General features: G+C 67.6%; 105 protein-coding genes and 2 tRNA genes (2 of these 107 only partly in view). 43 read left to right on the plus strand and 64 right to left on the minus strand.

The window, feature by feature from the left end; genetic code table 11:
• Positions 1–649, plus strand: the end of a protein-coding gene (guaA, locus tag GOY17_RS08240) for a glutamine-hydrolyzing GMP synthase (protein ID WP_157030003.1). Its footprint begins 932 nt before the window's first position; the window shows 649 of its 1,581 coding nt (coding positions 933–1,581); its start codon lies beyond the left edge, outside the window; it ends in the stop codon at positions 647–649.
• A gap of 70 nt (positions 650–719) precedes the next feature.
• On the opposite strand, the gene prpF is transcribed toward guaA, so the two are convergent.
• The 4 genes from prpF to acnD are packed head-to-tail and all read right to left on the minus strand — an operon-like array spanning position 720 to position 5,598.
• Positions 720–1,907, minus strand: coding sequence for a 2-methylaconitate cis-trans isomerase PrpF (gene prpF / locus GOY17_RS08245; RefSeq protein ID WP_157030004.1), 1,188 nt, complete (start codon positions 1,905–1,907; stop codon positions 720–722).
• Positions 1,908–1,942: 35 nt separating this feature from the next.
• Positions 1,943–2,479: a 2'-5' RNA ligase family protein gene (locus tag GOY17_RS08250; RefSeq protein WP_198173859.1), complete on the minus strand. Its 537-nt coding sequence runs from the start codon at positions 2,477–2,479 to the stop codon at positions 1,943–1,945.
• A complete protein-coding gene (locus GOY17_RS08255; protein WP_157030006.1) occupies positions 2,476–2,925 on the minus strand; it encodes an SRPBCC family protein in 450 nt (149 codons plus the stop codon). Before GOY17_RS08255 ends, GOY17_RS08250 begins: the two co-directional genes overlap by 4 nt.
• 60 nt (positions 2,926–2,985) lie before the next feature.
• Positions 2,986–5,598 carry a Fe/S-dependent 2-methylisocitrate dehydratase AcnD gene (gene acnD, locus GOY17_RS08260; RefSeq protein ID WP_157030007.1) on the minus strand — a complete coding sequence of 871 codons (2,613 nt, stop codon included), beginning with the start codon at positions 5,596–5,598 and terminating at the stop codon, positions 2,986–2,988.
• 205 nt (positions 5,599–5,803) lie between these two features.
• Between acnD and tadA the strand changes: the two genes are divergently transcribed.
• On the plus strand, positions 5,804–6,322 hold the full coding sequence (gene tadA, locus GOY17_RS08265; protein WP_157031649.1) for a tRNA adenosine(34) deaminase TadA: 519 nt from the start codon (positions 5,804–5,806) through the stop codon (positions 6,320–6,322).
• 15 nt (positions 6,323–6,337) lie between these two features.
• On the opposite strand, the gene GOY17_RS08270 is transcribed toward tadA, so the two are convergent.
• Positions 6,338–6,820 carry a DUF2721 domain-containing protein gene (locus tag GOY17_RS08270; protein ID WP_157030008.1) on the minus strand — a complete coding sequence of 161 codons (483 nt, stop codon included), beginning with the start codon at positions 6,818–6,820 and terminating at the stop codon, positions 6,338–6,340.
• 86 nt (positions 6,821–6,906) lie between these two features.
• On the opposite strand from GOY17_RS08270, the gene orn reads away from it, so the two are divergent.
• Positions 6,907–7,482: an oligoribonuclease gene (orn, locus tag GOY17_RS08275; RefSeq protein ID WP_115840480.1), complete on the plus strand. Its 576-nt coding sequence runs from the start codon at positions 6,907–6,909 to the stop codon at positions 7,480–7,482.
• Between the two features lie 3 nt (positions 7,483–7,485).
• On the opposite strand, the gene GOY17_RS08280 is transcribed toward orn, so the two are convergent.
• Both GOY17_RS08280 and ppsA read right to left on the minus strand, forming a co-directional pair.
• Positions 7,486–8,532 carry a mechanosensitive ion channel family protein gene (locus GOY17_RS08280; protein WP_115840479.1) on the minus strand — a complete coding sequence of 349 codons (1,047 nt, stop codon included), beginning with the start codon at positions 8,530–8,532 and terminating at the stop codon, positions 7,486–7,488.
• 89 nt (positions 8,533–8,621) lie between these two features.
• Positions 8,622–11,006 carry a phosphoenolpyruvate synthase gene (gene ppsA, locus GOY17_RS08285; protein ID WP_157030010.1) on the minus strand — a complete coding sequence of 795 codons (2,385 nt, stop codon included), beginning with the start codon at positions 11,004–11,006 and terminating at the stop codon, positions 8,622–8,624.
• Between the two features lie 190 nt (positions 11,007–11,196).
• Between ppsA and ppsR the strand changes: the two genes are divergently transcribed.
• From ppsR to GOY17_RS08305, 4 genes are all read left to right on the plus strand, one after another.
• Positions 11,197–12,018: a posphoenolpyruvate synthetase regulatory kinase/phosphorylase PpsR gene (gene ppsR / locus GOY17_RS08290; protein ID WP_115840477.1), complete on the plus strand. Its 822-nt coding sequence runs from the start codon at positions 11,197–11,199 to the stop codon at positions 12,016–12,018.
• Positions 12,019–12,154: 136 nt separating this feature from the next.
• Positions 12,155–12,667, plus strand: a complete 513-nt coding sequence (locus tag GOY17_RS08295) for a DUF1249 domain-containing protein (protein WP_115840990.1) — start codon at positions 12,155–12,157, stop codon at positions 12,665–12,667.
• A gap of 48 nt (positions 12,668–12,715) precedes the next feature.
• A tRNA-Ala gene (locus tag GOY17_RS08300) sits at positions 12,716–12,791 on the plus strand.
• A 33-nt stretch (positions 12,792–12,824) separates the two neighbouring features.
• Positions 12,825–12,900: transfer RNA gene (locus GOY17_RS08305), tRNA-Glu, on the plus strand.
• 216 nt (positions 12,901–13,116) lie between these two features.
• Here the strand turns inward: GOY17_RS08305 and cueR are convergent.
• The 5 genes from cueR to GOY17_RS08330 all read right to left on the minus strand — a co-directional run bounded on the left by cueR (position 13,117) and on the right by GOY17_RS08330 (position 19,470).
• A complete protein-coding gene (cueR, locus tag GOY17_RS08310) occupies positions 13,117–13,656 on the minus strand; it encodes a Cu(I)-responsive transcriptional regulator (RefSeq protein ID WP_157030011.1) in 540 nt (179 codons plus the stop codon).
• A gap of 17 nt (positions 13,657–13,673) precedes the next feature.
• Entirely contained in the window at positions 13,674–16,097 is a 2,424-nt protein-coding gene (locus tag GOY17_RS08315; protein ID WP_157030012.1) for a heavy metal translocating P-type ATPase, read from the minus strand.
• A gap of 127 nt (positions 16,098–16,224) precedes the next feature.
• Positions 16,225–17,142, minus strand: a complete 918-nt coding sequence (locus tag GOY17_RS08320; RefSeq protein ID WP_157030013.1) for a copper resistance protein B — start codon at positions 17,140–17,142, stop codon at positions 16,225–16,227.
• Positions 17,139–18,968 carry a copper resistance system multicopper oxidase gene (locus GOY17_RS08325; RefSeq protein ID WP_157030014.1) on the minus strand — a complete coding sequence of 610 codons (1,830 nt, stop codon included), beginning with the start codon at positions 18,966–18,968 and terminating at the stop codon, positions 17,139–17,141. The genes GOY17_RS08320 and GOY17_RS08325 overlap by 4 nt, the downstream gene beginning before the upstream one ends.
• A gap of 97 nt (positions 18,969–19,065) precedes the next feature.
• Complete coding sequence (locus tag GOY17_RS08330) at positions 19,066–19,470, minus strand: CopL family metal-binding regulatory protein (protein WP_157030015.1); 405 nt, start codon at positions 19,468–19,470, stop codon at positions 19,066–19,068.
• Between the two features lie 161 nt (positions 19,471–19,631).
• Between GOY17_RS08330 and GOY17_RS08335 the strand changes: the two genes are divergently transcribed.
• Positions 19,632–20,273 carry a response regulator gene (locus GOY17_RS08335; protein WP_115840473.1) on the plus strand — a complete coding sequence of 214 codons (642 nt, stop codon included), beginning with the start codon at positions 19,632–19,634 and terminating at the stop codon, positions 20,271–20,273.
• A 68-nt stretch (positions 20,274–20,341) separates the two neighbouring features.
• On the opposite strand, the gene GOY17_RS08340 is transcribed toward GOY17_RS08335, so the two are convergent.
• Positions 20,342–20,962, minus strand: a complete 621-nt coding sequence (locus GOY17_RS08340; RefSeq protein ID WP_157030016.1) for a DUF892 family protein — start codon at positions 20,960–20,962, stop codon at positions 20,342–20,344.
• 336 nt (positions 20,963–21,298) lie between these two features.
• Between GOY17_RS08340 and GOY17_RS18765 the strand changes: the two genes are divergently transcribed.
• Positions 21,299–21,532, plus strand: coding sequence for a hypothetical protein (locus GOY17_RS18765; protein WP_192630533.1), 234 nt, complete (start codon positions 21,299–21,301; stop codon positions 21,530–21,532).
• Between the two features lie 44 nt (positions 21,533–21,576).
• Positions 21,577–22,257, plus strand: coding sequence for a DUF4142 domain-containing protein (locus tag GOY17_RS18770; RefSeq protein WP_198173860.1), 681 nt, complete (start codon positions 21,577–21,579; stop codon positions 22,255–22,257).
• 68 nt (positions 22,258–22,325) lie between these two features.
• Here GOY17_RS18770 and GOY17_RS08350 read toward each other — a convergent pair whose 3' ends face one another.
• Both GOY17_RS08350 and GOY17_RS08355 read right to left on the minus strand, forming a co-directional pair.
• On the minus strand, positions 22,326–23,309 hold the full coding sequence (locus tag GOY17_RS08350) for a magnesium transporter CorA family protein (RefSeq protein WP_157030018.1): 984 nt from the start codon (positions 23,307–23,309) through the stop codon (positions 22,326–22,328).
• Positions 23,310–23,394: 85 nt separating this feature from the next.
• Positions 23,395–23,649, minus strand: a complete 255-nt coding sequence (locus tag GOY17_RS08355) for a hypothetical protein (protein ID WP_157030019.1) — start codon at positions 23,647–23,649, stop codon at positions 23,395–23,397.
• 346 nt (positions 23,650–23,995) lie between these two features.
• Between GOY17_RS08355 and GOY17_RS08360 the strand changes: the two genes are divergently transcribed.
• Entirely contained in the window at positions 23,996–26,428 is a 2,433-nt protein-coding gene (locus GOY17_RS08360) for a catalase (protein WP_157030020.1), read from the plus strand.
• Between the two features lie 195 nt (positions 26,429–26,623).
• Here the strand turns inward: GOY17_RS08360 and GOY17_RS08365 are convergent, their stop codons facing one another.
• From GOY17_RS08365 to GOY17_RS08445, 18 genes are all read right to left on the minus strand, one after another.
• A complete protein-coding gene (locus GOY17_RS08365; RefSeq protein WP_157030021.1) occupies positions 26,624–27,682 on the minus strand; it encodes an alpha/beta fold hydrolase in 1,059 nt (352 codons plus the stop codon).
• Positions 27,683–27,798: 116 nt separating this feature from the next.
• Complete coding sequence (locus tag GOY17_RS08370) at positions 27,799–28,770, minus strand: cation diffusion facilitator family transporter (RefSeq protein ID WP_232338564.1); 972 nt, start codon at positions 28,768–28,770, stop codon at positions 27,799–27,801.
• Positions 28,771–29,329: 559 nt separating this feature from the next.
• Complete coding sequence (locus GOY17_RS08375) at positions 29,330–30,073, minus strand: DUF2092 domain-containing protein (RefSeq protein WP_157030022.1); 744 nt, start codon at positions 30,071–30,073, stop codon at positions 29,330–29,332.
• A gap of 17 nt (positions 30,074–30,090) precedes the next feature.
• A complete protein-coding gene (locus tag GOY17_RS08380; RefSeq protein WP_157030023.1) occupies positions 30,091–30,990 on the minus strand; it encodes a DUF2950 domain-containing protein in 900 nt (299 codons plus the stop codon).
• A 13-nt stretch (positions 30,991–31,003) separates the two neighbouring features.
• Positions 31,004–32,410 carry a DUF3300 domain-containing protein gene (locus GOY17_RS08385; protein ID WP_157030024.1) on the minus strand — a complete coding sequence of 469 codons (1,407 nt, stop codon included), beginning with the start codon at positions 32,408–32,410 and terminating at the stop codon, positions 31,004–31,006.
• 58 nt (positions 32,411–32,468) lie between these two features.
• Positions 32,469–33,239: an OmpA family protein gene (locus GOY17_RS08390; RefSeq protein WP_198173861.1), complete on the minus strand. Its 771-nt coding sequence runs from the start codon at positions 33,237–33,239 to the stop codon at positions 32,469–32,471.
• A 157-nt stretch (positions 33,240–33,396) separates the two neighbouring features.
• Complete coding sequence (locus GOY17_RS08395) at positions 33,397–35,085, minus strand: aspartate-alanine antiporter-like transporter (protein WP_157030026.1); 1,689 nt, start codon at positions 35,083–35,085, stop codon at positions 33,397–33,399.
• A gap of 22 nt (positions 35,086–35,107) precedes the next feature.
• A complete protein-coding gene (locus GOY17_RS08400) occupies positions 35,108–36,514 on the minus strand; it encodes an OprD family outer membrane porin (RefSeq protein WP_157030027.1) in 1,407 nt (468 codons plus the stop codon).
• An 18-nt stretch (positions 36,515–36,532) separates the two neighbouring features.
• The gene (locus GOY17_RS08405; protein WP_157030028.1) at positions 36,533–38,233 is read right to left on the minus strand and encodes an aspartate:alanine exchanger family transporter; all 1,701 of its coding nucleotides are present in this window, start codon (positions 38,231–38,233) and stop codon (positions 36,533–36,535) included.
• A gap of 58 nt (positions 38,234–38,291) precedes the next feature.
• The gene (locus GOY17_RS08410; RefSeq protein WP_157030029.1) at positions 38,292–41,048 is read right to left on the minus strand and encodes an aminotransferase class I/II-fold pyridoxal phosphate-dependent enzyme; all 2,757 of its coding nucleotides are present in this window, start codon (positions 41,046–41,048) and stop codon (positions 38,292–38,294) included.
• Positions 41,049–41,218: 170 nt separating this feature from the next.
• Positions 41,219–42,862, minus strand: coding sequence for a mechanosensitive ion channel family protein (locus GOY17_RS08415; protein WP_198173862.1), 1,644 nt, complete (start codon positions 42,860–42,862; stop codon positions 41,219–41,221).
• 68 nt (positions 42,863–42,930) lie between these two features.
• Positions 42,931–43,758: a hypothetical protein gene (locus GOY17_RS18775; protein WP_198173863.1), complete on the minus strand. Its 828-nt coding sequence runs from the start codon at positions 43,756–43,758 to the stop codon at positions 42,931–42,933.
• Positions 43,759–43,787: 29 nt separating this feature from the next.
• Positions 43,788–44,477: a potassium channel family protein gene (locus tag GOY17_RS08420; protein ID WP_157030031.1), complete on the minus strand. Its 690-nt coding sequence runs from the start codon at positions 44,475–44,477 to the stop codon at positions 43,788–43,790.
• Positions 44,474–45,565, minus strand: coding sequence for a calcium/proton exchanger (gene cax / locus GOY17_RS08425; RefSeq protein WP_115840455.1), 1,092 nt, complete (start codon positions 45,563–45,565; stop codon positions 44,474–44,476). The genes GOY17_RS08420 and cax overlap by 4 nt, the downstream gene beginning before the upstream one ends.
• A gap of 10 nt (positions 45,566–45,575) precedes the next feature.
• Complete coding sequence (locus tag GOY17_RS08430) at positions 45,576–47,024, minus strand: efflux transporter outer membrane subunit (protein ID WP_157030032.1); 1,449 nt, start codon at positions 47,022–47,024, stop codon at positions 45,576–45,578.
• Positions 47,025–47,031: 7 nt separating this feature from the next.
• A complete protein-coding gene (locus GOY17_RS08435; RefSeq protein WP_157030033.1) occupies positions 47,032–48,213 on the minus strand; it encodes an HlyD family secretion protein in 1,182 nt (393 codons plus the stop codon).
• 3 nt (positions 48,214–48,216) lie between these two features.
• Positions 48,217–48,813 carry a DUF3302 domain-containing protein gene (locus GOY17_RS08440; RefSeq protein WP_157030034.1) on the minus strand — a complete coding sequence of 199 codons (597 nt, stop codon included), beginning with the start codon at positions 48,811–48,813 and terminating at the stop codon, positions 48,217–48,219.
• Between the two features lie 26 nt (positions 48,814–48,839).
• The gene (locus GOY17_RS08445) at positions 48,840–49,196 is read right to left on the minus strand and encodes a response regulator transcription factor (RefSeq protein ID WP_192630555.1); all 357 of its coding nucleotides are present in this window, start codon (positions 49,194–49,196) and stop codon (positions 48,840–48,842) included.
• A 231-nt stretch (positions 49,197–49,427) separates the two neighbouring features.
• Here GOY17_RS08445 and GOY17_RS08450 point away from each other — a divergent pair, with 231 nt between their 5' ends.
• Entirely contained in the window at positions 49,428–50,033 is a 606-nt protein-coding gene (locus tag GOY17_RS08450) for a response regulator transcription factor (protein WP_157030035.1), read from the plus strand.
• A 180-nt stretch (positions 50,034–50,213) separates the two neighbouring features.
• On the opposite strand, the gene GOY17_RS08455 is transcribed toward GOY17_RS08450, so the two are convergent.
• The 3 genes from GOY17_RS08455 to GOY17_RS08465 all read right to left on the minus strand — a co-directional run bounded on the left by GOY17_RS08455 (position 50,214) and on the right by GOY17_RS08465 (position 54,619).
• On the minus strand, positions 50,214–50,447 hold the full coding sequence (locus tag GOY17_RS08455) for a hypothetical protein (RefSeq protein WP_198173864.1): 234 nt from the start codon (positions 50,445–50,447) through the stop codon (positions 50,214–50,216).
• Between the two features lie 627 nt (positions 50,448–51,074).
• Positions 51,075–53,273 (minus strand): sensor histidine kinase, encoded by a 2,199-nt coding sequence (locus tag GOY17_RS08460; RefSeq protein ID WP_157030037.1) that lies wholly within the window; start codon positions 53,271–53,273, stop codon positions 51,075–51,077.
• A 62-nt stretch (positions 53,274–53,335) separates the two neighbouring features.
• Entirely contained in the window at positions 53,336–54,619 is a 1,284-nt protein-coding gene (locus tag GOY17_RS08465) for a hypothetical protein (protein ID WP_157030038.1), read from the minus strand.
• Between the two features lie 214 nt (positions 54,620–54,833).
• On the opposite strand from GOY17_RS08465, the gene GOY17_RS08470 reads away from it, so the two are divergent.
• The gene (locus tag GOY17_RS08470) at positions 54,834–56,237 is read left to right on the plus strand and encodes a metal-dependent hydrolase family protein (protein WP_157030039.1); all 1,404 of its coding nucleotides are present in this window, start codon (positions 54,834–54,836) and stop codon (positions 56,235–56,237) included.
• A 154-nt stretch (positions 56,238–56,391) separates the two neighbouring features.
• Here GOY17_RS08470 and GOY17_RS08475 read toward each other — a convergent pair whose 3' ends face one another.
• Entirely contained in the window at positions 56,392–57,153 is a 762-nt protein-coding gene (locus GOY17_RS08475) for a DUF4410 domain-containing protein (RefSeq protein WP_157030040.1), read from the minus strand.
• A gap of 90 nt (positions 57,154–57,243) precedes the next feature.
• The gene (locus tag GOY17_RS08480) at positions 57,244–57,798 is read right to left on the minus strand and encodes a DUF2058 domain-containing protein (RefSeq protein WP_157030041.1); all 555 of its coding nucleotides are present in this window, start codon (positions 57,796–57,798) and stop codon (positions 57,244–57,246) included.
• Between the two features lie 42 nt (positions 57,799–57,840).
• Between GOY17_RS08480 and GOY17_RS08485 the strand changes: the two genes are divergently transcribed.
• Positions 57,841–58,338, plus strand: a complete 498-nt coding sequence (locus tag GOY17_RS08485) for a M48 metallopeptidase family protein (protein ID WP_157030042.1) — start codon at positions 57,841–57,843, stop codon at positions 58,336–58,338.
• A 90-nt stretch (positions 58,339–58,428) separates the two neighbouring features.
• On the opposite strand, the gene GOY17_RS08490 is transcribed toward GOY17_RS08485, so the two are convergent.
• A complete protein-coding gene (locus GOY17_RS08490; RefSeq protein ID WP_157030043.1) occupies positions 58,429–59,739 on the minus strand; it encodes an MFS transporter in 1,311 nt (436 codons plus the stop codon).
• 173 nt (positions 59,740–59,912) lie between these two features.
• Here GOY17_RS08490 and cyoA point away from each other — a divergent pair, with 173 nt between their 5' ends.
• The 9 genes from cyoA to GOY17_RS08535 all read left to right on the plus strand — a co-directional run bounded on the left by cyoA (position 59,913) and on the right by GOY17_RS08535 (position 69,639).
• Entirely contained in the window at positions 59,913–60,971 is a 1,059-nt protein-coding gene (cyoA, locus tag GOY17_RS08495; RefSeq protein ID WP_157030044.1) for a ubiquinol oxidase subunit II, read from the plus strand.
• A gap of 88 nt (positions 60,972–61,059) precedes the next feature.
• Positions 61,060–63,039, plus strand: coding sequence for a cytochrome o ubiquinol oxidase subunit I (gene cyoB / locus GOY17_RS08500; RefSeq protein WP_198173925.1), 1,980 nt, complete (start codon positions 61,060–61,062; stop codon positions 63,037–63,039).
• 10 nt (positions 63,040–63,049) lie between these two features.
• Positions 63,050–63,661, plus strand: coding sequence for a cytochrome o ubiquinol oxidase subunit III (gene cyoC, locus GOY17_RS08505; protein WP_198173926.1), 612 nt, complete (start codon positions 63,050–63,052; stop codon positions 63,659–63,661).
• Complete coding sequence (gene cyoD, locus GOY17_RS08510) at positions 63,658–64,050, plus strand: cytochrome o ubiquinol oxidase subunit IV (protein WP_115842113.1); 393 nt, start codon at positions 63,658–63,660, stop codon at positions 64,048–64,050. Before cyoC ends, cyoD begins: the two co-directional genes overlap by 4 nt.
• A gap of 22 nt (positions 64,051–64,072) precedes the next feature.
• On the plus strand, positions 64,073–64,861 hold the full coding sequence (locus tag GOY17_RS08515; protein WP_198173865.1) for an SURF1 family protein: 789 nt from the start codon (positions 64,073–64,075) through the stop codon (positions 64,859–64,861).
• A gap of 30 nt (positions 64,862–64,891) precedes the next feature.
• Complete coding sequence (locus tag GOY17_RS08520; protein WP_157030046.1) at positions 64,892–66,256, plus strand: ATP-binding protein; 1,365 nt, start codon at positions 64,892–64,894, stop codon at positions 66,254–66,256.
• Entirely contained in the window at positions 66,243–66,782 is a 540-nt protein-coding gene (locus tag GOY17_RS08525) for a response regulator transcription factor (protein WP_115842342.1), read from the plus strand. Before GOY17_RS08520 ends, GOY17_RS08525 begins: the two co-directional genes overlap by 14 nt.
• Positions 66,783–66,903: 121 nt before the next feature.
• A complete protein-coding gene (locus GOY17_RS08530) occupies positions 66,904–67,395 on the plus strand; it encodes a VOC family protein (RefSeq protein WP_157030047.1) in 492 nt (163 codons plus the stop codon).
• 222 nt (positions 67,396–67,617) lie between these two features.
• Positions 67,618–69,639 carry a M13 family metallopeptidase gene (locus GOY17_RS08535; RefSeq protein ID WP_157030048.1) on the plus strand — a complete coding sequence of 674 codons (2,022 nt, stop codon included), beginning with the start codon at positions 67,618–67,620 and terminating at the stop codon, positions 69,637–69,639.
• A 31-nt stretch (positions 69,640–69,670) separates the two neighbouring features.
• Here the strand turns inward: GOY17_RS08535 and GOY17_RS08540 are convergent, their stop codons facing one another.
• The 3 genes from GOY17_RS08540 to GOY17_RS08550 form a co-directional block, all read right to left on the minus strand.
• Positions 69,671–70,861: a BaiN/RdsA family NAD(P)/FAD-dependent oxidoreductase gene (locus GOY17_RS08540; RefSeq protein WP_157030049.1), complete on the minus strand. Its 1,191-nt coding sequence runs from the start codon at positions 70,859–70,861 to the stop codon at positions 69,671–69,673.
• 4 nt (positions 70,862–70,865) lie between these two features.
• Positions 70,866–71,423: a YaeQ family protein gene (locus tag GOY17_RS08545; protein WP_157030050.1), complete on the minus strand. Its 558-nt coding sequence runs from the start codon at positions 71,421–71,423 to the stop codon at positions 70,866–70,868.
• 74 nt (positions 71,424–71,497) lie between these two features.
• The gene (locus tag GOY17_RS08550; RefSeq protein ID WP_157030051.1) at positions 71,498–71,863 is read right to left on the minus strand and encodes a response regulator; all 366 of its coding nucleotides are present in this window, start codon (positions 71,861–71,863) and stop codon (positions 71,498–71,500) included.
• Between the two features lie 273 nt (positions 71,864–72,136).
• On the opposite strand from GOY17_RS08550, the gene GOY17_RS08555 reads away from it, so the two are divergent.
• Positions 72,137–72,337: a hypothetical protein gene (locus GOY17_RS08555; protein WP_147298604.1), complete on the plus strand. Its 201-nt coding sequence runs from the start codon at positions 72,137–72,139 to the stop codon at positions 72,335–72,337.
• A gap of 29 nt (positions 72,338–72,366) precedes the next feature.
• Positions 72,367–72,576 (plus strand): hypothetical protein, encoded by a 210-nt coding sequence (locus tag GOY17_RS08560; protein ID WP_157030052.1) that lies wholly within the window; start codon positions 72,367–72,369, stop codon positions 72,574–72,576.
• Between the two features lie 6 nt (positions 72,577–72,582).
• Here GOY17_RS08560 and GOY17_RS08565 read toward each other — a convergent pair whose 3' ends face one another.
• Positions 72,583–73,023 (minus strand): EF-hand domain-containing protein, encoded by a 441-nt coding sequence (locus tag GOY17_RS08565; protein ID WP_157030053.1) that lies wholly within the window; start codon positions 73,021–73,023, stop codon positions 72,583–72,585.
• A gap of 181 nt (positions 73,024–73,204) precedes the next feature.
• On the opposite strand from GOY17_RS08565, the gene GOY17_RS08570 reads away from it, so the two are divergent.
• Together GOY17_RS08570 and GOY17_RS08575 are read left to right on the plus strand one after the other, a co-directional pair.
• On the plus strand, positions 73,205–74,524 hold the full coding sequence (locus tag GOY17_RS08570; RefSeq protein WP_157030054.1) for a hypothetical protein: 1,320 nt from the start codon (positions 73,205–73,207) through the stop codon (positions 74,522–74,524).
• An 80-nt stretch (positions 74,525–74,604) separates the two neighbouring features.
• The gene (locus tag GOY17_RS08575; protein ID WP_115842123.1) at positions 74,605–74,784 is read left to right on the plus strand and encodes a DUF3606 domain-containing protein; all 180 of its coding nucleotides are present in this window, start codon (positions 74,605–74,607) and stop codon (positions 74,782–74,784) included.
• Positions 74,785–74,814: 30 nt separating this feature from the next.
• On the opposite strand, the gene GOY17_RS08580 is transcribed toward GOY17_RS08575, so the two are convergent.
• Positions 74,815–75,024, minus strand: coding sequence for a hypothetical protein (locus GOY17_RS08580; RefSeq protein ID WP_115842124.1), 210 nt, complete (start codon positions 75,022–75,024; stop codon positions 74,815–74,817).
• A 143-nt stretch (positions 75,025–75,167) separates the two neighbouring features.
• Between GOY17_RS08580 and GOY17_RS08585 the strand changes: the two genes are divergently transcribed.
• From GOY17_RS08585 to GOY17_RS08600, 4 genes are all read left to right on the plus strand, one after another.
• Complete coding sequence (locus GOY17_RS08585) at positions 75,168–75,662, plus strand: YaiI/YqxD family protein (RefSeq protein ID WP_157030055.1); 495 nt, start codon at positions 75,168–75,170, stop codon at positions 75,660–75,662.
• 94 nt (positions 75,663–75,756) lie between these two features.
• The gene (locus GOY17_RS08590; RefSeq protein ID WP_157030056.1) at positions 75,757–76,758 is read left to right on the plus strand and encodes a sensor histidine kinase; all 1,002 of its coding nucleotides are present in this window, start codon (positions 75,757–75,759) and stop codon (positions 76,756–76,758) included.
• Positions 76,759–76,771: 13 nt separating this feature from the next.
• The gene (locus GOY17_RS08595) at positions 76,772–77,134 is read left to right on the plus strand and encodes a response regulator (RefSeq protein WP_157030057.1); all 363 of its coding nucleotides are present in this window, start codon (positions 76,772–76,774) and stop codon (positions 77,132–77,134) included.
• 42 nt (positions 77,135–77,176) lie between these two features.
• Positions 77,177–79,801: an excinuclease ABC subunit UvrA gene (locus GOY17_RS08600; RefSeq protein ID WP_157030058.1), complete on the plus strand. Its 2,625-nt coding sequence runs from the start codon at positions 77,177–77,179 to the stop codon at positions 79,799–79,801.
• An 11-nt stretch (positions 79,802–79,812) separates the two neighbouring features.
• Here the strand turns inward: GOY17_RS08600 and GOY17_RS08605 are convergent, their stop codons facing one another.
• The 11 genes from GOY17_RS08605 to GOY17_RS08655 all read right to left on the minus strand — a co-directional run bounded on the left by GOY17_RS08605 (position 79,813) and on the right by GOY17_RS08655 (position 92,322).
• The gene (locus tag GOY17_RS08605) at positions 79,813–80,190 is read right to left on the minus strand and encodes a Na+/H+ antiporter subunit G (RefSeq protein ID WP_157030059.1); all 378 of its coding nucleotides are present in this window, start codon (positions 80,188–80,190) and stop codon (positions 79,813–79,815) included.
• Entirely contained in the window at positions 80,187–80,465 is a 279-nt protein-coding gene (locus GOY17_RS08610; RefSeq protein WP_115842128.1) for a K+/H+ antiporter subunit F, read from the minus strand. Before GOY17_RS08610 ends, GOY17_RS08605 begins: the two co-directional genes overlap by 4 nt.
• Positions 80,462–80,956 (minus strand): Na+/H+ antiporter subunit E, encoded by a 495-nt coding sequence (locus GOY17_RS08615; RefSeq protein ID WP_157030060.1) that lies wholly within the window; start codon positions 80,954–80,956, stop codon positions 80,462–80,464. Before GOY17_RS08615 ends, GOY17_RS08610 begins: the two co-directional genes overlap by 4 nt.
• Entirely contained in the window at positions 80,953–82,593 is a 1,641-nt protein-coding gene (locus tag GOY17_RS08620; RefSeq protein ID WP_157030061.1) for a monovalent cation/H+ antiporter subunit D, read from the minus strand. The genes GOY17_RS08615 and GOY17_RS08620 overlap by 4 nt, the downstream gene beginning before the upstream one ends.
• Entirely contained in the window at positions 82,590–82,934 is a 345-nt protein-coding gene (locus tag GOY17_RS08625) for a Na+/H+ antiporter subunit C (protein WP_115842131.1), read from the minus strand. The genes GOY17_RS08620 and GOY17_RS08625 overlap by 4 nt, the downstream gene beginning before the upstream one ends.
• Complete coding sequence (locus tag GOY17_RS08630) at positions 82,934–85,849, minus strand: monovalent cation/H+ antiporter subunit A (RefSeq protein ID WP_198173867.1); 2,916 nt, start codon at positions 85,847–85,849, stop codon at positions 82,934–82,936. Before GOY17_RS08630 ends, GOY17_RS08625 begins: the two co-directional genes overlap by 1 nt.
• Positions 85,850–86,114: 265 nt before the next feature.
• Positions 86,115–86,579: a YidH family protein gene (locus tag GOY17_RS08635; RefSeq protein ID WP_198173868.1), complete on the minus strand. Its 465-nt coding sequence runs from the start codon at positions 86,577–86,579 to the stop codon at positions 86,115–86,117.
• A gap of 35 nt (positions 86,580–86,614) precedes the next feature.
• Positions 86,615–88,294, minus strand: a complete 1,680-nt coding sequence (locus GOY17_RS08640; protein WP_157030062.1) for an ATP-binding protein — start codon at positions 88,292–88,294, stop codon at positions 86,615–86,617.
• Positions 88,281–89,795, minus strand: coding sequence for an ATPase domain-containing protein (locus GOY17_RS08645; RefSeq protein WP_157030063.1), 1,515 nt, complete (start codon positions 89,793–89,795; stop codon positions 88,281–88,283). The genes GOY17_RS08640 and GOY17_RS08645 overlap by 14 nt, the downstream gene beginning before the upstream one ends.
• 207 nt (positions 89,796–90,002) lie before the next feature.
• The gene (locus GOY17_RS08650) at positions 90,003–91,445 is read right to left on the minus strand and encodes an Hsp70 family protein (protein WP_157030064.1); all 1,443 of its coding nucleotides are present in this window, start codon (positions 91,443–91,445) and stop codon (positions 90,003–90,005) included.
• An 85-nt stretch (positions 91,446–91,530) separates the two neighbouring features.
• A complete protein-coding gene (locus GOY17_RS08655) occupies positions 91,531–92,322 on the minus strand; it encodes an arginase family protein (protein ID WP_157030065.1) in 792 nt (263 codons plus the stop codon).
• Between the two features lie 354 nt (positions 92,323–92,676).
• On the opposite strand from GOY17_RS08655, the gene GOY17_RS08660 reads away from it, so the two are divergent.
• The 5 genes from GOY17_RS08660 to GOY17_RS08680 are packed head-to-tail and all read left to right on the plus strand — an operon-like array spanning position 92,677 to position 97,509.
• Positions 92,677–94,722, plus strand: a complete 2,046-nt coding sequence (locus GOY17_RS08660) for a TonB-dependent siderophore receptor (protein WP_157030066.1) — start codon at positions 92,677–92,679, stop codon at positions 94,720–94,722.
• Positions 94,723–94,765: 43 nt separating this feature from the next.
• Positions 94,766–95,083 carry an iron uptake protein gene (locus GOY17_RS08665; protein WP_157030067.1) on the plus strand — a complete coding sequence of 106 codons (318 nt, stop codon included), beginning with the start codon at positions 94,766–94,768 and terminating at the stop codon, positions 95,081–95,083.
• Between the two features lie 12 nt (positions 95,084–95,095).
• Complete coding sequence (locus GOY17_RS08670) at positions 95,096–96,760, plus strand: PepSY-associated TM helix domain-containing protein (RefSeq protein WP_157030068.1); 1,665 nt, start codon at positions 95,096–95,098, stop codon at positions 96,758–96,760.
• Positions 96,753–97,100, plus strand: a complete 348-nt coding sequence (locus GOY17_RS08675; RefSeq protein ID WP_157030069.1) for a DUF3325 domain-containing protein — start codon at positions 96,753–96,755, stop codon at positions 97,098–97,100. Before GOY17_RS08670 ends, GOY17_RS08675 begins: the two co-directional genes overlap by 8 nt.
• A gap of 43 nt (positions 97,101–97,143) precedes the next feature.
• On the plus strand, positions 97,144–97,509 hold the full coding sequence (locus tag GOY17_RS08680) for a hypothetical protein (RefSeq protein WP_157030070.1): 366 nt from the start codon (positions 97,144–97,146) through the stop codon (positions 97,507–97,509).
• Between the two features lie 358 nt (positions 97,510–97,867).
• Here the strand turns inward: GOY17_RS08680 and GOY17_RS08685 are convergent, their stop codons facing one another.
• The gene (locus tag GOY17_RS08685) at positions 97,868–98,125 is read right to left on the minus strand and encodes a hypothetical protein (RefSeq protein WP_157030071.1); all 258 of its coding nucleotides are present in this window, start codon (positions 98,123–98,125) and stop codon (positions 97,868–97,870) included.
• A 56-nt stretch (positions 98,126–98,181) separates the two neighbouring features.
• Complete coding sequence (locus tag GOY17_RS08690; protein WP_157030072.1) at positions 98,182–98,718, minus strand: carboxymuconolactone decarboxylase family protein; 537 nt, start codon at positions 98,716–98,718, stop codon at positions 98,182–98,184.
• A 125-nt stretch (positions 98,719–98,843) separates the two neighbouring features.
• On the opposite strand from GOY17_RS08690, the gene GOY17_RS08695 reads away from it, so the two are divergent.
• From GOY17_RS08695 to GOY17_RS08705, 3 genes are read left to right on the plus strand one after another with little or no spacing between them, the layout of a single operon-like run.
• On the plus strand, positions 98,844–99,716 hold the full coding sequence (locus tag GOY17_RS08695; protein ID WP_232338566.1) for an AraC family transcriptional regulator: 873 nt from the start codon (positions 98,844–98,846) through the stop codon (positions 99,714–99,716).
• A gap of 36 nt (positions 99,717–99,752) precedes the next feature.
• Positions 99,753–100,091 carry a YciI family protein gene (locus GOY17_RS08700; protein WP_157030074.1) on the plus strand — a complete coding sequence of 113 codons (339 nt, stop codon included), beginning with the start codon at positions 99,753–99,755 and terminating at the stop codon, positions 100,089–100,091.
• A gap of 22 nt (positions 100,092–100,113) precedes the next feature.
• Positions 100,114–100,521 (plus strand): pre-peptidase C-terminal domain-containing protein, encoded by a 408-nt coding sequence (locus GOY17_RS08705; RefSeq protein ID WP_198173869.1) that lies wholly within the window; start codon positions 100,114–100,116, stop codon positions 100,519–100,521.
• A gap of 10 nt (positions 100,522–100,531) precedes the next feature.
• Here the strand turns inward: GOY17_RS08705 and GOY17_RS08710 are convergent, their stop codons facing one another.
• Positions 100,532–102,808 (minus strand): autotransporter family protein, encoded by a 2,277-nt coding sequence (locus GOY17_RS08710; RefSeq protein WP_157030075.1) that lies wholly within the window; start codon positions 102,806–102,808, stop codon positions 100,532–100,534.
• 17 nt (positions 102,809–102,825) lie between these two features.
• Here GOY17_RS08710 and GOY17_RS08715 point away from each other — a divergent pair, with 17 nt between their 5' ends.
• From GOY17_RS08715 to GOY17_RS08725, 3 genes are all read left to right on the plus strand, one after another.
• On the plus strand, positions 102,826–103,371 hold the full coding sequence (locus GOY17_RS08715; protein ID WP_157030076.1) for a hypothetical protein: 546 nt from the start codon (positions 102,826–102,828) through the stop codon (positions 103,369–103,371).
• A 563-nt stretch (positions 103,372–103,934) separates the two neighbouring features.
• Positions 103,935–104,153 carry a hypothetical protein gene (locus tag GOY17_RS08720; protein ID WP_115842145.1) on the plus strand — a complete coding sequence of 73 codons (219 nt, stop codon included), beginning with the start codon at positions 103,935–103,937 and terminating at the stop codon, positions 104,151–104,153.
• Between the two features lie 66 nt (positions 104,154–104,219).
• Complete coding sequence (locus GOY17_RS08725; RefSeq protein ID WP_157030077.1) at positions 104,220–104,705, plus strand: nuclear transport factor 2 family protein; 486 nt, start codon at positions 104,220–104,222, stop codon at positions 104,703–104,705.
• A 10-nt stretch (positions 104,706–104,715) separates the two neighbouring features.
• Here GOY17_RS08725 and GOY17_RS08730 read toward each other — a convergent pair whose 3' ends face one another.
• The gene (locus GOY17_RS08730) at positions 104,716–105,777 is read right to left on the minus strand and encodes an oxidoreductase (RefSeq protein WP_232338567.1); all 1,062 of its coding nucleotides are present in this window, start codon (positions 105,775–105,777) and stop codon (positions 104,716–104,718) included.
• Positions 105,778–105,926: 149 nt separating this feature from the next.
• Between GOY17_RS08730 and GOY17_RS08735 the strand changes: the two genes are divergently transcribed.
• The gene (locus tag GOY17_RS08735; RefSeq protein ID WP_157030078.1) at positions 105,927–106,838 is read left to right on the plus strand and encodes a pseudouridine synthase; all 912 of its coding nucleotides are present in this window, start codon (positions 105,927–105,929) and stop codon (positions 106,836–106,838) included.
• On the opposite strand, the gene GOY17_RS08740 is transcribed toward GOY17_RS08735, so the two are convergent.
• The 5 genes from GOY17_RS08740 to kdpA all read right to left on the minus strand — a co-directional run.
• Entirely contained in the window at positions 106,828–107,526 is a 699-nt protein-coding gene (locus GOY17_RS08740) for a response regulator (RefSeq protein ID WP_157030079.1), read from the minus strand. The genes GOY17_RS08735 and GOY17_RS08740 overlap by 11 nt on opposite strands.
• A gap of 15 nt (positions 107,527–107,541) precedes the next feature.
• Entirely contained in the window at positions 107,542–110,187 is a 2,646-nt protein-coding gene (locus tag GOY17_RS08745) for an ATP-binding protein (RefSeq protein WP_157030080.1), read from the minus strand.
• Between the two features lie 25 nt (positions 110,188–110,212).
• Positions 110,213–110,839, minus strand: coding sequence for a potassium-transporting ATPase subunit KdpC (gene kdpC, locus GOY17_RS08750; RefSeq protein ID WP_157030081.1), 627 nt, complete (start codon positions 110,837–110,839; stop codon positions 110,213–110,215).
• A 106-nt stretch (positions 110,840–110,945) separates the two neighbouring features.
• Positions 110,946–112,997 carry a potassium-transporting ATPase subunit KdpB gene (kdpB, locus tag GOY17_RS08755; protein ID WP_157030082.1) on the minus strand — a complete coding sequence of 684 codons (2,052 nt, stop codon included), beginning with the start codon at positions 112,995–112,997 and terminating at the stop codon, positions 110,946–110,948.
• Positions 112,998–113,024: 27 nt separating this feature from the next.
• Positions 113,025–113,057 carry the final stretch of a potassium-transporting ATPase subunit KdpA gene (gene kdpA, locus GOY17_RS08760; protein WP_157030083.1) on the minus strand. The gene runs 1,671 nt beyond the window's last position, so only the last 33 of its 1,704 coding nucleotides appear in the window; its start codon lies off the right edge, out of view; its stop codon occupies positions 113,025–113,027.

Consider the following 113,057-nt stretch of genomic DNA (forward strand, 5'->3'; position numbering starts at 1 on the left):
CATCGGCAACCTGTTCGTCGAGATCTTCGACGAGGAGTCGGCCAAGCTCGCCAACGCCAAGTGGCTGGCGCAGGGCACGATCTACCCGGACGTGATTGAGTCGGCCGGCAGCAAGACCGGCAAGGCGCACGTCATCAAGAGCCACCACAACGTCGGTGGCCTGCCGGAAGACATGAAGCTGCGCCTGGTCGAGCCGCTGCGCGAGCTGTTCAAGGACGAAGTGCGCCGCCTCGGCGTCGAACTCGGCCTGCCGCGCGCGATGGTCTACCGCCATCCGTTCCCGGGCCCGGGCCTGGGCGTGCGCATCCTCGGCGAAGTGAAGCGCGAATACGCCGAACTGCTGGCGCGTGCCGACCACATCTTCATCGACGAACTGCGCAAGGCCGACCTGTACGACCGCACCAGCCAGGCGTTCGCCGTGTTCCTGCCGGTGAAGTCGGTGGGCGTGGTCGGCGACGCGCGTGCCTACGAATGGGTGATCGCGTTGCGTGCAGTGGAAACCATCGACTTCATGACCGCGCACTGGGCGCACCTGCCTTACGACTTCCTCGGCCGCGTGTCCAACCGCATCATCAACGAACTGCGCGGCGTCTCGCGCGTGGTGTACGACATCAGCGGCAAGCCGCCGGCGACGATCGAGTGGGAGTGATCCCGCTGCGATGAGGCAAAATGAAAAGCCCCGCGAAAGCGGGGCTTTTCTTATCCGCATTGGCGCGACGTCAGAACGAATCGCCCGGAACCCGCACCGCGCCTTCCATCAGCACGCGCGCGCTGCGGCTCATGATCGCCTTGGTCACAGTCCACTGGCCGCCCACGAGTTGCGCCTGCGCCCCCACGCGCAGCGTGCCGGACGGATGCCCGAAGCGCACCGCCTCGCGCTCACCGCCGCCCGCGGCGAGGTTCACCAGCGTGCCGGGGATCGATGCCGCGGTGCCGATCGCCACCGCCGCCGTGCCCATCATCGCGTGGTGCAGCTTGCCCATCGACAGTGCGCGGACGTGCAGGTCGATGTCAGCGGCCGCGATGTGCTTGCCGCTGGAGGCGGTGTAGTCCTGCGCCGGCGCGACGAAGGCGACCTTCGGCGTGTGCTGGCGCGTGGCGGCCTGCTCGATGCGTTCGATCAGCCCCATGCGCACCGCGCCGTGCGCGCGGATGGTCTCGAACATCGCCAGCGTCTTCGGGTTGTCGTTGATGGCCGGCTGCAGCTCGGTACCGGTGAAGCCCAGGTCCGACGCATCGAGGAAGATCGTCGGGATGCCCGCGTTGATCAGCGTCGCCTTGAACGTACCGACGCCGGGAACCTCGAGCTCGTCGACGAGGTTGCCGGTCGGGAACATCGCGCCGCCGCCTTCGCCATCGTCGGACGGGTCGAGGAACTCCAGCTCGATCTCGGCTGCCGGGAAGGTAACGCCATCCAGCTCGAAGTCGCCGGTTTCCTGCACTTCGCCGTTCGTGACCGGCACGTGCGCGACGATGGTCTTGCCGATGTTCGCCTGCCAGATGCGCACCGTGACGACGCCGTCGCGCGGGATCCGCGCCGGATCGATGAAGCCGTTGGCGATGGCGAACGGCCCGACCGCCGAGCTGAGGTTGCCGCAGTTGCCGCTCCAGTCGACGAAAGCGGTGTCGATCGACACCTGGCCGTAGAGGTAATCGACGTCGTGCCCGGGCTGTGACGACGTCGAGATGATCACGCACTTGCTCGTGCTCGACGTCGCGCCGCCCATGCCGTCGGTGTGCTTGCCGTACGGATCGGGCGAGCCGATCACGCGCATCAGCAGCGCATCGCGCGCCGGGCCGGGAACGCGCGCTCGCTCGGGCAGGTCGTCGAGGCGGAAGAACACCCCCTTGCTGGTGCCGCCGCGCATGTAGGTGGCGGGAATGCGGATCTGGGGGGCGTGGGTCATCGGTTTTGTTCCGTACGTGCGGATAGCGGTGAATGTCAGAACAGGTCCGCTTGGCTCGGCGGAGCTAAGGCCCAGCGTTCCAGCGTCGTGTAACGGTAAGGCTTGCCACCGGCCTGCACGAGTTCGATCTCGGTCACTTGCCACGAAATCGGACGGATCGAGACGGATCCGTGTAAGGGCCGTGGTGCATGGTAGGCCAGCGTGATGTGCGGACGGTGCGCGCCCGGATCGTCAATTCCTTCCCTCGACAGAACGGAGCGGAGGGACGAAAGCAGCGCAGCGAAAGCGGGCGGGTTGCCGTGCATGCGGAGATGCCACTGATCGTTTTGCGGCACGACGCGGTTGATCACCATCTCGAAGGACACAGCGGTCAGCGACGCCATCGCGCTGGCGGCGGCGAATCGGGCCGTAATGGGGTGCTTTTGAGACAGCGATTGATGCCAGTTCGACGACGGCCAGCGCGCCAGCGCATCCGCGAGTCCATGTGCGTGGAGCTCCGCCTCGAGCGCTTCGCGCAACGAGGCGGTAGGTCTAGCGATAAGAAGGATCTCGTCCTGCACGCGTCCGCTCACGCCCCGTCCGGAATCTCGGGCTCCACCAGCTTCGCCAGCATCTCCAGCGATTCCTGCCAGCCGAGGTAGCAGAACTCGACCGGGATCGCGTCCGGGACGCCCTTCTGCACGATGCTCACCTCGGTGCCGCACATGACGGTCTTCAGCGTGACGTCGACTTCCATCGTGCCGGGCATGTCGGGGTTTTCGAACTGGTCGTCGTAGCGCAGCTTCTCGCCAGGGACCATCTCGCGATACGTGCCGCCGAAGGAATGGCTGCCGCCGGTGCCGAAGTTGGTGAACGACATGCGGTAGCTGCCGCCCACGCGCGCGTCCATCGCATGGACTTCGCCGGTGAAACCATGCGGCGGGAGCCACTTCACCATCGCCGCCGGCGTGATGAAGGCGCGGTAGATGCGTTCGGCAGGCGCGCGGATCACGCGGTGCAGGGTGACGGTTCCGGGCATTTCGCTACTCCTTGCGTGGTGGAAGAGGTGCGTGTTGCGAAAGGGGAACCGGCGCGGCGATCAGGCCGCGCGCGCCGAGGATTCCAGGAAGTCCTGCGCGAAGCGCTGCAGCACGCCGCCGGCCTCGTAGATCGACACTTCCTCGTCGCTGTCGAGGCGACAGGTGACCGGCACTTCCACGCGCTCGCCATCGCGGCGATGGATGACCAGCGTGAGGTCGGCGCGCGGCTTGCGCTCGCCGGTGACGTCGAAGGTCTCCGTGCCGTCGATACGCAGCACGGTGCGGTTGAAGCCCGGCTTGAACTCCAGCGGCAGCACGCCCATGCCGATCAGGTTGGTGCGGTGGATGCGCTCGAAACCCTCCGCGACGATCGCTTCGACGCCCGCCAGGCGCACGCCCTTGGCCGCCCAGTCGCGCGAGGAACCCTGGCCGTAATCGGCGCCGGCGATGATGATCAGCGGCTGGCGACGCTCCATGTAGGTCTCGATCGCTTCCCACATGCGGACGACCTGGCCATCCGGCTCGATGCGCGCCAGCGATCCCTTCTTCACTTCGCCATTGACGACGGCCATTTCGTTCACGAGCGTCGGATTGGCGAACGTCGCGCGCTGCGCGGTGAGGTGGTCGCCGCGATGCGTCGCGTACGAATTGAAGTCCTCTTCCGGCAGGCCCATCTTGTGCAGGTATTCGCCGGCGGCGCTGTTCATCAGGATCGCGTTGGACGGCGACAGATGGTCGGTCGTGATGTTGTCGCCGAGCACGGCGAGCGGACGCAGGCCGCGCAACGTGCGCTCGCCGGCCAGCGCGCCTTCCCAGTACGGCGGACGACGGATGTAGGTGCTCTGCGGGCGCCAGTCGTACAGCGGGCTCACGCGTTCGCCGTGTTCGACGCGGATGTTGAACATCGGCTCGTACACGCGGCGGAACTGCTCGGGCTTCACGCTCTGCGCGACGATGGCGTCGATTTCCTCGTCGCTCGGCCAGATGTCCTTCAGCGTGACCGGCTTGCCGTCGGCGTCCAGGCCCAGCGCGTCGCGTTCGATGTCGAAACGCACGGTACCTGCGATGGCATAGGCGACCACCAGCGGCGGCGAGGCGAGGAAGGCCTGCTTCGCGTACGGATGGATGCGTCCGTCGAAGTTGCGGTTGCCCGAGAGCACGGCCGTCGCGTACAGGTCGCGGTCGATGATTTCCTGCTGGATCGCCGGATCCAGCGCGCCCGACATGCCGTTGCACGTCGTGCAGGCGAAGGCGACGATGCCGAAGCCGAGCTTCTCCAGTTCCGGGAGCAGCTTCGCGTCTTCCAGGTACAGCTGCACGGCCTTGGAACCCGGGGCAAGCGAGGTCTTCACCCAGGGCTTGCGCGTCAGCCCCCGCGCGTTCGCATTGCGCGCGAGCAGCGCGGCGGCGATGACGTTGCGCGGATTGCTGGTGTTCGTGCAACTGGTGATGGCGGCGATGATCACCGCGCCATCGGGCATCAGGCCTTGCGCTTCCTGCGCGAGCGCCGCATCGAGGTTCACCGCGATGCCGCGCTCGGCCAGGTTCGACGTCGGCAGGCGCTTGTGCGGATTCGACGGGCCGGCCATGTTGCGCACGACGCTCGACAGGTCGAACGTCAGCGTGCGCTCGTACTGCGCGTGCGCGAGATCGTCGGCCCACAGTCCTGCGGTCTTCGCATAGGTTTCCACCAGCTTCACCTGCGCGTCGTCGCGGCCGGTGAGTCGCAGGTACTCCAGCGTCTGGTCGTCGATGAAGAACATCGCCGCGGTTGCGCCGTACTCGGGCGCCATGTTCGAAATCGTCGCGCGATCGCCCAGCGTCAGGCTCGATGCGCCTTCGCCGCGGAATTCCAGGTACGCGCCGACGACCTTTTCCTTGCGCAGGAATTCGGTCAGCGCGAGCACGATGTCGGTGGCGGTGATGCCCGGCTGGCGCTTGCCGGTGAGTTCGACGCCGATGATGTCCGGCAGGCGCATCCACGACGCGCGGCCGAGCATGACGTTCTCCGCTTCCAGACCGCCCACGCCAATCGCGATGACGCCCAGCGCATCGACGTGCGGCGTGTGGCTGTCGGTGCCGACGCAGGTGTCAGGAAACGCGACGCCGCCCTGCGCCTGGATGACCGGGGACATCTTCTCCAGATTGATCTGGTGCATGATCCCGTTGCCCGGCGGGATCACGTCGATGTTCTCGAACGCGCGCTTGGTCCACTCGATGAAATGGAAGCGGTCTTCGTTGCGGCGATCCTCGATGGCGCGGTTCTTCGCGAACGCATCGGGGTCGTAGCCGCCGCATTCGACGGCGAGCGAATGGTCGACGATCAGCTGCACCGGCACGACCGGGTTCACCTTCGCCGGATCGCCGCCCTGGTCGGCGATGGCGTCGCGCAGGCCGGCGAGGTCGACCAGCGCGGTCTGGCCGAGGATGTCGTGGCACACCACGCGCGCCGGGAACCAAGGGAAGTCGAGGTCGCGGCGGCGTTCGATGAGCTGCTTCAGCGACGCGACCAGCGTGGTCGGATCGCAGCGACGCACCAGGTTCTCGGCCAGCACGCGCGAGGTGTAGGGCAGTCCCGCCCAGGCGCCGGGCTGGATGGCTTCGACCGCTTCGCGCGCGTCGAAATACTCCAGCGACGTGCCGGGAAGCGGTTTGCGGTGTTGGGAGTTCATGGGCGTGGAATTCATGGACGAAGCGCGGTCCTGGAGTGGCGGGCGGCCGTGGCGCGGGGCCGTCGGTGGCTGGCTGTCCGCGCAGGCGCGGGGAACGCCAATTTTAGCGGTTTCAGGCGCGTGAAGGCTGATCGAATACGGCATGACGTGCCCGAAATCCCGATGCGACGTGGCACGGCCGCGCGGCCTCGGGCATCCTGTCGCGATGGTTCAGGAAACGACGAACGCGCAGCCCGTGGACGACACGGACGTGCGCTGGATGCGCCACGCGATGGCGCTGGCCGAACGCGCGCAGCGCGAGGACGACGAGATCCCGGTCGGCGCCGTGCTGGTGTCCGCCGACGGGCAGGTGCTGGGCGAGGGCTGGAATCGCAACATCACGCTGCGCGACCCCACCGCGCACGCCGAAATCGTGGCGATGCGCGAGGCTGGCCAGCGTCTTGGCAACCACCGCCTGCTCGGTTCGACGCTTTACGTGACGCTGGAGCCGTGCGCGATGTGCGCGATGGCGATGGTGCACGCACGCGTCGCCCGGGTCGTGTACGGCGCGAGCGACCCGAAGACGGGCGCGGCCGGCAGCGTCTTCGACCTGCTGGCCGATCCACGCCACAACCACCGCGTGCAGGTCACCGGCGGTGTGCTGGGCGAGGAATCGGGCGCGAAGCTGACGGCGTATTTCAGGAACAAGCGGGGCAAGGGCGCGCCTGCGCCGCCGCAGGAGTAGGGCGCTCGCGCGACCTCACTCCTTCACTTCGAGCCTGTCCTTCTCCAGCTGCTCGTTCAACTCGCGGTCCAGCATCCGCAAGCCCAGCGTCGCCTCGTAACCCAGGCACACGGACGCGGCGAACATCAGCAGCACGCCGACCACCGCCAGTCCCGTCGGCACCAGGTCGAGCCGGTAGCCGAAGAACGCGTCCACCGCGATGCCCAGGCTCGTGCCGACGAAGGCGCTGATCGAGGCGTAGAGCATGCGCACCGCGGCGAGCACCAGGTACGAACGACGCCGGTGGGTCGCGATGCGCGCTTCCTGCTCCACGCGCGCCGGGCCTTGCGGGAGGCCGCGGAGGATCTCGATATCCGCGCGCATCCGGTCGACGACACGCGCGAGGCGGTTGTTCGACGAGATCTGCAGGGAACTGGCGGCGGTGAGGAAGAACGCCGGGGTGATCATCGCCGAGACGACGGCGTAGTGCGTGGGATCGATCGCGACGGGTGAGGGCATGTAGCGTTTCCGTTCCGTGAGCGCGGCGCGAAGCCGCGGGGCGGGCTGGCTGTATGATGCGCCGGTCCTCATTCCAGTGCGAGCGCATGGCGGCCGTCCCTTCTCCGAACGACGAACACCTGATCTGGATCGACCTCGAAATGACGGGTCTGGATACCGATCGCGATTCCATCCTGGAGATCGCCACGGTGGTGACCGACAAGCAGCTCAACGTGCTGGCCGAAGGCCCGGAACTGGCGATCTCGCATCCGCTGTCGCGACTGGAAGCGATGGATGAGTGGAACCGCAACCAGCACGGCCGTTCGGGCCTGTGGCAGCGCGTGCTCGACAGCCGCGTCGACATCGCCCAGGCGGAGCAGCAGACGCTGGAATTCCTGCAGAACTGGGTGCCGGCGGGCAAGTCGCCGATGTGCGGCAACTCGATCTGCCAGGACCGCCGTTTCCTCCACCGCCTGATGCCGCGGCTGGAAAAGCATTTCCACTACCGCAACCTCGACGTCAGCACGATCAAGGAACTCGCGCGCCGCTGGGCGCCCGACGTGCTGGCCGGCGTCAACAAGGACGCCCGCCACACCGCGCTGAGCGACGTGCGCGACTCCATCGCCGAACTGCGCCACTACCGCGGCTTCATGGGTCGCCTCGGCGGCGACGCGCACGAGTAACGCTTAGCGCTGGTCCGGCTGCGACTGCTGGTCGGGCGAGGGCGACGGGCTCGGCGATTGCTGATCGGGTGACGACTGCGCGGTATCGGTAACGCCGGCCGCGCTGGCTGCCGACGATTGGACCGCTTCGAGCACACGCCGCTGCGCACGGATGTCGCGCTGCGCCTGCTGGATGCTGATGCCGGCCTTGTCGAACGCCTTCTTGATGCGCTCGTTGAGGTCGCACTTGGTCGCGAAGTGGTCGGCGTTGCTCACGTGGCAACGCACGCCCAGGCGCACCGCGATGTCGGCCAGCTCATACACGACGACGTCGGGCGCAGGCGTGTCGAGGATGCGCTTGTCGGCCTGCATGATGTCCATGATCGCCGCGCGCGCCACGTCGATGTCGTCCTCGTAGCTGATGCCGATGACCAGTTCGATGCGACGGCGTGTGTCGGGCGTGAGGTTGATGATCGGGGCGGTGGTGATCAGGTTGTTCGGGAGCACGATCGTCTGGTTGTCCGCACCGCGCAGCTGGGTCTGGAAGATGCGGACCATTTCCACCGTGCCGCTGCTGCCGCCGATCTGCACCACGTCGCCCACGCGGAACGGCTTCAGCGTCACCAGCATCACGCCGGAGGCGACGTTCGACAGCGAGTCCTTCAGTGCCAGGCCGATCGCCAGGCCGGCGGCGCCCATGATCGCGATGAACGACGTTGGCGCCACCCCGAAGAAGCCCTGCAGGATCGCCAGCAGCAGCACGATCATCAGCGCGATGTAGAGCACGCGGCCGATGAACTGCGACGAGGTCGGTTCGACATGCGCGCGCGTCAAGGCGCGTCCGGCCGCGCGAACGGCCCACTTCGCCAAGTGCATGCCGATGTAGAACACCAGCAACGCGCCGCCGAGCTTGATGCCGACGTCCATCGCCCAGCCCCAGAACTGCTCGGCAGTCATCAAGTGGAACGGCACGTCGGGGTCGAACTGACGGGTGAGGTTCGACAGCGAATCCTGCACTTCGGCCTGGGTCTTCGGATCGGCGAGCAAAGCAACCTCCTTGCGAACGCGCATGGATGCGCGATGTGCGTGAACGTCTACAAAATACGACGCCCCGCATAAGCGGGGCGTCGATGGCTCATCGCAGGGTACAGCGGGAGCCGTCAGGCTGCAGCCTTCTTCGCCTTGGCCTTCGCCAGTCGAAGCCACGTGTCGACCACGGTGTCGGGATTGAGCGACACCGATTCGATGCCCTGGTCCATCAGCCATTCGGCCAGATCCGGGTGGTCGCTCGGGCCCTGGCCGCAGATACCGACGTACTTGCCCTTCGCACGCGCGGACTTGATCGCCAGCGACAGCAGCTTCTTCACCGCCGGATCGCGCTCGTCGAAGAGCTTGGCGACGATGCCGGAGTCTCGGTCCAGGCCCAGCGTGAGCTGCGTCAGGTCGTTGGAGCCGATCGAGAAGCCGTCGAAGATCTCGAGGAATTCGTCGGCGAGCAGCGCGTTGGACGGCACTTCGCACATCATGATGATCTTCAGCCCGTCCTTGCCCTGTTCGAGGCCATTGGAACGCAGCACCTCGACCACCTTGCGGCCTTCCTCCAGCGTGCGCACGAACGGGATCATCACCCAGCAGTTGGTCAGGCCCATCTGCTCGCGCACCTTCAGCACCGCGCGGCATTCCAGCGCGAAGGCCTCGGTGAAGCTCGGGTCGACGTAACGGCTGGCGCCGCGGAAGCCGATCATCGGGTTCTCTTCATGCGGCTCGTAGCGCGAGCCGCCGATGAGGTTGGCGTACTCGTTGGACTTGAAGTCTGACAGGCGAACGATGACCGGATACGGCGCGAACGACGCGGTGATCGTCGCGATGCCTTCGGCCAGGCGGTCCACGTAGAAGTCGACCGGGCTGGCGTAGCCGGCCATCTTCTCGTCGATCTTCTTCTTCGTCGCCGCGTCCTGCTGGTCGTACTCCAGCAGCGCCTTGGGATGCACGCCGATGTGGCTGGCGATGATCATTTCCAGGCGTGCCAGGCCCACGCCCGCGTGCGGCAGCATCGCGAAGTCGAATGCGCGCTCGGGGTTGGCGACGTTCATCATCACCTTGAGCGGCGCCTCGGGCATCTTGTCGAGGTCGGCCACGTGGCGCTCGAAGGGCAGGGTGCCGGCGTAAATGAAACCGGTATCGCCTTCGGCGCAGCTGACGGTGACTTCCTGCCCGTCCTGGATCGTGTCCAGCGCGTTGCCCGTGCCGACGACCGCGGGTACGCCGAGTTCGCGCGCGATGATCGCCGCGTGGCAGGTGCGGCCGCCGCGGTTGGTGACGATCGCGGCGGAGCGCTTCATCACCGGCTCCCAGTCGGGATCGGTCATGTCGGCCACGAGCACGTCGCCCGGCTGCACGCGGTTCATGTCGGCCAGCGAGCGCACGACTCGCGCGACGCCGGTACCGATCTTCTGGCCGATGGCGCGGCCTTCGCACACGACCTCACCGCGCTGGGTGAGCTGGTAGCGCTCGATCTGCGTGGCATGGCCGCGCGACTTCACCGTCTCCGGACGCGCCTGCACGATGAAGAGCTTGCCGCTCACGCCGTCCTTCGCCCATTCGATGTCCATCGGGCGGCCGTAGTGCTTCTCGATCGTCAGCGCCTGGCGCGCGAGTTCGTGCACGTCCTCGTCGCTGATGGAGAACGTGTTGCGAAGTTCGGCCGGCGTTTCCTCGGTGCGCACGCGCTCGCCGGGCGTGTCGGAATAGACCATGCGCAGCTGCTTGGCGCCCATGCCGCGGCGCAGGATGGCCTGCTTGCCCTGCAGCAGCGTCGGCTTGTAGACGTAGAACTCGTCCGGATTCACCGCGCCCTGCACGACCATCTCGCCCAGGCCGTAGCTGGAAGTGATGAAGACGACGTCGCGGAAACCCGATTCGGTGTCGAGCGTGAAGAGCACGCCGGAGGAACCGACGTTCGAGCGCACCATCAGCTGCACGCCGGCCGAGAGGAACACGTCCTCGTGCTTGAAACCGTGGTGCACGCGGTAGGCGATCGCGCGGTCGTTGTAGAGCGAAGCGAAGACTTCCTTGACCTTGTGCACGACGTCGTCTGCACCGGTGACGTTGAGGAAGGTCTCCTGCTGGCCGGCGAAGGACGCGTCGGGCAGGTCTTCGGCGGTGGCGGAGGAACGAACGGCAACGGCGACGTCGCCGCCCCCGTTTTCGTCGCACAACTGCTTGTAGGCCTTGCGGATGTCGGCATCCAGCTCCGGCTGCAGCGGGGCGTCGATCACCCAGCCGCGGATCTCGGCGCCCGCGGCGGTAAGCGCGTTGACGTCCTCGACGTCGAGCGTCGCCAGCTTGTCGTAGATGCGCTGATGCAGGTCGTTATGCGCGATGAAGTCCTTGAAGGCTTCGGCAGTGGTCGCGTAGCCGCCGGGGACCGACACGCCAAGGTTCGCGAGGTTGCCGATCATCTCGCCGAGCGAGGAATTCTTGCCGCCGACGCGGGCCAGATCGGTGAGGCGCAGCGCGTGCAGCCAGAGGATGTTCTCGTTCAAGCGGGCGATCTCCAGGCAGTTACAGCAGGCAAGGACAGCAGGCGATTCGAAGGGAATGGCGGAACAAGGCCGGCGCGCCCAGGCGCGTGACGCGCAGCGATCCGGATATGATCGCCCGGGCGCCGGGGGCAGACAAGCTTGATTCATCGGCGTTTTTTGTATTGTGAACGCCCAGTTCAGGAGAAAACCGATGGCCGGCGTGCGTCCCGTCTTCTACGTATCCGATGGTACCGGTATCACCGCCGAGACCATCGGCCACAGTCTGCTGACCCAGTTCACCCAGACGCGCTTCGTGACCGACCGCATCCCGTTCGTCGACAGCGTCGAGCGCGCGCGTGAAGTGGGCGAGAAGATCCGCGTCGCCGCCGAGTCCTACGGTGTTCGCCCGGTGGTGATCAACTCGTGCATGGACGTCGATGTCAGCCACGCACTGGCCGAAAGCGGCGCGCTGATGCTCGACGTCTTTGCGCCCTTCATCGAACCGCTGGAACGCGAACTGGAACAGACGCGCGAACGGCGCATCGGCCAGGCACACGGCATGGTGGATTTCGACACCTACCACCGGCGCATCAACGCGATGAATTTCGCGCTGACGCACGACGACGGGCAGGCCATCAACTACGACGACGCGGACCTGGTCCTGGTCGCGGTTTCACGCGCGGGCAAGACGCCGACCTGCGTGTATCTGGCGCTGCATTACGGCGTGCGCGCGGCGAACTACCCGCTGACCGAGGAGGACCTGGAACACGACCGCCTGCCGCCGCGCCTGCGGCCGTATCGCAACAAGCTCTTCGGTTTGACGATCGATCCGGTCCGGCTGCAGCAGATCCGCCAGGAGCGCCGGCCGAACTCGCGCTACGCCCAGCTGGAAACCTGCAAGCGGGAAGTGGCGGCGGCCGAGGCGATGTTCCGTGCGGAGCGGATTTCGACCCTGAGCACGACCAATACCTCGATCGAGGAGATCTCGAGCAAGGTCCTGACCACGCTGGGGATCCATCGCGAGATGTTCTGAACGGCGCCGTAGCGGGAAAACCCCGGAAAACGCGCTCGCGAGGAACCCTTACCGTATGCCTGCCACCGGCGTGCGTCAACGCTGCCGCGGGGAGGTTGTGCCGTGTAGCATCGACTCCATATCGATGCCCATGCCCATGTCTCTCGCGACCCGCAAAGCACGCATTCCCCGCCTCAGCCGCTTCGGCTGGCTAATGGGGCTGTATGCCGAAAACCATGTCCGCTTCGCGCGCCTGTTTCCGTCGGAGGCGCTGGCGGTCGGCACGTACCACTCCAGCGTCGGCGACGGCCTGGATCTGCAGCTGGACGTGATCGAACGCCATCCGTACACGACGGAGCTGCGTCTGACGTACGCGATGCGCGATCCGGTCACCGGGGAGCAGGATCCGTCGGCGTATCTGCGGCTGTACCACGATGCGCGGCAGCTGGAAGTCACCAACTGCTACGTCGGTCGTCGCTGGCAGGACGTCATCGGGATGTATCCGCCGGCGGCGGAAGTGCTCGACCACCGCACGCGGATGAACACGTTTCTCGGAAAGTGGCTCGAGTATCTAGCGGAGCGGGGACATGGTGTGGCAACATTGCGCCCCGTTGACGCCGGTACCAGCACCGGCGGACGCGACGAAAAAAATCTGGCAGCGAACGCTTGACGACATCGCTGAACGCCCGCTAGAATTTTCGTCTTTCCAGCAGCACGTGGGGCCATAGCTCAGCTGGGAGAGCGCCTGCATGGCATGCAGGAGGTCGCCGGTTCGATCCCGGCTGGCTCCACCATCTCTTCGGAGATGATGCTGAAAAACCAGTTTTGTCCCCATCGTCTAGAGGCCTAGGACATTACCCTTTCACGGTAGCGACCGGGGTTCGAATCCCCGTGGGGACGCCAAATAGTGAAACGCAGCAGGGCTCCGGAAACGGGGCCCTGCTTCGTTGTGGGCGTCTGGTTTTCCGGATCGTGATGCGTGAGTAGCGATTGGCGATTGGCGATGAGGCGAGACAGGTTCGAATCAGCCGAGACGCAACGTCCTCATCTCCGCGAAAGCGGGGACCCACCGCCTTCCTTCCTGCGCTCCGTAATGCCTGCGAATACTCCGATCCGGGATTAACGCCCACCCACGCGACGCAACTGGTTCCCCGCTTCGAACGAAAGCGGCGCACCGTCCGGTTCGTGTCGTGATGGCAAATGCGCATCGCCTGCGCCGGTCGTCTTCGCCAGATCCTCCAGGATCGGACAGTCCGGTCGGTCGTCGCCGTGGCAGCGGCGCGCGAGATCCTGCAGCGTCCGCTGCATGGCCTGCATCTCGGCGATCTTCGTCGCCAGTTCGTCCACGTGCGATTCCGCCAGGCGCTTCACTTCGGCGCTCGCGCGGGAGCGATCGTCCCAGAGCCCCAGCAGCGCTTCGATCTGCTTGATCGAGAACCCCAGGCCGCGCGCACGACGAATGAAGCCCAGCCGATGCAGGTCGGCATCGTTGTAGAGGCGATACCCGGCGAACGTGCGATTGGGCGGCGGGATCAGGCCGATGCTTTCGTAGTGCCGGATCATCTTCGCGCTGACGCCGCTGTGCCGCGCGGCTTCGCCGATGTTGTGCAGGCCCTGCTGGCGTGCGTCGGCGAGTTCGGGTCTTGGCATCCGGGGCATGGTCGGCTCCTTGCGATTCAATCGTGCGAGTTCAAAAGGCGATGCGGGCGCCAGCGGCGCAGCAGCAGGGCGTTGGTGACGACGCTGACCGACGAGAACGCCATCGCGGCGCCGGCGATCACCGGGTCGAGCAGTCCAAACGCCGCCAGCGGAATGCCGACGACGTTGTAGATGAAGGCCCAGAAGAGGTTCTGGTGGATCTTTCGCGTCGTCCGGCGCGAGATCCCGATGGCATCGGCGACCAGCGCGGGTTCTGCGCGCATCAGCGTCACGCCGGCAGCGTGCATCGCGACGTCGGTGCCGCTGCCCATCGCGATGCCGACGTCGGCCGCGGCCAGGGCGGGCGCATCGTTGATGCCGTCGCCGACCATCGCCACCACGCCGTTGCCGCGCAGCCGTTCGATCGTCGCCGCCTTTTCTTCGGGCAGCACGTTGGCGCGCACGTCGTCGATGCCGAGCTGCGCGGCAATCGCACGCGCAGCGCCTTCCTGGTCGCCCGAGACCATCACCGTGCGCAGGCCCAGTGCGTGCAGTCGCGCGATGGCCTCGCGCGCACCCGGGCGGGGCGTATCGCGGAAGGCGAGCAGGCCGAGCAGGCGAGGGGAATGTTCGCGTTCTGCGACCGCGACCCACGACACCGTGTGCCCGCTGGCAAGCAGCGTTTCGGCGCGCGCGGACAGCAGCGCCAGATCGACGGCGGCCTCGCGCATCATCCGCTCGCTGCCGATGAGCACGTCGAGTGTGCCGATCCTTCCGCGCACGCCGCGTCCCGGTACCGCGCGGAGGTCGCTCGCGACGAGCGACGGCGCCTCGCCCGCGGCTTGCACCACGGCCGCCGAGAGCGGGTGTTCGCTGCCGCGCTGCACCGCGGCGGCGTGCGCGAGCAGCGACGACGTGTCGCCATCAAGCGCGATCGCTTCGACGAGCGTCGGCTTGCCCTGCGTCAGCGTTCCGGTCTTGTCGAAGGCAACGATGGCGATGCGCTGCGCCGTTTCGAGCGCCTGCGCGTCCTTGATCAGGATGCCGGCGCGCGCGGCGACGCCGGTTCCGGCCATGATGGCCGTGGGCGTCGCGAGCCCGAGCGCGCAAGGGCAGGCGATCACGAGCACCGCGACGGCGTTGAGCAGCGCGCCGCTCCAGTCGCCGGTCGCAAGTCCCCAGCCCAGCAGCGTGATGAAGGCGATGGCGATCACCACCGGTACGAACACGGCACTGACGCGATCGACGATGCGCTGGATCGGCGCCTTCTTCGCCTGCGCGTCCTCGACGAGCCGGATGATGCGCGCCAGCGCGCTTTCCGCGCCGATGGCTGTGGTTTCGACCACCACGCGGCCTTCGCCGTTGACCGCGCCGCCGGTGACGCGATCGCCTTCCGAACGCGCGACCGGCAACGACTCGCCCGTCAGCATGGATTCGTCGGCGTGCGTGCGTCCTTCCACGATGCGGCCGTCGACAGGAATGCGTTCGCCGGGCCGCACGACGACCTCGTCGCCGACGCGGACCTGCGCGAGCGGCATGTCGGTTTCCACGCCATTGCGACGAACCCGCGCGGTGGCCGGACGAAGCGCCTGCAGGGCGCGGATCGCGGCCGTCGTCTGGCGGCGCGCGCGCGTTTCCAGCCACTTTCCGAGCAGCACTAGCGCGATCACGACAGCGGACGCTTCGAAATACAGCGGGGCGTGATGGCCGCCGGCGATCAGGTGCCACACGCTCAATCCGTAGCCAGCGCTCGTACCGAGCGCGACCAGCAGGTCCATGTTGCCGCTGCGCGCCTTGAGTGCGTGCCAGCCGGCGCGATAGAAGCGAGCGCCCAGCCAGAACTGCACCGGCGTGGCCAGCGCGAACTGCACCCACCCCGGCAGCACCAGGTGTGCGCCGAAGGGCATCGCGAGCATCGGCAGCACCAGCGGCAGCGAGAACGCGAGCGCGAGCCAGAGGTGGCGGCGTTCGCGCGCGTCTGCCTTGTCCGCTTCGGCGTCACGCGAGTCGGTGGACGTCACGTCATCGATGTCGCCATCCGGCAAATGCGCGCGATAGCCCGCGGTCACGACGGCAGCGATGAGATCGTCGGCCGAAACATCCGGCAACGCGCGCACCTGGGCGCGTTCGGTCGCGAGATTGACGCTGGCGTCGATCACGCCCGGCACCGCGCGCAAGGCCTTCTCGACGCGGCCAGCGCACGAGGCACAGGTCATGCCGCCGATCGCCAGGTCTAGCGTGCGCTCGGGCACGCGATATCCGCTGCGCGAGACGGCATCGGCGAGGACGGTCGCGCCGACCTTGCCGTCGGTGGCGACATTGGCGGTCGCCGTCGCGAGGTTCACCTCGGCGCGAAATACGCCTGGAACGGCGGCGAGCGCGCGTTCGATGCGGCCCGCGCACGAGGCGCAAGTCATCCCGGCGATCGGCAGGCGCAGGTCGGCGGTGGCGGCGGTATTCATGCGGACTCCCTTCGACGGTTCGATGGAGGCAGCGTGGGCCTTCGCATGGTGGGAAGGTCAACGCACCGCCGCCCGCCGCACCGGTTGCGGGGCAGGGCGAGGCGGCGGTGCGTCGTGTCGCGCATGGTCAGAACCAGAGCCGCACGCCGGCGACGAGGTGCATGTCCTCGACCGCTTCGCCATCGTCGCGACGGTGATCGGCCGTTCCGCCGTACGCGCGTTCCCACGCGACGCCGACGTAGGGCGCGAAACGTCGCGTGAACTCGTAGCGAAGGCGCAATCCGGCTTCCACTGTGGACAGGCCGGAGCCGATGCCACGCGCCGGATCGTCCTTGCCGAACGCTTCCACTTCCACGCGCGGCTGAAGGATCAGCCGGTTGGTCAGCAGCACCTCGTATTCGGCCTCGATCGTCGCTGCCGTCGCACCGCTTTCGCCGATGTAGGCCGTTGCGCTCACTTCGAACTTGTACGGCGCCAGTCCCTGCACGCCGAACGCGGCCCAGTCGCGCGAGCGGCCGGGCTTGAAGTCGTGCTTGAGGCCGGCGACGACGTCCCACCACGGCGTGACGCTGCGGCCGTAGAGCACTTCGAGGTCGGCCGCTTCGGTGTGGCCGCGTTCGCGTTCGCCTTCGCTGCGAAGCCACAGGCGGTTGAGGTCGGAACCAAACCACGCATGTGCTTCCCACGCTTCGCCGCGGCCGTGGTCCAGATCGACCGCTTCCAGCCGATCGAACATCACGAAGCTGTTGCGCTCCGGCGCGTGGTGCATGCCGTGTGCGAGGTCGGGGAACGCCGCGGCGCGGTCGGCGTCGGTCAGCGTCGGTATCGGCTCGACGGGCGCAGCCTGCGAGGGCGTGCCGTGGCCCATCGCGGCGTGATCCACCGCGCCTTGATGATGCGCCGAGTGGTCCATTGACGCGTGATCGTGCGTGGACGTCGCCTTCGGTTCGGAGGGCGGCGCATGGTGCTGCGAATGGTCCTGCGCCCACGCGGGAGCGAGCGCCAGCGACAGCGCGCAGGCGAGCAGGGAACGGACGCCGGTCATGCGCGTTCCTCCACGCGCACTTCGCGCATCATCCCGGCTTCCATGTGGTAAAGCAGGTGGCAGTGGTACGCCCAGCGGCCGAGCGCGTCGGCACGCACGCGGTAGCTGCGCTTCGTGCCCGGCGGCATGTCGACGGTGTGCTTGCGCAGGTGGAACTCGCCGGCCTCGTTCTCGACGTCGCTCCACATGCCGTGCAGGTGGATGGGGTGCGTCATCATCGTGTCGTTGACCAGCACGATGCGCATGCGCTCGCCGTAGTTGAGTCGCAGCGGTTCGGCGTCCATGAACTTCAGGCCGTCGAACGACCAGGCGAACTTCTCCATGTGCCCGGTCAGGTGCAGCTCGACGGTGCGCGAGGGCTCGCGGCCATCCGGATCGTCGAACAGGCTGCGCATCGCGCCGTAGGTGAGCACGGTGCGGCCGTTGTCGCGAAGGCCAATGCCGGGGTCGTCGAGCTTCGGGGTCGGCGACATCGTCTGCATGTCGATGAGCGGATTGCCGCGCTCGCTTGCCGGATGCGACTGCATGCCGCCGTGGTCCATGCCGGCCATGTCGTGGCCCATGTTGGCGCCGCAACCGCCTTCCATGCCCTTCATGCCCATGTTCGCGCCGCAGCCGCCTTCCATGCCTTTGGCGCCGGGCTTCATACCGGAGTGCCCCATGCCGGCGTGACCCATCCCGCCGTGGCCCATGTCGTCCATCGTCAGGATCGGGCGCGGGTCCTGCGCGGGCAGCGGCGCTTCCAGCCCGTGGCGCACCGCAAGCGTGCCGCGCGCGAAACCGGTGCGGCCCATGTCCTGGGCGAAGATCGCGTACGCGTCCTGCCCGGACGGTTCGACGATCACGTCGAAGGTTTCGGCCACCGCCATGCGGAACTCGTCGACCGTCACTGGATGGATGTACTGGCCGTCCGCGGCGACGACGGTCATCTTCAGGCCGGGAATGCGCACGTCGAAATAGGTCATCGCCGAGCCGTTGATGAAGCGCAGCAGCACCTTTTCGCCACTGCGGAACAGGCCGGTCCAGTTGCCCGACGGCGCGGTGCCGTTGAGCAGGTAGGTGTAGGTGTTGGCGTTGATGTCGGACAGGTCGGTGGGCGTCATGCGCATGCGCCCCCACTGGCCGCGGTCACGCAGCGTGGCCGACAGCCCGTCGCGCGAGACGTCGTCGAAGAAATCGCCGACGGTGCGCTTATGGAAGTTGTCGTAGCCGGCCATCTTCTTCATGCGCCGGAACAGCGCGGCCGGTTCCAGGTCGGTCCAGTCCGACAGCAGCACGACGTGTTCGCGATCGAACGCGTACGGCGCCGGTTCGCGCGGGTCGATGACGATCGCGCCGTAGAGGCCGGCCTGTTCCTGGAACAGCGAATGGCTGTGGTACCAGTACGTGCCCGACTGGCGGATGTCGAAGCGGTAGGTGAAGGTTTCGCCCGGACCGATGCCGTCGAAACTCAGGCCCGGCACGCCGTCCATGTTGGCGGGCAACACCAGGCCATGCCAGTGGATCGAGCTCTGCACGGGCAGGCGGTTGGCCACGCGCAACGTGACGGTGTCGCCTTCGCGCCAGCGCAGGATCGGCGCCGGCAGCGAGCCGTTGACCGTGACCGCCGGACGCGTGCGGCCGGTGAAGTTGACCGGCGAGGCGTCGATCGACAGGTCGAACTGCGTGCCGGTGAGCACGTTGGGGGAATGCGCCGGTGCGGCGACGGCCGTACCCGGCAGATGCCACAGGCCCGCGCCCGTGGCGACGCCCCCGGCCGCCAGGCCGGTGACGAAACGTCGTCGCGACGGCGAAGCCGCGCGACGGCGAAAAACATCGGATGTCATGGACTGCTCCGTGCAGATCATCGGGATGCGGCGCGATGGCGGTCAGGGCGACCGCTCGCGCACGCGTCGGGATCGGCGCGCCAGGGCGCGCCCGGAGTCAGGCGATGGGAGGTCGGAGCAGGTTCGGCAGCGGCGGCGCGATGCGGTTCACGACGCGCGGTTGCGCGATGTCGGCACCCGCTGGCGCATCGGCGGGAACGGCGACGACGGACATGGCCGCCGTGGCGTGCTGGAGGCAATCGCAGTTGCACTGCGAGGACTGGCAGCACGAAGGAACGCCCGGATCGGACGCATCGGCCATCTGCGCGTCGTGCGAATGGGCCATTGTGGCGACCGTTTCGACCGGCGCGGCCTCGTGGCACGGCGGGTTGTTGGCGGCTTCGTATGCCGCGACCGCCATCGCCACATGCGTCATGTTCATCTGCGTGGCCGCCACGGCGTAGCCCGTCCCGTTCAGGACGAGCATCAGGCACAGGAGCAGGCGGAACGCGATGCGACGCATGGAAACAGTCTAGCCTGATTGGTGAAATGCGGGATCACGATGCCTGAACGGGCGGGTATATACTCCGGCCGGATGCGAGGGCCGGCAGCGGCCGCCACCGGACACCGCCCGCGCGGCGGCCGGAAGTGAAGCTCCGTTGCGATCGAAGCTGAGGTACCCGCTTGGTTTTCCATATCGTTCTCGCCGATGACCACCCGATCGTGTCCAGTGGCGTGCGTGCGCTGCTGGAGCAGAGTCCGGGTTTTCGCGTCGTCGCCGAGGCGACCTCGCCGGACGAACTGCTGCGCGTGCTGGACGGCACCGCCTGCCAGTTGCTGGTCACCGACTTCAACATGCCGGGCGAGCAGGCCGCCGACGGCCTCAGCCTGCTGCAGCTGATCGGCCGTCGCTGGCCCGAGCTCGGCATCGTGGTGCTGACGCAGCTGGCCAACCCCGGCGTGCTCAACAACATTGCGCGCCTGGGCAACGTGCGCGGCGTGGTGAGCAAATCGGATGCGATGAAGGAACTGCCGACGGCGGTGACCGCCGCGACGGCCGGACGCAGCTATCTCAGTGCGACGGTGCGCAAGCAGATCGATTCGGTGCAGGGCGAAAGCCCCGATTCGACGACGGCGCTGTCCAAGCGCGAGGCCGAAGTCATGCGTCTGTTCGCCCTGGGGCACACGGTGTCGGAGATCGCACGGCAGCTCAACCGCAGCGTAAAGACCGTCAGCAGCCAGAAGGTCGAGGCGATGCGCAAGCTGGGGGTGAAAAGCGATCTGGAGTTCTACGCCTACGCGCGCGAGCACGGCCTCGGGGCCTGAGCCTGCTTACGCGTAGATGAAAAAACGGCCGGATTTTCCGGCCGTTTTTCGTTGCGCGATGGGTAGACTCAATGCCGCTTCAGCATCTCGTCGCGCGCCTGCTCGGCACGCGCGGCACCGATGGCGGTTTCGACCTGCTTGACCTCTTCCGGCGGCGGGAGCACGGCGGGGAACCCGAGCGACTGGATCCACAGCTCACGTGCCCAACCCTTGGTGTGGTAGAGGTGGTGGTCCTCGTCCTTCTCGACCGCCTGATAGGCCTGCTTCAGCGCGTCCGCGTATTCGGCCTTCGCCTTCAGCGCGACCTGGCCGATGAGCTCCCAGTTCGAGTGGTCCTTCGTTTCGGCGAGCACCACGCACTCGGCGGCGACGATCTCGGCGGCGGCAGGCTCGGCGTTTTCGATCGCCATCTCGATGGCGGCGACGAGCGACTGACCCTGGTGCGCGACGACCATGCGGCCCGGGCTTTGCTCTTCGGTGTCCATGCCCAGCTGCTGGAACACGCGCGTGAGGATTTCCTCGTGCGTCCGCGTTTCTTCCAGGTATTCCTGAAATTCCTTCTTGAGGTCCTCGTTCTGTGCGGCCTTGATCGCCGCGGTGTAGACCTGGATGCCGCCACGTTCGGTCTCCAGTGCCTGCAGCAGCAGTTCGTGGACCTGGGCCTGATCGAAGTTCGACGTACGTGCCATTGGACGGATTCCTGTCGTTGAAAGCGTCCGTCCCTTATAGGAATCGGCACAGCCAGATTTCGTGAAGAATCGTGCAGCGCATCGTTGGAACGTGCGCTGCGTTCGTGTGTGCCGCGCGCATCGAATTCAGTCTTCTTCAGTCGCGATTGGCACACGTGAAGCTTATGTGCATGCCGTGAACAGGCGAATTGCTGCGCGCGCCCGGAAGGTTTTTCGCGCCGATGCGCCGTCGAGGCCGGCACGGCGGCTTGCCGCCATGGCATGACACTTGCGGTGACATGGATACAAGCAGCGCGGGCCACGCGTTGCGTTGCGAGGCGTCGCGGGAGGACAGCCATGGCCGTCACTCGAATGGTCAGCTACGAGCAGCTGGTCGCCGTCATTGGCGAAGGTGCGCGCGAAATCTACGGCGCCGACTGGACGACGGCCGAACGTGCCGCGTCGGTGCTGTGGAAATCGTACGAGCAGGCCACGGGACTGTCGTGGGAAGAGGTCGAGCCCGACGTGCGCGCCGCGTGGGAACGCGCCAGCCTGTTCCCGCGCATCGACGGCTCGCTCCGCCTGCATTGATCGCCTCGCTACCGCCTTGTAGCAACCACCGACAGGAAATCGACATGAACCATGCATTGAAGCTCTCTATCGCGATCTCGATCGCCATGCTGGCGCTGGCCGGCTGCAAGCGCGACGAGAACGACGCCAATCCGGATTCGACCGCGCTTTCGGGCCCGCAGGCGAACGCACCCGATCCTACCGAGAAGCCCGCCGACACCACCGGCACCACGGGCGACGCCACCAGCGCGGTGGCCAACGATCCGGCCGCCCCCGCTGCTGGCGTCCCGGCTGCGGGCACACTGACGCAGGCCGACGCAGTGGGCCTGGTCGGCGCCGTCGACAAGCATGAAGTCGCCGCCGCCGAACAGGCGAAGAGCAAGAAGGTGACAGGCGAGGTGGCCCAATACGCCGACATGCTGCATCGCGAGCATGCGAAGAACCTCGAAGCCGGCAAGAAGTTCAATCCGAACGAGAGCAGCCCGGAAGTGACTGCGCTGGAGGAGAAGGGCCGCTCGGATCTGTCGACGCTCGATCAGAAGTCCGGCAAGGAGTACGAGAAGGCCTATGTCGATGCGATGGTGAAGGGCCATCAGGACGCGCTGACGCTCATCGACACGCGCCTGCTGCCGGCCGCCACCGACGACAACGTCCGCGCGTTCCTCACCACCTCGCGCGAACACGTCGCGATGCATCTTGAGCGCGGTCGGGCACTGCAGGGCAAGCTCGGCGGCGCTGCGCAATAACGGTCGGCGATAACGGCCGTCACTCGCGAGCGGGAACGGTGCCATGCCGTTCCCGCTTCTTCATGCACTCACAGCCACTTTCGCCACCACGCGAATGCGAATCCCGCCAGGGCCATGCCGGTCATCAGCGCCACGGCGACGACGAACCCGATCAGGCCGGTCTTGAAGAAGGGCGCTTCGAAGTTCATCCCCAGCACACCCGCGATCACCGCCAATCCGCCCATCAAGGCCGTCAGGATGGTCAGCACGCGCATGATCGCGTTCGTGCGCAGCGCCGTCTGGTTGCTGAAGAGTTCGAACGAGCCGATCACCACCTCGCGTGCGTTCTCCACCGCTTCCATGGCGCGCTGGAAGTGCATGTCCACGGTCTGGAAGTGCCGGTTCACTTCGCCGTCGGTGCCGGGCCGGAAGTCCGGCCGCGCGATCGCGGCGAACACGCCGCGATGCGCCGACAGCATCCGTCGCAATCTCGACGCCGCCTTGCGCAGGCCGCGCAGGCTGTGCAGGCATTCGCCATGGCGATCGTCGAGGATGTCCGTCTCCAGGCGCTCGTCGGCGCTTTCGAAATCGGCCACCGCCTCGAAATAGGAATTGACGTGCCAGTCCAGCAGCGACGCGGTGAAGCTGTCCGCGCCGAGCATGCCCAGGCCGGAATCGTGCGATTCGCGCTCGCGCAGCTTCGTCAGGAAGCCCACCGGCTCCTTGTGCGACGTGATCACGAAATTGCGACCGGCCAGGATCGCCAGGACCGTCCCGTTATAGGTGAGCTCGCCATCGTTGCGCACGGCGACCACGCGCACGAAGAACCAGCCGTTGCGCACCCGCAGTTCGGGCATCGCGCTGCGGTCGAGGAACCACGCCGCGACCTCATCGTCGATCCCGAGGCGGCCGAGCACATCGGTGATGGTCGGCTCGCTGCCGCCTTCCAGGTCGATCCATAGCAGCTGGTCCTCGGTCAGATCGTCCAGGCTTGCCTCGCCCAGCTCGATCGTGTGGACGCTTCCGCTGCTCTCGAAACGACGGATATCCAGCGTGCCGGCGGGTTCCTGCATGGCGGTAACGGAAGTGACGACGCCATGAATCTGCTTCCCACGACGTCGCTCCGGCGTGACAGCGCCGAGGCCGACCAGCCTGCGTTCAGCGTTGCGAGCAAGCGGGGTCGTCGATTTCGTGCACGCGGCGGTCGATCACGCCGTGCGTCCGGTGGCGCATGCCGGCCTGGCTCTGGTCGTGGGCGAGGGCGCACACGACTTGTCCCGACGTCATGTTCGATCGCAGCCACCAGGTGCTGCTGATTCCGTTGGGCGCGATAAGGCGGAGCCGGCAACGGCCGTCGGCCGTCGGCGGCTCGGCGTATATACGCCAGCCTTTCGGCAGATCCCCTTCCTGCATGTGTTTTCCCCTGTGCGGTGTGCCTCTCTCAAGAAGCATCACGCAAACGGCATGCCAGTCCCGTGACGGAGGGCGTGCAGACGCGCCACGCCGCGTCCACGCGCGCGGCGCGGACGACGCAAGCAATCCGCACTGAAGAAAGTTCGGGACAACGTGAAAGAAATGGCGAGCCCATGCTCGAGCCAGCAGGCTCGACCGCCCTGACACCGTCATCGCCAACGTGAACGACGACGGTCCGCGCGTTACGCAATGTCGACTTCCATGACGCCAAGCTGCATGCAGGTCAGGGCGCGTCGTGCGTCTTCCTGCCTGCACACACGTCTGCACATCCACAGGAGTTCGTTACATGGCCAGCCGAAAGACGCCAGCGCCGAAGAAGAAGGCGCCCGCACGCACGTCCGCCTCGAAGAAGAGCACCGCCGCACGCTCCGCACGTCGCGCTCCCACCGACAGCGGGCCGGCGCGCATGTCCGGCGAAGGCGCGGAAGATCCCGCCGTACAGCAGGGACTGGAGACGCAGGCGCTCGCCGCGGCCTTCGATCACAACCCGACCAAGGCCGCCGAATACGGCCGCGACAATGCGCTTGCGCCGCCCGAAGGCGCACATGCGACGCCGACGCCCCTGGCGGGCGCGAGCACGCTGACCGAAACGCAGACGTCGCCCAAGGCCGGCACGCAGGCCGCGCCCGGCACGAACCCGACCGTCGGCCCGCTCGACCGCGTGCGCGTGGATTCCGGCGGACAGGTGCTCACGACCAACCAGGGCGTGCCGGTCGCGCAGAACCAGGACTCGCTGAAAGCGGGCCTGCGCGGGCCGGCGCTGCTGAAGGACTTCATCCTGCGCGAGAAGATCACCCACTTCGACCACGAGCGCATTCCCGAGCGCATCGTGCACGCGCGCGGTTCCGCCGCGCACGGCTTCTTCGAGTGCTACCGCTCGCTCCGCCGGATCACGCGCGCGGCACCATTCCAGGAGGACGGGAAGATCACGCCGGTGTTCGTGCGCTTTTCCACCGTGGCCGGCGAACGCGGCTCGAAGGACACCGCGCGCGACGTGCGCGGTTTCGCCGTGAAGTTTTATACCGATGAAGGCAACTGGGACCTGGTCGGCAACAACATCCCGGTGTTCTTCATCCAGGACGCGATGAAGTTCCCCGACCTCGTGCACGCGCTCAAGCCCGAGCCGCACCACGCGATGCCGCAGGCCGCGTCGGCGCACGACACGTTCTGGGATTTCGTGTCGCTCATGCCCGAATCCACGCACATGCTGCTGTGGGCGATGAGCGATCGCGCCATCCCGCGCAGCTACCGCATGATGCAGGGCTTCGGCGTGCACACGTTCCGTTTCGTCAACGAGGCCGGCGAGTCGCGCCTAGTGAAGTTCCACTGGACGCCGCGGCTGGGCACGCATTCGCTGGCGTGGGACGAAGCGGTGAAGATCTCCGGCGCGGATCCGGACTACCACCGCCGCGATCTGTGGGAAGCGATCGAAGCCGGTGAATTCCCCGAGTACGAACTCGGTGTGCAGGTCTTCACCGAGGAGCAGGCGAACAAGTTCAGCTTCGACGTGCTCGACGCGACGAAGATCGTGCCGGAGGAACTGGTGCCGGTGGAGCCGATCGGCCGCCTCGTGCTCAACCGCAATCCCGACAACTTCTTCGCCGAGACCGAACAGGTGGCGTTCTGCACCGCGCACGTCGTGCCGGGCATCGACTTCACCAACGATCCGCTGCTCGCCGGGCGCATCCATTCGTATGTCGACACGCAGATCTCGCGCCTGGGCGGGCCGAATTTCCACGAGATCCCGATCAACGCCCCGGTCGCGCCGGTGCACAACAACCAGCGCGACGGCATGCATCGTCAGGCGATCCATCGCGGGCGTGTTTCGTACGAGCCCAACAGCCTCGGCGGTGGTTGCCCGTTCCAGGCCGGTTCGGCCGGGTTCGTGTCGTTCCCCGAACCGATTCGCGCCGACGAACTGCGCGGGCGTCCGGAGAAGTTCGCCGAGCACTACAACCAGGCGACGCTGTTCTACGACAGCCAGAGCGAAGCGGAAAAGGCGCACATCATCGGCGCGTTCCGCTTCGAGCTGAGCAAGGTCACCGTGCCGGCGATCCGCGAACGCATGGTGGCGAACCTGATGAATGTATCGCGCGAGCTGGCCACGTATGTCGCCGCAGGCCTGGGCATGGGCCCGGTGGAAGCGTCGCCGCGTGCGATCGAGCGGGTGCCGCGTCCGGAAGTCCGGCAATCGCCGGCGCTGTCGCTGCTCGCGCGTCCGGGCGACGGCAGCATCCGTTCGCGCAAGATCGCGCTGCTGGTGTGCGATGGCGTGGCCGGCGAATCGCTCGCCGCCGCGCAGCAGGCGCTGTTCGAAGCCGGCGCGGTGCCGCGCCTGGTCGGCCAGCGCATCGGTCCGTTCGTCACGGCCGAAGGCGAAACGTTGCAGGCCGATGCGTCGATGGAGAACGAACCGGCACCGCTGTTCGACGCGCTCGTGTTGCCCGACGGCGAACGCGCGGTGAAGGCGCTGGCGGTGGACGGTCGCGCCGCGGAGTTCGTGAAGGAGCAGTACCGCCACTGCAAGCCGATCCTGGCGCTGGGTGCGTCCAGCTCGCTGCTGGAAGGCGCTGGCGCGTCGAAGATGTTGCCCGATGGCAGCGAGGATCCGGGCGTGATCGCGGGCGAGGAGGACGACGAGCAGGCCATCGCGTCGTTCATCGAGGCCATCGCGCAGCATCGCCACTGGGTGCGCGAGACGGATCCGCCGATGGTGTGATCCAGATTTCGCTCAACGGCGAGAGACCATCAGATGGAGCCCTTCTCCCGCGTGCGGGAGAAGGTGCCGGCAGGCGGATGAGGGCAGGGGCCGCACTGCGTCGCTCCAGCGGCCCTCACCCCAACCCCTCTCCCGCAAGCGGGAGAGGGGCTATTTCATTGCAGCGGAAGTACCTGCGTCACGGCGTCCTTTGCCTCACATCCGATCCGCATCCATCACCGCCTGCGCGAACGCGGCCGGCGCTTCCTGCGGCGGGTTGTGGCCGATGCCGCCGGTGAGTAGGCGGTGCTCGTACTTGCCGGTGAACCGCTTCGCGTAGCTCTCCGGCGACGGATGCGGCGCGCCGTTGGCATCGCCTTCGATCGTGATCGTCGGCACCGAAATGGACGGGAAGGTCGCGAGCCTGCGCTCGATCGCGTCGTACCTCGACTCGCCCTGCGCGAGGCCCAGGCGCCAGCGGTAGTTGTGGATGACGATGTCGACGTGGTCCTCGTTCTGCAGCGCCGCGGCGCTGCGGTCGAAAGTGGCGTCGTCGAAGGCCCACTTCGGCGAGGCGAGTTTCCAGATCAGCTTCGCGAAATCATGCCGGTTGCGCTCGTAGCCGGCGCGGCCGCGCTCGGTGGCGAAGTAAAACTGGTACCACCACTGCAGCTCGGCTTCCGGCGCGAGCGGCGCCTGCGCGGCCTGCTGGCTGCCGATGAGGTATCCGCTCACCGCGACCAGCGCCTTGACGCGTTCGGGATGCAGCGCGGCGACGATGTCGGCCGAGCGGCCGCCCCAGTCGTAACCGGCGACCACGGCGCGCGGGATCTTCAGCGCATCCATCAGCTGGATGACATCGTCGGCCAGCGCGGCCGGCTGGCCATTGCGCGGCGTGTCGGCGGAGAGGAATCGCGTGGTGCCGTAACCGCGCAGGTGCGGGACGATCACGCGATAGCCCGCCGAGGCGAGCAACGGCACGACGTCGGCATAGCTGTGGATGTCGTACGGCCAGCCGTGCAGCAGCAATACGGGCGCGCCGTCGGCGGGGCCGGCATCGACATAGCCGATGTCGAGCACGCCGGCGCGGATCTGCTTCACCGGGCCGAACGCGACGTGCGCGCCGCGAGCGGGCGTCTTCGCGCCGGACGCGCGCGGCGTGGCGGCCTGCGCACGCGGGGCGAATCCGAACGATGCGGCGGCCAGGCCGGCGGCGGCGATGCCGAGGAAGCTGCGGCGAAACGGGTCGATGCGGTCGGGGGCGAGCGTGTCCATGTCCGGGTTCCGGTGTGGGTGGGCGGCGACGATTCGCCGACGGAGCACAGATTCGCGGACGCCCGTATCCCGCTTGTGTTCGCGGTTCGGGGGATTTGTAACGGTTTGTACGGACGCTAGCCGGCGTCGATCCCGTCCGGCGTCACGCGGTCCGGGTCCCAGCGCAGGCGACGTTTCGCCCAGGTCTCGGCGGTCTGCGGCTTGACGAACAACGCCGTGACGTCGGGATGCTCGTCCTGCACGGCGCGCTCGATGCGCATCACGCAGGCTTCGATCTGTGGCGTGGTCAGCGCGTCGTGGAAGTCGGCGCTGAGCGCGGCGATGATGCTCTCCGGCCCCAGTTGCTGCGTGAGCACGCCGTTGGCGCAGCGCACGTCCGGGTCGTCGCCGGCGATGCGCAGGATGTCCTGCACGACCTGCCGCTGCGCGAGTTCGCCCAGCAGCAGGCCCTTGGTTTCGCGCGCGAGCAGGATCGCCGTGATCGCCAGCACCACGCCGATGCCCAGCGAGGCGTAGCCGTCGTAGCGCGGATCGCCGGTGACCTGCGTCGCCACGATGCCCGCCAGCGCGATCAGCAGGCCCGCCATCGCTGCGGTGTCCTCGAACAGCACGGTGAACGTGCTGGCGTCCTTGCTGTCGCGAAACGCCCGGATCCAGCCGCGCTTGCCCTTGGCTGCACGGAACGAGCGCAGCGCGATGAACCACGTCACGCCCTCGAACATCAGCGACGCGCCGAGTACCAGGTAGTTCACCAGCGGATTGGCCATCTCGCGCGGATGACGCAGGTGCGCCAGGCCTTCATAGAACGAGATGCCCGCACCGAGCGCGAACACCATCAGCGCGACGATGAAGGCCCAGAAGTACAGTTCGCGCCCGTAGCCGAAGGGATGCGCTGGATCCGGCGGTCGCGCGGCGCGCCGGATGCCGTAGAGCATCAGCACCTGGTTGGCGGTGTCGACCAGCGAGTGCACGCCCTCGCTGAGCATCGCCGACGAGCCGGTGAAGGCGGCCGCGACGAACTTCGTCGCCGCCACCGCCGCATTGCCCATCAGCGCAGCGACCACGACCATGCGGCCGGATCCGGCCATCGAACTGCTCCCTTCGAGTCGTCACGGGTTGCGTCGATGGTCGGCGGAGCGGGGTAAATCCTTCGTGCACGTGGCGTGGGGTGCTCGCGCGTGCGGCACGTCTACCCTTGAGCGTGATGCGTCTGGCAGATGGATCCCCGCCTTCGCGGGGATGACGCCTTTAAGGGGCGGAAGACGGCGCTTTTTGCTGTCATTCCCGCGAAGGCGGGAATCCACGTTTGACTAGGTCACGCTTTCCGTCGAGCGTGATGCGTCTGGCAGATGGATCCCCGCCTTCGCGGGGATGACGGCTTGAAGGGGCGGGTGAGGGCGCTTTTTGCTGTCATTCCCGCGCAGGCGGGAATCCACGTTTGACTAGGTCACGCTTTCCGTCGAGCATGATGCGGCTGGCCGATGGATCCCCGCCTTCGCGGGGATGACGGCTTAAAGCGGGGATGACGGCTTAAAGCGGGGGGTAACGGCTTGAAGGGAGCATGACGTCTTCGTAGGCAGGCTGACGTCTTCAGGTGAGATGACGTCCCCAAAGGCGGATGACGCCTCAAGAAGCTCGCGCCTCGCGCTACTGCCCCTGCGCGCGGAACTTGTCCCAGCCGACCTCGCTCGCGCCGGCAGGCGGGGTGAAGACGAAGGTGGAGTCGGGCAGCTTGACGTTTTCGACCCAAGTCAGTTCGGCGGTATACCCGGGCAGCCCCGCATCGCGCGTATCGACGAACGCGAGCTTGCACGGCAGGTGTTTTGAATCGGCGAAGACTTCCCACGCGATGCCGGCCTTCTTGTACGAGTAGTGCGCGCACTTGCGTCCGCCCACCAGCGCTTCGCCGGAGAAACTCGCGCGTTCGGCGTTTTCGAGCAAACGCGTCTGGTCGTCCCAGGTGAACAGCTGCGCCAGCGCCATGCGGAAGCCGACGCGCGATTCGACCGTGGACACGAGCGTCGACAGCGTGCCGGGCGCCTCGATGCGGGCGTACTGCTTCTGCGTCGGCGAGAACACGGTGATGGTGCGGCCGTCGTAGACGACGTCGCGATCGAGCCCCACGCCGCGCGTCGATGCGTGAAGGTGGTCCGGCGCGCGCACCTGGTACTTCGCGGTGCCGTCGAAATCGCGGTACTCGCCCGACGCCAGCGGCGCACGCGTCTTCACCGTGGCGTCCACCGTGTATACGCGCAGGCTGCGCAGCTTCTCGCCGATCTGCGAGAGCGCCTTGATCGCCTTCGGATCCACCGCCGCGGCCTGTTGCGCACGTGCGGGCGACAGAGGGATCAACCCCACGGCGAGCGCGAAGGCGAGGGCGGGCATCTTCATCGCGAGTTCCCTGTCGGTCACTTCGAAGTGGCTGCGGTCTGCGCGGCCTTCACTTCGACCCAGCTGCTGTCCGGATCGAATTTCGTCATCGCGCGCGCAAGCTGGTCGCCGTCCGGGCCGAGATCCTTCTCGAAGACCTCGCCTTCGTGGCTGACCATGAAGCTCATCACGCCGCTGTCGCCGTAGCGCGCCGGCCAGGCGACGAGCGCGAAGCCGCGGCTCATCGCGTCGCCGAGCTTGTAGTCGTACGCACCGCCCGGCGCCGACGGACCCTGCGCGGTGAGGATGCGATAGCGGTAGCCGTGCCATTCGCCGTTGGGCGTGTCGTCGCCGAACAGCGGACCGAGCGGGCTCTCCTCGCCGCCGTCGTCGGCCCAGTACAGACCGTCGTGCTGGCCGTCGGTGCTGACGAACTTCTGCGCGTATTCGAGCACGCCGTTGCCGTTGCGATCCTCGGCGGCGTAGTCGATCTGCGCGTCGTGGTAGGCGAGCACGGCCTGTTCGGCCTCGCGTTCGTTGCGGCCGATTCGGCGTGCGCGGATTTCCGCCTCGCCGGCCTTCACGTCGAAGGCCCAGCCGCCGCTGCCTTTCACCAGCGGAACCGGCAGCGTCCAGGCGTCCTTGCCGACGGCGAGCATCTGGTGCGTCGCATCCTTCTGCACGAACGAATGCTTCTCGCGATAGCGCGCGAGGAACGCATCGACGTCGTCGCGATCGACGCTGCCGCGCGGGACCACCTGCTCCCAGCTCGGGCCGAGGAGCGCGGTGAGTTTGGCCTCGTCGGCGGTCTTCGTGCCGAGCGCGGAGACGAGCGCGTCGGCGGCCGCGTCGGGCGTGGCGAAGGATTGTTGCGCGTGTGCAGGCAACGCCAGCAGCAGCGCGAAGGCGAGCGGGAGCCAGCGGACGGTTGCGCTCATGGGGTTCTCCTGCTCAACGACGACGCCCGCCACCGCCGCGCATCGGCGGCCGCGAGGGACGGCTCATCTGGTGTCCACCGCCGCGCGAAGCGGCCGGACGCTGCGACTGCTGCATGCTGCGCTGCCCGCGGCCGGCATCGCCGCGCGACATCGCCGGATTGCTTGCGCCCTGGAAGGCGCTGCTGTTGCCGGGGCGGTTCATGCCGGCGCTGTCGCGCGCACCCTGGCGCGCCTGCGCGTTGCCCTGGCCGCTGCGCTGGAAGTCGCCGCGATTGGCGCCTGCGGCGCCACCGGAGCGGTCGAAATCGCGCGACGCCTGCCCGGCGCGCTGCTGCGCTTCGCGATTGCTCGCCGCCGGCGCTTCGAAGCCGCGCTGTTCCATCGTCTGGCGCGCGCGGTCGCGATCGGCGGTGCGTGCGGCGTCACGCGACGGATCGCGTCCACGCGCCGCATCGCGCTGACCGGCGCCGTCGAGCTGGCGTCCGTACTGCTCGCGACTCTTGCTGTCGCGATAGGGCACGCCGTCGCGGTTGGCCGCGTTGTGCTGCCACTTGCCGTCGCGGCTGATCTGGTCGCGGTTGACGTTGCGTTCGGTATTGCGGTTGGTGTTGCGGTTGAACTCGTTATAGCGGTCCACGTCGATGTCGATATCGCTGTGGCCCCAGTCGAGGTCGCCCCACAACGCACCGCCGACGGCCACGCCGATGCCGAAGCTGAAAAGCGCGCCGCCCGGGTAGTAGTACGCCGGCGGCGGGTAGTAGTAGGGCGGATACGACGGATACATCCACGTGCCGTAGACCACGCTCGGGTTGTAGCTGGGCACGTAGACGACGTCGGGTTCGGACGACTCGATCACGATCGTCTGCGTGCCGGCGGGAACCGTCGTCGTCGTGCCAGTTGCGGGCGCGGCGGCCTGCTTGGTGACTTTCTGCTGCTCGTTGGACTTGAGGTTGCCGGCGGCATCGGCCTGGCGGCGCAGGCGCTGCACCGATTCCATCACCGCGTCGGGCTGTGCGAGGAACGCGTCGCCCATGCGCTGCACCCACTTGGGATCCTGGCCGAGCACCGCGAGCAACTGCGGGAACGCCACCAGCGACTGCACGCTCGGATCCCACGATTCGTTCGCGACCTGCTTCACCGCGTCCTCTCCCTTGGCGTCCTTGTGCGCCTTGGACCACGCGACCGCGTCGCTGACATCGCCCGGATACGTGGACGCCATCAGCACCTGCGCGAGCAGCGCGTCCGGATACAGCGCGATGGGCGCCATCATCTGGTCGAGTTCTTCGCGGGTGAACGTGCCGGACGATGCGGTGTTCGTCGTGGCCGATGGCGCGGACGGCGCCTGTACCGGCGCGGCCGCGACGTCCAGCGTCGCCAGCAGGAGAGCGGCGATCGCCGCCTGTAGCATCAGGATGCGCATGGAACCTCCACTGGCGCGACGGCGGGCGGGGGAGGTGACCCGCCGTCGCGACGCTGCGTTACTTGCCCGCCTGCACGCCCTTGTCGACGATGAGCTTCACCACGACCTTGCGCGCGCCGGCGTTGCTGCCCGCGCCCGCGTCGGCCGCCACGCCCATGCCGTCGCCCGCACGCACGCGGCCCGGTTGCAGGCCGGCCTGCTGCTGCAGGTAGTTGGCTACCGCGTTCGCGCGACGCATGCTCAGGCGCTGGTTGGCTTCGGCGTTGCCCGTGGAATCGGTGAAGCCCTGCAGCACGACCTGGTAATCCTGCGTTTCCTTCGCCTTCGCGGCGAACTGGTCGAGGCTGGATTTGCCGGCGGCGTTGATCGTCGCGCTGCCCGAATCGAACAGCACTTCGGCCGTGGCCAGGGCTTCGTACTTGCCGAAGTCGTTCATGCGCGCGGTGGTCGGCGCCAGGCCGGCCTGCACCTGCTGCGCGGTGCGGAAGTCCTCCGACTTGAACGAAACTTCGGTGGCATCGAAACCGCTGCCGCTGGCGACCGCGTCGATGGTGACCGGCAGGCCGGGCATCAGTGCCGTCTGTTCGGCCTTCTCGTGCACCACGCCGGTGAGGCCCTTGGTGCGCTTGTACTTGGTGCTGGGCGACAACGTGATGGTCTGCTCCACGTTGGCGGCGTCCTTGACCACGATCGTGTTGCCCTGGACGGAGGTGATCAGTCCCTTGATCTTGCTCTTGTCGCCGTCGGCGGCGGAGGCGGACGACACCGCCAGCACGGCCGCCATCGCGGCGGTGAGCGACAGCGACTTCATGAGCGTGCGCTTGTTCATCGATGGATCCTCGTGTGGGGCGGCGGGAGTCGGGCCCATGCAGGAGCGTCCCGTCCACCGCCGAGTTCTACGCCGATCCGCAACCGGCTCAATTGGCCCTTGGCCCAAGCTGCAGCGCAGCGTCGCCCGGCAGGATTCGCGCCAACCGGCCGCGCATTCACGCCATGACCATGACCATCACCGTGCCCCAGGTGGTGAGGAACAGGTGCGCCACCGCGACCGCCCCGGTGTAGCCGATCACCGCCACGGGGCTGCCGGATTTCTCCTGCACCGCGGCGAGCGCGGCGGTGAAGGTCTGCGCGCCGGAGATCGCGCCGAGCAGGAGCAGCGGATCGATCTTCAGCACTTTCCGGCCGAACCAGAGGCCCAGCAGCAGCGGGGCCATCGTCACCAGCAGGCCGCCGAAGAACAGGCCGACGCCGGATTGCCGCAGCGCCTCCATGAAATGCGGCCCCGCCCCGAGGCCGACCATCGCCACGAACGCCGCCAGCCCGAAGGACTGCATCAGCTTCACCGCCGCATCCGGAACGCGCCCGAACAGCGGCCGCCGCCCGCGGATGTGGCCGACGACCAGGCCCGCCAGCAACGCGCCGATGCTGGTGCCGATCGTCACCGTGATGCCGCCGATGGGCACGGAGGCCACGATGCCGAACAGCGCGCCGAGGAAGATCGCGAAGCCCACGACGACGAAATCGGTGGCATCGCTCGCGTGCACGATCTCGCCCAGCACGCCGGCCGCGCGCAGCACCGCCGGCTCCGGGCCGACGAGGGTGAGCACGTCACCGCGTTCGATCGTGGTGCGTGTGCCGATCGGGATCTCCTGACCGCCACGACGTATCCGGCGCAGGAACACCGCGCGTACTTCGTCGCGGGCCGCGATGTCCTCCAGCGTGCGGCCGGCCCAGCGCGATTTGCCGACGAAGACTTCGTGCGAGGCCATCGGAATGTCGAGCAGTGCCGCGTCGTCGACTTCCTCGCCGCGTTCGCCGATCACGTCCACCAGCACGTCGCGTCGGCCGCCGACGGCCACGACGTCGCCGGCGTGGATCACGCTGTCGCCATCGATGTCCAGCAGCGCGCCGTCGCGGCGGATCCGATGGACGAACAGGCGTGCGCCGACGATCACGCGTTCGGCGGCCGCGACGGTCAGACCGGCGATGGGCGCGGCCGGGGCGATGCGATAGGCGCGCGTCTCGAACGGCTGCCATGCCGGCACGACACCGTGCCGCTGGCGCTTGATGCCGTAGCGCCGTTCGACCTGCAACGCGTGCGCGGCGAGATCCACGCGCAGCAGCTTCGGCCCGAACACGGTGCAGGTGAGGATCACGCCCAGCGCGCCGGAGACGTAGCACAGCGCGTCGCCGACGCCGATGTGTGCGAGATAGCGCTCGCGCGTGGCGGCATCGAGCGGCAACGCCTGGATCGCCTCGCTGGCCGTGCCCATCGCGGGCGATTCGGTGAGCGCGCCGGACATCATGCCGGCGGCCAGGCCCGGATCGAGCCGCAGCGTCTTCGCCACGACGATCGCGACGATCAATCCGACCACCGGCATGAACACGCCCAGCGCGGCGAAGCGCCAGCCGTCGCCCTTCATCGCACCGAGGAAGCGCGGGCCGACCTCGTAGCCGATGCCGAACAGGAACAGCAAAAACACCAGCGACTTCGCGGTGGCCGCCACCGGCACCGCGAACAGCCAGCCAAGAAGCATGCCGGCGAGCAGCGAGCCGGTGACGCCGCCGAGCGTGAAGCCGCGCACGCGGATCGCGCCGATCCAGTAACCGATGCCAAGCGCCAGATAGACCGCGAGCTCCGGATACCGCGACAGCGTCGAGGCGAACCACTGCATGCGTTGCCTCCGCGGCGTGGCGTCAGAGACTCGGCGGGTCGTAGTAGATCATCAGCCGGAAGTCGTCCAGGTCGGTTTCCACCGGGCCTTCCTGCCGCACGTGCGCGTAGCGCATGCGGAACAGCAGGCCTTTCAGGAAACCATCGGCCACCGCCCACTGGAAATTGACGTCGTACTCGTCCTTCGCGTACTCGGTGGGGGATTGCGGATCCGAACCGTCTACGTACAGCGCGTACACGCTCGCTCCCTTGATGAAGGGGAAGGTGTAGCCGGCGCGCAGCATCCACGCCGATTCGCCGTCGCGGTTGAAATCCTCGACCTGCACACTGGTGAAACCGGGATAACCGCTCCACGGATTCTGCATGTTGGTGTCGCCGCCGGCGCGCGTGTAAGCGGCGGTGAACAGCGCGCCGCCGTGTGCAAGCTCGGCTTTCGCGCCCCACTGGTCGGACGAGAAATCCGTGCCGCGCAGCAGGTCGTCGCCGACGCTGGTCTGGTCGGAATACTGCACCGCGAAACTCAGCTTGGTCTTCTCCGCCAGCGGGATGCCGTACTTACCTTCGGCGTAGAAGATGTTGATGATGTCGTCGCTGTAGTAGTTGATCGCGCCCAGCGAGAGGTCGCCGGACTTGTAGTTCGCGCCGATCGCGTAGACGCCGCGATCGGTGCCGTCGGGCGCGCCGGCGTCCTGCGACATCGACACGAAGTCCTCGGAATTGCGCTCCTTGATCTTGTCGACGTAGCCGCCGCCCACGCGCCATTCGGGCCGGCCTTCGTCGCCGCCGTAGAGCCCTTGGAACAACACCGTCTGGAACGTGTTCGGCGTCATGCGCGCGTCGTTGCGGTTGATGTACGGCGTATCGAAACCGCGGCGGCCGAGCGTGAGGCGCGAGTCCTCGTTGATCAGGAACTCGCCGTACACCTCGCCGAGCACGCTGTAGCCTTCCTGTCCGGGCGCGAGCAGCAGCGTGCCGTCGCGGTCGTCGGGGCCGTAGAGCTTCTGCGAGGTGTAACCCGTCGCGCCGAACGCGAAGCGGTCGCGGAAATAACCTGTCTTGAATCCGAGCGAGCCGCCCAGCGCCCACGCTTCGCTGCCGCTGTCGTCGTACTTCTCGCGATCGAGATAGAACGAGCGCACCTGCAGGTCCCACTTCGTGTCCTTGAACGCCTTGCGCCGCGTGTCGCGGATCCACTGCTGGCGATCGCGCGGCGCGAAGGCTTCGTTCATGCGCGTCTGGCCCTGCTCGGTCGAGCTCGGCGCGGTATCGATGTAGACGTCGTCCTCGGTTTCCTTCGGCTCCTCGCCTTGCGCAGGCGCGGTGGCCTGTGCGGGCGCAGTGGTCTGCGCCCAAGCGGGCATCGCCAGCAGGCAGCCGAGCGAGGCGGCGGCGACCGCCACGCATCCGGCACGGGGGCGCTTCACGTTCATGGCGGCTCTCCCTGCGCGTTACTGCGACAACACCATCGCGAAGTAACCGAACACCGTGTACAGCACGCCGGAAATCGCGTAGCCCACCGGGAAGCCGACCCACGGCACGGTGCTGTTGATCTCCTTCGCCGCTTCGCGCGCCGGGCCCGAGTGCGAGCGCGATCCCGCGACACCGCCCATCAGCACCGCCGGGTTGATCTTGAAGAAGTGGTAGCCCACCGCCCAGGTGATAAACGGCGGGATCGTGCTCGCCACGAAGCCGGCGAGGAAGATCTTCAGCGCGATCGAACCGGTCAGCTGCTCCAGCAGCGTCGCGCCGGCGTTGATGCCGACGATCGCGATGAAGGTGACCAGGCCGAGGTCTTCCAGGATGTTGCGCGCGGCGTTCGGCGTGCTGCCGAAGTAGCGCAGGCGCGAGACGATCGAGGAGACGAAGATGCCCGACAGCAGCAGGCCGCCCGCGTTGCCCAGGCCCACGGAGAAATCGCCCACCGGCACGTTGATCTTGCCGATCAGCAGGCCGATCACCATGCCCGCCGACAGCGTCAGCAGGTCGGTAGAAGTGCTCGGGCGCGCGATCTTGCCCAGCATCCCGGCGGCCTTGTCGACGGCGCTCTTCAGGCCCGTCACGAACAGCACGTCCAGGCGCTTGAGTTCGGTTTCGGCGCCGACCGGAATCGGCTCGCCGGAACGCTCGAGGCGCGTGACCTGCACCTGGCCGGCAAAGTCCTCGGTGGCGAGCGCCTTCAGCGGCTTGCCGACGAAGTCCTTTTCCGTCACCAGGATTTCGGCCTGGTCCAGCGGCACGTTCAGCGCCTTGGGGTCGTCCACTTCGGCGCCGAGCAGGCCGAGGTTCTCGGTCAGATCGCCCAGCTTTCCGCCCAGCGCGACCACATCGCCGTGCAGCAGCACGACATCGGGCCCGGCGCCGAGCGAGTCCTCCCCGCGCCGCACGTTGACGATGCGGTACTGCGGGAACTTCGCGCGGAACTGCGCGATGGTCTGGCCGGCGGTGGCCACGTTCTCCAGCCGGTACGCGCGCAGGCCGCCGCCGCGATAGCCGGTCAGCGCCGCGTCGTCGACGTTGCGCACGCCATGCTCGCGCTCATAGTCCTGCGCGGCCTTGCGCGCGTCCACGCCCCACCAGCGCGGCAGGTACTTGCAGATCAGGATGATGCCGACCGTGCCCCAGATGTAGGTCACGCCGTAGCCGAGCGCGATCATGCCCGACACCTGTTCGGCCGTCGTGCCCGCGGGCACCTTGTACGCGCCTTGCTCCATCGCCATCTCGGCGGTGCCGATGGCGGCGGACATCGTCTGCGAACCGGCGAGGATGCCGCCTGCGGAGCCCGGCGGCAGGGCGAGCCACTTCGTCATCAGCACCACCAGGCCGAGGCCCAGGAACGAGCAGATCACGGCGAGGATGGTGAAGGTGATGCCGTCCTTTTTCAGGCTGTTGAAGAACGCGGGCCCGACGCGCAGGCCGACGCCATACATGAACAGGTAGTAGAAGAGCGACTTGGCGAAGTTGTCGAGTTGCAGCTTCACGCCGTAGGTCGAGGCCCAGGTCGCGAGCGCCGCGCCGACGACCACCGCGGCCGCGACCATGCCCAGCCCGTAGCCCTTCACCGCGAACTTGCCGACCAGGACCGCCATGCCCACGGTGAAGAACAGCAGGATGTACGGGTTTTCGGAAAGGAACTGGAAGAAACCTTGCATGACGGCGTGCTCCCGATGGGTGGTTCCGAGTGGTGCTGCCGGAGGTGCGTTCCGTTCGCTACATGGATGACGCGCGACGATTGCCCAGCGCCGAGGGCTTGAGCAGCTTGATGCCCTGCGCGGCGTGGTAGCCGTGGATTTCCTTCACGTCGAGCTTGCGCATGAAGGCGATGGTGTCGGCGGTGATCACCTGGCCCGGCACCATGATCGGGAAGCCCGGCGGGTAGGGGATGACGAAGTTCGCCGAGACCATCTCCGGGCCGTCGCGCAGGCGCTTGTCGACTTCCTCGCTGTTCAACTTCACGAACTCGCAGTTGTCTTCCTCGTACGCCATGAAGAACGCCGGCCGCATGTGGCCCTCGTTGCTCGCGCCGTCGGGATGCTCGCGGAACGCGTCATGGAAACGGCTGAAATTCGGCAGGTCCGGCACGTCGGTCATCAGCGACTTCACGCGATCGGCGAACACCTGCGCGCCGACCGTGCCTTCCTGCGACAGGCGCGACTCGATCTCGCGCGACAGGTCGGCCAGCGCCTTGATCAGCAGCGCGGCGTCGGAATGCGTGTTGTTGATGTTGGTCTGCACCAGCACGCTGTTGCGCGAGGTCTTGTTGATCTGGATGTCGAAGCGCTCGGCGAGCAGGCCCTTGAACTGCGTGCCGTCGAAGCCCGCGGCGCCGCAGATCAGCGTCAGGCGCGTGGGATCGAGCGCGAACTCGTCCTCGTCCAGTGCGTCGATCGCCGCCGACCAGCTCGAATCCGGCGGACCGTAGTCGCGCAGGCCGGACTCGCGGAATTCGGCGGGAATCATGTCTTCCGGCGTCGCCACGCGGAAATACTTCGAGATCAGCGGATGCGTGTTGACCGCGCGACGGATCTTCAGCGCCAGGTCGGTCATGCGCAGCGTCAGGCCGTAGCCTTCCAGCTCCATCTGCCTGCGCGCGAGGTCGAGCGAGGCGATGAGCTGCAGGTTCGGCGAAGTCGAGGTGTGCGCGAAGAACGCTTCCTCGAACGGGCCTTCGACGTGGTGGAAGTCCTCGTCCCACACCAGCATCATCGAACCCTGGCGGAAGGCCGACATCGACTTGTGCGTCGAGTTGGTCTGGTAGACGCGGATGCGGACCTTGTCGGGATCGGGCAGCCAGTGTTCGTCGAGCATCGCCGGATTGCTCGGGTCGATGTCGCCGTGCTTCTCCTTCCACGCATCGTATTCGGCGCGATAGGCCTTGCTGCGGTAGCGCGCGGTGAGCGCGGCGGCCGCGCCCATCGCGGTTCGGCGGCGGTGCATCGGATTGAAGCGCGCGAAGCCGAACCACGCCTCGTCCCACAGGAAGATGAGGTCGGGCTTGATCGCCAGGCATTCCTGCATCACGCGACGCGGGTTGTACATGTGGCCGTCGAAGGTGCAGTTGGTCATGTCGATGACCTTGACGCGATCGAGCTTGCCGCCGGCGGCGCAGTCGAGCAGCGCCTGCTTGATCGTGCGCAGCGGTACCGCGCCGTACATCGAGTACTGCGTGAGCGGGAAGGCCTCGACGTAGTACGGCTGCGCGCCGCTGAGCACGAAGCCGTAGTGGTGCGACTTGTGGCAGTTTCTGTCCACGATGACGATGTCGCCCGGCTTGCACACCGCCTGCACGACGATCTTGTTCGACGTGGACGTGCCGTTGGTGCCCAGGTATGCGCGCTTGGCGCCGAACGCGCGCGCCACGGCTTCCTGCGCCTTCTTGATGTTGCCGGTCGGCTCCAGCAGGCTGTCGAGGCCGCCGGTGGTTGCCGATGATTCGGCGAACAGGATGTTGGTGCCGTAGAAGTGGCCCATGTCGCGGATCCAGTTCGATCCGAAGATCGACTTGCCGCGCGCGATCGGCAGCGCATGGAACGTGCCGATGGGCCGCATCGCGTACTTCTTGAGGTTGTCGAAGTATGGCGTCTCGTAGCGATCCTTCACGCCGTCGATGATCGACAGGTGGATTTCCATCGGTTCTTCGACGTGATGGAACACGCGGCGCAGCGGCGCGGCCTCGTCGCTGCCGGCGAGTTCTTCCGGCGCGCGGTCGGTGAGCAGGTAGAGGTCCAGCTCCGGACGCGAGCCCTTGATCGCGCGCGCAAGGCGCAGCGAGAGCGATCCGGCGCGCGAGTCGTCCTCGTCGAGTTCGACGTGACGCGAGACGAAATCCTTGAGGTCGGGGATGTCGTGCTTCGAGTTGAAGCCGAAGCCGTCGACCAGCACCACCGCCTGCAGGTCGTGGTTGACCATCATCGCCAGCGCGGCGTCCTCGAAACTGGCCACGTGCACGGCGGTGTAGTGGAACGGATCCTCGGGGCGACGCATGCGGCGCATCTCGTCCTTTGAGCGCAGCCACTGGCCGGGATCGGCCGGCGTCACGACCATCACTTCGAAATAGGGCTTGTCCTGCACGCCGAGGATGTCCGGCGGCAGCGCGTCGAGCACGGTGCGGTCGACGTCGTCATCGAGTTCCCACGCGTGTTCGTCGCGGCGGTAGTCGCCGGAGAGGATCGCCGCCGACACCTTCTGCGCGAGCCGCGCGAACGTCGCTGCGTCCCCTTCGCCCAGCGCGTTGCGAAGGGCGGTGAGCAGGCGTTCCCCGGGATACGCCCAGCAGTGCTCCAGGCGCAACACGTCGTCGAGGCGCTCCTGGCAGTGTTCGCGCTGCTTCGACGCGTTCGACGGACTCGCGGACGCCCACGCGCGTGCGCTGGCGTTGAGGTGCCGCCACTGGTCGGCGCGCAACGACGCGGCGACGAGGACGTTGGACAGCTGCGGGCGGTTTTCGGACTTGACATCCTGGTTCATGGAACACCCCGGGGGCGTGGTGTCGAGGGGAATCGCCGCACAAGCGACGCCGCGGGCCGGTGGCCCAACGCCCGAACGTTAGGCGCGCAAACAAGGCGTGAAAATTGGCCCTTGGCCCTAGTTCCTGTTGCTTCGGAATGTCGGTCGGGCCAGGCTGCGGCGCCGCGTGTTCAGGCGCGTGCATCCTCGCGACCGCTGGTCGGAACGGAAGACTCCGCCAGCCCTTCCCAGTGCGTCTTCGGCACGATCTTTGGCGCCTCCGGATCGGCTTCGTAATTGGGCGACATGATCTGCACGCCGGCTTCGTTGAAGGCGTCCTGGATGTTGGCGTGCAAGGTGCTGCGCGCGACCAGTCGCTGCTGCACGTCGGCGATGCGTGCCCGTAGCACGTATTCGACGTAGAAGTCCGACAGCGCGGCCTGCGCGACGAACGGAGCGGGCGTCTCCATCACGCCGGGCGTGCGCCGCGCGGCATCGAGCAGGAGGCGATGAACCTGGCGCCAAGGCGCGTCGTAGCCGATGGTGACCTTCGACTCGATCCACATGCCGGGACCGTCGGGATGGCGCGAGTAGTTGTGAAGCATGCCGCCGAGCACGACGTTGTTCGGGAAACTCACCTCCACGCCGAGCGGCGTGCGCAGGCGCGTGGTGAACAGGCCGATCTGCTGCACGGTGCCTTCGGTCTCGCCGATGCGCACCACGTCGCCGGGCGCCATCGTGCGCGAATACAGCAGCGTGAATCCGCCGGCCGCCTGGCCGACGATGCTCGACGCGCCCAGCGATACCATCAGGCCGACGAACACGCTTAATCCCTTGAAGGCCTCGGTTTCCGCGCCGGGCAGGTAGGGATACGCCATCGCCAGCGCGAACAGCCAGATCAGCGCGGTGATGATCTTGCGCGTGGGTTCGGCCAGTTGCTGGTCGACGCCGAGGATCTGGAAACGCCCGGATTCCACGCCGTGGAAGGTGATGCGCACCGCCTGCGTCACCAGCCGCGCGAGCAGGAAGATCAGCAGGGCGCTGAACAGGCCGGGCAGGGCGGAGAGGATCGCGCTGCCGAAGCCGGCGGTGCGCGCGCCGATCCACTCCGTCATCGCGGCCGCGTACGGCTGCGTGTACGGGAAGCGGCCGAGCGCGAAGCGCAGCCACTCCTCGAAAGTCAGCAGCACGATCAGCCACATCGCAAGGCGCGCGAGGCCGCGTGCGCTGGCGATCAGGCCCGACAGCATCTGCCGCGCCGATTCGCTCTTCAGCTGCGCCAGTCGCCGCACGACCCAGGCATCCACACGATGCCGCACGCGCAGCACGAGCTTGCGCAGCAACCACAGCGCGCCGACGGCCACCGCCGTGGCGATCGCCACCCACATCAGGCCCTGCAGCACGCGTTGCGGCATGCGTGCCTGTTCGGCGGCATCCACGGCGACCGACAGGCGCGAAACGGTCTGCGCACGCAGCTGATCCATCGTCTGGCCGCGCAGCGTGTCGCGATCGCCGGGGACCAGCACGGTGACGAGCTGGCCGGCCATCAGGATCGCCACGCCCTGCGGCACGTTCTGGTAGGTGACGGTCGCGCCGCCGGGTTCGTCGATGATGCGGGCGATGTTGGCTTCGGCCACGCGTGCGCGACGTTCCGGCGAGTTGCCGAAGAAGGGCACGCGCAGCACCACGATGTCGCGGTTGAAGTAGCGCAGAGTTGCGGGCGCATTCGCCGCCACAGGCGCCGGTTGCGCGGTGGACGTGGCGGTCTGCGCGGCGGAGGTCCCGGGCAGCAGGCTCGCGACAGCCAGCATCGCGAAAAGGGCGAGGGCGAACATCGACGACGCGATCGCCCGCGTTGCCCGCAGTATCGTTGTCCCGCGCGCGCGCATGGGTCGCCTCGCCGTCAGAACCGGTAGGTCACGCCGAGCCGCAGGCCGCTGTCGACGAACTCCAGGTTGCCGATGAAGTCCGACTTCTCGGCGTCGGCGGTGATCCGGCGCCGCGTGTAGTCCAGCGAGATGCCGGTGCGTTCCCACGGGAACCATTCCACGCCGATACGCCCGAAGGTGATGTCGGCGTCGATGTCGTTGACGTTCGCCGAGAAATAACCGACGTCCGCCGAGAACCGCCACTGTTCGGCCGGCGCCCAGCGCCAGCTGCCGCCGATGCTCGGCGCGGGCAGGTCGGCGTCGACCGTCTCGCTGATCGCGCCGTCGATGCGGTTGCCGGCCGAATCGATCTCGACGTCCAGCCCGAGGCGCATGCGGTACCAGACCAGACCGAAGCGCGGGCCCAGCGCCCAACGCTCGTTGTTGGCCGCCCACCAGACGTAGTAGAGGTCGTACGCGTCCAGGTCGACGGAGGCGCGCACGGTGCTGTCGGCCTCGTACAGCGTGCCGTCGAACTCGATGTCGCGCGAGATGCGACGCGTCGCGTCGGCATCGTCCTGGTAGTAGGACAGGCCGAACTCGTGGTTGTCCCAGGGCCGCCAGGTCACGCCGACGAGCGCCACCGTGTTCTTCTTGTCCAGGCCGAAGTCGCGCTGCAGGTCCACTTCGGTGCCCGAGCGCGTCTCTCCGTCGGCGCGCACCTGCGTGTCGAAGTCGGTGACGTAGCCGCCGATCCGGGCGCTGAAGGTGTCCAGCGGTTCGATCGCGCGGCACTCCATGGACGCGAGCGCGAGGATCGCGGCGACCGACGCGGTCAAAGGCATGGCGATGCGGGTGTTCATGGAAATCTCCTTCGCTTCGAATGCGGCGGTCATCGTGAGTGCGCGGCGGTCTGCAGCCCGACCAGCCGGGCCACCAGGAGCGCGAGGTACAACTGGCCGATCACGGCTTCGAACACCGCCAGTCCGCGCATCGCGGGCGTCGCAGGGACGAGGTCGCCGTAACCGAGCGTGGCAAGCGTGACGAAACTGAAGTAGATGGCATCGCCCATCCCGATGCCGGCCGGCGGGACCACGCCGCCGGACAGGAGCGAGCCGGGCAGCACGCGCGTCATCGCCGCGTACACCACGCCCCAGCACACGCCGATCAGCAGGTAGGCGCTGAGCGCGGCGTACACGCGTTCGGCGTCGATGCGCACGCTCGACAGCGAGAAACGCACGGCGTTGTACGCGGCGACCAGTGCGATGACGCCCCAGATCACGGCGCCGAGGATCGACAGCGCCGGCGCCTGCGGGCCACGGGCAGCGAACCAGCGCAGCACCAGCGCAAGGCCGATCAGCGTAAACAGCGTGCGGCGTTCGGCCTTCAGCACGATGGGGAACACCGCGGCGATGAGGTTCACCGCCAGGAACGCTTCCATCGCATTGCGCCCGAAATGCATCGTTTCCAGCAGCGGGCCGATGGCGACGGTGAGCAGCAGCGAGAAGAACAGCAGCGCGTAGCGGTGCCGGTCGACGAAGCGGCGCGGATCGTGCACTGCGCGGGAAGCGGCGGCGTTCATTTCGCCCCCGATACGTCGGGCACGTAGAAGAACACCGCCGCCAGGATCAGGTACACCGCGAGGAGCTGCACGCCGCGCAGCCAGTCGGTGCGGCCGTCGCTGGCGATCTGGCCGGTGATCAGCACCGAGAACAGGATCGTGAGCACCAGCCCCGGCCCGAAGACGAGCCCCATCGGGTGCGGCCCGATGACGTAGCTGAGCAGCACCAGCAGCGGCGCGACGAGGAGCGCGAGCTGCACGCTGGCGCCCAGGGCAATCGACATCGCCAAGTCCATGCGGTTCTGGCGGGCGGCAACAATCGCGGTCGCCTGTTCGGCCGCGCCACCGATCACCGCGAGCACGAACACGCCGGTGAAGGCGTCCGACAGGCCGAGTTCCTCGCTCGCCGGTTCCACCGCGCCGACGAGGATTTCACTGAGCCAGATGATGCCCAGGCTCACCGCGGCGAGGACGATCACGGCCTTGCGCGGGCTCCATTGCGGTGCCTGGTGCGCGTGGTGCAGGTCGGCGGCGGTTTCGTCGGTTACGCCCGGCTTGCGCGCGCGGATCGCGCGGCTGGCCATCAGCGTGTAGGCGACGTTCGCCACGTACACCAGCAGCAGCGCGACGGCGATCCACGCGCTGATCGGATCCAGCTGCGGCTGCGCGTCCGGCACGATCGCGCCGTACGCGGCGGGCATGATCAGCGCGATCACCGCCAGCGTCAGCATCGTCGCCTGCACGCGCGCGGCGCGGCCGTCGTAACGCTGTTCACCGTGCCGCACGCCGCCCAGCACCATCGCGACGCCGAGCACGAACAGGATGTTGCCGATGATCGTGCCGGCGATGGAGGCCTTCACCATGCCGTGCAGGCCTTCGCGCAACGCGGCCAGCGCGATGATGAGTTCGGCGGCGTTGCCGAAGGTCGCGTTGAGCAGGCCGCCGACGCCGGGGCCCAGACGCACGGCGAGCGAGCCGGTCGCCTGCGCCATGAGCGAGGCCAGCGGCACGATGCCGAGCCCAGCGACGATGAAGATCAGCAGCGCCCGTTGCGGCGCGAAGTGCTCCAGTGCGATCGCCAGCGGCATGAGCAGGAGGAGCCATCGCATCGGGGCGTCCTCAGTGGGCCGCGGGTCCGGCGCCGGCGTCCGGCGCCACCTCCGACGGCGTGCCGAAATTGCCGCCGAGGGCGAGGTGGAGGTCGACGCGGCGGGAGAGGCGTTCGCGCTGCACGCTCAGCAGCGCGGTTTCGGCAGCCCATGCGGCGAGCTGGCGCTGGCTCACGGTGCGCAGGTCGGCGCGGCCGATGCGGTAGGCCGATTCCTCCATGCGCACGATGTCGCGGTTGGCGTCGACGGCTTCGCGCAGGATGCGTTCGCGATCGGCGAGCACGCGCTCGGCGGTGAGCGCGTCCTCGACTTCGTCCAGCGCGTTGAGCGCGCGGCGCGCGTAATCGGCGACGGCTTCCTTCTGCTCGGCCGTGCGCAGGCGCACCTGCCCGGTGAGCGCGCCGCCGGTGTAGATCGGCACCACTGCCGTGGCGTTGATGGTGTTGGTCGTCTGCTCCAGGTCCTCGCGCGTTTCGACGGCCGCGTTGCTGATGCGCGCATAGCCGCCGGAGATCGACAGCGTCGGCAGCATCGCGGCCTTTGCTTCGCCCACCAGGTCGAACGCGGCGGCGACGCGGCGTTCGGCGGCGATCATGTCGGGACGGCGGTTGAGCACGTCGATCGGAATGCCTGCCGGCACCGGCGCGGGGAAGGGCGTGAGCGCGCCGGCGACGTCGAGCGTCGCGGCCGGATAGCGCCCCAGCAGCAGTTCCAGCGCACGCAGCGCCTGCCGGTGCGCGAGTTCTATCTGCTGCTGCGCGTCGGCGTAGGTTGCCAGGTTCGCCTGCGCGACCATCACGTCGGTCTGCGTGCCGGCGCCGACGCGAAGGCGGTCGCCGGACAGGTCGACCAGTCGCGTGCCGGCCTCGGTCATCTGCGCCGCGAGCGCCATCTGCAGGCGCGTTTCGTTGGCGACGAACCACGCGCGGGCGACGCTGGCGGCAAGCGATTGCTGCGCGAAGCGGTAATCGGCGCTGGACGCATCGCGCGCCGCCCGTGCGGCATTGCGCGCGTAGCGCATGCGACCCCACAGGTCGATCTCCCAGCTCAGCCGCAGCATCACGCCGCTGAGCAGCGGGATGAGGTCGGCGATCGGCTTGGAACCGGCGCGCCCGAGCAGGCCGATCGCGGGCTTCAGCTTGGACTCGGCCAGATCGACCTGCGCGTTGGCCTGCTCGACACGCGCGGCGGCCATCAGCAGGTCCGGATTGTGTTCGAGCGCTTCGTGCACCAGGCGCGTGAGCACCGGATCGTTGAAGCTCGCCAGCCAGCCTTCGTCGACCTGCGCGGCGCTTGCCTGCGCGGACCAGTTGGGCGGGATGGTCGTGTAGCCCAGAGCCTGTCCGCGCACTTCATCGCCCGTGGGCTCGGGCAGCACGGCGCAGCCCGTCGCGAGGACGAGCAGGAAGGCGCCGGTGAGCGCCTTCATCGCGGATCGGCTCGCGGCGACGTCGCGCATCGTGGCCTCAGTGCAGTTTCAACACGAGCCAGTCGAGCTTGGTGCCCACCCGCAGGATCACCTTGCGGATGATGTGCAGCAGCTTGCCGCGCTCGGTGTAGATGGCGCCCTGGCCCTGCGCGCCCATGGCGATGAACGTTTCCACGTCGCGGCCGGCGGGACGCAGGCGCACGGCGATGCGACCGAGCGGCAGCGGCGTCGTGCCGCTGGTCGGCACCATGCCGCTGATCGGCAGCTGCCCGGTCGACGAAGCCCAGACCACCGAGTCGACCGCGCACTTGATGATGCGGTTCGGGTGCGTCTTCAGCGCGATTTCGGCTTCGTTGCCGGGCGCGACGTTGGCCAGCTCGTTCTGCGCGAACATCGCCAGCACGATCTGTTCCTTCTCCACGAAACTCATCACCGGCGTCAGGGGGATCGACGCCGCGTAGGAGCCTTCGCGCAGCTGCAGGTTGATCACGACGCCGTCCGCGGGCGCGTAGACGGTCGTCTGCTCCAGCTGCCAGCGCGCCTGGATGATCTGCGCCTTGAGCTGTTCGACCGCCGCATGCGCCTGCGCGACTTCCGACAGCTGCCCATCGCGCGTCTTGGCCGACATCTTCTGCTGCACCTGCGCCATCTGCGCCGAGGTGGACGTCAGTTCCGACCGCAGGCTCGCCGCTTCGGTCTGCGCCTGCTCATGGTCGAACTTCGATCCGGCGCCGGTGCCGGCGAGTTCGGCGGTCTGGCGTTCGCGACGGATCGCGAGGTCCAGCCGGGAGTTCAATGCATCGCGCGTGGAGCGCGCCGATCGCAGCTCCTCGTTGAGTTCGCGCTGGTAGGCCTGCGCGCTGTCGAGCTTGGCCGACAGTTCCGGCAGCTTGGCTTCCAGCGCGAGCAGTTCCTGCTGGAACGGCACCGGATCGATGCGGAACAGCACGTCGCCCTTGCGCACGGGCCGGTTGGGTTCCACCGGCACGGCGATCACGCGCCCGCTGACGCGCGGCACCACCTGCACGACGTAATTGATCACGCGCACGTCGGAAGAAGAGGGCGCCACGACGTTGAGCACCAGGATCATCGCCGTCAGCGCGAAGATCGGCAGCGACACGACGATGATCTGGCTGACGAAGTTCCACGGCAGCCATTTGAACTTGAAGAAGATCAGCCAGACGAAGAAGGAATAGATGAGCAGCAGGATGATTTCCATGGCTTACTCCTCGTCGCCGCCGGGCGTGCGTGCGGGTCGTGCGCCGCCGCGTTCGCCCATCGCCAGCGCCATTTCCAGCGAACGGATGCGGCGGCGCAGTTCATCGACCTCGGCCTGCGTTTCCGCGGCGCGCGGCTGCGTGTCGGCGGCCGCCACCACGACGGGTTCCTCCTCCGGCGCGGCGCGTGCGTCGTGCAGCGGCGAGAGCGCGTCGCCCGCATGGCCGTGGTGGTCGGCGGTGTCGGTGCCGTAGGCCATCTTGTGCAGCACGGGCTTGGTGTAGGCCCACAGCCACGCCAGCGGCCAGAGCAGGCCGCCGAAGACGAGCGAGAGCAGGCATAGCGTCTTGATGGCATCCAGCTGCGGATGCCTGCGGTTCTCGGCGATGCGCTCGGGAAGGATGTGCACGATCCAGAACACGGCGATCAGCACGACCGGCACGATGATCAGCGCGATCCACGCCACGACGTTGGCCATCGTGTCCAGTGCGTCGCCGCTCAGCAGCGAGGCGTGCGCCAGGCACGGTTGCAGCAGGGCCAGCGCCAGGCCGAAGCGGGCGAGGGCGCGCCTTTCGCGGGAATGGGGGATGGAAATGCTCATGGTCGTCCGCCGTTCGGTCCTCGCGCTCATGCCGCGTTCCCGTGCGGCCCGACCGCATCCAGGATCGCGCCGATCAGGGTTTCGTCGTCCACCGGCTTGCTCAGGAACGCCTTCGCGCCGCCGTCGAGCGCGCGACGGCGGCCCTCGGCCGTGTCGTTGCCGGTCAGCACGACCACGGGCAACGGCAGCGCCCACTCGCGCAACTGGCTCTGCACATCGAAGCCGGTCATCCCCGCCATGTGGAGGTCGAGCACCACGCAGTGCGGCGCGCTTTCGCGTGCGTGGCGCAGGAATTCCGAGCCCGTGGCATAGACGAGCACCTCGAACCCCGCGGACCGAAGCAGGCGATGCAGCGCGTGGCGGACGTCTTCTTCATCGTCCACGACGGCAATCGTGAGGGGGCGCCGGGGCATGCGGCCACTAGAGGCCACGTCGGAAAGGCGTTCAATTGGCCCTTGGCCCAAGGTGAACGGATAACGCCCCGGCGGCACGCTTCTTGCGAAGCAGTGCGGCGGGCGATCAGTGGTCGCACGCGGCACTGGACGGGGCCGGTTGGATGTCCGAATAATCGGGTGCACGGCGTCTGCATCGAGTAGCCCACAAGGAGTGGTCCGATGTCCGCAGTCGTTCACACCGTCGACGATGACTCCGACGTGCTCGTCGCACTCGGACGCATCCTTCGCAGCGAAGGTTTCGAAGTCGCTGCCAGTCGCTCCACCCGCGAATTCCTCGACCGCTACGATCCGGACGTTCCCGGCTGCGTCGTGCTGGACCTGTCGATGCCCGAGATGGACGGCCTGCAGACGCAGGCGCTGCTGGAAAGCCGCGGCATCGCGTGCCCGGTCATCTTCCTCACCGGTTGCGGCGACGTGCACAGTTCCGTGTGCGCGATGAAGGGCGGCGCGATCGATTTCCTCACCAAGCCGGTGGAGGCCGACGCGCTGATCGATGCGGTGTCGCGCGGACTGGAACACGACCGTCGCGCACGCGCGCAGGCGGAAGAGCAATGCCGCGTCGAGATGCGCTTCGCGGTGCTCACGCCACGCGAGCGCGAGGTGCTGGTGCACGTGCTCGCAGGACGGCTCAACAAGCAGATCGCGGCGGACCTGGGCATCGTCGAGAAGACGATCAAGGTCCATCGCTCGCACGTGATGCACAAGCTCGGCGTGCGATCGGTCGCGGAACTGGTGCGGCTGGCGGAGCGGGCGCACGTGGCGTGAGGTTTACGACCTGCCGTCGCAGGTGGCGTCATGCGTACTGAAGCCGTCATCCCGGCGAAGGCCGGGAGCCAGGCCCGCAGCGTGTGGGCACTCACGTCGCGGCAACCACCTCACCGTCATTCCGGCGGAAGCTGGAATCCATCTTGCTATCGCTATCGCTATCGCTATCGCTGTTGCTCGTCATTCCCGCGAAGGCGGGAATCCATGGACTTTCCACGCTTTCCCTTCAACGCTTAAGAGCAAAGAAGAATCACTAGCCAGGCTTCCGATCGCCTGCGGCGCTCGGGTCACTTTTCTTTGCTTGCCCAAAGAAAAGTAACCAAAAGAAAGGGCCTTCCATTTGCCCAAATCAATCCCACGACCGGAAAGCGAGTAGGCGCGTTCGCGATTCGCCATCCATGGCTCAGCGCTCACCGCCGCACATCCTGTGCGGCGCCCTTCGGGGCTAGTGAACTGATCGGCTGTTCGACGGCAACAGCAACAGCAACAGCAACAGCAACAGCAACAGCAACAGCAACAGCAACAGCAACCGCACGGATTCCACTATCGAGGAGTGACGGTGCGTGCGTTCTAGCCCCTCTCCCGCTTGCGGGAGAGGGGTTGGGGTGAGGGCGGGCCGCGGTGGCGCGCTGATCAGCTTCCGCTGTTGAGCCACTCTCCCGAGGAGAGGGGCTAGGGTGATAGTCGGAGCGGTGCGCTGATCAGCCTTCGCCGTTGAGCCCCTCTCCCTCCGGGAGAGGGGTTGGGGTGAGGGGCGGGGCGTGCGATCACGTTGGCACTTGCGATGCCTTCGCCACGACTCGGCAGCAAAGCAAATGGATTGCAGCTTTCGCTGGAATGACGGTGAGTTGGTTCTCCGTTGAGGCCGTACCCCATCGTGATCGGCCTGGATCCCGGCTTTCGCCGGGATGACGTGGGGGAGGGTTTACCGTTGAGGGCACCCCACCGTGATCAGCCTGGGTCCCGGCCTTCGCCGGGATGACGGTGACGGTGCCGACGACGACGGCAATGCCATCCCGCGCAACTCCATCGCACCCGACCTCACTCCACCCGCGCCACCGGCAGCTCGATGTGCAGCTGTGCGCCGCCGCCGCTTGCGTTCTCGGCCCACAGCCGGCCGCGGTGCGATTCCACGATCGTGCGGCAGATCGCCAGGCCCAGGCCGAGGCCGTTGGGTTTGCTGGTCTGGAATGGCTCGAAGATGCGCTCGTGCATGCCGGTATCGATGCCCGGTCCGTCGTCTGCGACGGTCAGGTGCACGTGGTCGCGACGCCCGACCGAACGCAATGTCAGGTGACGGCCGTCCTGCTCGCGCATCGCGTCGCACGCATTGAAGATCAGGTTCACCAGCACCTGCTGGAGCTGCACGGGGTCGCCTTCGATCGGCGGCAGGCCGGGCGCGAGGTCCGTCACGACCACGACGTCCCGATTGCGCAGGTCGCTGCGCAGCAGGCGCAGGCATTCGCGCACGGTGTCGTTGAGGTCGATCCGCGCGAGGTCCTGCGACCCCTTGCGCAGCAGGGTGCGCAGGCGGCGGATGACATCGCCGGCGCGGCGATCGTTCTCGACGATGTCCGACAGGATCTCGCCGATTTCCGACAGATCCTCCGGATTGCGCACCAGCATGCGCTGCGCCGCCTGCGCGTTGCTGAGGATCGCCGCCAGCGGCTGGTTGAGTTCGTGCGCGAGCGAACCGGAAAGCTCGCCCAGCATCGTCACGCGCGACAGGTGCGCCACTTCGTCGCGACGCAGCGAGAGTTCGGCGTCCTTGCGGCGACGTTCGGAAATGTCGCTCACCGCCGCAAGTGTCAGCGTCTGGTCGCCGAAGCGCACGGGATTGAGCCCGACTTCGATCGGGAATTCCGTGCCGTCCTGACGCAGGCCGTGCAGTTCGTGGCCGTTGCCCATCACGCGCTTGGTCGGGCCGAGGCTGTACATCTGCCGATGACGCACGTGCGTGGCGCGCATCGATTCGGGGAGCAGGCGTTCGAGGTCGCGCCCCAGCAATTCCTCGCGCGCATAGCCGAACATGCGTTCGGTCTCGGCGTTGAGCAGGCAGATGCGGCCGGCCTCGTCGACCAGCAGCAGCGCGCTCGGCGCGGCTTCGAGCAGGGCGCGGAAGCGTTCGCCGGACAGGCGGCTGTCGGTGTCGTCGCGCGCCACGCCGCGCATCGCGAGCGCGCGGCCTTCCTGGTCGAACTCCATCTCGCCGCTCACCGTGAGCCAGCGCTCAGGCTCCGCGTGCGCCAGGCGGAAGGTCGTGGTGAAGGTTCCCGATTCCCAAGCGTCCTCAATCGCGCTGCGCAGTTGCGGGCGGTCGTTGGGATGGATGCGGCGCATGACCGACGCTAGGTCGCACTCGCCTTCGTGCCCGCCGAACCACTCGCGCGACTTGGATGAGCCGACGACGCGATCGTCCGGAATGCTCCACGACCACAGGCCGACGCGCGCGCCTTCGGCCGCATGCTGCAGGTCGCGTTCGCCCTGCAGGCGCGCGAGTTCGCTTTCGCGCAGTTTCGCGGCCAGTCGGTTGGATTCGATCAGGTTCGAGCCGAGCTGGTAGCTCATCGCCGCGATGACGAAGACGAAGCTCGGGGTGCCGATGAAGGGCGCCTTGCCGATGTTGAGCGTCATCACCAGCGCCGAGACCACCATCAGGCCGATGAACAGCAGCCAGCCGCCGCAGATGATCGCGGCGTGCCGGCGCACCTGCGGATCGGCCGCGCGCGCGGTCGAGAACAGCAGCATCACCATGTACGCGGCCAGCAGCAGGTTGCTCAGCTGCGCCACGATCACCCACGGGTTCGGCGCGCCGATCGGGTACGCGACCCAGACATCGCCCGGCCAACGTACGCGGCCGACTTCGTGGATCGCCGCGAAATTCAGGTTCGCGCCGCTGGTGAAGTTCGCCACCAGCGCGACCAGCCGCAGCGCCAGCGCGACCGCGCCGAGCGCGAAGTACTTCGGGCCGAAGGAGAGGCGGGCGAAGGCGACCAGCGAGGCGACCAGCAGCGCGACGGGAACGTGCATCCAGCGGATCAGCGTGCCCAGTTCCGCCGGGGTACGCGCATGCAGCGCGACCATCTCCAGCACCGCCAGCACCGACAGCGATGCCGCGGCGACCGCGAATGCCAGGTGCTGCGGCATCGAACGCTGCCGGATCCAGATCAACACGTGGATCAGCCCCAGCGTCAGGCTGGCGGCAGCGAGCATCGGCCATGCGATCTGCACCCACGTCATGCGGGCCCACCCTCGTCCCCGGGTATGTCCAGAGCATAAACGCGATGGCGGGATCGTGCAGGTCAGGGAGCGGCGGCCGTGCAATCGCGCAGGGCGTGCGCCACGTACCGGTCGAACAGGGTGGTATGCAGGTTGTGCAGCGCCAGCTCGATGCGGAATGGCGTGCGCGGATTGCGGTCGAGCAGGCGGGCGATGTGGAAGCCGACGGGCTTCACGCCCTGGCGGTGCACGTAGACGCGGAAGCCCCGATAGAACGGATCGGCCAGCTCCGCGTCCAGCTGCGCGAGCGTCGCCTGCGCGGCCGGCGGCAGGCTGGCGCGAAGTTCGGCGTCGCGTTCGAACAGGAGCCGCTCAAAATAGCGCTTGGGCCGGTACACGGGCATGGATTTCGCCAGCGCCCAGATGGCCTGGTTGCGCTCGTTGTAGTGCTCGAAGCCGCCGTGGTCGCGCAAGGCCGCGGCGGCATCGGCGTCCACGTCGTAGACGACGAAGTTCTCGGCCTGGTTGTTCAGGTCGTCGAGCTTACTGCGGTCGAACACATGGAAGATGAAGCCGGGCAGGCCCATGAAGGCCTGTCGTCCCGCGCGGGAGGCCTCCACGGCGAGACCATCACGCGTGAACTCGCCCGCGGATGAGCCCAGCAGGATGCTGCGGGTGTCGTGCAGGCGGTTGAAGGTTCCGATCACGATCTCGTCGGCGTCGAATTCAGCGTCGAAGCCTTCGCGGCCGTAGAGTTCGGCCTGCGTCGCGTACTGCGCGATCTGCCGCCCGACGCCGCATTCGGCGCGCACGTGGCCCTGGTAGAAGGCGTCGATCGCGCGCGAGTTCGACGCCAGTGGACGGTAGCCGCGGCCGAACGAGGCGACGGGTTCCCAGCCGTCGCGCCGTGCGCCGGTCGGGCCGAAGCCGATCCACCCCATCTGCAGGCCGGAGAACTTGTAACCGCGATTGGCCGCGAGCTTGTCCACGGCGCGCCGCGTCGCATCGCCGAGCTTGAAGCCGTACGCGCAATGCGTGGCGGGGTGGTGGAGCAGTTCGTCGACGAGGCGCGAACGAGCGTCGCTCTTGAGGGCGCGGGGCAAGCGCACAACGAGATCGCCCGCGGCCTGCGCCTGCGCGAGATCGGCGCGGCCGCACGGCGTTCCGGCTTCGATGGACACCTGCTGCGTGGGCGTGGGGATGAAGCGCCAGCCGAGGGATTCGAGCAGGCGCGTCTTGCAGTCGGGTGCGTCCGCGGCGACGACGCGCGTGCCGACGAGCAGGGCGAGGGTGGCGATCAGGCGCCAGGAGGTTCGCGGACGGACGCGTGGTGCGAGCGGGGCTTGTGCGTCGGGGGATGTTCGCATCGGCGGGCACGCTATCGCCCGCTGCGCGGTTGGTGCGTGAATGCTCTTGGCCCCTCTCCCAGCGGGAGAGGGGTTGGGGTGAGGGGCGGGGCGTGCGATTGCGCGCGCACTCGCAATGCTTCTGAGCAGCTGCATGCGGAAATACTGCCGTCACACCTCGTTCACCCCCGCCCCAGTACAGCAGGCGCAACAATTCAACGTCGGGATCGCGCGCATGGCCCCGCTCAGGACGATCGTAGTGGCCGCCGTGTTCTGCGTGGCGGCGTGCAGCGGCGACAAGACGCCGCAGCTCACCGCGAAGGACGCCGCGCCCCCTGCGCCCGCCGACGCCGGCGCAAGCGCGCCGCCCGCACAGACCAGCGTGCTGTTCCGCAACGTGCGTATCTTCAACGGCGTGGATCCGACCCTGCAGGCGGCCACCGACGTGCTGGTGCGCGGCAACCGCATCGCATCCATCGGCAAGTCCGACGTGAACTTCGCCGAGCCGGGGATGACGATCATCGACGGCGGCGGCCGCACGCTGATGCCCGGCCTCATCGACATGCACTGGCACACGCTGGCGGTGCGGCCGAGCATCGCCGTCGCGCTGCAGGCCAGCACGGGCTATCTGAACCTGATGGCGGGCGCCGAAGCATCGGACACGCTGCAGCGCGGCTTCACCACGGTGCGCGACGTGGGCGGCGCCTCGTTCGGGCTCAAACGCGCCATCGACGAAGGCTGGCAGGCCGGGCCGCGCATCTATCCCTCCGGCGCGATCATCAGCGTGACCGGCGGGCATGGCGATTTCCGCAGTCCCGAAGAATTGCCGCGCACGATCGGCTCCGCCGACTCGCGCATGGAGACCATGGGCGACACCGCCATCGCCGACACGCCGGACGAAGTCCGCACGCGCGTGCGCGAACAGCTCATGCGCGGCGCGTCGCAGATCAAGCTCACCGCTGGCGGCGGCGTGTCTTCGCCGCACAGCCCGCTGGACGTCGTCACCTTCACGCCGGAGGAAGTGCGCGCCGCGGTGCAGGGCGCGAACAACTGGGGCACCTACGTCACCGCGCACGCGTACACGCCGGCGGCGATCAAGCAGGCGGTCGAGGCGGGCGTGCAGTGCATCGAGCACGGCAACCTGATGGACGAGGAAACCGCGCAGCTGCTCGCCAATCGTGGCGTGTGGCTCAGCATCCAGCCGCTGCCGGAAGAACTTCTGCGCGCGTTCCCGCCAGATTCCGAGGAATACGCGAAGGGGCGCGAGGTGCTGACCGGCACCGACCGCGCGTATCAACTCGCGAAGAAGTACCACCTGAAGACAGCGTTCGGCACCGACGTGCTGTTCTCCGCCGCGCTCGCACGCCGCCAGGGCGAACTGCTCGCCAGCCTGACGAAGTGGTACACGCCGGCCGAGGCGCTGATCATGGCGACCAGCACGAACGCGCAGCTGCTCGGGCTGTCGGGCAAGCGCAATCCGTATCCGGGACGGCTGGGCGTCGTCGAGGCGGGCGCCTTCGCCGACCTGCTGCTGGTGGAAGGCGATCCGCTGTCGGACATCCGCATCATCACGCGCCCGCAGGAGAACTTCCGCGTCATCGTGAAGAACGGGCGGATCTACAAGAACACGATCAAGTGATGGCGCGTTGTTCCTGGCGCTTCACGGTGCGTTCCAAGCCGTCATCCCCGCGAAGGCGGGGATCCATCCGTGAGCGCGTCACCTTCGACGAAAACCGGCATGTCTCCAGCGCACCGATTCCCGTTCTTGCGGGACAGCAGCTGCGCGCGCGCCGCTAGCTCGCCCCGCCCGCAGCCGGCTGCGCCAGCCATCCGTTCCGACGGTATATAGCAATGACCGAATCGGCGATGCCGGTAGCGGTGCGCTGTGCGGCCGCGCGGATCGACTCGGGACCGCGTTCCTGCATGACGTTCGATCCACCCGACACAGCGGCGCTCGTCGCGACCGTGCCCGCCGCACTCGCCGCGCCTAGCGGCACCAGCACGCCGGGCAGGCGGCCACCCTGTGTGTTCGCCTCAGCGGTCGCGAGCGAGCGCGGTCCGGTCGCGGTGATCTGGAACGCTTCGACCAGCGTGCTGAGTTCGGCGCGGCCCGCGCCGAAACCGATCAGCACGCGCGTCGTGCGGCTGCCCGGGTTGACCGACACGAACTCGCCGCGCAGCACGACGTCGCCCAATTTCGGCACCGGACCGGCGCCGACCGGATACGCGTCGATGCCTGCGGCGCGAAGTCGCTCCACGACCTGCTGCGCGACCTGGCGACCCAGCTGCCGCCCGGTTTCGACGTCGTCGGCCGTCTGCGGCGCTTCGTTCTGTTCGAAGTAGCCGGTGATCGGCGAATCGGGCGGAAGGTCGCCGCGCGTGCCGGCGAAGTCGTACACCAGGATGCGCCCGGGCCGCTCGACGGCGTGCGCCGTGTCGGAACGCTCGAACCGGGGCGAGGGTGTCGTCGCGCATGCGGCGAGAAGCAGCAAACCGAGGCACGATGCGATGCGGAACGACCGCGGCGCGGCGTGGTCCTGCAGGCCCATCTCCATGGCGGATCACCCCGGTCGAAGTGCCGCCAATACACGCCTGCCGCCGTTATCCAGCAGTGAAAACGCGCGACCGCCGGTCGCCGCGTGCGGTCACCAGATCAGGTCGTCCGGCACCTTGAACTGCGCGTAGTACGCATCGTCGTCGGAGGCATCGGCCGCGGGTTCGGCATCGGCCTGCAGGCCGTGATCGAGCACGATCATCGTCGCGTCGCGTTCGCGCACCTTGTCAGCGGCGGCACGCGGGAGCAGTTCGTAACGCTCGTCGATGCGGGCGATCACCAGTACGCCGGACGACAGCTTCTTCCGGAGGTCGTCGTTGAGCAGCAACGTACGGATCGCGTTGCCTTCAGTGAAGCGGTATTCGCTTTCGCCCGAACGCGGGACCTTCCGGTCCTCGATGATCTGCCGCGCCTGCGCGCGCAGCTCCGCGGCGCGGGCCTGCGCCTTGCGCTCGGCTTCGATCGCGCGGTCGCGCTCGGCCTTCTCGGCGCGCGCGCGTTCGGCTTCCACCTGGATCTCGCTGCGTTCGGCCGGCGCCTTGGCGTGGCGGGCCTTGTTCTGCTCGCGCGCGACTTCGGCCACCTTGGATTTCTTGACCAGGCCCGCCTTAAGCAGTTGTTCCTGGAGCGGATTCGCCTTTGCCATGTCGCGGTGTTCTGGTGGTGGTTTCGGGGCCATGATACCGCCATGGAACCCTTCAAATACCTCGTCGGCTACCCCGAGCACCTGCTCGCGAAGGTGCGGCAGCTGATCGAACAGGACCGGCTCGGTCCGATGCTGGCCGACCGGTACGGCGAGCCCAACACGGTCCGCAACGACGCGCAGCTGTACGAGTACGTGCAGGCGCTGAAGGATCGTCATCTGCGCAAGGCCGTGCCGCTGGGCAAGGTGCTCTACGACAGCAAGCTGCAGGTGATGAAGCACGCGCTCGGCACGCACACCGCCATCTCGCGCGTGCACGGTGGACGGTTGAAGGCCAGTCGCGAGATCCGCATCGCCACGGTGTTCCGCGATGCGCCGGCCGATTTCCTTCGGATGATCGTCGTGCACGAGCTCGCGCACATGAAGGAGGCCGACCACAACAAGGCCTTCTACCAGCTGTGCACGCACATGGAGCCGGACTACCACCAGCTGGAGTTCGACCTGCGCCTGTACCTGACGCACATGGAACTCACGCGGGGCTGAGTGGCGCCGAAGTGGCGTCGTGTCGATCGTGAAAACAAAACGCCCGCGTAGGCGGGCGTTTCGTCGTATCGCAATGGACGAACCGGAGCGTCAGCTCTTGTAGTTCATCGCGCGGTTGATGCCGAGTGCCACGAGCGTGCCGATGGCGCCGGACAGCAGGTACGCGCCCAGCCATGCCAGGCCGAACTGCGAGCACAGGCCCAAGGCGACGAGCGGGGCGAAGGCCGCGCCGATCAGCCAGGCGAGGTCGGAGGTGAGCGCCGCGCCGGTGTAGCGGTAGCGGCGGCCGAAGTTGGCCGTCACCGCGCCCGCGGCCTGGCCATACGACAGGCCGAGCAGGGCGAAGCCGATGAGCACGAACGCACCCTGGCCGACGTTGCCGCTGCCCATCAGCGTGGGGGCGAAACCGCTGAACATCGCGATCAGCAGCGCCAGGCCGCCCAGCGTGCGCGCACGGCCCACGCGGTCGGCGATCAGGCCCGAGGCCACGACGCCGCCGCAGGCGATGAACGCACCGATGATCTGGACGATGAGGAACGTGACGATCGACTTGTCCGAATACAGCAGGATCCACGAAAGCGGGAAGATCGTGACGATGTGGAACAGCGCGTAGCTGGCCAGCGCGGCGAAGGCACCGATCACCACGTGGCGGCCCTTGGCGCGGAACAGCTCGCGGATCGGCGTCGGCTCCAGCTCCAGCTCGCTCATCTTCTTCTGGTATTCGTCGGCCACCACGATGCGCAGGCGGGCGAAGAGCGCCACCACGTTGATGGCGAAGGCGACGAAGAAGGGGTAGCGCCAGCCCCACGAGAGCAGGTCGGCCTCGCTCAGGCTCGCATACAGGAATGCGAAGACGCTGGCGGCGACGATGAAGCCCATCGGCGCGGCCAGCTGGCCGAGCATCGAGTACCAGCCGCGGCGGCCCTTCGGGGCGTTCATCGCCAGCAGCGAGGGCAGGCCGTCCCACGAGCCGCCCAGCGCGACGCCCTGCAGCATGCGCAGCAGCGCCAGCATCACGATCGATGCGACGCCCAGCGTGGCGTAGCCGGGAAGGAACGCGATGCCCGCGGTCGCGCTGCCCAGCATGAATAGGGAAATGGTGAGCTTGATGCCGCGGCCCCAGCGCTCCTGGATCGACATGAACAGGATCGTGCCCAGCGGCCGTGTGATGAACGCCAGCGAAAACAGCGCAAATGCCGCCAATGCGCCGTTGAGCCGGTCCAGGAACGGAAAGAAGACAGCGGGAAAGATCAGCGCCGAGGCGATGCCGAAAACGAAGAAGTCGAAGTATTCCGACGCACGGCCGATGACGACGCCTACGGCGATTTCACCAGGCGCGACATCGGTGTCGGCCTTGGTGCCGTGATCGTGCGTGGAAGCGGTGGGGGTGAGGGTTGACATCGCGTTGGACACTCGATGATCCGGCCGATGGAAGGAGGGCCGGTTGGACTTGAGAGGATGCGACGATAGGCTGACAGAGGCAACCAGCTTGTTCGATAGGACAAAACGTCCAATTCTCCCGTCACACGGCCGGGAATACATTGACCATGCTCAATCCGTAAGCCCCCACACACATGTCCATCGCGCGCAGATTCCTGCAGGCCGCCGTGCTGCTCCTCGCCACGGTCGCCCTGTCAGGATGCAACCTGTTGGTTCTCAATCCCGCCGGCGACATCGCGGCCCGCCAGGGCCAGCTGATCGTCGTCGCGACGGTCCTGATGCTGATCGTGATCGTTCCGGTGATCGCGCTCACGCTCCTGTTCGCCTGGCGCTACCGCGCATCGAACAACGCGACCTACAAGCCCGACTGGGATCACTCGACCCAGCTCGAGCTCGTCATCTGGGGCATCCCGCTGCTGATCATCATCGCGCTGGGCGCGATCACGTGGATCAGCACGCACCTGCTCGATCCGTTCCGTCCGCTCGACCAGCTTTCCGCGGGCCGTCCCGTGCCGGCCGACGTGAAGCCGCTGGAAATCCAGGTCGTCGCGCTCGACTGGAAGTGGCTGTTCGTCTATCCGGAAGAGAACATCGCGACGGTGAACGAGGTCGTCGTGCCGGTCGATCGCCCGGTGCATTTCCGCATCACGGCTTCGTCGGTGATGAACACGTTCTACGTTCCCGCGCTGGCCGGCATGATCTACGGCATGCCGGGCATGGAAAGCGAGCTCAACGCGGTGATCAACGAGGCCGGCGTGTACGACGGCTTCTCGGCGAACTATAGCGGCGCCGGCTTCTCGCACATGCGCTTCAAGTTCCACGGCCGGTCCGACGCCGAGTACCAGCGCTGGGTCAACGACGTGCGCGGCAGCAGCGATGCCCTCACGCGCGCGACGTACCTCGAACTCGAAAAGCCCTCCGAACGCGAGCCGGTGCGTCACTTCGCCCGCGTCGACAACGGCCTGTTCGATGCCGTGCTCAACCGTTGCGTCGACACCGACCGGTTGTGCATGAACCAGATGATGGCGATCGACGCCACCGGCGGCCTTGGCCTGGACGGCCTGAAGCCGCTGGCCACGCCGCGTCGCGGCGACCCGCGCCTGGGCGCGTACGTGTCGTCGGAAGTGTGCTCCGTGAACGATGCCGTGCCCCAGTCCCTGTCTGGCTCGATCGTCGGCATGAAGTCGCCCTGAGCGACTCCTGATGCCGACCTGTTTCTTGGCCTGAAAGCCCCGGAATCCCGCGATGTCCCCTGAAAGCAGCACCCTCCCGTCCTCACCGATCTTCGGACGCATGTCATGGGAATCCATTCCCATGTTCCATGAGCCGATCCTGATGGTGACCTTCATCGGCACCGTGCTCGGCGGCCTCGCACTGCTGGCCGTGATCACGAAGCACAAGCTGTGGGGCTACCTCTGGAACGAGTGGTTCACCAGCATCGATCACAAGAAGATCGGCATCATGTACATCGTGCTGGGCCTGGTGATGCTGCTGCGCGGCTTCGCCGACGCGCTGATGATGCGCCTGCAGCAGGCCATCGCCTTCGGCGACAGCACCGGTTACCTGCCGCCCGCGCACTACGACCAGATCTTCACCGCGCACGGCGTGATCATGATCTTCTTCGTGGCCATGCCTCTGGTCACGGGCCTGATGAACTACCTGGTGCCGTTGCAGATCGGCGCGCGCGACGTCGCGTTCCCGTTCCTCAACAACTTCAGCTTCTGGATGACCGTCTCCGGCGCCGTGCTGGTGATGATGTCGCTGTTCTTCGGTGAGTTCGCCGCCACCGGCTGGCTCGCGTATCCGCCGCTGTCGGGCATCGCCTTCAGTCCGGGTGTCGGTGTCGACTACTACATATGGGCACTGCAGATAGCAGGCGTCGGCACATTGCTATCGGGCGTGAACCTGCTGGTGACCATCATCAAGATGCGCGCGCCCGGCATGACCATGATGAAGATGCCGGTCTTCACGTGGACCTCGCTGTGCACCAATGTGCTGATCGTGGTGTCGTTCCCGGTGCTGACCGCCGTGCTCGCGCTGCTGGCGCTCGACCGCTACGTCGGCACGAACTTCTTCACCAGCGACCTTGGCGGCAACGCCATGATGTACGTGAACCTGATCTGGATCTGGGGCCACCCGGAGGTCTACATCCTGATCCTGCCGCTGTTCGGCGCGTACTCGGAAATCGTGGCCACGTATTCGGGCAAGCGCCTGTTCGGCTACTCGTCGATGGTCTACGCCACGGTGTGCATCACGGTGCTGTCGTACCTGGTGTGGCTGCACCACTTCTTCACGATGGGGTCGGGCGCGAGCGTCAACTCGTTCTTCGGCATCACCACGATGATCATCTCGATCCCCACGGGCGCGAAGATCTTCAACTGGCTGTTCACCATGTACCGCGGCCGCATCCGCTTCGAAGTGCCGATGCTGTGGACGATCGGCTTCATGATCACCTTCGTGGTGGGCGGCATGACCGGCGTGCTGCTGGCCGTCCCGCCGGCGGACTTCGTGCTGCACAACAGCCTGTTCCTGATCGCGCACTTCCATAACGTGATCATCGGCGGCGTGGTGTTCGGCCTGTTCGCGGCGATGACGCACTGGTTCCCGAAGGCCTTCGGCTTCAAGCTCGACGACTTCTGGGGCAAGGTCTCGTTCTGGTTCTGGCTGGCCGGCTACTGGTTCGCCTTCACGCCGCTGTACGTGCTGGGCCTGATGGGCGTGACGCGCCGCATGAGCCACTTCGACGATCCGTCGTTGCAGATCTGGTTCCTGATCGCCGCCTTCGGTGCGGTCCTGATCGCGATCGGCATCGCCGCGTTCCTGATCTGCATCTTCGTCAGCTTCCGCAAGCGCGAGCAGCTGCGCGACGTCACCGGCGATCCGTGGGACGGCCGCACGCTGGAGTGGTCGACGTCCTCGCCGCCGCCGGCCTACAACTTCGCCTTCACGCCGGTCGTCCACGACACCGACGCCTGGTGGGACATGAAGCAGCGCGGCTTCACGCGCATGCGTTCGGGCTTCCTGGCCGTGCACATGCCGAAGAACACGCCGGCCGGCCTGGTGCTGGCGCTGCTGAGCACGGCGGGCGGGTTCGCGATGATCTGGCACCTGTGGTGGCTGGCGGTGCTGTCGCTGGTCGCCGTGGTGGCCTACGCGATCTGGCACACGTTCAACTACGACCGCGATTACCACATCCCCGCCGACGAGGTGGCTGCCACCGAGCACGCGCGTACCCAGCAGCTGGAGACCTTCCGTGTCTGAGCCCATCGCATTGACCCGTGAAGACGGCGCGCCGGTCTTCCTCGACACGCAAGGCCACCACCATCCGGAAAACGGCACGCTGCTGGGCTTCTGGATCTACCTGCTCAGCGACCTGATGATCTTCGGGTGCCTGTTCGCCACCTTCGGCGTGCTGGGCCGCAGTTTCGCCGCCGGCCCGTCCGGCGCCGACCTGTTCGACCTGAAGCTGGTGGCGGTGAACACCGCGGTGCTGCTGGTGTCGTCGATCACCTACGGCTTCGCGATGATCGCGATGCAGGCGCGCAACAAGCGCGGTCTGATCGCATGGCTCATCGTGACGGGCCTGCTGGGCGCGACGTTCCTGGCGATCGAGCTGTACGAGTTCCACCACTTCATCCACATCGGCGCAGGTCCGCAGCGCAGCGCGTTCCTGTCCTCGTTCTTCGCGCTGGTGGGCACGCACGGCCTGCACGTGTTCTTCGGCGTGATCTGGCTGATCGTGCTGTGCCTGCAGGTGCGCAAGCACGGCCTTACGCGCGCCAACACGCGCCGCGTCGCCTGCCTGTCGATGTTCTGGCACTTCCTCGACGTCGTCTGGATCGGCGTCTTCACCTTCGTCTACCTGATGGGCTCGCTGCGATGAGTGACCACGCACACCACGACCACGACGACGACTTCCTCGAGACCGGCATCCCGCACGTCTCGAAGAAGGAGTACCTGACCGGCTTCGTGCTGTCGGTCATCCTCACCGCCATCCCGTTCGCGCTGGTGATGGGCGGCTCGGCCATCAGCACGCCGCTGCTGGTGCTGATCCTGCTGGCATTCGCCGCCGTGCAGGTGGTGGTGCACATGGTCTACTTCCTGCACATGAACGCGAAGTCCGAAGGCGGCTGGAACGCGCTCGCGCTCATCTTCACCGTCGTGCTGGTGGTGATCGTGCTCAGCGGCTCGTTGTGGGTGATGCATCACCTCAACACGAACATGATGCCGGGCGCGCACGAGATGCAGGAGATGATCCGGAACACGCCGTAACGCCCCCGCCGCAAGCCGTGCCATGACGGCCCGCATGAAGGAAAGCGTCGTCGACGCGCAGCCGATGCCCCGGGGGCGACGCCCCTGGGTGCTGGCGATGTTCGCCGGGCTGCTCGCGGCCGCGTTCGTCGGGTTCGTCGCGCTGGGCATCTGGCAGGTCCAGCGGATGGCGTGGAAGCACGACCTCATCGCCCGCGTCGATGCGCGCGTGCATGCCGCGCCGGTTCCCGCGCCAGCGCGTGCGCAATGGCCGACTGTTACCGACGAAGCCGACGCTTACCGGCACGTCTCCGTCGCCGGGCGCTTCATGCCCGACATGGAAAGCCGCACGCAGGCGGTGACCGAGCTGGGGGGCGGCTACTGGTCGCTGGTGCCGCTGCGCACCGATTCGGGTGACTACATGCTGGTCAATCGCGGTTTCGTGCCGTCCGCCGAACGGAACGTCGAGGCGAGTGTCGCGCCGCCGCCGCAGGGCAGGGTAGTGGTGAACGGCCTGCTGCGCATGAGCGAGCCCGGCGGCGGTTTCCTCCGACACAACGATCCGGCGCAGCAGCGCTGGTACTCGCGCGACGTCGCGGCCATCGCGAAGGCGCACGGGCTTCCCGCAGATCGCGTGGCGCCGTTCTTCATCGATGCCGATCGCGAAGCCGCATCGACCGTGTGGCCGCGCGGTGGGCTCACGGTCGTGAAGTTCCGCGATTCCCATCTCTCGTACGCACTGACGTGGTTCGGCATGGCGCTGCTCACGCTCGTCGCGGGTGGCTTCCTGTTCGCCTCGGAGCGGCGTTTGCGCCATGATCGGCGCCGTTGAAGCGCGCCCCGCGTTTCCATCGAATCGACCATGGCCTCACGAACGATCCAGGACGCGGTAGCCGCCGACGCCGAAAGCAGGTTGCCCGCACTGACGCGCTGGCGCGGAAGCGCGGGGCTGCGCAACATGCAGCAGCTGATCGAGCTGCGCTGGATCGCGGTGATCGGGCAGGTCGCGACGATCATCGTCGTGCATTACGGCCTGGGCATCGGCCTGCCGTTGAGGCCGATGTTCACGGTCCTTGCCGCACTCGCGCTGTTCAATGTCGTCAGCCAGCTGTGGTGGCGTCGTCGCGAGCATGCGTCGAGCAACGCCTTGATGGTCTCGCTGCTGGTGGACGTCGCCTCGCTGACGATCCAGCTCTATCTTTCCGGCGGCATCACCAACCCGTTCGTGTTCCTGTACCTGCTGCAGGTGGTGCTCGGCACCGTCGTGCTGCGATCGCCGTGGAGCTGGGTCATCGCGGCGGCGGCGGCGCTCTGCGTCACCGGCCTGACGCTGGTGCGAACGCCGATCGTCCTCGCCGTAGAGCCCGCGCGCGGACTCGGCGATCACTACGTGCAGGGCCTGTTGATCTGCTTCCTGCTCATCGCCGCGCTGCTGGTGGTGTTCCTCACCCGCATCGGCCGCATCCTGCGCGAGCGCGATGCGCGCCTGGCAGAACTGCGCCAGCGCGCCGCCGAAGAAGAACACATCGTGCGAATGGGCCTGCTGGCCTCCGGTGCGGCGCACGAACTGGGCACGCCGCTGTCGACGCTCTCGGTGATCCTCGGCGACTGGCAGCACCTGCCGACCATCGCCTCCGAAGGCGAGCTGCACCGCGATGTCGTCGAGATGCAGCAGCAGGTGGCGCGCTGCAAGTCGATCGTCACCAACATCCTGCTCGCCGCGGGCGGACCGCGCGCCGAAGCGCCCATCGAAGTGAGCCTGCACGCGATGCTCGACGGCCTCGCGGAAGAATGGCGCCGGGCGCGCAACCCGATCCAGTTCACCTACACCAACCGCTGCCATCTGGACCCACGCATCGTGTCGGACGCGGGCCTGCGGCAGATGGTGTTCAACGTGCTCGACAACGCGCTGGAAGCGTCGCCCGGCTGGGTGGCGCTTGACGTTCATTGCGATGGCGAGGCGCTGATCATCGACGTGAGCGACGCCGGCCCCGGTTTTTCCGGCGAGATCCTCCAGCGGCTGGGCTCGCCGTACAACACGAGCAAGGGCCGGCCGGGTGGCGGGCTGGGCTTGTTCCTCTCGGTGAACGTTGCGCGTACGCTGGGTGGCAGCCTCCGGGCGAAGAACAGGCCGCAGGGCGGCGCGGTGGTCACCATGACGCTTCCGCTGTCTGCGCTGGCCATCGAGGACGAAAGCGACGAGGAGGGCGATGATGCCGAAGACTGAGCGCCGCCTGTTGATCGTCGAGGACGACGAAGCTTTCGCGCGCACCCTCGTGCGTTCATTCGAGCGTCGCGGCTACCAGGTTCGCCATCTCACGGGCGAAGACGGCATGCCCGCGTTGCTGAAGGAGTTCCTGCCGACGCACGCGGTCGTCGACCTGAAGCTCGCCGGCGGTGCCTCCGGGCTGACGAGCGTGAAGCAGTTGCACGCCTTCGACCAGGACCTGGTGATCGTCGTGCTGACCGGCTACGCGAGCATCGCGACGGCCGTGGAGGCGATCAAGCTCGGCGCACGCCACTACCTCGCCAAGCCGTCGAACACCGACGACATCGAGGCCGCGTTCGACCGCGCCGCCGGCGACACCGAAGTGGAACTGACCGAGCGCACCACGTCGATCAAGACGCTGGAGTGGGAGCACATCCACGAAGCGCTCGCCGCCAGCGATTTCAACATTTCCGAAGCCGCACGCCGCCTGGGCCTGCATCGCCGCACGCTCGCGCGCAAGCTGGAGAAGCGGCGGATCAAGTAGCGGCCGGAGCGCCGGGCGGGGGGCGGTTGCGTTCCCGCGAAATGTCATCCCGTGCTCACGGCGTGGGGCGCCCGCGATGGTAACGTCCGCGGTTCACGTCCCTGGCTCAAGGAGAACCCGGATGGTCAGCAAGCCGATCCCGAAGAACACCGTCTGCCTCTGGTACGACGGCACCGCGCTCGACGCTGCGACGTTCTACGCCAAAACCTTTCCCGACAGTTCGGTCGATGCGGTGCACCATGCGCCGGGCGATTTCCCGGACGGAAAGAAGGGCGATGTGTTGACCGTCAACTTCACGGTGATGGGCATTCCGTGCATCGGTTTGAACGGCGGGCCGACGTTCAAGCCCGACGAGGCGTTCTCGTTCCAGGTCGCCACCGACGACCAGGCTGAAACCGATCGCCTCTGGAACGCGATCGTCGGCAACGGCGGGCAGGAAAGCGCGTGCGGCTGGTGCAAGGACAAGTGGGGGCTGTCGTGGCAGATCACGCCGCGCGCATTGATCGAAGCCATCACCGATCCCGATCCGGCCGCGGCCAAGCGCGCGTTCGACGCGATGATGACCATGCACAAGATCGACATCGCGGCGATCGAGAAGGCGCGGCGGGGCTGACGCGGTCGCGGGCATTCCCGCGCAGGCGGGAATCCACCCCTGCGAACATCATGCTCGACGGAAGCCGTGATGCCCGCACGCTTGGATCCCCGCCTTCGCGGGGATGACGGTGGAAAGGGCGGGGATGACCGTGGGAAGGGAGGACGTGCAGGACTTCCGGCACCGGCCCAGCCCACACCGTGGCTATAGTGGCGGCACCCACCCAGACCCAGGGGCGTTGCCGTGGTCCGATCCAGCCTTCCGCTCGTCGCCTTGCTCGCAGCCGCCACCACCGCCTCGGCCGGTGCCGTCCACGGGATCCATCCCGAGGACATCAACCGCAACGGCGATGCCTGCACCGACTTCTTCGACTACGCCAACGGCGCGTGGCGCCAGCAGAACCCGATCCCGAACTACATGGATCGCTGGAGCCGGCGCTGGCAGTCCGGTGAAGTGAACAAGGAACACGTCCGCGACATCCTGACCGAGCTGTCGGCGAAGACCGATTGGCCGAAGGGCAGCGCGGGCCAGCTCGCCGGCGATTTCTACGCCGCGTGCATGGACGAATCGCGCGTGGACGCGCTCGGCAGCAAGCCGGTACAGCCGTGGCTCAACGAGATCGCGGCGATCAACGACAAGGCCGGCCTGCAGAAGGCGATCGGCCGCCTGCACGACGTGGGCGTCGCCGTGCCGTTCCAGGTCTATGCCGGCGAGGATCTGCACGATCCATCGAAGACCATCGCGCACATCTACGCCGGTGGCCTGGGCATGCCGGACCGCGATTACTACCTCAAGCCCGAGCCGCGCTTCGTCGAGGCGCGCGCGAAATACCTCGCGCACGTGGCGAAGATGTTCGAGCTGTCCGGCGTTCCCGCCGCGCAGGCGAGGCAGGATGCCGACACCGTGTTCGCCTTCGAAAAACGCCTGGCCGAGGCGTCGTTCGACAATGTCCAGCTGCGCGATCCGAAGCTGCAGGACAACGCGACCGCGTTCGCCGGCCTGTCGAAGCTCGCGCCGCATTTCGACTGGAACGCGTACTTCGACGCCGCGAAGATGCCGCGCAACGCGTTGAACGTGACGCAGCCGAAGTTCGTGCAGCAGGTCGACAGGGAACTGGCGACCACGCCGCTTCCGCAGTGGAAGACCTACCTGCAGTGGCACGTGCTGAACACCGCCGCCGATTCGCTGTCGCAGCCGTTCGTCGAGGAGAACTTCGCCTTCAACGGCAAGTTCCTTACCGGCGCGACCGAGATCAAGCCGCGCTGGAAGCGTTGCGCCGAAGCCACCGACAACCAGCTCGGCGAAGCGCTCGGGCAGAAGTACGTCGAGAAATACTTCCCGCCGGAAGCCAAGGCGCGCATGCAGGAGATGGTGAAGAACATCCTGCTGGCGATGGACGACACCATCAACGAACTGGACTGGATGGATCCGGCGACGAAGAAGAAGGCGCTGGAGAAGCGCGCGACCTTCTTCCCGAAGCTGGGGTATCCTGACAAGTTCAAGACCTACGACGGCGTGGTCGTCTCGCGCGATTCGGCATGGGACAACGTCGTCGCCGCATCGCGCTGGAATGTCGCCGACAACCGCAGCCAGATCGGCAAGCCGACCGACCGCAGCCGCTGGGGCATGACGCCGCCGACGTCGAATGCGTACTACAACCCGCTGCAGAACGAGATCGTGTTCCCGGCGGGCATCCTGCAGCCGCCGGCGTTCGACGTGAACGCCACCGACGCGGTGAACTACGGCGCCATCGGTGTCGTCATCGGGCATGAAATCAGCCACGGCTTCGACGACCAGGGCGCGCAGTTCGATGCGCAGGGCCGCCTCGCGAACTGGTGGACGCCGGCCGACAACAAGAAGTTCGAAGCGAAGGGCGAGTGCGTGGTGAAGCAGTTCGAGGGCTATTTCATCGAACCGGGCGTGCACCACAACGGCAAGCTGGTGCTGGGCGAATCCATCGGCGATCTCGCCGGCGCAAAGATCGCCTTCCGCGCGTACCAGAAGTCGCGCGAAGGCAAGGGGCCGGAGCCGACGCTCGACGGTTTCACGCCCGAGCAGCAGTTCTTCCTCGCATGGGGCCAGTGGCGCGGCGATGAAACGCGCGTGGAAACGCAGCGCACGATGGTGCAGGGCGACCCGCATCCCATCGCGAAGTACCGCGTGAACGGGCCGCTGTCGAATTTGCCGGCGTTCCGCGAAGCGTTCCAGTGCAAGGCCGATGCGGCGATGGTGCGGCCGGAGGCGGATCGCTGCGAAGTGTGGTGAGCGCAGCGTTGCGCGGTGTGGGCGCGAACGCCTACACCGCGTTGCCGGCGGCGTGGCCCGAGGCCCACGCCCACTGGAAGTTGTAGCCGCCGAGCCAGCCGGTGACGTCGACGACCTCGCCGATGAAGTACAGGCCCGGCACGCGCCTGGATTGCATCGTGCTCGACGACACTTCGTCGGTATCGACGCCGCCGAGCGTCACTTCCGCGGTCCGATAGCCCTCGGTGCCGCTGGCGACGAGCGCCCAGTCGGACAGCACGGCGGCGATCTCGCGCAGCTGCGGCGCGTTGTACTGCTTCATCGGTCGGCTGGTCAGCCAGTGCTCGCACAGGCGTTGCGCGAAACGTTTGGGCATCACCTCGCCGAGCATCGTCTTCAGCTCGGCGGCGGGGCGCTCGCGCTGCCATTGCTGCAGGGTTTCCAGCGCATCGTGGCCGGGCAGCAGGTCGAGTCGCAGGTCGTCGCCGGGCTGCCAGAACGACGAGATCTGCAGGATCGACGGCCCGCTGACGCCGCGATGCGTCACCAGCATGAAATTGCTGAAACTCGCGCCGTTGCACCGCGCGGTGACCGGCAACGCGACGCCGGACAGATCGGCGAGTCGTTCCTGGTGCTTGCCGCTCAGCGTCAGCGGCACCAGCCCCGCGCGCGTGGGCAGCACCGCATGGCCGAACTGGCGCGCGAGTTCGTAACCGAAGCCGGTCGCGCCCATGCTCGGGATCGACAACCCGCCGCTCGCGACGACCAGCGATGGCGCGGAGAAATTCCCGCGCGTGGTGTGCACGCGGAAGCGCGCCTCGTCGCTGTCGCCGTGCCCCAGTTTCTCGATGCTGCAGCTGGTTTCCACGCGAACGCCGGCCGCGGCGCATTCGTCCAGCAGCATCTTCACGATGAGCTTGGACGACTCGTCGCAGAACAGCTGCCCCAGCTCCTTCTCGTGGTACGCGATGCCGTGGCGTTCGACCATGTCGATGAAATGCCACGGCGTGTAGCGCGCCAGCGCGGATTTGCAGAAATGCGGATTCGCCGACAGGTAGTTGGCGGGCGTCGCGCCGGTGTTGGTGAAATTGCAGCGCCCGCCACCGGACATCAGGATCTTCTTGCCGACGCGGTTGGCGTGTTCGATCACCAGCACGCGCCGGCCGCGATGGCCCGCGGTCAGCGCGCACATCAAACCCGCGGCGCCACCGCCGACGATGATGACGTCGTAGTGCCCGCCCATGCCGTCAGGCGGCTTGCGCCGCCGGTGCGATGCGGATGCGCGGGCGGAAGGCGATCACGCCGTTCTCGCCCATCAGCTGCAGTTCGCCGTCCTGGATGAGCGCGTTGAAGCGCATGCTGCGTTCGATCGCCGCGCCGAGCGCTTCGACCGTGTCGGCGTCGATGTCGATGACGGTGAGGTTGGAAAGGCGCGACAACGCGACTGCGTTCTTCTCCCACCACACGTCGGCGGCGCGGCCGCCGTAGTTCACGACGACCACCTGCCGCGCGCGGCCGCAGGCCTTGCGGATGCGCGATTCGTCGGGCTGGCCCAGATCGATCCACTGCTCGATGTCGCCGGTGTAGTCGCGGCGCCAGAGGTCGGGCTCTTCCTCGTTGCTCAGGCCCCTGCCGAATTCCAGCCGTTCGCTGGCGAACAGTGCGAATGCGACCAGGCGCACCATCAGCCGCTCGTCGGTCTCCGACGGATGCTGGGCGAGGGTGAGCGGGTAGGTCGCGTAGTGATGCCGGTCGAGGTCGCTGACTTGCAGCTCGGCCTTGACCACGGTCGCCTTGAGCGCCATGTGCGGTTGCCTTGGGCGAAAAACGGAGCCGGCATTCTAGGCGTTTGTCGCCTCCGCTGCCGGCGTCGCCTCGATCAGCGCCCCAGCCGCGCCGGGCCGCATACGAACGCGGCGATGTCCTCGAAGCGGTACGGCTTCTGGAAGACCGGCATGTCGGCGGGCGCGCGGCATTGCGTCGCGTCGTAGCCGGTCGCCAGCACGATGGGGAATCCGGGACGCATCTGCCGGATCCGGCGCGCGAGTTCCACGCCGTCGATCCCCCCGGGAAGTTCGACGTCGATCACCGCGCAGTCGAAAGGCGTCCGTTCGAACAGTTCCAATGCCGACTTCGCATCGGGCACCGGATGCACGCGCATTCCGACGTCGCCCAGTGCGTCCACCGCCGATTGCGCGAGCAGGTAGTTGTCTTCGACGAACAACATCGAGCACGAGCAACGCATGGCTGGTCACCTCGTCTCGCAGCTCCCCTCCCGCGATCCTAGCGACCGATGTTGTCGGAAATGCGTCGGAAAAATGTGGAGTCCCGGTGATACCGGCCGCGAGTGTGAAGGCGCATGGCTGGCTTCACACGGAACGTGCGTTTGCTCCATTACGTTCTTGCCGACTGCACAGGGAGCAGCGCAACCATGAACCTCACCATTCAGTGCCTTCCGCCAGGTTGGCGCCTCGAAGCATTGCCTCCGTCGCGCGACAGGCGCGAATGCGGCCTCCGATTGACCAGTCCCCACGGACAGGAAATCACCTTCGTCCACAAGCCCTTCCAGTTCGCGTGCGAGATCACGCGCGAGCTGCAGGCCGACCTGTTCGCGGCGCAGCACGTGCGCGAGCAGGGCGATCCGACGCTTCGCATCGCACGGCCCGAGCAGATCGCCGAGGACGTACGCGCGGGCGAAATCCTCAACAACCGGCTGTGAGCCTGGACGGAGATCCAATGGAGTCGACCATGAACGAAGTCCTGCGCACGTTGCCCCCGGACTGGCGAATGGAAGTGCATGGCCCGTCCTGTGGATGGCCGAGCTGCACGCTCATCATCACCAGCCCGCAGGGCCTGCAGATCCGGTTCGTGCATCGTCCCGACGAGGGCGCGCGCAAGCTCACCGAACAGCTGCAGCAGGCGATGGGCTATCGCCAGGACGTGTCCAGCTGGGGCTGAGCGGCGTCAGGGGCGTACGCGGGCGCCGACGCCGGCCTTCATTTCATCGAAGTCCAGGCCGCCGTCGGCGTTGCGGTCGAGCCAGCTGAAGCGCATCTCGAGCGCGCGGCGCAGTTCGGCGTCGTCGAGCTGGCCATCGCGGTCCAGGTCGACCGCGATCATCCGTTCCGGCGCGGTCGGCGCATCGGCCGGCTGCGGCCCGATCGCGGCCTGCAATTCGTCGGCGGACAGCAACTGGTCGCGGTTGCGGTCCGCCGTCTCGAACACGACGTCGCTGTCGTACTCGTACTTGCTCAGGACGCCGTCCCGGTTCGCATCGAGGAATTCGAAGCGCGTCCTCGCGAAGTCGTCCCTGGCCGCGTTCGCGGTGTCGAGCGGCGCGCAAAGCGCCGACCCGGAGAGTCCAACGCCCAGCAGAAGCACGGTCAGCGGCTGGCGACAGGTCACGGCGAATTCCCCCTGGTGAGTTCAGCTGAAGCAACGCAGCGGGGGCGGCAATTCGGACAGGGCGGGGCGCGCAGGACCTGTCCGGCCAGCGAGCTGCGCTAAGCTCCGCGGACGGGGAAGGGGAAACGAGATGGACTTCAGGCGTGTGGCGCGCGTGGTGGCGTGGACGGTAGGAGCGGCCGTGGTCCTGCTGATCGGGCTTTGGCTGGTCGTGATCGCGATCAACTGGCGCGACGAAGCGCCATCGGCCGACGCCCTCAGGCTGCAGCGTTCGATCGATGAACGCCCCGCCGTCGCCGATGCCGCCAATGCCTACGTGCTGCTGCTGGGCCTCGGGATCAGCAGGGACGAGGATCCGCTCGCGTGGGGCGTGAGGCGCAAGGCGTTCCTCGACGACTTCCCGTCTGGCGCGGTGGGCGAGGATGCCTTGGCGTTGCCGGGTCCTGATCACGACTTTGCACGGGACCGGACCGAGGCAACGAAGACATTGATGGAGGCGTGCCGCGATGCGGACCGCGCGTGCCTCTCGCGCCTGGATGCGCACCCGGAACATGTGGACGCCTGGCTCGCGTCTGAAAACTGGCTGCTGGATCGCTATCTCGCGTTGATCGGCCTGACGCAGTGGCGCGAAACCGTTCCGTCGGACGTGCGCGCTCCCTTTCCACCCTACATGCCGGCGCTGGACGCGCAGCGCCTGCTCCTGATGAAGGCGTGGCGGCATGCGGGCCGCGGGGAGGCCGCAGCGGCGCGCGAGCTGTTGCAGCGGGACCTGACCTTCTGGCGCATGGCGCTGCGCTCGTCCGACATCCTCATTTCGAAGATGATCGCGACGGCGGCGATACGGCGCCATTTCGCGATGGGGAACCTGGTGCTTCGGGAGCTGGACGCGCTCGGTGTGGACTCGACACCGCCCGAGTCGTGGAGCGAGCCCATCGATCGCGAGGAACGGTCCATGCGCCGCCCGTTTGCCGGCGAATGGCTTTTTTCGAAGAGCGCCGTGGCCGTTTCGGGAGACACCCGCGACAGTGACTCGTTCTTCGGACATGCGGCGTACGACTGGGCGTTTTCGCCGTTCTTCCAGCCCCAGGCCACCAACAACCTGATCGCGGCCAACATGACGCATCTCATCGATGGTCTGGATGTCGAGCTCGACGAGCTGCCCTGCGCACTCAAGTCGATGACGGATCCGCCCCACGGAGGCGGGTTTCCGGGCCTGTACAACCCCGTGGGGAACATCCTCAGCCAGATCGGTTATCCGATGTATGCGCCGTATGCGGCACGCGTCGGCGATCTGGAGGGCATTCGTCGGGTCGTACTCCTCGCGAGCCGGCTACGGGAAGAAGGACGTGGCGGCGACGTCGACCTGCCGGAACGCATCTCCGCGGCGGCGTTCCGGGATCCATACGACGACGCTCCATTCGGATGGGATGCGAAGACGCAAAGCATCGTTTTCCGCGGCCTGGAGCCGGCTCCTCGCGGACGTCATGCCGTGCTGCTCTGAGCGTCGACCAAGAGCACACGTTTGTCCTCGCGCTCACGGCCGACCCCATACGCTGGCGACTCCCCCACCGGAGGTACGCCATGAGCGACAGCACGAACACGCGCGGGGAGCCGGACCGCTCCCGCATCAACGTCCATCAGGAACACGAGGTCCGCTACTGGACGCAGGCGCTGGACGTCACCGAGGAAGAGCTCCGCGCCGCGGTCGAGGCGGTGGGACCGGTGGCGGCCAAGGTGCGCGAGTACTTCCAGCGCGGCTGAACGCGGGCACGTAGCCCGCGTTCGATTGCATCACGCCGCCGCGGCGGACTGCGTCGTGCCGAGCGCTTCGGCGAGCTGCCGGGTGACCTCGCATTCGACCTGGTACGGACGCGCGAGGTACTCGACGACCTCGCCGTTCGGGCTGGTGATGCGGATCGCGCAATCCTCGAAGCGCGTAGAGGTCGGGCTGCGCGCTTCGATGCGCCAGCCGGCGGGAAGGGTCTGAGCGGGAAGATCCATACGCGTGCATTGTGGTTCGGGGGAGCGGTGACGCTAGCCAGCGCGGTGCATTTGCCACGTGATGTGCTGAGCGGAATGTTCAGACAACCGCCGCCGGATCGGTCAAGCTGGCCGCCGTTTCCATGCCCACCACGAATGCGCCGATGAGCGAGTCCGACATTCCGCAGCCGCAGGTCTGGGTCGATGCCGATGCGTGCCCCGGCGTGATCAAGGACATCCTGTTCCGTGCGGCGGAGCGTGCGCAGGTCCAGGTCACGCTCGTGGCGAACCAGTGGATCCGCTGCCCGTCGTCGCGGTTCATCCGCTCGTTGCAGGTGCAGGGCGGGTTCGACGTGGCCGACAGCGAGATCGTCGAGCGCATGCAGGCCGGCGACCTGGTGGTGACGCAGGACATCCCGCTGGCGGCGCGCGTGATCGAGAAGGGCGGCGTGGCCGTGAATCCACGCGGCGAACGCTACAGCCCCGAGAACATGGCCGAGCGCCTGTCGATGCGCAATTTCATGGAGGAACTGCGTGGTGCCGGCGTGCAGACCGGCGGCCCGCCGGCGTTCCATGCGCGGGACCGGCAGGCCTTCGCGAACCAGCTGGACCGATGGCTCGCGCAGCGTCCGAAACCGCGCGGCACGACACCGGGCTGACCGCTCGCGCCGCCCGCAGCACGGACGCGACCGCCATCACGACCACGCCCGCGCCTTCACGGTGAATGGGCCGCTGCATGCGATCCTGAGGAACATGAACGACCTCGCGCACGCGTACGATCCCGCCGCCGCATCGGCGAAGCTGCGCCTTTACGAGGCGATCATGCAGGCGACGCCCGACCTGGTGTACGTCTTCGATCTCCAGCACCGCTTCATCTACGCCAACGACGCGTTGCTGACGATGTGGGGCCGCAGCTGGGACGACGCGATCGGCAGGACCTGCCTCGAACTGGGCTACGAGCCGTGGCACGCCGCCATGCACGACCGCGAGATTGAACAGGTCATCGCGACGGGCCGGCCGATCCGCGGCGACGTTCCGTTCCCGCACACGACCAAGGGCGTGCGGATCTACGACTACATCTTCACCCCCGTGTTCGATCCCGACGGGCGCGTTGAGGCCATCGCGGGCACCACGCGCGACGTGACCGAGCGGCAGGAACACGAAAAGCACATGCAGCTGATGGTCAACGAGCTCAACCACCGCGTGAAGAACACGCTGGCGATGGTGCAGTCGCTCGTGTTCCAGACGCTGGACGGCGCGCCGGATCCGGATGAAGCGCGGGAGAAGATCGAATCCCGCCTGCTGGCGTTGTCGGATGCGCACAACATCCTCACGCGCGAGAACTGGCAGGGCGCGGACATCGCCGACATCGTGGAAGGCGCCGCCAGCCTGTTCCAGCAGCGTGCGGGCGAACGGTTCGACATCACGGGCCCGACCGCCATCCTCGAACCACGGCGGACCGTGGCGCTGGCGATGGCGTTGCACGAACTCTGCACCAACGCGATCAAGCACGGCGCGTTGTCGGTGCCGGGCGGGCGCGTCGGCATCCAGTGGGAGTTCGATGCGACGCGTAGCGCCGTGCAGCTGCACTGGAAGGAGACGGGTGGCCCGGAGGTCACGCCTCCAACGCAGTTCGGCTTCGGCTCGACGCTGCTTCGACGCGGCCTGAAGCACGATCTGGGCGGCGAGGCGACGCTGGCATTCGAACGCGATGGGCTGCGATGCGACATCGTCATTCCCTTCACGAGTCCATAGAGTGCAGGCCGCGATGGAATTGCGCGTACTGATCGTCGAGGACGAGTTCCTCATCGCCTCGATGCTGGAAGCCCACCTGGTGCGGCTGGGCTACACGGTGCCGCCGATCGCCGCGACGGTGGAGGAGGCGCTGTCGATCCTCGAACAGAACGAGATCCACCTCGCCGTGGTCGACATCAACCTCGCCGGCACGGCCTCGTATCCCGTCGCCGACGCGCTCAAGGCGCGCAGCATCCCGTTCGTGTTCACCACCGGCTACGGCCAATCGGGTCTGCCGGAGCCGTACCGCGCATTTCCGATCGTGCAGAAGCCGTACCGCATATCGCGGCTGGAGCCGATCCTGCGCGGCCTGCTTCCCGAGATGTCGACGCCGTAACCGTCACCGTGCGTCGGCACGCCTCCGTGTCCAATCCGGTCCATGGCCAGACGCGACCGCGACACCCATGGCACCGACGCCTTCGTGCGTGTTCGCGGCGCACGCGAACACAACCTGCGCGAGGTCGACGTCGACATACCCCGTGACGCGCTGGTGGTGTTTTCGGGCGTATCGGGCTCGGGCAAGTCGTCGCTGGCCTTCGGCACGCTGTACGCCGAGGCGCAGCGGCGTTACCTCGAATCGCTGTCGCCGTACGCGCGGCGCCTGATCGACCAGGTCGGCGTGCCCGACGTGGATGCCATCGAAGGCCTGCCGCCGGCCGTCGCGCTGCAACAGCAGCGTGGTACCCCGAACGTGCGCTCGACCGTGGGCAGCATCACGACGCTGTCGAGCCTGCTTCGCATGCTGTACTCGCGCGCCGGCACGTATCCGCCGAAGCAGCCGATGCTGTTCGCGGAGGATTTCTCGCCCAACACGCCGCAGGGCGCGTGTCCGAACTGCCACGGCCTGGGCAGCGTGTACGACGTCACCGAGCAGTCGATGGTGCCCGATCCCTCGCTCAGCATCCGCGACCGGGCGATCGCGTCCTGGCCGCCGGCGTGGCATGGGCAGAACCTGCGCGACATCCTGGTGACGCTCGGCTACGACGTCGATGTCCCGTGGTCGCAGCTGCCGAAGAAGGACCGCGACTGGATCCTCTTCACCGAGGAAACGCCGACGGTGCCGGTGTATCCCGGCTTCACGCCCGCGCAGACGCGCACGGCGCTCAAGCGCAAGACCGAGCCGGCGTACATGGGCACCTTCACCGGCGCGCGTCGCTACGTGCTGCACACCTTCGCGACCACGCAGAGTGCGCTGATGAAGAAGCGCGTGTCGCGCTTCATGACCGGCGCGCCGTGCCCGGTGTGCGGCGGACGACGCCTCAAGCGCGAGGCGCTGTCGGTGACCTTCGCCGGCCTGGACATCGGCACGCTGTCGCAGCTGTCGCTCGATCGCATCGCGCAGACCTTGAAGCCCGCCGCGGAAGGCCACTTCGAGGCGTCGACGAATACGCGCACGCGCAGTCGCGCGGCGAGCCGGAAGGATGTCGAAACGCGCGTCGCATCGGGAGGCTCGGCGCATGCCGGAAGCTCCGACGTACGCCGCACGCCCGATCTGTCCGAGGAAAAGCGCATCGCCGCGCAGCGCATCGCGCACGACCTCATCGAACGCATCGGCGCACTGCAGGCATTGGGGCTCGGCTACCTTGCGCTGGATCGACCGACGCCGACGCTGTCGCCCGGCGAGCTGCAGCGGCTGCGTCTGGCGACGCAGATCCGCTCGAACCTGTTCGGCGTGGTGTACGTGCTCGACGAACCGTCGGCCGGGCTGCATCCGGCCGACAGCGAGGCGCTGTACGACGCGCTCGACCAGCTCAAGGGCACGGGCAACACGCTGTTCGTCGTCGAACACGACCTCGACCTGATGCAGCGCGCCGACTGGCTGGTCGATGTCGGCCCCGGCGCGGGGCAGCATGGCGGCAAGGTGCTCTACAGCGGTCCGCCGAAGGGGCTCGCGAACGTCGAGTCGTCGATGACGCGTCGCTACCTGTTCGACGCGCACGCCGTGCGACGCACGCCACGCACGCCCACGCGCTGGCTCGAACTGCGCGGCGTGCATCGCAACAACCTGCACGGCGTGGACGCGCGATTCCCCATCGGTGCGTTCACGTCCGTCACGGGCGTGTCGGGCTCGGGCAAGTCGAGCCTGGTCAGCCAGGCGCTGGTCGAACTGGTCGGCGACCACCTCGGCCACGAACCGGCGGTGGAAGAAGGCGAGGGCGATGCGCCGTCGATGGGGCCGATCGTCCGTACGGTCGGGCGGCTAGGCGCCGGCAGCGATGCGATCCGCCGGCTGGTCAACGTCGACCAGAAACCCATCGGCCGCACGCCGCGCTCGAACCTGGCGACCTACACCGGCCTGTTCGATCACGTGCGCAAGCTGTTCGCGGCGACGAAGACCGCGAAGTCCCGGCGCTACAGCGCCGGGCGGTTCTCCTTCAACGTCGCGCAGGGGCGTTGCGAGACCTGCGAGGGCGAAGGTTTCGTCAGCGTCGAACTGCTGTTCATGCCGAGCGTCTACGCGCCGTGCCCGACCTGTCACGGCAGCCGCTACAACGCGAAGACGCTCGAAGTCGAATGGAACGGACGCAACATCGCGCAGGTGCTGGCGATGACGGTCGACGAGGCGCGGACGTTCTTCAAGGCCGAGAGCGTCGTCGAGCGGCCGCTGACCTTGTTGCACGAAATCGGCTTGGGCTACCTGCGGCTGGGCCAGCCGGCCACGGAGCTGTCGGGCGGCGAGGCGCAGCGCATCAAGCTCGCCTCCGAACTCCAGCGCAGCCAGCGCGGCGACACGCTGTACGTGCTCGACGAGCCGACGACGGGCCTGCACGCGGCGGACGTCGACAAGTTGATGGCGCAGCTGCACGGGCTGGTCGATGCGGGCAACACGGTCGTCGTCATCGAGCACGAAATGCGGGTCGTCGCCGACAGCGACTGGGTGATCGACATGGGCCCGGGCGCGGGCGAGGAGGGCGGACGCATCGTCGCCGCCGGCACGCCCGACGAGGTGAGCCGCGCGAAGGACAGCCGCACGGCGCCGTACCTGCGGAAGTCGCTGGGGTAGCGGTTCGGCGCTCAGGGCGCCGGTCGTTCCCCGCTCGCCGACGAGTCGGATGCTCCCAGCGTCGGAGGCGTATCCGCCGTGCCTGCAAGCCGTCGGCGGAACAGCGCTACGCGCGCGAGCAGCAGCGTCGTGACGGGAACGGTGATCGCCAGGAACACCGGAATCAGCAGCGGATGCAGCGCCAGACGCCCCTCGAGCGCCGAGAAATACAGCACGCCCGCCAGCGCCACGCACCAGCTGCCGATCGTGTAGGTCAGTGCCGGCGGATGCATGCGCAGGAAAAATCCGGGCAGCCGCAGGAACCCCAGCGCGCCGATCACCACGAACACGCCGCTGCAGACCAGCAGCGCAGCGACGACGATCTGGAGCCAGAACGGCACGTCGTTCATTCGATCACCTCCCCGCGCAGGATGAACTTCGCCATGCCCGCCGAGCTGACGAAGCCGAACAGCGCGATCAGCAGCGCGACTTCGAAGTAGAGGTCGCTCTGGTGGAAGATGCCGATCACCAGCACCACCAGCATCGCCTGCATGTACAGCAGGTCCAGCGCGAAGACGCGGTCCTGTGCGCGCGGACCGCGAAGCAGCCGCACCAGCACCATCAGCGATGCCAGCGTGTAGCAGCCCAGCGTGAAGGCGATGGCGTAGAACAGCAGCGTGCTCATTCAAAGATCTCCCGGAGCGGCGCCTCGTAACGCGTCTTGAAGCGGGCGACGAAGTCGGCCTCGTCCGGCGCGTCCCACACGTGCAGTAGCATCGCGCTGCGATCGACCGCCAGTTCCGACCACACCGTGCCCGGCACGACGGTGGTCACCATCGACAGCACGGCCAGTCCGACCGGATCGCGCAGGTCCAGCGGGATCACGACGAAACGGTGCGCCGGCCGATGCCAGCGCCACCGCACCACGCCCCACGCGACGACGAGGTTGGAATGCACGACATCGCCGCAGATGAGCAGCGTGTAGCGAAGGATCGCGAACGGATGGCGCGCGCGCGACGGCGGCCAGAAGCTGGACACCAGCACCGGCACGCCGATCGCGACGATCAGGCCGAGCACGAGCTGCCCGGCGCTCGCGCTGCGCGCCAGCAGGAGCCAGATCGCGAGCAACGCGACCGACAGCGCGGGCGAGGGCAGGAGGCGTCGAAGGACGGTCATGGCGTCTCGACCTGCGGGTATTCGGGCTTGGTCGGGCCCGGGCGCGGCGGCGTGCCGAACACCGCGTCCACGTACGGGCGCGGCGCGTGCAGGTACGTCGCCGTAGCCGTCGTGTAGCGCAGCACCGGATCGGCGAAGACCGTCAGCGCCACGCACGCACCGAGCAGGACCAGCACGGCGCCGCTCTCGACGACCTTCAGCCGCGGCGCGAAGCGGCCGCCGCTCGCCCAGAAGTGGCGGATGCCCGCGCGCACCAGCGAGATCGTCGTGAACAGGCTGGAGCACAGCAGCAGCGTCATCAGGATCCACGTCGAACCGGAGGCCGGGTGCGCCTGGTCGCCGACGATCGCCGTCAGGATCGCGGCCTTCGACAGGAATCCCGACAACGGCGGCAGTCCCGCGACCAGCAGCGAACACGCCATGAAGGCCAGGCCCAGCGCCGCGACGGACACGGGGAATGCCCGCCCGACCAGCGGCAACTGTTCGTCGTCGAGGTTGTCGTCCTCGTCCGGCATCGCGTCGTAGACGGGACGCTGCGCGTGTCGTTCCGAACGCGTGCGCTGCACCGGTTCGACCATCAGGAACAGCGCGCTCACCGCGAAGGTCGAACTGACGAGGTAGAACAACGCAGCGGCCGCGGCCGCGATCGAACCGGTGGCGAAGGAGGCCATCAGCGTTCCGGACGTGACGATCACCGAGAACGCGGCGATGCGGTCCAGACGGATCGACGCGAGGACGCCAATGGCGCCGAACGCCAGCGTCGCAAGGCCCGCCGCCAGCAGCAACGGTCCGCCGAACTGCGTGGACGCGCCGTCCACCGCGGGGAACAGCAGCATCCACAGCCGCAGCACCGCGTACACGCCGACCTTCGTCATCAGTACGAACAGCGCCGCGACCGGCGTGCTCGCCGCCGTGTACGCCGGCACCAGCCACGCGTTGAGCGGCCACACCGCTGCCTTGATCAGGAACGCCATCGCGAGGATCGCCGCGCCCGCGTGCAGCAGGCCGCGGTCCGACAGCGGCACCAGCGGCACCTTTGCCGCGACGTCGGCCATCGACAGGGTGCCCATCACGCCGTAGAGGATCGCCAGGCCGATCAGGAACAGCGACGACGCCAGCAGGTTGATCGCGATGTAGTGCATGCCCGAACGCACGCGCGGCCATCCCGAACCGTGCAGCTGCAGGCCGTACGACGCGGCGAGCATCACCTCGAAGAACACGAACAGGTTGAACAGGTCGCCGGTCAGGAACGCGCCGTTGATGCCCATCAGCAGGATCTGGAACAGCGGATGGAAGTACGAGCCCGTGCGCGACCAGCCCGCCGCGGCGTACAGCGACGTGCCCACGCCCACGATGCCGACGACCACGAGCATCAGCGCCGAAAGCCGGTCGGCGACCAGTGCGATGCCGAACGGCGCCGCCCAGTTCGACGTCAGGTGCACCGCGACCGCGTCCGGCCCCGTCGCGTGGTTCACGTGCCACAGGATCGCCACGGCGGCGGCGAGGCCCGCGCAGCTGGCGAAGATGTTGACGAGCGATCCACGCAGCCGGCGCGAATCGCGGATCAGCAACAGCACGGCCGCCGCCATCATTGGCAGGACGACGGGCGCGATGATCAATGCGGCGTTCGGATTCATGGCGCGTCCTGCTCGCCATCGACATGGTCGGTGCCGCTGAAGCCGCGTGCGGCCAGAAGCACCACCAGGAACAGCGCCGTCGTGGCGAACCCGATGACGATCGCCGTCAGCACCAGCGCCTGCGGCATCGGGTCGCTGTAGTTCTGCAGGTCGGCGGGCTGTCCCGGCGTCACGATCGGCGGATGGTCGATCGACAGGCTGCCCATGCTGAAGATGAACAGGTTCACCGCGTACGACAGCAGCACCAGGCCCATCACGACCTGGAACGTGCGCGGGCGCAACACCAGCCACACGCCGGCACCGCCGAGTACGCCGATCACCAGTGCGAGCAGGATTTCCATCAGGGGCGGCCTCCGGTGGTCGACGGATGCGGCGCGGGCGCCTGTTTCCGGATCGATTGATGCGCCAGCGCGGTGAGGATCAGCAACGTCGATCCGACCACGACGCCGAGCACGGCCAGGTCGAAGAACGCCGCGCTCGGCAGATGGACTTCACCGAGCACCGGCAGCGTGACGTGCGCGGTGTGCGTGGTCATGAACGGATAACCGAGCGCCACCGATCCCAGCCCGGTAAGCCCGGCGATCAGCAGCCCGATGGCGATCCACCGCGTCGGCCGCACGCGCGTGCGCGCCTCGACCCAGCGCGTGCCGGACACGATGTACTGCATCAGCAGCGCGATCGCGACGATCAGGCCGGCGACGAAGCCGCCGCCGGGTTCGTTGTGTCCGCGCAGGAAATAGTGCGCGGCGACGACCAGCGCGACCGGCATCAGCAGTCGCGCGATCACCGACGGCACCAGCAGGTAACCGCGCGCGAACGCATCGGAACGGCGCGGCTTCATCAGGTCGGTCGCGCGTTCCTGCGGCACGGCGCGTTGCTGGTCGGGTTGCGCGATGCTTTCGGCAGGCGGGCGGAAACGCCGCAGCAACGCGTACACGGTCAGCCCCACGGCGCCGAGCACCGTGATCTCGCCCATGGTGTCGAACGCGCGGAAGTCGACCAGCATGACGTTCACCACGTTGGTGCCGCCGCCACCGGGCAGCGCGTTGCCGAGGAAGAACGGCGAGATGCTCTGCGGCGCCGGCCGCGTGAGGAAGGCGAACGACAGTGTCGCCAGGCCGCCGCCGACGACGACTGCCAGCGCCAGGTCGCGCACGCGGCGCGCGCGGTCGCGCAGCGTCGCGCGTTCGCCCGGTTTCTCCATGCGCATCGGCAGCCAGCGCAGGCCGAGCAGGAACAGCATCGTGGTCACCACTTCCACCACGATCTGCGTCAGCGCCAGGTCGGGCGCGGAGAACCACGCGAACGTCAGGCACGTCACGAGCCCCGCGCCACCCATGAGCGTGATCGCGACGAGGCGGTGGTACTTCGCCGTCGCGGCCGCACCGACGGCGCAGATCATTCCGATGATCCACAACACGACGAACGCATACGACGCCGGGACGCGCGGTCGATCGCCCCAGCTCAGCGTGAAGCCGCGCGCCGCGAAGGATGCCAGCACGACGCTGGTGGCGATGACGATGAACAGCTGCGGCTGCAGGTGCCGCGTGGTGCAGGCGTTCAGCACGTCGCGGGCGCCGCGCGTGATCGCCAGCATGGTCGATTCGAACAGCTCGCGACCGTTCCAGCGCGAGATGAGCGGCGGAAGCACGAGGCGTCCGCGTTCCTGCATCGCACGCAGCCACACGTAGCCGACGATGCCGCCGCCGATGGCGACCAGGCTCATCGCCAGCGGCAGGTTGAAGCCGTGCCACAACGCGAGGCTGTACGCGGGCAGCGTGCCGCCGACGACCGGCAGCGCCGCGGCGTCGAGCACCTTGCCGATGGCGAAGGTTGGTGCGACGCCGACGATCACGCACGCGGTCACGAGGAAGAAGATCGGCATGCGCATCCAGCGCGGGGCTTCTTCGGGCGTGCGCGGAAGGTCGGTCGAGGGCGGGCCGAAAAAGATGTCGTAACCAAAGCGGAGCGAATACACGACCGCGAACAACGAGGCGACCGTCGCCAGCACCGGCAGCGTCCATTCGATGACGGGCGATGCGGACAGGAAGACCGTCTCGGAGAAGAACATCTCTTTCGACAGGAAGCCGTTGAGCAGCGGCACGCCGGCCATCGCCGCCGTGGCGATCAGCGCGAGCGCACCGGTGCGCGGCATCGAACGGATCAGGCCGTTGAGCCGGCGGAGATCGCGCGTGCCGGTCTCGTGGTCGACGATGCCCGCGGCCATGAACAGCGAGGCCTTGAACGTCGCGTGGTTCATGATGTGGAATACCGCCGCGACCGCGGCCAGCGGGCTGTTGAGGCCGAGCAGCAGCGTGATCAGGCCGAGGTGGCTGATCGTCGAGTACGCGAGCAGGCGCTTGAGGTCGTTCTGGAACATTGCCAGGTACGCGCCCAGCAGCAGCGTGATGCCGCCCGCGCCGCCGATCAGCCAGAACCATTCGTCGGTTCCCGACAGCACCGGCCAGAACCGCGCGAGCAGGAACACGCCCGCCTTCACCATCGTCGCCGAATGCAGGTAGGCCGACACCGGCGTGGGCGCCGCCATTGCACGCGGCAGCCAGAAGTGGAATGGGAACTGCGCGCTCTTGGTCAGGGCGCCGATCGCGATCAGCGCCAGCGTCGCGGGATACCACGCGTGCGCCTTGATCGTGTCGCCGGACGCGAGCACGTCGTCGAGCTGGAAGCTGCCCACGATCTGCCCCAGCAGCACGACGCCGGCGAGCAGGCACAACCCGCCGGCGCCGGTCACCACCAGCGCCATGCGCGCGCCGCGCTGCGCATCGGTGCGGTGGTACCAGTAGCCGATGAGCAGGAACGAGGCGAGGCTGGTGAGTTCCCAGAACACCACCAGCTGCAGCAGGTTGCCCGACATCACCACGCCGAGCATCGCGCCCATGAAGGCCAGCAGCATCGCGTAGAAGCGCGCGGCCGGGTCTTCCGGCGACATGTAGTAGCGCGCGTACAGGCAGACCAGCACGCCGATGACCGAGATCATCACCGCGAACATCCATGCGAATCCGTCGAGGCGGAACGCGAGATCGAGGCCGATCGACGGCATCCAGTGGATCGTCTCGTGGATCACGCCGCCGCCGCGCACCATCGGGAACGAGGTCAGCAGCACGACGGACACGACGGCCGCGATCATGCCGGCGAACGCCGCGATCAGCGTGCGCGAGCGTGTCGGCAGCACGGCGGCGAGCAGGCTGCCGATGAAGGGCAGGGCGACGAGCGCGAGGAGCGATATCGACGTCATCGGCGGTGCGCGGCGCGATCGAACGCACGTGCCGGACCGCCGGAAAGATCGGCGGCCAGCAGGGTGCGGCGCGGAGGCGTCGCACGGAAGAGGGGTTGGATCATGGCAGACCTCGCCGTCGGGTCGTCGCGGATGAACCGCGGAAGGGCCAAGGAGGTGTCAGGTCACTGTAGCCTGCGAACGCAACACCTGCCACCACCTCGTTTGTCGATTGCGCGCGGCGCGGTGCGTTTGCGCGGACATGACGATCGTTGGAAGGTTGCGCTCACGCGAACGGTCCCACGCGATAGATCATGCTGACGACGGTGACGACGCCCAGGGCGAGAAGCAGCAGTGCCGTGATCAGCGTCATCGACGGCGGGAACGGACTCTGCGCATGCAGCACCCCTTCGGCGCGCATCGCATCGCGCTGCCTGCGTAGCGCATACATGAACCACGCGTGGTAGACGATGCCCATCGTCAGCACCAGCGCACCGATGAGCGCGAGCGACAGGCCGAAGTTCCGCCCCGACGCCGCGTGCGCGATCATGCCGGTTTCCTTCAGCTGGTCGAAGACCTTGTGGATCGTGAATCCGAAGCTGAGCAGCGACAGCGACGTGCGGATCACCGCCATCAGCGTGCGGTCGGCGGCCAGGCGCGTTCGCTGGAACGCCATCCCGGTGCGGCGCGAGGCAAGCTCGTTGGACGTGGACGCAAGCGGCGAGGTGACGGCGGGTTCCTGAGCGGACATCGGTGCCTCCCGGAGTGTCGGAGCGTGGCGCGAACCTATGAAACCGCGGGCGCCGGAACGTGGTGCTCGATGGCCGCACGCAGTTCGTTGAGGCCGTATGGCTTGCGAAGTATCGAGATGCCCAGCGCCTCGGCCTCGCCGCGCATCGCTTCGGAAAACCCGCTGGTCAGCAGCACCGGCAACGCCGGGCGCCGCTTGCGGATCTGCTTCGCCAGCGCGATGCCGTTGGTGCCACCGGGCATCATGATGTCGGAGAACACCAGGTCCACGCGGCGATCGTCCGCCAGCGCGCCGAGCGCCGCAGTCGCGCTGGTCGCATGGATCACGTCGTAGCCGATGCCGCGCAGCATCTGTTCCACCAGCGCCGCCACCTCGACGTCGTCCTCGACCAGCAGCACGCATCTCTCCGGCGTGGACGACACGTCGATGCGGTGATGCGCCTGGGTGGCTTCATGCTCGGCGAGCTCATGCGAGCGGGGAAGGCAGAGCGTGATCCGCGTACCTTCGCCGACGACCGAGTCGATCGTCACCGCGCCGCCGCTCTGCTTGGCGAACCCGTACACCTGCGCCAGGCCGAGGCCCGACCCCTTGCCGACGTCCTTCGTGGTGAAGAACGGTTCGAACACGCGCGCCTTCACTTCGTCCGTCATGCCCGATCCGGTGTCGCGCACCGTGAGGTTGACGAAGTCGCCTTCGATGCCCTCGATGACCTGGCGCGCGTTCCTGCCGGTGATCGTGATCACGCCGCTGCCGCTGATCGCGTCGCGCGCGTTCACCGCGAGATTGAGGATGACCAGTTCCAGTTCGCCCGGATCGGCCACCACCGGCCACAGATCCTGCGCGAGTTCGACGTTGACCTTGATGTCGCCGCGCAGGCTGCGGTCGAGCAGTTCGGACATGTTGCCGAGCAGCGTCGACAGGTTCACCGTCTCCGGGCGCAGCGCACGGCTGCGCGAGAACGCCAGCAACTGGCGCGTCAGGCCCGCGCCACGCTGCGCGGCCTGCTGCATCGCGCGCACCAGCTTGCCGCGACGTTCCGGGCCGTCGTGGAGCTCGAGCATGTCGAGCCCGGCGGTGATCACCATCAGCAGGTTGTTGAAGTCGTGTGCGACGCCGCCGGTGAGCTGCCCAAGCGCCTCGAGTTTCTGCGCATGCCGCAGCGTTTCCTCGACGCGCGCGCGCTCGACCATTTCGTCTCGAAGCTGCGTATTCACGGCTTGCAGCTGCGCGGTGCGTACGTCGACCAGCGTCTCGAGCTGCGCGGCGGCCGCCTCGCGCGCGAGCAGCAGCGCACGGATCTCGAACTGCCGCTTTCGTGCCCGCAACGCCGCCTGCATCACGCTGACGAGTGTGATCGGCTGCACGGGCCGTTCGATGAGCGACACGTTGCCAAGTCGCTCGATCTGCTGCTTGCGCCACGCCGCCACGCGCGGCTGGTCGTGGCGACTGGTAAGCATGACGAAGGGCAGGTCGGACCACGCGGGCTGGCGTTGCACCAGGTCGGCCAGGCGGTCGAGCGCCTGGCCGAACAGGCCTTCCTCGGCGACGAACGCGATGCCGGCGCCTTGTTCGATGTCGGCCAGCAGCGCGTCGTAGCTGCCGCAGATGCGCGTGGCGATGCCGGCGCGCTGAAGCAGTCCCGATGCGGAGGTCGCGTCGCGCCCGGTGGGCGCGAAGATCAGCACGACCTCCTGCAGGGACTCAGTCGGTTCCATGGGCGCCATGCAGCAGCGGCTCGTCGCCGCCCGTATAGGACGGCGTACCCGAGAAAACCCCGTGGAAATCGCGCAGGGGCGGGCCTAGCAACAGGCCGCTGCCGCTCAGCTGGAACTCGCGGATCGTGTGCTCGTGATGGCCGCTTCGCTTCTTCACCACCGACAGTGCCCGCCTCACGGTGCCCGCGTATTCGAAGAACCGTAGCATCAACACGGCGTCGCTGAGATAGCTGATGTCCAACGGCGTGTCTGCCGGACCGACCAGGCCGTGCTGCGCGAGGATCAGGATCGTCAGGATGCCCTGCTGGCCGAGGTAGGTCAGCAACTCGTGCATCTGCAGGATCAGGAACCGTCCGTCCGGCATCGCGTTGAGATAGCCGTTGAGGCTGTCGATCACCACCACGCGCACGCCGTCCTCGTCCACGCGCCTACGCACGATGGCGGCGAATTCACCCGGCGACATCTCGGCCGGATCTATCTGCTGGAGGATGATGAGGCCCGAATCGAGGGCCGGCTGCAGCTCCATCCCGAGCGTGCGTGCACGCGCTTCCAGCGTCCCGCGTCCTTCGTCGAAGGCGAAGAACGCCGCGCGTTCGCCGCGCTGCGCGGCCGCGATGGCGTAACTGAGCGCGAGCGAGGATTTGCCGACGCCGGCCGAGCCGATGAGCAGTGCGTTGGTTCCGCGCTCCAGGCCGCCGCCGAGCAGTTTGTCGAGTTCGGCGTTGCCGCTCGGCGTGAATTCGCCGACGAACGAGCTGTGATGCTCGGCCGCGACGAGCCTGGGGAAGATGTCGAGTCCGCCCTTGCGGATCTTCATGTCGTGGAAGCCGCCCCGGAATTCCATGCCGCGCATCTTGATGACGCGCAGGCGGCGGCGTTCGGCGCCATATTCGATCGCCAGCTGCTCCAGCAGCACGACGCCATGCGAGATCGAATGCAGCTGCAGGTCGTCCTGTGCCGACGACATGTCGTCCAGCAACACCACGGTGCAGCTGCGGCTGGCGAAGAAGTGCTTCAGCGCCAGTACCTGCCGGCGATACCGCAGCGAGCTTTGCGCAAGCAGGCGCAGCTCCGACAGGCTGTCAATGACGACGCGGCTCGGGTTGAGTTCGGCCACGCGATCGAGGATCAGCTTCGTGGTTTCGCCAAGTTCCACTTCCACCGGATGCAGGACGGTGAGCTCGTGCGTCGGGTCGAGCGTGGTCTCGGGCGGCACGAGCTCGAAGATCTCCACGCCTTTGAGATCCCAGCCGTGGCGGCTCGCCACGAGCTTGAGTTCGGCCTCGGTTTCGGACAGCGAGATGTAGAGCGCCTTCTCGCCATTGCGCGCGCCTTCCAGCAGGAATTCCAGCGCGAGCGTCGTCTTGCCGGTGCCGGGCTTGCCTTCGTAGAGGTACATCCGATCCGCGTCGAGGCCTCCGCCCAGGATGTCGTCGAGCCCGCTGTTGCCCGAGGAAATCCGCGTACCGGTGCTGCTCTGCGTTTCAGAACGACTCTGCATAGGCCTTCGTCTCCGATTTACTGGGGTGCCACGCGTCCGAACGAGGGGCGCGTCGAGCCGACGTGCAGCCACAGCCAGCCCGTCGACGTCACGACTCCCGTCGTACTGTCGCGTCTGCTTGTACTGTGTACCATCGTGCGTGAAAGCACATTCAGAGGTGTGAAAGGCGCGCGAAGACAGCGTTGGAAACCGCGCGCGACGGGGTCTTCAGGCGGCTGCGGCGTGGGCGAGTCCTGTCACGACGCCGAGCGATGCATTGCCCGCGATCACTTCCGCATCCGGGAAGATCGTCCTGACCAATGCGGGTACGTACGGCGATCGCGACATGCCGCCGGTCAGGTACACCGTCTCCGGCGGATGCTCGAGTTCGTCGCGCGCCCGTTCCATCAACGCGCGCAGCTGATAGAGGAATGGAGACGCAGCGTCGTTGAGTCGCGCGGCGTCGATCGGCGCCGCCAATCCGTCTTCGATGAAGGCGAGGTCCACGGTCAGGTCCTGCACGTCGCTCAGCGCGATCTTGGCGCGTTCCACCGCGCGGTTGAGGCGAACGGTATGGCCGCGTTGCTTCAGGGTTTCCAGGCGCTCGCCGTACGGCGCCTCCACGTGTTCGAACGAGGTTTCGCGAAAGCGCGCTTGGCGTTGCAGGTCCTGCACCGCGGACGCTTCGTAGAACCGGTGCACCGGCGTGTTGGTCACGCCCTTGCCGAACAGCGGCATCACGCCGCGCATGCTGAGTTCGATATCCACGTCGGTACCGCCGACCGGCTCGCCCCACGAGTCGTGCACGATCGGCGCGACCGTCGCGCCGCCGACGTCAGCCAGCGCCATGTCCGTCGTGCCGCCGCCGATGTCGACGATCAGCGTGCGACGCGGGCGTCGTGTCTGCGCGTGATAGCCGTACGCCGCGGCGGCGGGTTCCTCGAGGAATTCGACCTCGTCGAAACCGGCGGCGTAGGCCGCGTCGGTGAGGATTTCCAGCGCCTGCACGCCACCGGCTTCCTTCATGGAACTGCGGAACCGCACCGGACGCCCGAGAATCGCCGCGCGCACCTCGGTGCCCAGCTGCGCGCTTGCGGTGAGGCGGATGTGCCGCAGCAGCTGGGTCGCGATACCGAGCAGCGTGTCGCGTGCACGGGCTTCGAGCTTGTAGCCGAGCATGGACTTCGGCGATACGACCAGCTGGCCGGCGCCGCCGTCAATGAAGGCATCGACGGCTTCCTCGCCGTACAGCGCCCGGTGCAGGTCCACGCCTTCCAGCATCGCCTTGCGCATTTCCTCGGCGGCCCAGCGGCGCCGCACGAGCGCGCGCGCATCGCGCTCGAATTCCAGGTCCGAACGCATGCGCGGCGAGGGGATCATGCCGAGCTCGGCACTCCGCTGCGGCTCGGGGCGCTTCATCGCTTCCTCGCGACGCGCGCGAAGTTCCGCATGCTGCCGCGCCTGGTCGCGCTTGAATTCCCCGACAAGCCGGCGGACTTCGTCGTGCAAGGCGTCGGTCAGCTCGAACTCGGACAGGTCCGGCAGGCGCTGCGGGAAGAACACCGTGGTGCGGAACTGCAGCTCGTTGCCGAAACGGATGAGGTGAAGTTCGCCGTCGATCACGGCGCCGGCGGCCGAATAGCTCGTGCCGAAGTCGATTCCAATGCGCATGTGGTGCCAGATCAGGGATTGCGAACGCGATTTTGCCTTGAACCGCTTGCATCAGGCCATTCGCCGGCATCTCAAAGCACGCGGGTCACCGGCCGGCGGCTGCCTCGCAGAGGCGCTGGATCACGCGGCTGCCGTCGCGCGCCGCCTCATCGTCGACGGGCGCGAATTCGGTCACGGTGAAGCCGACGAGGTCGGCCTCGCGCGCGATGCGGGCGACCAGCGTCACGGCGTCGTCGACCCCCAGCCCGCCCTCGGGATACGCGACGTGCGGAAACTCGCGCGGGTCCAGCACGTCCAGGTCGAAGTGGATGTGCACCGGGCCGCGCATCGCCTCCTGCGGATCCAGTTGCCCCAAGGCCAGTTCGCGCTGCAGCGCCCAGTCGCCGTCATCGCCGACGCGGATTCCGACGTAGCGGAATCGCGCGGGATCGATGGGCGGGCCCATCAACTCGCGCATCGGTGCCGGCGCGCGACCGAGGATCGCGCTCACCGGCATGCCGTGGAAGTTGCCGCTGGGCGAGGTCTCGGGTGTGTTCGCATCGAGGTGGGCGTCCATCCAGATCACCTGCAGCCCGGGGTGCATTCCGTGCAGGTGATCGATCACGGCGACGTCCACCGCGCAGTCGCCGCCGGCGGCCAGCACGCGCCTGGCGTTCGACTGGGCGAGCAGCGCTTTGGCGTTGCGGAACTGCGTGAAGATCGCGTCCCAGCGATGCACGCCATGCGCGTCTGCCGCTTCGCCGTCGGCGATCGGCACGCTGATCATCGGTGCGAACTGCGCGCACACCGCGGCTGCGGCCATCGCGCCGCGCGGAAGGTCGGTGTGGCGCCCCGATCCCTGCCATTGCGGGTACGACAGGCTGATGTCGAACGGCATGGCCTCGCTCCTTGGGATCGCGGACGCCCATGATGCCAGTGGGGCGGTTTCGGCCGGGGACGCAGCGGGAAGTCAATGCGAATCTTGCATAATGAGAATTATTCGCATTTAATAATGAACAGGCAGGGGCTCTCCGGACTTGCGCATTGGCCACCGGTGGCCATTCGCGGCACGACGGCCAGGGCACGACCCGCCACTCCCGTTCGCATCCAGACGACCCCATGCACGCCATCGGTTCCGCCCGCACGACCCGCCACGTTTCCCGCCACGCTCCGGCCGCCGCCACGCCCAACCGGCTTGGCCTCGCCGTCTTCCTCGCGTTGATCGCCGCCAACGGCACGGCCTTTGCTGCCGATGCCGCCGCGGCCGACAGGCGCGACCGATCTCGACGCCGTCCTCGTGGTCGCCCAGCGCGCCGAGCGCGTCAGCAACGGCGCGACCAACCTCGACCTGACCATCAAGGAGACGCCGCAGTCCATCAGCGTGATCGACAGCGCGCAGATGCAGGCGTTCCAGACCAACAGCCTCAACGACGCGCTGCGGATGGCCACCGGTATCCAGGTGGACGAGTGGGAAACCAACCGCACCACGTTCACCTCGCGCGGCTTCGATATCGAGAACACGCAGATCGACGGCGTCGGCCTGCCGAACGACTGGGGCATCGTCACCGGCGCGATGGACATGGCCGGCTACGAGAAGCTGGAAGTCATCCGCGGCGCCAACGGCCTGCTCACCGGCGTCGGCAACGCGGCGGGCACGATCAACTACGTGCGCAAGCGCCCGACCAACGACGCGCAGGGCTCGCTCGGCGTGAGCTACGGCTCGTGGGACACCGTGCGTGCAGACATCGATTATTCGACGCCGTTCACCGACGACGGCCGCTGGGCCGGGCGTTTCGTCGCCGCCCACCAGGAGGGCGATTCCTGGCTGCGTGACAAGCAGGACCAGCGCGATTTCGTCTACGGCGTCGTCGATGGCCAGATCGGCGAGAACGGCACGCTGACGCTCGGCTATTCGTGGCAGAAGGCGCAGACCGACGGGAACATGTGGGGCGCGCTGGCCTTCATGTACAGCGATGGCACCCAGGCCGAATGGCCGCGCAGCGCGTCGACGACGCAGGACTGGACCTTCTGGGACACGACCAACCAGAACGCGTTCGTCGAGTACGCGCACCAGCTCGGTTCGGACTGGCAGCTGAAGCTGTCGTACGACTACCGCAATACCGAGAACGCCGACAAGCTGTTCTACGCCACCGATTACGCCGCGACCGGCCTGGAGCCGAGCACCAACCTCGGCCTGTATGGCTACGCATGGCGCGGCGACGACGAGATGACCTCGCACCTGGCGACGGCGACCGTCGATGGTCGTTTTGCTATGTGGGGCCGCGAGCACGAGGCGATGCTCGGCGTCGGCTGGGCCAAGAGCGAGGCGGAAAACCGCGAGTTCGACGCCGACATTTACGACAACGGCATGTACGGCTACATCCCGATGCCCGCGTTCCCGTGGGCGGGCAATGCCGTTCCGGAACCGGTGTGGGGCGCGCGCTCGGTCTACAGCGTGCTGGACCAGCGCCTCAAGCGCGCCTTCGGTGCGACGCGCCTGGCGCTCACCGACCGCTTCAAGGCCGTGCTCGGCTTCAACTTCGCCGAATACCACCGCGAAGGCGTGAACTACGGCGTCGTGTTCGACCAGACCGAAAGCCACACCAGCCCGTACGCCGGCCTCACCTACGACTTCAACGAGCACGTGCTCGGCTACGTCAGCTATTCGGACATCTACCATCCGCAGAGCCAGTCCGACGCCGATGGCCGTTATCTGGATCCGACGAAGGGCACGAACTACGAACTCGGCGTGAAGGCCGACTGGCTCGACAAGCGCCTGCTGACGACGTTCGCCGTGTTCCAGGCGAAGCAGGACAACCTCGCCACCGGCGCCGGCTACAACCAGAACGGCCAGTACTACTACACCGGCGTCAACGTCGAATCCAAGGGCGTGGAGTTCGAAGTCACCGGAAAGGTGTCGGAGTACGTCGACCTCGTCTTCGGCGCGACCGCGCTGAAGCTGACCGGCCAGGACGGCGACGATACGTACCGCTGGGTGCCGCGCCGCACCGCGAACCTGATGGTGATGGCGCGCCTGCCGAGCTACACGGCGTTGTCGTACGGCCTTGGTGGCCGCTGGCAGAGCGACATCTCGAACGTCGAGAGCAACGGCTTCACCGTGCGCCAGGACAGCTACGCGGTGCTCAACGGCTTCGTGGCGTGGGACTTCGTGCCCAATGCGACGGTGCGTTTGAACGTCAACAACCTCACCGACGAGAAGTACATCAACACGCTTCGCTACAGCGGCTTCTACGGCGCGCCGGCGAACTACATGCTGAGCCTGAACTGGCGGTTCTGATCGCCATACGCAAACGCGACACAACGAGGACGGAGCCATCGCCATGTCCGGCACGACCGCCGCATCTGCATCTTCCTTCGCGCCCCGGCTGCGCATCGCCTCGCGCGTATGCGCCGCGGTGCTCGGCGGCTACGCCTTCGCGTGGGGTCTGGTGGCGTTGACCACCGCACTGCTGTTCGCGGCGCAGCTGGACTTCCACGATGCCGAGTTCAGCGGTGCCGTCATCGGCCTGGTCGGCTATCTCGTCGTGTTCCTGTGGGCGATCGCGGCGCGCAGGCTCGCGGTGGTGTGGTCGGTGCTGCTGCTCGGCGGCGCGGCGATGGCCGTTGCGGCGTCGCTCGTGCAGTCGATGCTGGTCTGAGGAGGACGCGTCATGCTCAACAGCTTCCGGCAATCGATGGCGTGGCTGCACACCTGGTTCGGGCTGGTGCTCGGCTTCGTGCTGATGGCGGCGTTCTTCTTCGGCGCGTTGTCGGTGTTCGATCGCGAGATCGATCGCTGGTCGAACCCGGCGACGCGCTTCGAGCCGCAGCCCATGCCGTCGTACGACAAGGTGCTCAGGCCCGCGTTCGAGCGCATGCAGCCCACGAGGGACGCCGTGGACGCCATGCGCCCGCGCGTGAACGGCGACATGCCGCAGCGTTTCGACACCGTCGTCAGCTGGAGCGCCTACACGACGCACCGCGATCCGGTGCTGGCGCTGTATGCCGGCTATGAGGTGCCGAACGCGAAGGATCCGGAAGAGGCGATCTGGGCCTACGGCACCATCGATCCGCGCGATGGCCGCGTGCTGTCGAACGACCAGCTGAAGATCGGCAGCGAGTTCTTCTATCCGATGCATTACAGCCTGACGCTGGACTGGAAGAACCTCGGCTTCTGGATCGTCGGGTTTTCCGCGCTGGTGATGCTGGCCGCGCTCGTGAGCGGCGTGGTGATGCATCGCAAGATCTTCCGCGAGTTCTTCACCTTCCGCCCCGACAAGGCGCGGCTGCGCAGCGTGCTCGACCTGCACAACCTCACCGGCGTAGTCGCGCTGCCGTTCCATTTCTTCTTCGCGTTCACCGGACTGGTGATCTTCGCCGGCACGTACTACTTCCCGGTGGGTCACACGCAGCTGCACGACCTGCACGAGTTGCACGCCCAGATCGAAGCGAACGAAACCGGCCTGCCGCACGAACGCGCGGGCGTTGCCGCCGGCCTGGCGTCGGTCGACGACATGGTCGCCGAGGCGCAGCGTCGCTGGCAGGCAAAGGACAAGGCAGGCGACGTCGGCTTCCTCGTGCTGCAGCACGTGGGCGATGCGAACGGCTACGTCAGCGTCTACCGCGCAGGCACCGACCGAATCGCGCTGGTCGGCGACGGCATCCACTTCAAGGCATCCACCGGCGAGCTGATTCGCGAAGATCCACCGGCGAGCGCCGTCGGCCGCGTCAGCGAGTTCCTCACCGGCCTGCACCTGCAGCACTTCCGCCACTGGCTGCTGCGCTGGCTGTACGTGCTCGGCGGTCTGGCGGGCGCGGTGTGCATCGCGACCGGCTTCGTTTTCTTCGTCGAGAAGCGCAAGCGCCAGCACGCACAGCAAGGCAGCCAGGGAGCGCGCATCGTCGACGCGCTCGCCGTCACCACGGTCACGGGCATGGTGCTGGCGGCGCTGGGCATCCTCGTCGCGAACCGGTTGCTGCCGGAAACGCTGCCGGGTCGCGGCGATTTCGAACGCTACGCGTTCTGGGGCACGTGGGCGCTCGCCTTCGTGCACGCTGGCCTGCGCAGCGCGCCGGTCGCGCAGGGCAGGGCGAATCCCGCATGGCGCGAGCAGTGTTGGGCGATCGCCATGCTCGCAGTGGGCGCGGTCGCGCTGAACTGGATCACCACCGGCGACCATCTGCTGAAGACGCTGACGGCCGGTTACTGGCCGGTGGCGGGCGTGGACCTGTTCCTGCTGTTCGGCGCGACCGTCGCGGCCATGACGGCGCGCAAGCTCACGAAGAATGCCGCCGTCGCGCAGCCGCGCATCGACACGGAGCCGGCGCATGTCTGATGCGATGTTCTCCGCATGCCTGTTGTCGGCCGCGTTCGCGAGTGCCATCGCCGGCATGGGCTGGCTCGCGCTGTCGATGCCGGTGCACGCGCAGCAGGTCTGGGGCGATGTCGTGTCGCCCGTCAGCGGGCGTGCGCTGCGATGGATGGGCGCGTCGGGATTGCTGGTCGCGTTGGCGCTGTGCCTCGCGGTCGATCACGCATCCATGGCATCGCTGGTCTGGGTGATGACGCTGGCCGCGTCGGCGCTCGCGATCGCGTTCGCGCTTTCATCCCGACCGGCATGGTTGCGCGGACTTGTGCCGTGGGTGCGTGTGGCGAAGCCCCGTCCGGCCAGATGACGTAAGCCGGCCGACGCCTCCGGCCCATCGCGAGGGGCGCGCAGTGGACGACGTCGCCTTCACCTTCGCCGGGTACGATCCGGCCATGGCCGAGCCCGGTGGTCCCGAAGTGTTCCGACTATGCGCCGTCGCCGAAGAGAACCGGCGACGTCGCACCGACCTGACCCACACCGTGGCCGCATTGCGGTCCACGATCGCGCAATCGGTCGTCATCGCGTGGCAACTCAACGCGTATGCATCCGGTGCGGAACAACGCCTTGCGATGGCGGTCGAGCGTGCAGGCCTGGCCCGTCCGCGCGAACGCGGCGAGGACGAGGTCGACGCGCAGGAAGCCAAACTCCTCGACGACGTCGAAGATGCGGCCCTCAACGCGAAGGAAGCTTCGCGTGGGCCAATTCGAGCGATTTGAACGCGTCCACGCCCGCGTGGCGACGATCGAGGCTGCTGCGGAGTTCGTCGAGCGATGCGGCCAACATCCGTGCCAGTTGCCGGCGTTCGGCCATTGCGATGGCGAGCCGTTCGTGATCGGCGGACGTGTCGTGTGCTTCGTCCAGGTTGGACGATGAAGCAGGAAGATTCATGGTGGCCTTCTCGTGCGGAGCTGCACGGAGGCCCAGGGCTATGCCGCTATGTGATCGGCATGGTGCACAGGTACGAATACACGCGTCGTGGTTACGGGGGTGTGTTTCCGCAGGTGGAGAGGGTGCTCCTTGACGCCTTCTTCGCGCGGGACGGTCCGCAGCGTGCGGCGAACGTCGATGCACGGGTCAGGCAGGGGCTCGCTCGAATGCGCTGCGCTGGGCGTCGTCGATGCTCACGATCCGGTCGAGCCGGATGAGGCTGCCGTCGTCCAGGCGCATGTACTCCGCGCCGTCGCGTGCAAACAGGTCGGCGATGCGTGCATCGACGAGGCGCCGGTTTCCTTCGTCATCGAGATGGTTGATCGCCACGATCCGCCGAAGCGTTGCCGCCGCTTCCAGCACGTCGTGGAATTCGCAATCGATGGGAACGTAGGTTGTGGTCATGGTGAGCTCTCCGCGTGGCTGGCCGGGAGAGCTCCCGGCCAGCGGCCCGCATCGCATCAACGCAGCTTCACGCCGGGGAAATCGACCGGAACGGCGAAGGCGACGTTGACGTAGTTGGTGAACAGGTTCAGCGCGACGTGCGCGAGGATCTCGACGATTTCCTCGTCGTTGAAACCCTCGCCGCGCAGCGCTTCGACGTCGGCCGTTTCGATCTGGCCGCGACCTTCCACTACGCGCAGGGCGAAGCGCAGCGCGGCGGCCGTCTTCGGATCCTGCGACTGGCCGTCCTGGGCGGCGCTCATTTCGTCGCCGCTCGCGCCGGCCTTGCGGCCCAGCGCGGTGTGCGCGGCGAGGCAGTACTCGCAGGCGTTGCGGTTGGCGATGGCGACGGCGATCTGCTCGCCGAGCTTCGGCGCGATGACGCCGTCACCGAGTGCGCCGAACGAGCCCCACATGCTCTTGAGCGCGGCGGTGGAGTTGGCGACGGCGCGGAACATGTTCGGCGTGGCGCCGAACGCCGAGTGGATCTGGCCGAGGATCTGCTGGCGTTCGCCGGTGCTGTCTTTCGGATTGACGAGGGGAATGCGGGACATGGCGGGGTTCCTGGTTGGACCGACCGGAGTGGCCGGTTGACGGGCATACTAGGAACCCGTCCGGGACGATTGGTGGCGATATGTCGCTGAAAGATGGCAATTCGTCCGAGCCTCCCGCACCACCCGTGAGCGAGGGCGCCGCGTCCATCGACCGCCTCACGCCGGTGCTCGAGCGCTTTCGCGTGCAGGCCTCGCTCTTCCATTCCGGCCCGCTGTGCGGACATCAGGTCTTCGATGCGAAGCCCGGTCGCGGCTTCCTGCATGTGCTGCGCCGGGGCGAGATGGAACTGCTGCACGGGCAGGGGCCGCACAGGGCACGCACGCACCTGTGCGAGCCGACGCTGCTGCTGTTCCCGCGCGCGGTGCACCACGAATTCGTCAATCCACCCGTCGACGGCTCGGACTTCACCTGCGCGACGCTGGATTTCGACGGCGGGGCGCGCAATCCGATCGTGCAGTCGCTGCCCGACCTCATCGCGCTGCCGCTGGGGAAGATCGACGGACTCGAAGCCACGCTCGGCCTGCTGTTCGCCGAATCCGACCAGGTGCGCTGCGGTTCGCGACTGCTCGTCAATCGCCTGTTCGAGGTGGTGCTGATCCAGGTGCTGCGGTGGATCCTCGATCATCCCGAGGGCGCGCACGTGTCGCAGGGCATGATGATGGGGCTGTCGGATCCGCGACTCGCGAAGGCGCTCATCGCCGTGCACCAGGCGCCCGATGCCGACTGGACGCTCGAACGCATGGCCGCCAGCGCCGGCATGTCGCGCAGCGCGTTCGCCGCGGCGTTCAAGGCCGCGACCGGAACCACGCCCGCGGCGTATTCGCTGGACTGGAAGCTCAACGTCGCCACGTCGCTGCTGCGCGCAGGGCGATCGGTGAAGCAGGTAGCGCTGGACCTTGGCTTCGCGGATGCGCCATCGCTTTCGCGCGCGTTCCGCCGGCGCACCGGTTCGTCGCCACGCGAATGGCTCACGCTGCACCAGGGGGCGGCAGGCTAGACGTACTTACGATCACGCAACGCAGGAGAGGGAACGATGCCGCGATACCTGATCTCGTTCGACGACGGATGGATGACGTTCCCCGAGGAAGACCTGCCAGCCGTGTCCGAGGCCTCGCATGCCGTGGTACGCGAAGCGAAGGCCGCCGGCGTGTGGATCTTCGGCGGTGGAATCATGAGCCAGCAGGCGTCAGTCGTCGCACCGGATGGCTCGGTTTCCGACGGTGCGTGGCCGGAAACGAAGGCCGTCATCGGCGGGTTCTCGATCCTCGAAGTGGCGTCGCGCGAGGACGCGTTGCGATGGGCGGCGAAGATCGCCGAATCGTGTCGTTGCGCGCAGGAAGTGCGCGAGATCATGTTCGATCCCGAATCCTGAGCCTCAAACAAGGAGCCATGCCATGAAGCCGGTCCACACCCTCGCGCTGTCCATCGCCTTCGCCTTCGGCGCGACATTGGCCGTAGCGGCCGACAAGGTCACGACGGTTCCGGTCAAGTTCGCCAAGGGCGCGAGCAGCGCGACGATGAAAGGCAGCTTCGCGGGCTACGACTCGGTGCACTACACGCTCGATGCGCGCGCGGGCCAGACGATGACGGTAACGCTGGCCGGCAGCAGTAACGCGAACTTCAACGTCTTCGCGCCGGGCGACGCGCCGGGCACGGCGACCGCGCTGGGCTCCAACGCTGATCGCGGATGGACCGGCAAGCTGCCGAAGACCGGCACGTACACCGTGCAGGTCTACCAGATGCGCGCCTCGGCCCGGCGCGGCGAGAAGGTGCCGTACACGATCACGCTGTCGATCCGCTGAGCCCGGCGCATTACCAGTTCCAGCGCAGGCCCAAACTCGCTTCGACGGCGTCGTAGCGTCCGTCGAATCCGGACTGGTAACCGAGGTTCGCGTACAACGTCGATACGCCGGTGAGCTGCAGGTTCATTCCGGCAGCGAATTCGACCCACTCGCCGTCCAGCTCGGCGCGGAACGGCACCGTGCGGGTGGCGGAGGAGAATTCGGTGGTCGCCGAATCTTCGAATTCGCGCCAGACGTTCAGGCGAAGCCACGCGCCCAGTCCCCGCGCACGGCCGTGGTCGTCGGGCGCCAGCGTCCAGTCCCGCGCCGCGCGCACGCCCAGTCGGGCCGTCAGCGAGGTGACGTCACGGAAGGACACTTCGGCGGCCACGTCGCGTCCGTTTTCATCGTCGACAGCCTGGTAGATCACCTGGAACTGGGGTTCGACGAGCCAGGTCGCCGTGGCGAAGGGATACCCGAACTCGACCGATGCGCCCCAGCCGAAGCCGTCGCCATCGATGTCCAGTTCGACCGCCCGGAACGACACCGCGCTGGCGTCGTACCACGACCCTTGCAGCACGGCGTCGACGTACCAGCCCGTCGCGCCGAAGTGGGTCCAGTAAGCCCCGAGCGTGCTGGCCTCTATTTCGTCCTTGCCGGCACGGATGCCGGTGAAGTGCGTGACGTCGCCCTTGATGCGGCCGTGGGCGATGTAGGCGCCGACGAAATCGCGTGCGCCGTCCGCGCGATCCTGATGCCACAGGTCCACGCCGCCCTGCAGCGCCGCGACGTCGAAATCGAGGTGCGGGCCCTGGTTGCTCGTCACTCCGCGACCTTCGTACGAACCCGACTGGCCGATCACGCGCGCCCATCCGCCATCGAAAGCGGATCGTGATGCGTCGTCGTGCGGAGCCTTGCGCTCGTCGCCCACCCGTTCGTGCAGCGTGCCGATCACCTCGCGACCGTAGTGGACGCCCATCGCCGGCAGCGCGGCGTAGGTCGACACTTCGACCCGATAGTTGGGGACGGGCGGCGGAAGCGGCGACGGAGGGTCGGGTGTCGGATCCGGCGGCGGGGGCGGTGGCGGTGCCGGTGGTGTCGGCGGAGGATCCGGCGGTGGCGTCGGAGGATCCGGCGGTGGAGGCGGCACCGGAGGATCCGGCGGTGGAGGCGGCGGCACGTACTCTGAACGCAGATACCAGTTGTCCGGCGCGGCGCCGTCGCGACTGCCGCGGAATAGCGCGTACTCGTATGGTCCGGCGATCACCGGCTGCGCCAGCGTGAAACTGCCCACGGCAGTGGTGCCGCCGTTGAGCGTGTAGACCAGCAGGATGCCGTCGTCGACGGTGAGATCGCCTTCGCCCCCTGCGTTGGCGACCGTGAGCGCGGTATCCCCGGAGGCCTGCCCGCCGAAGATCGCGAGCCGGTCCGCCGGCGAATCGTCGCCCGCGAGCGTCGCGTTGAGCAGGAGCGATCCGCCCGCGCCGGTGTAGTTGCCGGCGGCGAGCACGCCGAAATTTCCCGACACCGGCGCCGCGAACGCGATGAGGCTGGCGCTGTTGAGCACCGTGGTGACATTGGAGCTGCCGCTGATGTTCCAGGTGCTGGCATTGCGCAGGTTGACGGCGGACGTGCCCGCGCTGGTGACCACGGCGCCATTGACGGTGGAGGCGTCCACGTTGAGTTCGAGCGAGCCCGGCGTGGTCCCGGCGCTTACGATCTCGGCCAGCGTGCCGTTGCCGGTGAGGGTGCTTCCACGCGACGCGCCGACGCGCAGCGACGTGCCGGAGACGCGGATCGCGGCGGCCTGGCTCGACGCGAGCGTGCTGTGGTCGACCGTAACCAGGCTGGTGCCGACGTCATAGGCCGATGCGAACAGCGCGTTCGCGCCCGTTCCGGTCGTCGTCACGCTGCTGTCGGTCAGTTGCATGCTGCTGGCGCCGCGCACCACGGCGCCGTATGCGCTGGCGCCGGACGTGCTCACGGTAAGCCCGCTGGCGATCAGCGAGGCGCCCGTCGCCCCCGGTGCCTGCGTTCCCGGATCGTCCGGACTCACGTGCAGCGTCGTCGTCGGCGGCGGAGCGGGCGCGGTCAACAATCCCACCGAGAACAGGCCGGTGCCGGACGCACCGGTCGTCGTGATGCTGCCGCCGGCAAGCGTGAGGCGGCCGCCGAACTGCGAGGTCGCGCCGATGCCGCTGGTGCCGCTGGTGGTGATCGCGACCTGGCTCAGGCTTGTAGTACTGCCTGCGATCGACAACACGCCGAACGCCGAGACTCCTGCCGTGTTGATGGAGCCGCCCGTCATGGTGAGGTTGCTCGCGGTTGTCGACGCGCACGCCGATCGAGCGATCGTTGGAGGTGGTGACCGCCGTATTGGTCAGGCCCACGCGTCCGACCTGTGCGTGTACGCCGAACGCATCGGTGCCGCGCGTCAGCACCTGGGTTCCGGTCGCATCGACCGTCGCGTTCGGGTCGATGGTCAGGATCCCGTGCGAGCTGGCCGTGTTGGTCGTGATCGAACCGCCGCCCAGGGTGATGTGGCCGGCCACGTTCGCTTCCACGCCATTGGCGCCGCTGCCCAAGGTCTGGATGACGACGTTGTTCGCGACGATGGACGCATCGCCCAGGAAGGCGAACAGACCGGGCGCCTGCGCGCCGGTGGTGGTGACCGAACCGCCCGTGAGCGATACGGTGGCTCCGCTCTGCGCATGTACGGCGCGGCCAGTCGAGCCACTGGTGGAGATACGCGTGTCGGCCGCCGTTACCGAACTTCCGATGCCGGTGGCGTATATCGCCGAAGCCAGCGAGCCGGTGGTCGTGATCGTCGAGCCGCTGAAGATCTGGATCGTGCCGGCGGCGGTCGCGTAGGCGGCGTATGCCGTTGGACCTCCGGTGATGAGCGTCAGCGCGGAGACGCTTTCGATGCGGCCGCCGTTCAACGCGTAGAGCGCGTAGCCGGCCGGAACTCCCGCCGTGCCGGTGTTGATGGTCCCGCTCGCGGTGCGGGTCGCCCCGTTGGCCATGACCTGTTGCGCCTCGCACGAGGCGCCGTAGGCGCAGGGAAGTCCGAGCAACCACGCCAGGGTCCAGCGCGAATGCAGCGCGCGCCGGATCGTGGCGGCCAGCGTGTCTGGCGGAAGTAGGCGAACAGCGCGTCCTGCGGCCCGAGCTGACATGCGAAGCCTCCATGCTTACCAGCTCGCGCGATTGTCGAGGGCGGGTCGTGGCCTCACCGTGAAGCGGCGCCATCCCCACTCGCACGGCCGGGCCGCGCGTATCCCGCTGCTCCCGGTGTCGTCGGCCCTCGGCTGTCGCGCCGGCTCCCCGTTCCGTCGGCGTATTCCCCGGTTCGTCGCAGGGCGGTTGCCGGTCGCTGGCGCTGGTCGCAGCCTGACGCTCGCCGGATGTCCGGCATCGCTGCGTGAGTCGCCATGAAGACGCTGATCCTCCTGCTGGGCTGGTGCCTGCTGCTGGTGCTGTGCTGGCCGCTCGCGCTGCTGGCGCTGGTGCTGTGGCCGCTGGTGTGGCTGCTGTGCCTGCCGTTCCGGCTCGTAGGCATCACGTTTTCCGCGCTGTTCGCCTTCCTGCATGCACTGCTGATGCTGCCGGCCCGGCTGCTCGGCTGGCGTCCGCAGGCGGCCGCCGCGTAAGGCAGCGGCAAAGCCGGGCGCGGCGATGGACCCACGCAACCTCAACCGAATCCAGGGAAGCAGCACATGAAGAAGTTCATGTCGGCGGCGGTCGTTCTTGCCGCGATGGCGGGGCCGGGCGCGGCCCTCGCGCAGGACGACCAGTCGCAACAGGCAGCGCTGACGCGCACGGTGGCGGCACTCGATACCGCGGTGTTCGACGCCTTCAACACCTGCAGCAAGCCGGTGCAGCTGGAAAAACACGCCAGCTTCTTCGCGCCCGACGTGGAGTTCTACCACGACGCCGGCGGCGTCACGTGGTCGCGGCGGGAAATGATCGAGAACACGCAGAAGTACGTGTGCGGACACTTTCGCCGCGAACTCGTGCCCGGCACGCTGAAGGTGTTTCCGATCAGCAATTACGGCGCGATCGAGCAGGGCACGCATCGCTTCTGCCAGTTCGACACCGGCAAGTGCGACGGCATCGCCGAGTTCGTCATCGTGTGGGAGAACCGCGACGGCGCCTGGCGCATCACCCGCGTGCTCAGTTACGGGCACCGGGCGAACGGCTAGATCGACGGGACTAGCCGGGCGCTTGCGGCGCGATGCTGCGACCTTGCGACGCCGAATCATCGGCCGCCTGCAGTATCGCCATGACGCGGATGGCCTCTTCGGGCGGAACCGGATTGGGGCCATCGCCCGCGATCGCCTCGGCCAGTTCCGCGTAGAAACGCGACTGGTCGCCACGCAGCGCGGGGCGCGTCTGGAGCGCATCGCCGTCGCCTCGCCACTGCAGCGGATCGGGATCGATGCCCCATTGCGCATCGCCCGGTCGCACGCCGGCGATCAGCTGCGGCTCCTGCGGGTCGGGTTGCGCCTTCACCAGCGAGCCGCGCGTGCCGTGCACGACGAAGCGCGCACCAGGAATCGCCGCGAGCATCCCGACCTGCAACACCGCGCGGGTCGCGCCGAAGGACAGCACCACGTGCGCCCAGTCGTCCGTCGTCGCGCCGTCGCGTTGTCGAGCGAAACTCGCCTGCACGCGGTCGGGCCACCCGAACAGCGACAGCACCTGGTCAACCAGATGCGGCCCGAGGTCCCACCACAAACCCGTCGCGGGACCGGGTCGCTCGCGCCAGCGATCGCGTACCTGCGGCCGGAAGCGCTCGATGCGCGATTCGAAATGGCGAACGTCGCCCACCAGCCCCTCGTGTATCGCCTGGCGCACCGTCAGGAAGTCGCTGTCCCAGCGCCGGTTGTGGAAGACGGATAACAAGCGGCCCTCGGCCTGCGCGATCCCGAGCAGTTCGATCGCTTCCGGAACATTCGGCGTCAGCGGCTTGTCGACCACCACGTGCTTGCCCGCACGCAGCGCCGCCTGCGCGAGCGGAAAGTGCGTGTCGTTCGGCGTGGCGATCACGACCAGGTCGACATCGGCATCGACGACCGCCCGCATCGGATCGCCTTCCACCGCGATGCCAGGAAGATCAGCCCGCACCTCTTCCGGCCGGCTCGATGCGACCAGAGCCAGCGACAGACGCGGCACGGAGCGGATCAACGGCGCATGGAACGTTCGCGAGGCGAAGCCATACCCGATCAGCGCAACGCGAATGGGACGGGCGGGATGGTTCATCTGGCTTGGCATGTCGCCGGTCTCCTGTCTGGATGCTGGTCCCACAGCGGTGCGCGCATTGTGCAATGCAGGCCGCAGCGATGGCGTGGAGCTTCTCGTGCGGCGAACCTGATCGCGGCGACCGGGTTCACCAGGAGTGTCGCGGATGACACACTTCGCGCATGCGCAATCGCCCACCCAGCATCGATGGACTCGCCGCCAGCACGCTGCAATTGCCGCCGGGGGCGTGGCCCACGGTGCTCGATTGTTTGTGCGAGCGGTTTCCCGCGATACCGCGCGCGCAATGGCTCGAGCGCATGGCGCGAGGGCGCGTCCTTGACGACGCCGGGCGATGGGTGATGCCGGAAACGCCGTATCGCGTCGGGCTCGAAATCCATTACTACCGCGAAGTGGCCGACGAGCCGCGCATTCCGTTCGACGAGGTCGTGCTGCACGTCGACGACGACCTGCTGGTGGCGGACAAACCGCACTTCCTTCCCGTCGCGCCGGCCGGTGCGCATGTGCACGAAACGCTGCTGGGCCGGTTGATCCGGCGAACGGGGAATGCGGCGCTTGCGCCGTTGCATCGCATCGATCGCGAAACGGCCGGGCTGGTGCTGTTCTCCACCAATCCAGACAGTCGCGCGCGCTACCAGGCGCTGTTCCGCGAGCGTCGCATCCGGAAGCAGTACGAGGCGATCGCGCCGCCGCTGCCGGGCGTCGAATTTCCGTGCATGCGCGCGAGTCGCATCGAGCGCGGCAAGCCATTTTTCCGCATGCGGGAAGTCGATGGGCCTGCGAACAGCGAAACGCACATCGACGTCATCGCCCGCGGCGACGACCACTGGCGATATGCGCTCACGCCGGTCACCGGGCGGAAACACCAGCTGCGCGTCCACATGGCCGCGCTTGGTGCGCCGATCGCCAACGATCCGGTCTATCCGTCGGTGCGGCACCGCGAGGCCGGCGACTACTCGGCGCCCTTGCAGCTGCTGGCGAAGCGGCTTTCGTTCGTCGACCCGATCAGCGGGGCGGAGCGCAGCTTTTCGAGTGAGCTTGAGCTGGAGACCGCACGCCCGACGCTCAGCCGATGAACCGCAGGCCGACGCCGGGTTCGGTGGCAATCCATCGCGGCGAGGCAGCATTGTCGCCGAGCTTCTGTCGCAGCTTGCCGACAAGGATGCGCAGGTAATGGGTGTCGCCCTCGTGCGTCGGTCCCCATAGTTCCCGAAGGATCTGCGGTTGCGTCACCACGCGGCCGGCGTGCTGCACCAGCAACGCGAGCAGCGCGTATTCCTTGCGTGCGAGTGCCAACGGCTGGCCGCCGAGCGTCACCTCGCGGCGGACGAGGTCCACGTGCAGCTGGCCGTCATCGAACACCGGCGGCGTATCGTTCGCCACCACGCGCGTACGCAGCAAGGCGCGCACGCGAGCCATGAGTTCCTGCGCGCCGAAGGGTTTGGTGACGTAATCGTTGGCGCCGCCATCCAGCCCGGCGACCTTCTCGGCTTCGCGCGAGCGCACCGTCAGCAGGATCACCGGCACCGTCGACCACTGGCGCAACTCGCGCAGCACCTGCTGGCCGTCGCGATCGGGCAGGCCGAGATCGAGGATGACCAGATCGGCTCCGTGCGTCGCCAGCGCTTCGAGCCCGCCCTGGCCGGTGTCGGCCATGTCCACCACGTAACCTTGCGCACGCAGGCTGATGTCGAGGAACCGGCGGATCTGCGGTTCGTCGTCGATCACCAGGATGCGCGGTGCGTTGGCGGTGGTTTCGGTCATCGGATGTTTCGCGGCTCAGGGCTCCACGCGGGGCAGGGTAATCCGGATCGTGGTGCCGCGACCATCCGCGCCCGGCAGCGCTTCGACACTGCCGCCGTGCGCGCCGATCATGCCCTGCGTGATCGCCAATCCCAGGCCGGTGCCTTGCCGCCCGCGATCGCCACGCTCGACGCTGTAGAACATGTCGAAGATGCGGCGGCGTTCGTCCTCCGGGATGCCCGGGCCGCGATCGCGCACGTCGATGCGCAGCGCGTTGTCTACGATGCGCGCCTCGATCGTGACGGCATCGCCCGGTGACGAGAACTTAGCCGCGTTCTCCAGTACGTTGAACAGCGCCTGTTCGACCAGCGCCGGATGCACCCAGATCGGCGCGAGTCCGGGGGCGATCGATACCTCGAAACGCGCGTCCGGTTCGTAGCGCTGCAGGCGCGTGACCGCCGAGCCGACCAGCTCGTCCACGCCGATCCAGTCGCGGTTGAGCGTCAGGCCACCATGGCCCAGCCGGGTCATGTCGAGCAGGTTCTGGATGTAGCGGTCGAGGCGTTCGCCTTCGATGCGGATGGTGTCCAGCAGGCTGCGGCGGTCGGGTTCGTCCATCGACTGGCCGTAGTGCTCCAGGCTGCTCGCCGCGCCGATGATCGAGGCCAGCGGCGAGCGCAGGTCGTGCGAGACCGACGACAGCAGTGCCGACCGCAGGCGTTCGGTTTCGTTGCCGACGCGGGCGTCTTCCAGATCCGCGACCAGTCGCGCGCGGGCGAGCGCCTGCGCGATGTCCTCGGTCATCGCTTCGGCGAGCCGGCGCTGTTCGGAGCCGATGCGCGCCGCGCCATCGGACAATCGCAGCCCGACCACGCCGGTCTCGCGCTCGCCCAGCACCAGCGGCAGGAACCACCAGCCCGATCCGGCAAGCGTGTCGGTGTAGCGGCCGGACGGCTGGCGATGGCGCATCGCCCAGTCGGCGGCGGCGCGATCCTTTTCGTCCAGCGCTTCGGCGTGGAGCGATTGGCCGCCGGCCTGCAGCATGACGTCGGCATCGAGCGCGCGACGCAGCGCATCGCGACCGGCATGAAGTACCTCGCCGACATTGCCGGCGGTCGACAGCTGCCGTCCCAGTGTCTGCAGTGCAGTCGCGTGCGCGTTGGCCGCACGCAGCGCGAGCACCTGCATCCGCAGCTTCGACGCGAGCCGCCCGGCGACCAGCGCCGCGACCAGGAACAGCACGACCGTGATCGCGCCCTGCCGCGCGCCGATCATCAAGGTGAAGCGCGGTTCGATGAAGAAGAAGTTGTACGCGAAGAAACACGACACCGCGGCGATCACCGCCGCCGTCATGCGCGTTCGCGCCGCAACCAGCACGACGGCGACGATGAAGATCAGCGACAGGTCGTCAAGTTCGATCCAGCGTTCGGCGATCCACGCCAGCGCCGTCGCGCCCGCGGCGGCGGCGAAGGCAAGCGCTGCGTCGCTGCGGCTCAGCAGGCTGCCCGTGTCGCGCCAGGACCGTCGCGCGCGTGCGCGGGCCTCGGGCGTGCTGACGATGGTCAGTTCGTAATGCGCGCCGCGCTGGATGAGCTGCTGCGTCAGCGTGCGGTTGAACATGCGTGCCAGCGGCCGCTCGCGCGTGCGGCCGAGCACGATCGCGCTGGCGCCGGAACGCGACGCGTGATCGAGCAGCGCATCGACGATGTTGTTTCCGTGCAGCACCAGTGCGTCGCCGCCGAGGCGCCGGGCCAGCGCGAACGCATTGTCGAGTTCGCGCTGGCGTGCGTCTTCGGGCGTGTCGCTCGACTGCACGGTCACCACGGTCCACGGTGCATCGCGGCGTTCGGCGAGGCGTCTTGCCACGCGCACGAGGTACTCCGACGCGCCGCGTCCGTCGATCGCCACCATCACGCCGCGCCGCACGGGCACGCCGGGCAGGCCGCGTGCGGCCTGCGCTTCGCGGAGGTCGCTGTCGACGCGGTCGGCCGCCGTCTGCATCGCCAGTTCGCGCAACGCGGTCAGATTGCTCGGCGAAAAGAACGCCTGCAACGCATGCGCGGCCTGTTCGGGCACGTAGACCTTGCCCTGGTGCAGGCGCTCGATGAGCTCGCGCGGCGGCAGGTCGACCAGCACGATGTCGCGCAGCCGGTCGAACACGGCGTCGGGCACGGTCTCGCTCACGCGCACGCCGGTGATGCGGTGCACGACGTCGTTGAGGCTTTCCAGGTGCTGGATGTTGATCGTGGTGTAGACGTCGATGCCGGCGTCGAGCAGTTCGATCACGTCCTGCCAGCGGCGTTCGTGCCGGCTGCCCGGCACGTTGCGGTGGGCGAGTTCGTCGATCACCGCCAGCGCGGGCTTGCGGGCGAGCAGGGCGTCGAGGTCGAACTCCTCCAGCGTGCGGCTCGCACCGCCGGCCAGCGCGTAGTCGATGCGCCGACGCGGGATGACGTCGAGGCCGTCGAGCAGTGCCGCGGTCTCGCTGCGGCCGTGCGTCTCGGCGACGCCGACCACGGCATCGGTGCCGGTGCGCACCAGTTCGCGCACGCGCGTCAGCATCGTGTAGGTCTTGCCGACGCCGGGCGCGGCGCCGAGGAAGATCGTCAGCCGCCCGGCGCCCTGGCGCTGCAATTCGCCGACCAGGGCGTCGGCCTGCCGCTCGCGGCTGGAATCGGTCATGTGGCTATTGTGGCCGAAGCGGGCGTCAGCGTTTCGCGTCGAGCGCGAGGTTCAGTTCGAGCACATTGACGCGCGGCTCGCCAAGGGCGCCGAACGTCGCCGGTTCGGTATGTTCGGCGACCAGCGCGGCGACGTCGGCTTCGTTCAACCGGCGGGCTTTCGCAATCCGCGCGATCTGCACCCGCGCGCCGGCTGGCGACAGATGCGGGTCCATGCCGCTGCCGGACATCGTCACCAGTTCGGCGGGAACCTCATCGGGCGAGATGCCGTCGCGCTGCGCGACCTGCTGACGCAGCGTCGCCATGCGCGCGCGCAGGTCGGGATTGCTGCGCGCGATGTTGCTGCCGGCGGCGGCCATCGGATCGTAGTTGCCGGCCGACGGGCGCGGCTGGAAGTAGCGCGCATCGACGAAGGGCTGGGCGACCAGGGCGGACCCGCGCGGCGTGCCGTCGACCACGACGAGGCTGCCGGTCGCCTGGTACGGAAACAGCACGCGCCCGATGCCGGTGCCGGCGAGCGAGTAGAGGAAGCCGAAGCCGAGCAGGGCGATGGCGGCGAAGGCGAGGCTGGGGCGCAGGGTGGTGCGGTCGTCCAGCGTCGGGCCGGCGCGTGTCGGGGTGGTGAGAGGGATGGAGGTCGCTGTGGTGTTCATTTCGTGTCCTTCAGGAAGATGGCGAATGCGGGCCAGGCGGCTTCTCCGGCCCTCACCCCAACCCCTCTCCCGCGCGCGGGAGAGGGGCTGTCTAGCGTGATGTGCCTCAGAAACCCAGCGCGACCAGCGCCATGTCGATCAGCTTGATGCCGGCGAACGGCAGCAGCACGCCGCCCACGCCGTACACCAGCATGTTCCGGCGCAGCAGCACGACGGCGCTCGCGGGTTTGAAGCGCACGCCCTTCAGCGCGAGCGGAATCAGCGCGGGTATCACGATCGCGTTGAAGATCAATGCGGCCAGCACGGCGTTGCGCGGGCTCGACAACGCCATGACGTTCAGCGCGGCCATCTGCGGAATGGCGGAGGCGAACAGCGCGGGGAGGATCGCGAAATACTTCGACACGTCGTTGGCGAGCGAGAACGTCGTCAGCGCGCCGCGCGTGATCAGCTGCTGCTTGCCGACTTCGACCACCGCGAGCAGCTTGGCCGGATCGCTGTCGAGATCGACCATGTTGCCGGCTTCCTTGGCCGCCTGCGTGCCGGAGTTCATCGCCAGGCCGACGTCGGCCTGCGCCAGTGCGGGCGCATCGTTGGTGCCGTCGCCGACCATCGCGATAAGCCGGCCACCGGCCTGTTCGGCGCGGATGCGGGCGAGCTTGTCTTCCGGCCGCGCTTCGGCGATGTAGTCGTCGACGCCGGCTTCAGCCGCGATCGCCGCTGCGGTGAGCGGGTTGTCGCCGGTGATCATCACCGTGCGGATGCCCATCGCGCGCAGCCGCGCGAAGCGCTCCTTCACGCCGTGCTTCACCACGTCGCCGAGTTCGATCACGCCGAGCACGTGCCGGCCTTCGCTCACCACCAGCGGCGTGGCGCCGCCGCGCGCGACCTGTTCGATGCGGCCGCGAAGCTCGGCGGGGACGATGCCGCCCATTGCCGCGACGTGGCGCTCGATGGCGTCGCCCGCGCCCTTGCGGATCACGCGCGTGTCGTCCGCGCCCGGCAGGTCCACGCCGGACATGCGCGTCTGCGCGGTGAACGCCACGAAGCGCGCGTTCGCGGGATCCTGCAGTTCGGTGCCCTGTTCGCGCGCGAGCTTCACGATCGACTTGCCTTCCGGCGTCGGGTCGGCGAGCGAGGACAGCATCGCGGCATCGCGCAGCTGCTCGGCGTCCACGCCGGCGACGGGGTGGAACGCGGTCGCCTGACGGTCGCCGTAGGTGATCGTGCCGGTCTTGTCGAGCAGCAGCACGTCGACGTCGCCGGCCACTTCGACCGCCTTGCCGGACTTCGCCAGCACATTCGCCGCCAGCGCGCGGTTCATGCCGGCGATGCCGATGGCCGGCAACAGGCCGCCGATGGTGGTCGGGATCAGGCACACCAGCAGCGCGATGAGCAGCAGCGGATCGAGCGTCGCGCCGACGAAGCCCGCCAGCGCCGGCAGCGTCGCGACCACGATGAGGAAGCTCAGCGTCATCGCCGCGAGCAGCATCGTGAGTGCGATCTCGTTGGGCGTCTTCTGGCGGTTGGCGCCTTCGACCAGCGCGATCATGCGATCGAGGAAGCTGTGCCCGGCTTCCGCGCTCACCTGCACGAGAATCTCGTCCGACAGCACCTTCGTGCCGCCGATGACGCCGGAGCGGTCGGTGCCGGCCTCGCGGAGCACCGGCGCGGATTCGCCGGTGACGGCGGCTTCGTTGATCGTCGCGACGCCTTCGACGATCTCGCCGTCGGCCGGCACGAACTCGCCGGCCGAGACGATCACGTAATCGCCCGGCTTGAGCGTCGCGGCCGCCACGCGCACTTCGCCGCCGGCGCGGGTGCGGCCGTTGAGGCGACGCGCAACGAGGTCGCGCCGCGCCGCGCGCAGCGAGGCCGCCTGGCCGCGACCGCGCGCTTCGGCGATGGCTTCGGCGAAGTTGGCAAACAGCACCGTCACGAACAGGATCACCGTGACGGCAATGCCGAACGCAGGATTGCCCGGCGTCGCGATCGTGATCAGCGCCGACAGCAGCGTGCCGAGCAGGACGATCGCGATGATCGGGCTTTTCAGCGCCTGTCGCGGCGCCAGCTTGCGGAAGGCGTCGATCAGCGCGGCGCGCATCGAGGCGCCGTCGAACATCGCCGGGATGCGGCGCGTGGCGGGCAGGGGTTGGGTCATGTCGTTCATCGTCATGTTCCGTATGGATTACCGCACCAGCGTCAGGTGGTCGGCGATCGG

It is taken from the genome of Lysobacter soli (assembly GCF_009755585.1).
GTDB lineage: Bacteria > Pseudomonadota > Gammaproteobacteria > Xanthomonadales > Xanthomonadaceae > Lysobacter_J > Lysobacter_J soli.

Bases quoted from the DNA above. Each gene is read 5' to 3' on its own strand.
- prpF (WP_157030004.1), bottom strand. From the start codon at position 1,907: ATGACCCACGCCCCCCAGATCCGCATTCCCGCCACCTACATGCGCGGC.
- GOY17_RS08255 (WP_157030006.1), bottom strand. From the start codon at position 2,925: ATGCCCGGAACCGTCACCCTGCACCGCGTGATCCGCGCGCCTGCCGAA.
- acnD (WP_157030007.1), bottom strand. From the start codon at position 5,598: ATGAACTCCCAACACCGCAAACCGCTTCCCGGCACGTCGCTGGAGTAT.
- tadA (WP_157031649.1), top strand. From the start codon at position 5,804: ATGGTTCAGGAAACGACGAACGCGCAGCCCGTGGACGACACGGACGTG.
- GOY17_RS08270 (WP_157030008.1), bottom strand. From the start codon at position 6,820: ATGCCCTCACCCGTCGCGATCGATCCCACGCACTACGCCGTCGTCTCG.
- orn (WP_115840480.1), top strand. From the start codon at position 6,907: ATGGCGGCCGTCCCTTCTCCGAACGACGAACACCTGATCTGGATCGAC.
- GOY17_RS08280 (WP_115840479.1), bottom strand. From the start codon at position 8,532: ATGCGCGTTCGCAAGGAGGTTGCTTTGCTCGCCGATCCGAAGACCCAG.
- ppsR (WP_115840477.1), top strand. From the start codon at position 11,197: ATGGCCGGCGTGCGTCCCGTCTTCTACGTATCCGATGGTACCGGTATC.
- GOY17_RS08295 (WP_115840990.1), top strand. From the start codon at position 12,155: ATGTCTCTCGCGACCCGCAAAGCACGCATTCCCCGCCTCAGCCGCTTC.
- cueR (WP_157030011.1), bottom strand. From the start codon at position 13,656: ATGCCCCGGATGCCAAGACCCGAACTCGCCGACGCACGCCAGCAGGGC.
- GOY17_RS08315 (WP_157030012.1), bottom strand. From the start codon at position 16,097: ATGAATACCGCCGCCACCGCCGACCTGCGCCTGCCGATCGCCGGGATG.
- GOY17_RS08320 (WP_157030013.1), bottom strand. From the start codon at position 17,142: ATGACCGGCGTCCGTTCCCTGCTCGCCTGCGCGCTGTCGCTGGCGCTC.
- GOY17_RS08325 (WP_157030014.1), bottom strand. From the start codon at position 18,968: ATGACATCCGATGTTTTTCGCCGTCGCGCGGCTTCGCCGTCGCGACGA.
- GOY17_RS08330 (WP_157030015.1), bottom strand. From the start codon at position 19,470: ATGCGTCGCATCGCGTTCCGCCTGCTCCTGTGCCTGATGCTCGTCCTG.
- GOY17_RS08340 (WP_157030016.1), bottom strand. From the start codon at position 20,962: ATGGCACGTACGTCGAACTTCGATCAGGCCCAGGTCCACGAACTGCTG.
- GOY17_RS18765 (WP_192630533.1), top strand. From the start codon at position 21,299: ATGGCCGTCACTCGAATGGTCAGCTACGAGCAGCTGGTCGCCGTCATT.
- GOY17_RS18770 (WP_198173860.1), top strand. From the start codon at position 21,577: ATGAACCATGCATTGAAGCTCTCTATCGCGATCTCGATCGCCATGCTG.
- GOY17_RS08350 (WP_157030018.1), bottom strand. From the start codon at position 23,309: ATGCAGGAACCCGCCGGCACGCTGGATATCCGTCGTTTCGAGAGCAGC.
- GOY17_RS08355 (WP_157030019.1), bottom strand. From the start codon at position 23,649: ATGCAGGAAGGGGATCTGCCGAAAGGCTGGCGTATATACGCCGAGCCG.
- GOY17_RS08360 (WP_157030020.1), top strand. From the start codon at position 23,996: ATGGCCAGCCGAAAGACGCCAGCGCCGAAGAAGAAGGCGCCCGCACGC.
- GOY17_RS08365 (WP_157030021.1), bottom strand. From the start codon at position 27,682: ATGGACACGCTCGCCCCCGACCGCATCGACCCGTTTCGCCGCAGCTTC.
- GOY17_RS08370 (WP_232338564.1), bottom strand. From the start codon at position 28,770: ATGGCCGGATCCGGCCGCATGGTCGTGGTCGCTGCGCTGATGGGCAAT.
- GOY17_RS08375 (WP_157030022.1), bottom strand. From the start codon at position 30,073: ATGAAGATGCCCGCCCTCGCCTTCGCGCTCGCCGTGGGGTTGATCCCT.
- GOY17_RS08380 (WP_157030023.1), bottom strand. From the start codon at position 30,990: ATGAGCGCAACCGTCCGCTGGCTCCCGCTCGCCTTCGCGCTGCTGCTG.
- GOY17_RS08385 (WP_157030024.1), bottom strand. From the start codon at position 32,410: ATGCGCATCCTGATGCTACAGGCGGCGATCGCCGCTCTCCTGCTGGCG.
- GOY17_RS08390 (WP_198173861.1), bottom strand. From the start codon at position 33,239: ATGAACAAGCGCACGCTCATGAAGTCGCTGTCGCTCACCGCCGCGATG.
- GOY17_RS08395 (WP_157030026.1), bottom strand. From the start codon at position 35,085: ATGCAGTGGTTCGCCTCGACGCTGTCGCGGTATCCGGAGCTCGCGGTC.
- GOY17_RS08400 (WP_157030027.1), bottom strand. From the start codon at position 36,514: ATGAACGTGAAGCGCCCCCGTGCCGGATGCGTGGCGGTCGCCGCCGCC.
- GOY17_RS08405 (WP_157030028.1), bottom strand. From the start codon at position 38,233: ATGCAAGGTTTCTTCCAGTTCCTTTCCGAAAACCCGTACATCCTGCTG.
- GOY17_RS08410 (WP_157030029.1), bottom strand. From the start codon at position 41,048: ATGAACCAGGATGTCAAGTCCGAAAACCGCCCGCAGCTGTCCAACGTC.
- GOY17_RS08415 (WP_198173862.1), bottom strand. From the start codon at position 42,862: ATGTTCGCCCTCGCCCTTTTCGCGATGCTGGCTGTCGCGAGCCTGCTG.
- GOY17_RS18775 (WP_198173863.1), bottom strand. From the start codon at position 43,758: ATGAACACCCGCATCGCCATGCCTTTGACCGCGTCGGTCGCCGCGATC.
- GOY17_RS08420 (WP_157030031.1), bottom strand. From the start codon at position 44,477: ATGAACGCCGCCGCTTCCCGCGCAGTGCACGATCCGCGCCGCTTCGTC.
- cax (WP_115840455.1), bottom strand. From the start codon at position 45,565: ATGCGATGGCTCCTCCTGCTCATGCCGCTGGCGATCGCACTGGAGCAC.
- GOY17_RS08430 (WP_157030032.1), bottom strand. From the start codon at position 47,024: ATGCGCGACGTCGCCGCGAGCCGATCCGCGATGAAGGCGCTCACCGGC.
- GOY17_RS08435 (WP_157030033.1), bottom strand. From the start codon at position 48,213: ATGGAAATCATCCTGCTGCTCATCTATTCCTTCTTCGTCTGGCTGATC.
- GOY17_RS08440 (WP_157030034.1), bottom strand. From the start codon at position 48,813: ATGAGCATTTCCATCCCCCATTCCCGCGAAAGGCGCGCCCTCGCCCGC.
- GOY17_RS08450 (WP_157030035.1), top strand. From the start codon at position 49,428: ATGTCCGCAGTCGTTCACACCGTCGACGATGACTCCGACGTGCTCGTC.
- GOY17_RS08460 (WP_157030037.1), bottom strand. From the start codon at position 53,273: ATGACGTGGGTGCAGATCGCATGGCCGATGCTCGCTGCCGCCAGCCTG.
- GOY17_RS08465 (WP_157030038.1), bottom strand. From the start codon at position 54,619: ATGCGAACATCCCCCGACGCACAAGCCCCGCTCGCACCACGCGTCCGT.
- GOY17_RS08470 (WP_157030039.1), top strand. From the start codon at position 54,834: ATGGCCCCGCTCAGGACGATCGTAGTGGCCGCCGTGTTCTGCGTGGCG.
- GOY17_RS08475 (WP_157030040.1), bottom strand. From the start codon at position 57,153: ATGGAGATGGGCCTGCAGGACCACGCCGCGCCGCGGTCGTTCCGCATC.
- GOY17_RS08480 (WP_157030041.1), bottom strand. From the start codon at position 57,798: ATGGCAAAGGCGAATCCGCTCCAGGAACAACTGCTTAAGGCGGGCCTG.
- GOY17_RS08485 (WP_157030042.1), top strand. From the start codon at position 57,841: ATGGAACCCTTCAAATACCTCGTCGGCTACCCCGAGCACCTGCTCGCG.
- GOY17_RS08490 (WP_157030043.1), bottom strand. From the start codon at position 59,739: ATGTCAACCCTCACCCCCACCGCTTCCACGCACGATCACGGCACCAAG.
- cyoA (WP_157030044.1), top strand. From the start codon at position 59,913: ATGTCCATCGCGCGCAGATTCCTGCAGGCCGCCGTGCTGCTCCTCGCC.
- cyoD (WP_115842113.1), top strand. From the start codon at position 63,658: ATGAGTGACCACGCACACCACGACCACGACGACGACTTCCTCGAGACC.
- GOY17_RS08515 (WP_198173865.1), top strand. From the start codon at position 64,073: ATGACGGCCCGCATGAAGGAAAGCGTCGTCGACGCGCAGCCGATGCCC.
- GOY17_RS08520 (WP_157030046.1), top strand. From the start codon at position 64,892: ATGGCCTCACGAACGATCCAGGACGCGGTAGCCGCCGACGCCGAAAGC.
- GOY17_RS08525 (WP_115842342.1), top strand. From the start codon at position 66,243: ATGCCGAAGACTGAGCGCCGCCTGTTGATCGTCGAGGACGACGAAGCT.
- GOY17_RS08530 (WP_157030047.1), top strand. From the start codon at position 66,904: ATGGTCAGCAAGCCGATCCCGAAGAACACCGTCTGCCTCTGGTACGAC.
- GOY17_RS08540 (WP_157030049.1), bottom strand. From the start codon at position 70,861: ATGGGCGGGCACTACGACGTCATCATCGTCGGCGGTGGCGCCGCGGGT.
- GOY17_RS08545 (WP_157030050.1), bottom strand. From the start codon at position 71,423: ATGGCGCTCAAGGCGACCGTGGTCAAGGCCGAGCTGCAAGTCAGCGAC.
- GOY17_RS08550 (WP_157030051.1), bottom strand. From the start codon at position 71,863: ATGCGTTGCTCGTGCTCGATGTTGTTCGTCGAAGACAACTACCTGCTC.
- GOY17_RS08560 (WP_157030052.1), top strand. From the start codon at position 72,367: ATGAACGAAGTCCTGCGCACGTTGCCCCCGGACTGGCGAATGGAAGTG.
- GOY17_RS08575 (WP_115842123.1), top strand. From the start codon at position 74,605: ATGAGCGACAGCACGAACACGCGCGGGGAGCCGGACCGCTCCCGCATC.
- GOY17_RS08580 (WP_115842124.1), bottom strand. From the start codon at position 75,024: ATGGATCTTCCCGCTCAGACCCTTCCCGCCGGCTGGCGCATCGAAGCG.
- GOY17_RS08585 (WP_157030055.1), top strand. From the start codon at position 75,168: ATGAGCGAGTCCGACATTCCGCAGCCGCAGGTCTGGGTCGATGCCGAT.
- GOY17_RS08590 (WP_157030056.1), top strand. From the start codon at position 75,757: ATGAACGACCTCGCGCACGCGTACGATCCCGCCGCCGCATCGGCGAAG.
- GOY17_RS08595 (WP_157030057.1), top strand. From the start codon at position 76,772: ATGGAATTGCGCGTACTGATCGTCGAGGACGAGTTCCTCATCGCCTCG.
- GOY17_RS08600 (WP_157030058.1), top strand. From the start codon at position 77,177: ATGGCCAGACGCGACCGCGACACCCATGGCACCGACGCCTTCGTGCGT.
- GOY17_RS08605 (WP_157030059.1), bottom strand. From the start codon at position 80,190: ATGAACGACGTGCCGTTCTGGCTCCAGATCGTCGTCGCTGCGCTGCTG.
- GOY17_RS08610 (WP_115842128.1), bottom strand. From the start codon at position 80,465: ATGAGCACGCTGCTGTTCTACGCCATCGCCTTCACGCTGGGCTGCTAC.
- GOY17_RS08615 (WP_157030060.1), bottom strand. From the start codon at position 80,956: ATGACCGTCCTTCGACGCCTCCTGCCCTCGCCCGCGCTGTCGGTCGCG.
- GOY17_RS08620 (WP_157030061.1), bottom strand. From the start codon at position 82,593: ATGAATCCGAACGCCGCATTGATCATCGCGCCCGTCGTCCTGCCAATG.
- GOY17_RS08625 (WP_115842131.1), bottom strand. From the start codon at position 82,934: ATGGAAATCCTGCTCGCACTGGTGATCGGCGTACTCGGCGGTGCCGGC.
- GOY17_RS08630 (WP_198173867.1), bottom strand. From the start codon at position 85,849: ATGACGTCGATATCGCTCCTCGCGCTCGTCGCCCTGCCCTTCATCGGC.
- GOY17_RS08635 (WP_198173868.1), bottom strand. From the start codon at position 86,579: ATGTCCGCTCAGGAACCCGCCGTCACCTCGCCGCTTGCGTCCACGTCC.
- GOY17_RS08640 (WP_157030062.1), bottom strand. From the start codon at position 88,294: ATGGAACCGACTGAGTCCCTGCAGGAGGTCGTGCTGATCTTCGCGCCC.
- GOY17_RS08645 (WP_157030063.1), bottom strand. From the start codon at position 89,795: ATGCAGAGTCGTTCTGAAACGCAGAGCAGCACCGGTACGCGGATTTCC.
- GOY17_RS08650 (WP_157030064.1), bottom strand. From the start codon at position 91,445: ATGCGCATTGGAATCGACTTCGGCACGAGCTATTCGGCCGCCGGCGCC.
- GOY17_RS08655 (WP_157030065.1), bottom strand. From the start codon at position 92,322: ATGCCGTTCGACATCAGCCTGTCGTACCCGCAATGGCAGGGATCGGGG.
- GOY17_RS08660 (WP_157030066.1), top strand. From the start codon at position 92,677: ATGCCGCCGCGGCCGACAGGCGCGACCGATCTCGACGCCGTCCTCGTG.
- GOY17_RS08665 (WP_157030067.1), top strand. From the start codon at position 94,766: ATGTCCGGCACGACCGCCGCATCTGCATCTTCCTTCGCGCCCCGGCTG.
- GOY17_RS08670 (WP_157030068.1), top strand. From the start codon at position 95,096: ATGCTCAACAGCTTCCGGCAATCGATGGCGTGGCTGCACACCTGGTTC.
- GOY17_RS08675 (WP_157030069.1), top strand. From the start codon at position 96,753: ATGTCTGATGCGATGTTCTCCGCATGCCTGTTGTCGGCCGCGTTCGCG.
- GOY17_RS08685 (WP_157030071.1), bottom strand. From the start codon at position 98,125: ATGACCACAACCTACGTTCCCATCGATTGCGAATTCCACGACGTGCTG.
- GOY17_RS08690 (WP_157030072.1), bottom strand. From the start codon at position 98,718: ATGTCCCGCATTCCCCTCGTCAATCCGAAAGACAGCACCGGCGAACGC.
- GOY17_RS08700 (WP_157030074.1), top strand. From the start codon at position 99,753: ATGCCGCGATACCTGATCTCGTTCGACGACGGATGGATGACGTTCCCC.
- GOY17_RS08705 (WP_198173869.1), top strand. From the start codon at position 100,114: ATGAAGCCGGTCCACACCCTCGCGCTGTCCATCGCCTTCGCCTTCGGC.
- GOY17_RS08710 (WP_157030075.1), bottom strand. From the start codon at position 102,808: ATGACGGGCGGCTCCATCAACACGGCAGGAGTCTCGGCGTTCGGCGTG.
- GOY17_RS08720 (WP_115842145.1), top strand. From the start codon at position 103,935: ATGAAGACGCTGATCCTCCTGCTGGGCTGGTGCCTGCTGCTGGTGCTG.
- GOY17_RS08725 (WP_157030077.1), top strand. From the start codon at position 104,220: ATGAAGAAGTTCATGTCGGCGGCGGTCGTTCTTGCCGCGATGGCGGGG.
- GOY17_RS08730 (WP_232338567.1), bottom strand. From the start codon at position 105,777: ATGCCAAGCCAGATGAACCATCCCGCCCGTCCCATTCGCGTTGCGCTG.
- GOY17_RS08735 (WP_157030078.1), top strand. From the start codon at position 105,927: ATGCGCAATCGCCCACCCAGCATCGATGGACTCGCCGCCAGCACGCTG.
- GOY17_RS08740 (WP_157030079.1), bottom strand. From the start codon at position 107,526: ATGACCGAAACCACCGCCAACGCACCGCGCATCCTGGTGATCGACGAC.
- GOY17_RS08745 (WP_157030080.1), bottom strand. From the start codon at position 110,187: ATGACCGATTCCAGCCGCGAGCGGCAGGCCGACGCCCTGGTCGGCGAA.
- kdpC (WP_157030081.1), bottom strand. From the start codon at position 110,839: ATGAACACCACAGCGACCTCCATCCCTCTCACCACCCCGACACGCGCC.
- kdpB (WP_157030082.1), bottom strand. From the start codon at position 112,997: ATGACCCAACCCCTGCCCGCCACGCGCCGCATCCCGGCGATGTTCGAC.